Origin of the sequence: Pseudomonas sp. AL10 (assembly GCF_029960685.1) — a bacterium.
GTDB classification, from domain to species: domain Bacteria; phylum Pseudomonadota; class Gammaproteobacteria; order Pseudomonadales; family Pseudomonadaceae; genus Aquipseudomonas; species Aquipseudomonas lactis.
In genome coordinates, this window is sequence record NZ_JASBQZ010000004.1 from 167,513 (window position 1) to 257,333 (window position 89,821).

The 89,821-nt window shown below is 59.6% G+C and carries 89 protein-coding genes and 1 riboswitch; of the genes, 54 read left to right on the forward strand and 35 right to left on the reverse strand.

Translation table 11 applies throughout. The features are described from left to right. The 5 genes from QK296_RS07035 to QK296_RS07055 form a co-directional block, all read right to left on the reverse strand. A complete protein-coding gene (locus QK296_RS07035) occupies positions 1–1,629 on the reverse strand; it encodes an ABC transporter substrate-binding protein (protein WP_003188490.1) in 1,629 nt (542 codons plus the stop codon). 258 nt (positions 1,630–1,887) lie between these two features. Then, positions 1,888–3,489 (reverse strand): ABC transporter substrate-binding protein, encoded by a 1,602-nt coding sequence (locus QK296_RS07040; protein WP_034134858.1) that lies wholly within the window; start codon positions 3,487–3,489, stop codon positions 1,888–1,890. A 77-nt stretch (positions 3,490–3,566) separates the two neighbouring features. Then, positions 3,567–6,911: a DUF6543 domain-containing protein gene (locus QK296_RS07045; protein ID WP_282390731.1), complete on the reverse strand. Its 3,345-nt coding sequence runs from the start codon at positions 6,909–6,911 to the stop codon at positions 3,567–3,569. Between the two features lie 260 nt (positions 6,912–7,171). Further along, the gene (locus QK296_RS07050; RefSeq protein ID WP_282390733.1) at positions 7,172–9,622 is read right to left on the reverse strand and encodes a hypothetical protein; all 2,451 of its coding nucleotides are present in this window, start codon (positions 9,620–9,622) and stop codon (positions 7,172–7,174) included. A gap of 560 nt (positions 9,623–10,182) precedes the next feature. Beyond that, positions 10,183–10,896 (reverse strand): SIMPL domain-containing protein, encoded by a 714-nt coding sequence (locus tag QK296_RS07055; protein ID WP_003188494.1) that lies wholly within the window; start codon positions 10,894–10,896, stop codon positions 10,183–10,185. A 205-nt stretch (positions 10,897–11,101) separates the two neighbouring features. Here QK296_RS07055 and QK296_RS07060 point away from each other — a divergent pair, with 205 nt between their 5' ends. The 3 genes from QK296_RS07060 to QK296_RS07070 all read left to right on the forward strand — a co-directional run bounded on the left by QK296_RS07060 (position 11,102) and on the right by QK296_RS07070 (position 14,741). Continuing rightward, the gene (locus QK296_RS07060) at positions 11,102–12,364 is read left to right on the forward strand and encodes an ATP-binding protein (RefSeq protein WP_003188495.1); all 1,263 of its coding nucleotides are present in this window, start codon (positions 11,102–11,104) and stop codon (positions 12,362–12,364) included. Next, positions 12,357–12,917, forward strand: a complete 561-nt coding sequence (locus tag QK296_RS07065) for a response regulator transcription factor (protein WP_003171731.1) — start codon at positions 12,357–12,359, stop codon at positions 12,915–12,917. Before QK296_RS07060 ends, QK296_RS07065 begins: the two co-directional genes overlap by 8 nt. 99 nt (positions 12,918–13,016) lie before the next feature. Next, entirely contained in the window at positions 13,017–14,741 is a 1,725-nt protein-coding gene (locus QK296_RS07070; RefSeq protein WP_034134861.1) for an ABC transporter ATP-binding protein/permease, read from the forward strand. Between the two features lie 274 nt (positions 14,742–15,015). Here QK296_RS07070 and QK296_RS07075 read toward each other — a convergent pair whose 3' ends face one another. Beyond that, a complete protein-coding gene (locus QK296_RS07075) occupies positions 15,016–15,453 on the reverse strand; it encodes a DUF1043 family protein (RefSeq protein WP_003171734.1) in 438 nt (145 codons plus the stop codon). Positions 15,454–15,599: 146 nt separating this feature from the next. Here QK296_RS07075 and QK296_RS07080 point away from each other — a divergent pair, with 146 nt between their 5' ends. The 3 genes from QK296_RS07080 to zapE all read left to right on the forward strand — a co-directional run bounded on the left by QK296_RS07080 (position 15,600) and on the right by zapE (position 18,775). Further along, positions 15,600–16,229 (forward strand): alpha/beta fold hydrolase, encoded by a 630-nt coding sequence (locus QK296_RS07080; RefSeq protein ID WP_003188497.1) that lies wholly within the window; start codon positions 15,600–15,602, stop codon positions 16,227–16,229. A gap of 16 nt (positions 16,230–16,245) precedes the next feature. Then, on the forward strand, positions 16,246–17,601 hold the full coding sequence (locus QK296_RS07085) for a tryptophan--tRNA ligase (RefSeq protein ID WP_282390734.1): 1,356 nt from the start codon (positions 16,246–16,248) through the stop codon (positions 17,599–17,601). A 79-nt stretch (positions 17,602–17,680) separates the two neighbouring features. Then, positions 17,681–18,775 (forward strand): cell division protein ZapE, encoded by a 1,095-nt coding sequence (zapE, locus tag QK296_RS07090; RefSeq protein WP_014716907.1) that lies wholly within the window; start codon positions 17,681–17,683, stop codon positions 18,773–18,775. 138 nt (positions 18,776–18,913) lie between these two features. Here the strand turns inward: zapE and QK296_RS07095 are convergent, their stop codons facing one another. Then, positions 18,914–19,834 carry a GlxA family transcriptional regulator gene (locus QK296_RS07095; RefSeq protein WP_169855855.1) on the reverse strand — a complete coding sequence of 307 codons (921 nt, stop codon included), beginning with the start codon at positions 19,832–19,834 and terminating at the stop codon, positions 18,914–18,916. 220 nt (positions 19,835–20,054) lie between these two features. Between QK296_RS07095 and QK296_RS07100 the strand changes: the two genes are divergently transcribed. Next, positions 20,055–21,191, forward strand: coding sequence for an acyl-CoA dehydrogenase family protein (locus QK296_RS07100; RefSeq protein ID WP_034134864.1), 1,137 nt, complete (start codon positions 20,055–20,057; stop codon positions 21,189–21,191). Between the two features lie 127 nt (positions 21,192–21,318). Here QK296_RS07100 and QK296_RS07105 read toward each other — a convergent pair whose 3' ends face one another. Further along, positions 21,319–22,359, reverse strand: coding sequence for an NADP(H)-dependent aldo-keto reductase (locus QK296_RS07105; protein ID WP_003188506.1), 1,041 nt, complete (start codon positions 22,357–22,359; stop codon positions 21,319–21,321). A 250-nt stretch (positions 22,360–22,609) separates the two neighbouring features. Here QK296_RS07105 and rplM point away from each other — a divergent pair, with 250 nt between their 5' ends. The 8 genes from rplM (at position 22,610) to QK296_RS07145 (ending at position 28,406) form a co-directional block, all read left to right on the forward strand. Then, the gene (gene rplM / locus QK296_RS07110) at positions 22,610–23,038 is read left to right on the forward strand and encodes a 50S ribosomal protein L13 (protein WP_003188508.1); all 429 of its coding nucleotides are present in this window, start codon (positions 22,610–22,612) and stop codon (positions 23,036–23,038) included. A gap of 14 nt (positions 23,039–23,052) precedes the next feature. Next, positions 23,053–23,445, forward strand: coding sequence for a 30S ribosomal protein S9 (gene rpsI / locus QK296_RS07115; protein WP_002555064.1), 393 nt, complete (start codon positions 23,053–23,055; stop codon positions 23,443–23,445). Between the two features lie 266 nt (positions 23,446–23,711). Continuing rightward, on the forward strand, positions 23,712–24,305 hold the full coding sequence (gene petA, locus QK296_RS07120; RefSeq protein ID WP_003188524.1) for a ubiquinol-cytochrome c reductase iron-sulfur subunit: 594 nt from the start codon (positions 23,712–23,714) through the stop codon (positions 24,303–24,305). Continuing rightward, positions 24,305–25,516: a cytochrome bc complex cytochrome b subunit gene (locus QK296_RS07125; protein WP_003188526.1), complete on the forward strand. Its 1,212-nt coding sequence runs from the start codon at positions 24,305–24,307 to the stop codon at positions 25,514–25,516. The genes petA and QK296_RS07125 overlap by 1 nt, the downstream gene beginning before the upstream one ends. Continuing rightward, a complete protein-coding gene (locus tag QK296_RS07130) occupies positions 25,516–26,295 on the forward strand; it encodes a cytochrome c1 (RefSeq protein WP_003188528.1) in 780 nt (259 codons plus the stop codon). Before QK296_RS07125 ends, QK296_RS07130 begins: the two co-directional genes overlap by 1 nt. A gap of 147 nt (positions 26,296–26,442) precedes the next feature. Then, entirely contained in the window at positions 26,443–27,060 is a 618-nt protein-coding gene (locus QK296_RS07135; protein WP_003188529.1) for a glutathione S-transferase N-terminal domain-containing protein, read from the forward strand. A 17-nt stretch (positions 27,061–27,077) separates the two neighbouring features. Beyond that, entirely contained in the window at positions 27,078–27,497 is a 420-nt protein-coding gene (locus tag QK296_RS07140) for a ClpXP protease specificity-enhancing factor (RefSeq protein WP_003188531.1), read from the forward strand. A 159-nt stretch (positions 27,498–27,656) separates the two neighbouring features. Next, positions 27,657–28,406: a FadR/GntR family transcriptional regulator gene (locus tag QK296_RS07145; RefSeq protein ID WP_003188534.1), complete on the forward strand. Its 750-nt coding sequence runs from the start codon at positions 27,657–27,659 to the stop codon at positions 28,404–28,406. Between the two features lie 141 nt (positions 28,407–28,547). On the opposite strand, the gene QK296_RS07150 is transcribed toward QK296_RS07145, so the two are convergent. After that, positions 28,548–29,705: a hypothetical protein gene (locus QK296_RS07150; protein WP_057710924.1), complete on the reverse strand. Its 1,158-nt coding sequence runs from the start codon at positions 29,703–29,705 to the stop codon at positions 28,548–28,550. 233 nt (positions 29,706–29,938) lie between these two features. On the opposite strand from QK296_RS07150, the gene kdgD reads away from it, so the two are divergent. The 5 genes from kdgD (at position 29,939) to QK296_RS07175 (ending at position 36,591) form a co-directional block, all read left to right on the forward strand. Beyond that, positions 29,939–30,850 carry a 5-dehydro-4-deoxyglucarate dehydratase gene (gene kdgD / locus QK296_RS07155; protein ID WP_003188537.1) on the forward strand — a complete coding sequence of 304 codons (912 nt, stop codon included), beginning with the start codon at positions 29,939–29,941 and terminating at the stop codon, positions 30,848–30,850. A 54-nt stretch (positions 30,851–30,904) separates the two neighbouring features. Continuing rightward, a complete protein-coding gene (locus tag QK296_RS07160) occupies positions 30,905–32,350 on the forward strand; it encodes an aldehyde dehydrogenase family protein (RefSeq protein WP_057710925.1) in 1,446 nt (481 codons plus the stop codon). 171 nt (positions 32,351–32,521) lie between these two features. Continuing rightward, on the forward strand, positions 32,522–33,886 hold the full coding sequence (locus QK296_RS07165; protein ID WP_003188541.1) for an MFS transporter: 1,365 nt from the start codon (positions 32,522–32,524) through the stop codon (positions 33,884–33,886). A gap of 10 nt (positions 33,887–33,896) precedes the next feature. After that, the gene (gene garD, locus QK296_RS07170) at positions 33,897–35,450 is read left to right on the forward strand and encodes a galactarate dehydratase (protein ID WP_057710926.1); all 1,554 of its coding nucleotides are present in this window, start codon (positions 33,897–33,899) and stop codon (positions 35,448–35,450) included. 199 nt (positions 35,451–35,649) lie between these two features. Next, positions 35,650–36,591 carry an AEC family transporter gene (locus QK296_RS07175; RefSeq protein WP_003188544.1) on the forward strand — a complete coding sequence of 314 codons (942 nt, stop codon included), beginning with the start codon at positions 35,650–35,652 and terminating at the stop codon, positions 36,589–36,591. Positions 36,592–36,700: 109 nt separating this feature from the next. On the opposite strand, the gene QK296_RS07180 is transcribed toward QK296_RS07175, so the two are convergent. From QK296_RS07180 to gatC, 6 genes are all read right to left on the reverse strand, one after another. Then, positions 36,701–37,084, reverse strand: a complete 384-nt coding sequence (locus QK296_RS07180; protein ID WP_003188545.1) for a carboxymuconolactone decarboxylase family protein — start codon at positions 37,082–37,084, stop codon at positions 36,701–36,703. After that, entirely contained in the window at positions 37,081–38,160 is a 1,080-nt protein-coding gene (locus QK296_RS07185; protein ID WP_057710927.1) for a calcium/sodium antiporter, read from the reverse strand. Before QK296_RS07185 ends, QK296_RS07180 begins: the two co-directional genes overlap by 4 nt. Before the next feature lie 26 nt (positions 38,161–38,186). Continuing rightward, positions 38,187–38,558: a septal ring lytic transglycosylase RlpA family protein gene (locus QK296_RS07190; protein WP_057710928.1), complete on the reverse strand. Its 372-nt coding sequence runs from the start codon at positions 38,556–38,558 to the stop codon at positions 38,187–38,189. 130 nt (positions 38,559–38,688) lie between these two features. Continuing rightward, positions 38,689–40,134 (reverse strand): Asp-tRNA(Asn)/Glu-tRNA(Gln) amidotransferase subunit GatB, encoded by a 1,446-nt coding sequence (gene gatB, locus QK296_RS07195; protein ID WP_003188551.1) that lies wholly within the window; start codon positions 40,132–40,134, stop codon positions 38,689–38,691. A 10-nt stretch (positions 40,135–40,144) separates the two neighbouring features. After that, entirely contained in the window at positions 40,145–41,596 is a 1,452-nt protein-coding gene (gene gatA / locus QK296_RS07200) for an Asp-tRNA(Asn)/Glu-tRNA(Gln) amidotransferase subunit GatA (RefSeq protein ID WP_047712591.1), read from the reverse strand. Between the two features lie 16 nt (positions 41,597–41,612). After that, complete coding sequence (gatC, locus tag QK296_RS07205; protein ID WP_003188556.1) at positions 41,613–41,900, reverse strand: Asp-tRNA(Asn)/Glu-tRNA(Gln) amidotransferase subunit GatC; 288 nt, start codon at positions 41,898–41,900, stop codon at positions 41,613–41,615. 210 nt (positions 41,901–42,110) lie between these two features. Between gatC and mreB the strand changes: the two genes are divergently transcribed. From mreB to tldD, 8 genes are all read left to right on the forward strand, one after another. Continuing rightward, positions 42,111–43,148: a rod shape-determining protein MreB gene (gene mreB / locus QK296_RS07210; protein ID WP_002555108.1), complete on the forward strand. Its 1,038-nt coding sequence runs from the start codon at positions 42,111–42,113 to the stop codon at positions 43,146–43,148. A 139-nt stretch (positions 43,149–43,287) separates the two neighbouring features. Further along, entirely contained in the window at positions 43,288–44,376 is a 1,089-nt protein-coding gene (mreC, locus tag QK296_RS07215; protein ID WP_120248661.1) for a rod shape-determining protein MreC, read from the forward strand. Next, the gene (mreD, locus tag QK296_RS07220) at positions 44,376–44,864 is read left to right on the forward strand and encodes a rod shape-determining protein MreD (RefSeq protein ID WP_003188558.1); all 489 of its coding nucleotides are present in this window, start codon (positions 44,376–44,378) and stop codon (positions 44,862–44,864) included. Before mreC ends, mreD begins: the two co-directional genes overlap by 1 nt. 51 nt (positions 44,865–44,915) lie before the next feature. Next, complete coding sequence (locus tag QK296_RS07225; RefSeq protein WP_003188560.1) at positions 44,916–45,512, forward strand: Maf family protein; 597 nt, start codon at positions 44,916–44,918, stop codon at positions 45,510–45,512. A 70-nt stretch (positions 45,513–45,582) separates the two neighbouring features. Continuing rightward, positions 45,583–47,040 (forward strand): ribonuclease G, encoded by a 1,458-nt coding sequence (gene rng, locus QK296_RS07230; protein ID WP_003188562.1) that lies wholly within the window; start codon positions 45,583–45,585, stop codon positions 47,038–47,040. Between the two features lie 78 nt (positions 47,041–47,118). Further along, a complete protein-coding gene (locus QK296_RS07235) occupies positions 47,119–50,934 on the forward strand; it encodes a YhdP family protein (protein ID WP_169855807.1) in 3,816 nt (1,271 codons plus the stop codon). Positions 50,935–50,982: 48 nt separating this feature from the next. Continuing rightward, a complete protein-coding gene (locus QK296_RS07240) occupies positions 50,983–51,831 on the forward strand; it encodes a carbon-nitrogen hydrolase family protein (protein WP_003188564.1) in 849 nt (282 codons plus the stop codon). Between the two features lie 16 nt (positions 51,832–51,847). Continuing rightward, a complete protein-coding gene (gene tldD / locus QK296_RS07245) occupies positions 51,848–53,290 on the forward strand; it encodes a metalloprotease TldD (RefSeq protein WP_003188566.1) in 1,443 nt (480 codons plus the stop codon). Positions 53,291–53,335: 45 nt separating this feature from the next. Here the strand turns inward: tldD and yjgA are convergent, their stop codons facing one another. Next, positions 53,336–53,857 carry a ribosome biogenesis factor YjgA gene (yjgA, locus tag QK296_RS07250; RefSeq protein ID WP_003188568.1) on the reverse strand — a complete coding sequence of 174 codons (522 nt, stop codon included), beginning with the start codon at positions 53,855–53,857 and terminating at the stop codon, positions 53,336–53,338. A gap of 108 nt (positions 53,858–53,965) precedes the next feature. Here yjgA and pmbA point away from each other — a divergent pair, with 108 nt between their 5' ends. The 6 genes from pmbA (at position 53,966) to QK296_RS07280 (ending at position 59,218) form a co-directional block, all read left to right on the forward strand. Then, complete coding sequence (gene pmbA, locus QK296_RS07255; RefSeq protein WP_003188569.1) at positions 53,966–55,312, forward strand: metalloprotease PmbA; 1,347 nt, start codon at positions 53,966–53,968, stop codon at positions 55,310–55,312. Between the two features lie 146 nt (positions 55,313–55,458). After that, positions 55,459–55,854, forward strand: a complete 396-nt coding sequence (locus tag QK296_RS07260) for a hypothetical protein (RefSeq protein ID WP_003188570.1) — start codon at positions 55,459–55,461, stop codon at positions 55,852–55,854. After that, a complete protein-coding gene (locus tag QK296_RS07265; RefSeq protein WP_003188571.1) occupies positions 55,847–57,223 on the forward strand; it encodes a class II fumarate hydratase in 1,377 nt (458 codons plus the stop codon). The genes QK296_RS07260 and QK296_RS07265 overlap by 8 nt, the downstream gene beginning before the upstream one ends. A 27-nt stretch (positions 57,224–57,250) precedes the next feature. After that, positions 57,251–57,679 (forward strand): hypothetical protein, encoded by a 429-nt coding sequence (locus tag QK296_RS07270; RefSeq protein WP_003188573.1) that lies wholly within the window; start codon positions 57,251–57,253, stop codon positions 57,677–57,679. A gap of 1 nt (position 57,680) precedes the next feature. Beyond that, entirely contained in the window at positions 57,681–58,292 is a 612-nt protein-coding gene (locus QK296_RS07275; protein WP_034134872.1) for a superoxide dismutase, read from the forward strand. Between the two features lie 32 nt (positions 58,293–58,324). Continuing rightward, positions 58,325–59,218 (forward strand): ZIP family metal transporter, encoded by an 894-nt coding sequence (locus QK296_RS07280; protein ID WP_094774467.1) that lies wholly within the window; start codon positions 58,325–58,327, stop codon positions 59,216–59,218. A gap of 122 nt (positions 59,219–59,340) precedes the next feature. On the opposite strand, the gene QK296_RS07285 is transcribed toward QK296_RS07280, so the two are convergent. The 10 genes from QK296_RS07285 to QK296_RS07330 all read right to left on the reverse strand — a co-directional run bounded on the left by QK296_RS07285 (position 59,341) and on the right by QK296_RS07330 (position 66,349). Beyond that, the gene (locus tag QK296_RS07285; RefSeq protein ID WP_003188577.1) at positions 59,341–59,613 is read right to left on the reverse strand and encodes an HPr family phosphocarrier protein; all 273 of its coding nucleotides are present in this window, start codon (positions 59,611–59,613) and stop codon (positions 59,341–59,343) included. Positions 59,614–59,629: 16 nt separating this feature from the next. After that, complete coding sequence (gene rapZ, locus QK296_RS07290) at positions 59,630–60,487, reverse strand: RNase adapter RapZ (RefSeq protein ID WP_003188578.1); 858 nt, start codon at positions 60,485–60,487, stop codon at positions 59,630–59,632. A gap of 2 nt (positions 60,488–60,489) precedes the next feature. Then, entirely contained in the window at positions 60,490–60,954 is a 465-nt protein-coding gene (gene ptsN, locus QK296_RS07295; RefSeq protein WP_003188579.1) for a PTS IIA-like nitrogen regulatory protein PtsN, read from the reverse strand. A gap of 10 nt (positions 60,955–60,964) precedes the next feature. After that, positions 60,965–61,270, reverse strand: coding sequence for a ribosome-associated translation inhibitor RaiA (gene raiA, locus QK296_RS07300; RefSeq protein WP_003171804.1), 306 nt, complete (start codon positions 61,268–61,270; stop codon positions 60,965–60,967). 75 nt (positions 61,271–61,345) lie between these two features. Then, entirely contained in the window at positions 61,346–62,839 is a 1,494-nt protein-coding gene (locus QK296_RS07305) for an RNA polymerase factor sigma-54 (RefSeq protein ID WP_003188580.1), read from the reverse strand. 184 nt (positions 62,840–63,023) lie between these two features. Continuing rightward, positions 63,024–63,749, reverse strand: a complete 726-nt coding sequence (gene lptB, locus QK296_RS07310) for an LPS export ABC transporter ATP-binding protein (RefSeq protein ID WP_003188582.1) — start codon at positions 63,747–63,749, stop codon at positions 63,024–63,026. After that, entirely contained in the window at positions 63,749–64,282 is a 534-nt protein-coding gene (lptA, locus tag QK296_RS07315) for a lipopolysaccharide transport periplasmic protein LptA (protein WP_003188584.1), read from the reverse strand. Before lptA ends, lptB begins: the two co-directional genes overlap by 1 nt. Further along, entirely contained in the window at positions 64,269–64,841 is a 573-nt protein-coding gene (gene lptC, locus QK296_RS07320) for an LPS export ABC transporter periplasmic protein LptC (RefSeq protein ID WP_003188586.1), read from the reverse strand. Before lptC ends, lptA begins: the two co-directional genes overlap by 14 nt. Before the next feature lie 8 nt (positions 64,842–64,849). Then, entirely contained in the window at positions 64,850–65,374 is a 525-nt protein-coding gene (locus QK296_RS07325) for an HAD family hydrolase (RefSeq protein WP_003188588.1), read from the reverse strand. After that, positions 65,375–66,349 (reverse strand): KpsF/GutQ family sugar-phosphate isomerase, encoded by a 975-nt coding sequence (locus tag QK296_RS07330; RefSeq protein WP_003188589.1) that lies wholly within the window; start codon positions 66,347–66,349, stop codon positions 65,375–65,377. A gap of 310 nt (positions 66,350–66,659) precedes the next feature. On the opposite strand from QK296_RS07330, the gene QK296_RS07335 reads away from it, so the two are divergent. From QK296_RS07335 to hisC, 10 genes are all read left to right on the forward strand, one after another. Next, positions 66,660–67,469 carry an ATP-binding cassette domain-containing protein gene (locus tag QK296_RS07335; RefSeq protein WP_003188590.1) on the forward strand — a complete coding sequence of 270 codons (810 nt, stop codon included), beginning with the start codon at positions 66,660–66,662 and terminating at the stop codon, positions 67,467–67,469. Further along, on the forward strand, positions 67,469–68,266 hold the full coding sequence (mlaE, locus tag QK296_RS07340; RefSeq protein ID WP_003188592.1) for a lipid asymmetry maintenance ABC transporter permease subunit MlaE: 798 nt from the start codon (positions 67,469–67,471) through the stop codon (positions 68,264–68,266). The genes QK296_RS07335 and mlaE overlap by 1 nt, the downstream gene beginning before the upstream one ends. Continuing rightward, the gene (mlaD, locus tag QK296_RS07345; protein ID WP_003188593.1) at positions 68,266–68,733 is read left to right on the forward strand and encodes an outer membrane lipid asymmetry maintenance protein MlaD; all 468 of its coding nucleotides are present in this window, start codon (positions 68,266–68,268) and stop codon (positions 68,731–68,733) included. Before mlaE ends, mlaD begins: the two co-directional genes overlap by 1 nt. An 11-nt stretch (positions 68,734–68,744) precedes the next feature. Continuing rightward, the gene (locus tag QK296_RS07350; protein ID WP_094774465.1) at positions 68,745–69,392 is read left to right on the forward strand and encodes an ABC transporter substrate-binding protein; all 648 of its coding nucleotides are present in this window, start codon (positions 68,745–68,747) and stop codon (positions 69,390–69,392) included. Continuing rightward, positions 69,389–69,694: an STAS domain-containing protein gene (locus QK296_RS07355; RefSeq protein WP_003188596.1), complete on the forward strand. Its 306-nt coding sequence runs from the start codon at positions 69,389–69,391 to the stop codon at positions 69,692–69,694. The genes QK296_RS07350 and QK296_RS07355 overlap by 4 nt, the downstream gene beginning before the upstream one ends. Positions 69,695–69,808: 114 nt before the next feature. Continuing rightward, entirely contained in the window at positions 69,809–70,048 is a 240-nt protein-coding gene (locus tag QK296_RS07360) for a BolA family protein (protein WP_003188597.1), read from the forward strand. Positions 70,049–70,071: 23 nt separating this feature from the next. Further along, positions 70,072–71,337, forward strand: coding sequence for a UDP-N-acetylglucosamine 1-carboxyvinyltransferase (gene murA / locus QK296_RS07365; protein ID WP_003188598.1), 1,266 nt, complete (start codon positions 70,072–70,074; stop codon positions 71,335–71,337). 213 nt (positions 71,338–71,550) lie between these two features. Next, positions 71,551–72,186, forward strand: a complete 636-nt coding sequence (hisG, locus tag QK296_RS07370) for an ATP phosphoribosyltransferase (RefSeq protein ID WP_003188599.1) — start codon at positions 71,551–71,553, stop codon at positions 72,184–72,186. Between the two features lie 128 nt (positions 72,187–72,314). Continuing rightward, positions 72,315–73,631: a histidinol dehydrogenase gene (gene hisD / locus QK296_RS07375; protein ID WP_003188601.1), complete on the forward strand. Its 1,317-nt coding sequence runs from the start codon at positions 72,315–72,317 to the stop codon at positions 73,629–73,631. A 3-nt stretch (positions 73,632–73,634) separates the two neighbouring features. Beyond that, on the forward strand, positions 73,635–74,687 hold the full coding sequence (gene hisC, locus QK296_RS07380; RefSeq protein ID WP_120248666.1) for a histidinol-phosphate transaminase: 1,053 nt from the start codon (positions 73,635–73,637) through the stop codon (positions 74,685–74,687). 123 nt (positions 74,688–74,810) lie between these two features. Here hisC and QK296_RS07385 read toward each other — a convergent pair whose 3' ends face one another. Together QK296_RS07385 and upp are read right to left on the reverse strand one after the other, a co-directional pair. Continuing rightward, positions 74,811–76,085, reverse strand: a complete 1,275-nt coding sequence (locus QK296_RS07385) for a uracil-xanthine permease family protein (protein WP_282390735.1) — start codon at positions 76,083–76,085, stop codon at positions 74,811–74,813. 2 nt (positions 76,086–76,087) lie between these two features. Beyond that, positions 76,088–76,726 (reverse strand): uracil phosphoribosyltransferase, encoded by a 639-nt coding sequence (upp, locus tag QK296_RS07390; protein WP_003188608.1) that lies wholly within the window; start codon positions 76,724–76,726, stop codon positions 76,088–76,090. A 164-nt stretch (positions 76,727–76,890) separates the two neighbouring features. Here upp and QK296_RS07395 point away from each other — a divergent pair, with 164 nt between their 5' ends. The 3 genes from QK296_RS07395 (at position 76,891) to QK296_RS07405 (ending at position 78,403) form a co-directional block, all read left to right on the forward strand. Further along, on the forward strand, positions 76,891–77,448 hold the full coding sequence (locus QK296_RS07395) for a hypoxanthine-guanine phosphoribosyltransferase (protein ID WP_003188610.1): 558 nt from the start codon (positions 76,891–76,893) through the stop codon (positions 77,446–77,448). Positions 77,449–77,451: 3 nt separating this feature from the next. Beyond that, on the forward strand, positions 77,452–77,919 hold the full coding sequence (locus tag QK296_RS07400; protein ID WP_003188613.1) for a WbuC family cupin fold metalloprotein: 468 nt from the start codon (positions 77,452–77,454) through the stop codon (positions 77,917–77,919). 196 nt (positions 77,920–78,115) lie between these two features. After that, a complete protein-coding gene (locus QK296_RS07405) occupies positions 78,116–78,403 on the forward strand; it encodes a PA4642 family protein (RefSeq protein ID WP_003188614.1) in 288 nt (95 codons plus the stop codon). Between the two features lie 103 nt (positions 78,404–78,506). Here the strand turns inward: QK296_RS07405 and mqo are convergent, their stop codons facing one another. Together mqo and QK296_RS07415 are read right to left on the reverse strand one after the other, a co-directional pair. Then, the gene (gene mqo, locus QK296_RS07410; protein ID WP_034134879.1) at positions 78,507–80,045 is read right to left on the reverse strand and encodes a malate dehydrogenase (quinone); all 1,539 of its coding nucleotides are present in this window, start codon (positions 80,043–80,045) and stop codon (positions 78,507–78,509) included. Between the two features lie 727 nt (positions 80,046–80,772). Next, complete coding sequence (locus QK296_RS07415; protein ID WP_003188617.1) at positions 80,773–81,006, reverse strand: hypothetical protein; 234 nt, start codon at positions 81,004–81,006, stop codon at positions 80,773–80,775. A gap of 182 nt (positions 81,007–81,188) precedes the next feature. On the opposite strand from QK296_RS07415, the gene QK296_RS07420 reads away from it, so the two are divergent. Next, entirely contained in the window at positions 81,189–81,773 is a 585-nt protein-coding gene (locus tag QK296_RS07420; protein ID WP_003188618.1) for a YajG family lipoprotein, read from the forward strand. Positions 81,774–81,833: 60 nt separating this feature from the next. Here the strand turns inward: QK296_RS07420 and QK296_RS07425 are convergent, their stop codons facing one another. Beyond that, positions 81,834–82,043, reverse strand: coding sequence for a hypothetical protein (locus QK296_RS07425; protein ID WP_003188620.1), 210 nt, complete (start codon positions 82,041–82,043; stop codon positions 81,834–81,836). Positions 82,044–82,225: 182 nt separating this feature from the next. Here QK296_RS07425 and QK296_RS07430 point away from each other — a divergent pair, with 182 nt between their 5' ends. Next, complete coding sequence (locus QK296_RS07430; RefSeq protein ID WP_003188621.1) at positions 82,226–82,483, forward strand: hypothetical protein; 258 nt, start codon at positions 82,226–82,228, stop codon at positions 82,481–82,483. Positions 82,484–82,647: 164 nt separating this feature from the next. Here the strand turns inward: QK296_RS07430 and QK296_RS07435 are convergent, their stop codons facing one another. Further along, positions 82,648–83,811: a 1-acyl-sn-glycerol-3-phosphate acyltransferase gene (locus QK296_RS07435; RefSeq protein WP_169855802.1), complete on the reverse strand. Its 1,164-nt coding sequence runs from the start codon at positions 83,809–83,811 to the stop codon at positions 82,648–82,650. A 132-nt stretch (positions 83,812–83,943) separates the two neighbouring features. Here QK296_RS07435 and QK296_RS07440 point away from each other — a divergent pair, with 132 nt between their 5' ends. The 4 genes from QK296_RS07440 (at position 83,944) to QK296_RS07455 (ending at position 85,995) form a co-directional block, all read left to right on the forward strand. Continuing rightward, positions 83,944–84,126, forward strand: a complete 183-nt coding sequence (locus tag QK296_RS07440) for a CPXCG motif-containing cysteine-rich protein (protein WP_003188623.1) — start codon at positions 83,944–83,946, stop codon at positions 84,124–84,126. A gap of 11 nt (positions 84,127–84,137) precedes the next feature. Beyond that, the gene (locus tag QK296_RS07445) at positions 84,138–84,398 is read left to right on the forward strand and encodes a DUF2007 domain-containing protein (protein ID WP_003188624.1); all 261 of its coding nucleotides are present in this window, start codon (positions 84,138–84,140) and stop codon (positions 84,396–84,398) included. A gap of 37 nt (positions 84,399–84,435) precedes the next feature. Then, entirely contained in the window at positions 84,436–85,056 is a 621-nt protein-coding gene (locus QK296_RS07450; protein WP_003188626.1) for an SOS response-associated peptidase, read from the forward strand. Between the two features lie 120 nt (positions 85,057–85,176). Further along, positions 85,177–85,995 (forward strand): M48 family metallopeptidase, encoded by an 819-nt coding sequence (locus QK296_RS07455; protein ID WP_003188628.1) that lies wholly within the window; start codon positions 85,177–85,179, stop codon positions 85,993–85,995. 120 nt (positions 85,996–86,115) lie between these two features. Here QK296_RS07455 and QK296_RS07460 read toward each other — a convergent pair whose 3' ends face one another. From QK296_RS07460 to QK296_RS07470, 3 genes are all read right to left on the reverse strand, one after another. Then, positions 86,116–86,700, reverse strand: a complete 585-nt coding sequence (locus QK296_RS07460; RefSeq protein ID WP_003188631.1) for a TMEM165/GDT1 family protein — start codon at positions 86,698–86,700, stop codon at positions 86,116–86,118. An 88-nt stretch (positions 86,701–86,788) separates the two neighbouring features. Further along, positions 86,789–86,908: riboswitch (yybP-ykoY riboswitch) on the reverse strand. Positions 86,909–86,959: 51 nt separating this feature from the next. After that, the gene (locus QK296_RS07465) at positions 86,960–87,958 is read right to left on the reverse strand and encodes a class I SAM-dependent methyltransferase (protein ID WP_192002450.1); all 999 of its coding nucleotides are present in this window, start codon (positions 87,956–87,958) and stop codon (positions 86,960–86,962) included. A 30-nt stretch (positions 87,959–87,988) separates the two neighbouring features. Beyond that, positions 87,989–88,954 carry a 2-hydroxyacid dehydrogenase gene (locus tag QK296_RS07470; RefSeq protein WP_034134900.1) on the reverse strand — a complete coding sequence of 322 codons (966 nt, stop codon included), beginning with the start codon at positions 88,952–88,954 and terminating at the stop codon, positions 87,989–87,991. Between the two features lie 84 nt (positions 88,955–89,038). Here QK296_RS07470 and QK296_RS07475 point away from each other — a divergent pair, with 84 nt between their 5' ends. Beyond that, positions 89,039–89,671: a LysE family transporter gene (locus QK296_RS07475; protein ID WP_003188636.1), complete on the forward strand. Its 633-nt coding sequence runs from the start codon at positions 89,039–89,041 to the stop codon at positions 89,669–89,671. Positions 89,672–89,821: the final 150 nt, after the last annotated feature.

Consider the following 89,821-nt stretch of genomic DNA (forward strand, 5'->3'; position numbering starts at 1 on the left):
TTACTTGCCGCTGACGCTAACGCCGTAGAAGGAATTCAAGCCAAACGGGCTGATCTTGAAGTCTTGTACGGTATTACGCATGGGTTGATACACCGTCGAGTGCGCGATAGGTGTCATCGGGACTGCATCTTTGAGGATATGTTGCGCCTGCTTATACAGCTCGGTGCGTTTGGCGACATCCGATGTGGCCTTGGCTTCTTTCACGATGCCGTCGAATTTCTTGTCGCACCACTTGGAGAAGTTGTTGCCCGACAGCGAGTCGCAGCCGAACAGCACGTTCAGCCAGTTGTCCGGGTCACCATTGTCGCCGCTCCAGCCAATGATCATGGCCTGGTTCTCGCCGCCCTTGGAGCGCTTGATGTACTCGCCCCACTCGTAGCTGACGATGTTGACCTTCAGGCCGATCTGTTTCCAGTCGTTCTGCAGCATCTCGGCCATCAACTTGGCGTTGGGGTTGTAGGGGCGCTGAACCGGCATGGCCCACAGGGTGATCTCGGTACCTTCCTTGACGCCAGCGGCCTTGAGCAGCTCTTTGGCTTTGGCAGGATCGTACTTGGCATCCTTGATGGTGGTGTCATAGGACCACTGGGTCGGCGGCATGGCGTTGACTGCCAACTGGCCGGCACCTTGGTACACGGAGTCGATGATCTGCTGCTTGTTCACCGACATGTCCAGGGCTTCACGGACGCGCAGGTCGGCCAGCGGGTTCGCGGCGGTCTGGCCCTTGAGTACTGGCATGACGTTATAGGCGATGTAGCCCAGGTTGAAACCGGCCTGGTGCGGCAGTTTCAGGTCCTTGTCCTCACCCAGCGCCTTGAGGTCAGCCGGACGTGGGAACAGGGTGATCTGGCATTCGTTTTTCTTGAGCTTCTGGATACGCACCGACGGGTCAGTGGTGATAGCGAAGATCAGGTTGTCGATCTTCACGTCTTCAGGTTTCCAGTAGTCCTTGTTGCCGGTGTAGCGAATGTTCGAATCTTTCTGGTAGCTCTTGAACACGAACGGGCCAGTGCCGACCGGCTTCTGGTTGATGTCGGCAGGCTTGCCTTCCTTCAACAGCTGCGCAGCGTATTCGGCGGACTGGATCGAGGCGAAGCTCATGGCCAGGTTCTGGATGAACGCGGCGTCCACGGTGCCAAGGGTGAACTTGACGGTGTGGTCATCGACTTTTTCGATGTTCTTGATGTTGGTGTCCATCCCCATGTCCGTGAAGTACGGGAACTCGGTGGGGTAGGCCTTACGGAATGGATCGTCTTTATTGATCATCCGGTTGAAGGTGAACAGTACGTCGTCGGCCGAGAATTCACGAGTCGGCTTGAAGTACGGGGTGGTGTGGAACTTGACGCCTTCGCGAAGGTGGAAGGTATACGTCAGGCCATCCGGGGACACGTCCCAGCTGGTGGCCAGGCCAGGAACGACGGCGGTGCCGCCACGTTCGAACTGGCTCAGGCGGTTGAACATGGTTTCGGCCGAGGCATCGAAGTCTGTTCCGGTGGTGTACTGGCCTGGGTCGAAACCGGCCGGGCTCCCTTCGGAGCAGAACACCAGGTTAGTTGCCGCAAGGGCTACGGGGGCTGCGGCCATAAGGCCAGCGCTCACTAATAACGGAAGGACTGCGTGTTTAAGCATGTTGGCCTCATGATTTGTTGTCATTTTTGGTGGTGAGGGCGACCTCGTGAGTCGGCCTGCGGATACTTATGCAGGCGCCATACCCAATGCAAGATGCAGAGCGGTTGCAAAGGGAAAACTGTGGTACGAACGTACAGGAATGTCGCAATTATGAAAGTTCTGACACAAAAGTGCCTATTTGGAGGGTTTTTTCGGTGCAAATGGCGCACCAAAAAAGCCCAGCCGAGGCGTCTAGCGCACTCGGTTGGGGCGCTGTTGTTACTTATCTAGACCCACACCGTAGAACGGCGTGAGCCCGAACGGGCTGATCTTGAAGTCACGCACTTGCTTGCGCATTGGCTGGAAAACCGTCGAGTTCGCAATAGGCGTTATAGGTACTTGTTCCTTAAGGATTTTCTGTGCCTGTTGATACCACTTGATGCGCTGCTCGCGGTCGCTGCTGACCTTGGCTTGCTGTACCAGCTTGTCGTAGGCCGGGTTACACCATTTGGCGTAGTTGCTGCCCTTGACCGCAGCACAACTGTAGAGCACGCCCAGCCAGTTATCCGGGTCGCCGTTGTCGCCGGTCCAGCCGTAAATCATTGCGTCGTGTTCGCCATTTTTCGCGCGCTTGATGTATTCGCCCCACTCATAGCTGACGATGTTGGCCTTGATGCCGACCTTGGCCCAATCCTGTTGAATCATTTGTGCGGACATTCGCGCATTCGGGTTCGAGGCGCGTTGTACGGTCATGGCCCACAGATTGATGGTGGTACCTGGTGCAACCCCTGCTTCTTTTAGTAGCAACCGCGCCTTGGTCGGGTCGTAGGGTGCATCCTGGATTTTAGGGTCATAAGACCACTGGGCGGGAGGCAGTGCGTTCTGCGCCAATTGTCCGGCGCCCTGGTAAACAGCCTTGATGATGGCGGGCTTGTCGATGGCCATGTCCAGGGCTTGGCGCACCTTGAGCTGATCCAGCGGCGGATGAGTCACGTTGTAGGCAAGGAAGCCCAGGTTGAAGCCCGCTTGTTGCTGCACGCGCAGGTTGGGGTCTTGCTTCATTGCCTCGATGTCAGCGGGGCGCGGGTAACCGCTGACCTGGCATTCGCCGGCCTTGAGTTTCTGCAGGCGCGCTGCGGCGTCCGGGGTGATGGCGAACACCAGGTTGTCGAGCTTCACGTCCTCGGGTTTCCAATACTGCTTATTGGCCGCATAACGGATCTGCGCGTCTTTCTGGTAGCGCTTGAACACAAACGGCCCGGTGCCCACCGGTTGCTGGTTGATCTGCTCGGCCTTGCCTTCTTTCAACAGTTGGGCGGCGTATTGCGCCGATTGCACCGAGGCGAAACTCATGGCCAGGTTCTGTACGAACGAAGCATCGACGTTGTTCAAGTTGAAACGCACAGTGTGTTCGTCGAGTTTTTCAAGGCCTTTGATCGTAGTGTTCAAGCCCATGTCGGTGAAGTAGGGCGATTCGGAGGGGTAGGCCTTGCGAAACGGGCTCTCGGCGTCCAGCAGACGATTAAAAGTGAACAGCACGTCATCGGCGTTGAAGTCGCGGGTCGGGGTGAAGAAGTCGGTGGTGTGGAACTTGACGCCTTCACGCAGGTGAAAGGTATACGTCAGACCATCCTTCGACACGTCCCAACTGGTGGCCAGGCCTGGTTCGACCTCGGTGCCACCGCGCTTGAACTGGGTCAGGCGGTTGAACACGGTTTCGGCGGATGCGTCAAAATCGGTGCCACTGGTGTACTGGCTGGGGTCGAAGCCGGCGGGGCTGGCTTCGGAGCAGTAGACCAGGGTGGTAGCGGCGTGAGCCATCGGTATAAAAGCTAGAAGGCTTGCGGCGAGGAGCACTGGCTTAATGGCGATTCTTTCCATGGAGACCCCTGAAATGGCAGGCGTAAAAGCTGCCCAAACGAAAAGGCGGTAACCGAGGTTACCGCCGTTCAGCTGGCTTAGGTAGGGGATACTTCTATCCGGATGGGAGCCGATTTATCGATTATAACGGGCGGGCCGTCTATTTCATTACTTGCACGGAGGTTGAAAGTTCGAGTGGCTGTTATGTTCACGTCTTTGGCGAGGGTGGACTCACCTCTAACCTCAGATTTCAGGCGCCATTGGGTGGTTATTGTAACCTCGGTCTCATTTTTTAAAGGGTTATAGTCGATGACGTACTGCCTGTCGCCAACACTGCTGATATAACCGTCTTTCACTCGGGGAGGCTGCAATTCAAACCACGCAGGAGCGGAAGAGCCTTGATGAGCAACCTCTGAAATTGCCGCTCGCATGTCAGGATCGGGCACGGTGCGCTCAAATGCATTGATCCCATCCCCTATAAGACCATTACGGATCTGTTGTTCTAAGTCATCTGGGATAGTCATTCCCGCTATCTGCTGGGGTATGTCGATTTCAACGTTCTCCAGGTCAGCGCTTCTTATTGTGTAAGGGTCTCGGTTGATGTCTTTGATAAATTGTGGAGAATAATTGCTGGTACCATACTCGGATGGCGAAGCTGTTTCCGATTCGGATACCGTGAAGTCCCCGCTGTCCGTTGTCCAGGAAAAGACAGGGCGGTTTTCTAAAATACCGTTCTCTTCCTTGAAGCTGACGCCATATTTATAGTTCGCTTGCTCTTCAACATTGAAATACTTGTCGAGTATGTCAGCGCCTTTCATTTTGGTACCGTTTAACTCAATAAAATTATCCGATACCTGTGCAGGCGTTTTTAGATCGTTACTTGGTGTTGGGGACTCAGAGCGTTGCCATGGCCACTTCACCCCGCCATTGCCCGGCGCCCTGGCCCATTCTCCATCACGCCCAGGTGTGATGACCATCAGCCCTGCGCCGTTATCGGGATTAATGATTTTGGCGAACACGTCGCCGGTTCGATAGCGGCCTGATATTTCAAATACTTTGCTCGCCCCCGTCTCGTCGGTAAAGCGCACGAACTGGCGCAGTGCCCCCTGGCTGTCGGTTATTCGATAGACACCCAACGCATCGCGGGGCGCGCTCTTTATCAACTGCTCACCCTCAGACACGGCATAGGGAGCCATCGGCAAGAGTGTTTGGGATTTTGGCAGGGGAGCCCCAGCTTCGTTAACCGTGGGGGTGCCGCTGGATGGGCCTGGTGTTGGCTCTTCGAGTTCATTGATTTGCGGTTGGGCGAGCGGGTCCACAACCGGTAGCTCTTTCTCGGGCGGCAATGCAAAAGGATCTTCCGGAACTTCGCTTGCCCCCGCTGAGAACAACGTGTTCAGCAAACCATCGAGTGCCTTGGAAGCTCCGTTGTCGCGTTCCGCCTCGGTGTCCCCGGACGTTGTTTGTTCCAAGCCCAACCCCAACTCGGTCAGCCCGGCAAGTGCCGCTGCGCCGGCAACCGGTGCAGCGATAGGCGCAAGCTTGGCCAATAGCCCGGCGGCTACGGTAATGTCGTTCAACCATGTATCTCGGGTTACTTCGCTGTTGGATTTGACGACGACGTCGGTGTCACTCGTCATGCGCTGTTTGGCGGCGGTTGTCAGGGTGGAAAACACATCCCCCTCGATTTTCGAGTGACTACTGGTGTTCACCGGGTTTTTCAGCTCACCGGCGGCCATTTTCTTGAAGAGGGCGTCCAGGCCATCTTGCTTGTCGCCAATACCCGTAAAGCTCGCGCCCGGTACAAACCCGATTGCCAGTTGTATGAGAAGGTCAGGCTTACGGTTCTGACGATCAGCCAATGAAAAGTGCGCGAGCAGCGACTGGCTTTTTTTCGGGTCCTTCGTCTGGTCAATTACCCATTGATTGAGCTTGTCCAAGGAGTCGAAGCGCAGAAATGCCGGTTTGGCTCCAGGTATGTAAAGCACTTGCCGGCCAGTGTCGTCGCTACTGAATCGAAGAATGTCACTGGATGTGAAACCGTGGATATCAAGGGCATGCACTTGGGGAGCGCTGCTTACTGGCGCTTTGGCCTTGAGCTGTTCAAGGCTCAGGGGTGTGTTTTCGTCGAGTGGAATATTGTTCGCCGCCGCCATTACCAGGCTGTAGTCGCCACGAGTGAACTGGTGTTCTGAGGCTTGCAAGGCTCGTTCAGCAGGTGAACAGGCTTGGGCTTTCTTCAGTTGCTCCCGTGCCTGGGAAACGAACTCACCTTTGATTACCGTGTGGTAGTTATCGGTGTGCGCGTTCCAAAACCTGTCGAATTTCTGGGTCATCTGGGTTTGAAAGTCGGTTTTCCAGCTCTCGTGCATCACTTGTGACGGCTTGAGGTCGATTTGATTGTGCTTGCCGTAACCGCCTTTATCGCTTTGCCCTGCGGGCTGAGTATACAAACCTGCCTCGAGGTCGAGGTTGCCAGGCACCCAGTCGTGCTCGGAGAAGTTCTTCAGCAAGGCGTCGGGTAAGCGCAGTGAGGACCAGGGCTCCTGAAAAGTGTGTTCCCAGCCGGTAGCCGTGTCCGCGCTTTCACCGCCTTTGAAGCGGTTCAAATAGACAGTATCGGAGTCGATAGGTTTGCCCGTGAGTTTGAGCAGCAGGTCATCCGCCCATTTCTTGGCTTCTGCCCGCGTATTGGGCAGGTTGTTGGCGACGTCAACCGCCAGGCGCTTGTAAGCCAACGCCTGTGGTGCGGTGCTGTAGTACTTGGCGGCATTGTGTTGTTGCTCTTGCAGCGCCTGTGCCGAGCGGCTGCTGGCAGGGCGCAGGCGGTCATCGGCGGGGATAGGGTCGAAGGTGTCTTTATGTTCCAGATGCCTTATTTGTGCTCGAGCCTGGGACAGCGTTTGGGGAAGGGGCACGCCTTCAAAGTTGGCCACCACTTTTGCGCTGACCTGTATGGAGTCCTTACCCAACCTCACACGCAAATCACCGTTATTGCCAGGGGCGATAACTTTTGCGGCGTCCAGCAGGGGGCCTGAAATTTGTCCCCAGCCTGATGTATCCGACAGATGGAAGGTTTTCGTTTTGCCCTCGACCTCGGCGGACAAGGTACCTGTAGAGGGGTTGATTGAAAGCAAGGTGTCCGGGGCGAAGTGTTGTTCGCGCAGCCAGCCCTGTACGACGGCATTTTCCAAGTGCGTGCGATACAGCCCAAGCCATTGGCCCAGGGTGCTTTGGGGCGGTACGGTTATAAGCCCGGCATTGCCGTGCAACACCTTGCGTTGTGCGGCCTCGAGGTAGGCCTTGAGCAGGGCTGTTTCGTCAGGGTGGACGGTTTTTGCAGTGGGCGGTGGCGGTGTCACCTGCGCTTGAGTGTTCGATATCGGATGGGGGACGGCGGACGGCAGCGATGGCGAGGATGTCGGATTGAGTGAAAGGGACATAAGTTCGGCTCTCATTGTATGAATAGATGCCAGCACAGCCCTCCCTGGTAGCTATGGCAGTAATGAGTCGTGAAAGCCGGGCGCTTGATTCCTGTTAAATATGCTGCCGTATATGACGGCGCGCCAGCGCGCAAAAAAAGGCGCAGGCCCCGTGGGGCTGCGCCTGTGTCTTGTCTAAAAAAGTTACTATAAAACTTCGATCACGTCGTCGTTGCATGGAGAAATACAGTCGCCGGTCACCTCTACTCATAAATGAATTTTCAAGGTTTAGGGTGGAATGTCTCAGGCTTATAGGTGAAGGCCCACCACTTGAGTGGGTTCCAATAGGGGTTGGTCTTCGACGGTATGAAACGTGAATTTACCTTCATTTCATCGGCGATATACTGCTCAGCCTGGCCTCTCACGTAGGCCGTTACAGCGGGAGTAAGGGTGACGCCCTTCTTTTGCACGTGTTGGAGATAAGCTTTTTCTACTTTGTCAATGGCCGCCGTTATAACTTCCGGCGAAAGGCTCGCGGTGAGAGTGCCGGTATACCCTTTTACAGGGCGCCTTATCAGCCTTTGAAATTGAGCGGCAAAGGAAGCGTCTCCCCCAGTTGCAGAATTGCATGACAACAGGCGTATGTTGTCAAAAAGCTCCGGGCGTACACCTTTTGCGTGAAGAGTCTGAAGCAACTCTGCCGGGGTGTGGAGTTGTCCATCGAACACAACTCTTGCTACGCCAGTTTCAGGGTTGAAACTGCCATGGACGAGTACATTCAATCGTGTTTCCGTGCCTTTTTTATTTTTGTCGGTAAAGGTATACAGCTTTTCGTTGACCACATTCAGGTCATTGACCTCTCCACTCAGGATGACGGCTTTTTCACCCGTAGAAAAAAGTGCCTCACCCGTGGGTATGTTTTCTACGGAACTCAGTGGTGGAAGTTTCCCGTTTGTGCCTTCGACGGGCGGGCGGGCGCCTCCACTATTAGCCGGCACCGAACGATTTGATTCGTCTGTTTCGACGTTTGTGGGAATATGACTGTCGTTCGAAGCTTTTGGTGCGCGCACAAATTCAAAATCCTGTGTCTCGGAATTGTACCTCCAACTGTAGTTCTTGCCGCTAGACGGGGGGGAAGGCAACTCAAGTTCACCCAGGCCCGCTTCTACCCCATTGGGTGCAAGTTCGTGCACCAGTTGCAGGCTCGATATCACCGCTGCGGCAGTGCCGCCAACGCGATCGTCGGCGGTCATGCCGTGAATGGAGTCATGCACACCGAAGACAATATTGCCCGCGTTACCAAGGACGGGCACGTAACCGAAGGTGCGTCCCCATAATTCCTTCGCGTTCTTCCACGCTTGCTGCTCGGAACCAAACACCTGCGTTTGGTCGGCCCATACTGCGTTCTTGGCGTTCACAGCTTGGTACTCGTTAGCAATGCCGGACTCAAGGTTTCCCCATTTCAAGAAGTATTCGCTATTTCGTGATTGGGTATAATTGAAAGTCTCCCTCACAGGCACAGCCTTGTCTTTTATCCAGTTTTGATAACCGGGGTATGTAGCCCTGTTGGAGTCGATCAGGTTTTCGAGCACATTTGCGGCCGATGGCCAATGAGAGTCTTTGCCGCCCTGCCTGTCACTGGCATTAAAACTACTGTACAGCTCATTACGATTTTTCTCAGCCCAGTGGGCAAAATCGTCATCGCCGTATATTTCACTGACCGTGCCGTTTTTCAAGTCAATGAGCAAACCTTTATTAGGCCGGTGGTCGTAATCGCCGTGATAGTTGGTGAACGGGATAAATGCATGCCCTGCCAGTGGGTAGCCATATATGTTTGGGATGACCACGTTGCCGTTTCTGTAAAGTGTACGATGGATTGCGTCTTGCCCTTCGGGGGAGAGTTGTTCATAGCTGTTCTTGTCGTTACGCAGGCTTTCTAGAATTCCGCGCACAGCATAGGCATCCGCTTTTCCGGAGCGTTTCGCCAAGGCACCGTACATGTCGCGCATAGGCTCGGCTACATCCACCTTCCAGTGAGCCTGTAGACGCGCACCCAGCGCTTCCAGATCGTTGATCTTGTTCGCGTCTTGTGGCTTGACTTTCGTCTCTTGAAAATTGAGTAAACCGCCTTCCGGTGTTCTGTCGTGCTTAAGGGCACCGGCTGCAATTTCCCATGCATAGTAAGTGCGTTCTTCGGTGTTGGTCTGCACCTCTTTCTTCCATTTACCTACGTAGGAGTTGAACGTCACGGTGAATTTTTCATGTGGGTCGTACCCGGCAGCCAGTAACCCGCCACTGAAGTAACCCGCAGGCTCTAGAAAATGGCGAACGTTCTGGAATTTGACGTTGTTTTCGCCTTCCTTACCCTGTTCCAAGGTCTTGATGTGTGCCACTACACGTCCGGCATAGGCTTCTATGCGCTGCACCTGTTCCTTGGGCGGATAGCTCGTAGGCGCAGAAACGGTGTCTCCCCCATAAATGACGCCTTTGGAGAAATCAAGCTCATGGTCCTGCGGTGGCGCGGTCGTATTTTTTACTGGCGGCGAGGGAGCAACTGTCCGAGTTGGATTAAAGTCTGCAATGGGTGGTCCGCCGGGGCTCAGCGGGGGGTGCCATTGCGGTGTGGTGTTCGCTTTGTTTGCTGGGGGCGCTGTTTGAGTTGGGTTAAAGTCTGCAATCGGTGGTCCGCTGGGAATAAGCGGGGGATGCCCGAAAGAAGAAAGTGTCTTCATGAATGACTCACTTTATTAATGATTTAAAGTTATTTTCTTGAAGTGTTATGGCATTGGCGTGGAGTTAGTGGCCAGCTAACGTTACTGGCTCTTCTATTCCGTAAGGCTTCCCTCAGTTTGTAGGGCAGTGCCTGTATAGTTTTACAAGTATTAGGTGGCGGCAGGTGTGCGAAAAGTTCCAGATCGCACGCGCCCTGTATGTCAAATGTTTTCTAAGATGCAACCTGTAGCGATCAAAAAAACCAGAAGTATCGCTTCGGTTAAGACGGTACATGTAGCGTAGGTGTGACCTCTACACGGATAGGCGCGGAGAGTTATAGTTCTGGATGCTTTTATATTTATATCCGGGATCGCTTCGATCTCGGGAACATCGTTGATGTTGTCAGTGTTTTTGATCCGTTGGATGAGTTTGAGCCCGGTTTTTGATACGACGGTCGTGGCGGTGCTCGGGGGGGGGGGGGGGGGGCGCCTAGGTTGGTGGCATCGTCAAATCGGGTACCGACAGCCATCCAAAAAAAGGCGCAAGCCCGTAGGGCTGCGCCTTTGTCCTGTCTAAAAACTTACTGTAAAACTTCGATCACGCCGTCGGCACTCATAGTGACCTGGCTGGTGCCAGCTTCCACTTCAGGCGTCGGCGCTGAATCGGCCATGGCGGCTTTCATCATCATGCCGCCACTGCGGGCGTAAGGCATTGGGTAGCCATTGGTGTTGAAGTTCAGGTTGACGATCTTGTAGCCCTTGCCGCCGAGTGCATCGGTAGCCAGTTGCGCGCGCGCCTTGAACGCCGCCACCGCATCTTTGAGCAGTGCATCTTCGCTGGCCTTGCGCGTGGTGTCGGCGATGGCGAAGTCCATGCTGTCCATTTTCAAGGTGTTCAACAACTCGCCGGTGAGTTTGGACAGCGCCGGGAAATCCGCGCTTTCCAGGCGCAGCTCGGCGCGTTCACGCCAGCCGGTGATCTTCTGGTTCTTGCTGTCGTAGATCGGGTAGCTGTTGCGGCTGCCCTGGCGCAAGGTCACGCCTTTGACTTCGCGCGCCTGGCCCAGGGCCTGGTTCAGGGTGGTGGTGATTTCGGCAGCAAGCTTGGCCGGGTCGGCGTTTTGCGATTCGGTGTAAAGAGTGACGATCATCTTGTCGCGGGCCACTTCCTGGCTGGCTTCGGCGCGCAGGGAGATCTGGTTGTAATGCAATGCATCGGCGGCCATGGCCGGCAGGCTCGCCAGAGCGCTGGCGCTGAAGGTAATGATGGCTGCACTGCGAATGAAACGAGACATGGAAGCTCCTTGAGATAGTCGTGTTCGGTAAGACTGTAGACGCTGGCATCGGGTTCTTCGGGTTTACACATTACCCACAAGTTATGCGGGCGCCGACGAACGGTCATTTACCCGGCCTGCGTCAAAGAGCCACACACGCCGTGCCAGCAGGTCTGCTTCGTTTATACTCGTGCCGATCCGCCTGCAGCGCTCACCGGGAGAGCTCATGCTCGCCGCCGTAAAACTGACTTCCGCCACTCGCCAGAACCTCTGGCGCCTGACGTTCATTCGCACCCTGGTACTGGCCGCGCAGGCCGGTTCCGTCGGGCTTGCCTATTGGTTCGACCTGTTGCCGCTGCCCTGGCTGCAACTGGCCGTGACCCTGGGTTTTTCCACCGTATTGTGTGTGTTCACCGCCATTCGGTTGCGTACCACTTGGCCTGTGACCGAGCTGGAGTACGCCCTGCAACTGGCCTGTGACCTGTTTATCCACAGCGTGTTGCTGTACTTCTCCGGCGGTTCCACCAACCCCTTTGTCTCCTACTACCTGGTGCCTTTGACCATCGCCGCCGTGACCCTGCCGTGGCGCTATTCGGTGGTCCTGTCGGGCATCGCGCTGACGCTGTACACCTTGCTGTTGGCACAGTTTTACCCCTTGCAGACATTCCCCATCGCCCGGGAAAACCTGCAAATCTATGGGATGTGGTTGAGCTTCGCCCTGTCGGCGGCAGTCATTACCTTCTTCGCCGCGCGCATGGCCGAAGAACTGCGTCGTCAGGAAGAACTGCGTGCCATTCGCCGTGAAGAGGGCCTGCGTGACCAGCAGTTGCTGGCCGTGGCCACCCAGGCCGCTGGCGCCGCCCATGAGTTGGGCACGCCGCTGGCGACCATGAGCGTGCTGCTCAAGGAAATGACCCAGGACCATCACGACCCGGCCCTGCAGGATGATTTGAGCGTGCTGCAGGAACAGGTCAAGCAGTGCAAGCTGACGCTCCAGCAACTGGTGCGCGCCGCCGAGGCCAATCGCCGTCTGGCGGTCGAAATGCAAGACGTCACCCAATGGCTCGATGAGGCGCTGAACCGCTGGCACCTGATGCGTCCCGAAGCCAGTTACCGCTTCAACCTGCTGGGCCAAGGCAGCGTACCGCGCATGGCGCCACCGCCAGACCTGACCCAGGCGCTGCTCAACTTGCTGAACAATGCCGCCGATGCCTGCCCTGAAGGCCTCGGCGTGCAGTTGGACTGGGACGCGGAAAACGTCACCATCAGCATTCGTGACCACGGCGCCGGCGTGCCGTTGGCCATTGCCGAGCAGATCGGCAAACCCTTCTTTACCACCAAGGGCAAAGGCTTCGGCCTGGGCCTGTTTTTGAGCAAGGCCAGCGTGACCCGCGCGGGCGGCTCAGTGAAGCTCTATAGTCATGAGGAAGGTGGCACGCTCACCGAGCTGCGCCTGCCCCGTGTCGCACGAGGAGATATCGATGAGTGACGAGATCCAAGTCGAAGGCGAAGAACTGCCGCACCTGCTGCTGGTAGATGACGACGCGACCTTTACCCGCGTGATGGCGCGCGCCATGAGCCGGCGCGGTTTTCGCGTCAGCACCGCAGGTTCTGCTGAAGAGGGCCTGACCATCGCCCAGGCCGACCTGCCGGACTACGCTGCCCTGGACCTGAAAATGGACGGCGACTCGGGCCTGGTGCTGCTGCCCAAGCTGCTGGAACTCGACCCGGAAATGCGCGTGGTGATCCTCACCGGTTACTCCAGCATCGCCACCGCCGTCGAGGCGATCAAGCGCGGCGCCTGCAACTACCTGTGCAAACCAGCGGATGCCGACGACGTGCTGGCCGCCTTGCTGTCCGAGCATGCCGACCTCGACACCCTGGTGCCGGAAAATCCGATGTCGGTGGACCGCCTGCAGTGGGAACACATCCAGCGCGTGTTGACCGAACACGAAGGCAACATCTCCGCCACCGCCCGCGCCCTGGGCATGCACCGCCGCACGCTGCAACGCAAGTTGCAGAAGCGCCCGGTACGACGCTGAACGGCAACTGAACAACCCGCTTCAGGCTGCACGGACGCACGAACCGATCCCCTATGATCGGTTCAAACGCCTGTGACTTTTTCCTACCGAGCCTGAACGATGAATCAGAACGCTGAATACCGCGCGGTCAACGATGCGGTGCGTGGGCAATTCTTCCGCCGAACCTGGGCGATGATCACCCCCTATTGGCGCAGTGAAGAGAAGGGCAGGGCCTGGCTGCTGCTGGCCGCCGTGATTGGCCTGTCGCTGTTCAGCGTGGCGATCTCCGTGTGGATCAACCACTGGTACAAAGACTTCTACAACGCCTTGGAGAAGAAGGACACAGCGGCCTTCTGGCAACTGATCGGCTATTTCGGCGGGATCGCGGCGGTGGCGATACTCGGTGCGGTGTACCGCCTTTACCTGACCCAGATGCTGACGATCCGCTGGCGCGCCTGGCTCACCGAAAAACACTTCAGCCGCTGGCTGGCCCACAAGAATTACTACCAGCTGGAGCAGGGCGGCTACACCGATAACCCGGACCAGCGGATTTCCGAAGACCTTAACAACTTCACGTCCGGCACTTTAAGCCTGGGCCTCGGCTTGCTGCGTAACGTGGTCAGCCTGGTGTCATTCTCGATCATCCTGTGGGGCGTCTCGGGCAGCATCGAAGTGTTCGGCATCACCATCCCCGGCTACATGTTCTGGTGTGCGCTGCTGTACGCCGCCGTGGGCAGTTGGCTGACGCACCTGATCGGCCGGCGCTTGATTGGCCTGAGCAACCAACAACAACGCTTCGAAGCGGACCTGCGTTTTTCCATGGTGCGGGTGCGTGAGAATGCCGAAAGTATCGCCCTGTACAACGGCGAGCCGAATGAAAGGCAGCGCCTGAGCACGCGCTTCGGCAAGGTCTGGCAGAACTTCTGGGACATCATGAAAGTGTCCAAGCGCCTGACCTTTTTCACCGCCGGCTACAGCCAGATCGCGATCATCTTCCCGTTTATCGTCGCCGCGCCGCGCTACTTCACCGGCAAGATCGAGCTGGGCGAGCTGATGCAAATCAACTCGGCGTTCGGCAACGTACAAGAGAACTTCAGCTGGTTTATCAACGCCTATTCGGAGCTGGCGACATGGCGCGCCACCAGCGACCGTCTGCTGAGTTTCCAGCAAGCCATGAGCGACAACGAGCAACGCACGCCGGCGATCGACGTGCGCCCTGAAGGCGAGCGCCTGGTGATCAACGACCTGGGCATGGACCTGGCCGACGGCCGCCATTTGCTCACCGACGCCGACATGACCGTGGAGCCTGGCCAGCGCGTCATGCTCAGCGGGCGTTCCGGCAGCGGCAAGAGCACCTTGCTGCGGGCGATGGGGCACCTGTGGCCCGCCGGGCATGGCAGCATTCGCCTGCCGGCGACGCGCTACCTGTTCCTGCCGCAAAAGCCTTACCTGCCGATTGGTACGCTCAAGGCCGTGTTGAGTTACCCACAGGACGACAGCGTCTACGCGCCAGAACGTTATGCACAGGTGCTGGAAACCTGCCGCCTGTCCCATCTGGTCAGCCGCCTGGATGAAGCCAACCACTGGCAACGCATGCTCTCGCCCGGCGAACAACAGCGCCTGGCCTTTGCCCGTGCGTTGTTGTTTGCACCGCGATGGCTGTACATGGATGAGGCGACCTCGGCCATGGATGAAGAAGACGAGGCGACCTTGTACCAGGCGTTGATCGATGAACTGCCGGGGCTGAGCATCGTCAGCGTCGGCCACCGCAGCAGCCTCAAGCGTTTCCATGGGCGGCATGTGCGCATTGACGGTGGGCGGTTGCAGGAACAGCAACTCACTTAAGCTCTTGCGCGCTTAATGTAGGAGCGAGCTTGCTCGCGAAAAACGTCAACGATGACGCGTGCTCCCTGAATAAACGCGGCGCCTGTGAGTTTTTCGCGAGCAAGCTCGCTCCTACAATTAGCGGAGTGTCTGAGGCAGGTGTGTCAACGGGCACACCGCTATCGCAGGCAAGCCAGCTCCCACAGGGGGGCGGTGTTGTCTGATGGTTCAGGCACCTAATAAAAAGCCCGGCTGATCATCGATCAGCCGGGCTTTTTTATTGCTTGAAGATGACTTACTTCTTCAAGCCGTAATGCTCATCCAACATGCCTGGAGCGTTCGGCGTTTTTGGCGCGTAGTCCCGTGGTGGCTCCTGGTTTTCCCGTGGCGGGGTCAGGCGTTCCCGTGGGGTTTGCGGTGCATCGGAATGCAGCGCGGCCAGCAGGCGCTGGCGGGTAATGTCGTCGAGGGCCAGGCGGTTAGCGCCATCGGCGAGGTGATCCTGTACTTCCTGGTAGCTCTGGGTGAGCTTCTTGACCAGGGTCGCGGTGCTGTTGAAGTGGGTAACAACCTCGTTCTGATAACTGTCAAAACGTTCCTGAATGTCATCCAACTGACGCTGCGTGCGGTTAGGCGCGGCATTGGGCAGCAGGCGGGCAACCAGGAAACCAATGGCGACACCGGCAACCAGGGCAAGAGTCGGCAACAACCAAACTAAGAGCGAGTGTTCCACGAGTCCTTCCTCTATAAACGGCTTTGCTTTACGTTAACGGCTCAAACCTGCGCTGTATACCGCGATTAAGCTCGCAATGATGCCATGCACAGACTTTTAGCTAGACGAGTCGACCCCTTGAGAGGTCACGGAGTTCATCCTTGCTCATGCGTGAAACCCCCGTTTTGATCGATGGCCCGGTGGGCCAATTGGAAGCCCTGTACCTGGATCACCCCGAACCACGTGGCCTGGCGCTGGTTTGCCACCCTAACCCGGTACAGGGTGGGACCATGCTCAATAAAGTCGTATCGACCTTGCAACGCACCGCCCGCGACGCGGGTTTGATTACTTTGCGTTTCAATTACCGGGGCGTCGGTGCCAGTGCCGGTACTCACGATATGGCCAGCGGTGAAGTCGATGATGCAGAAGCGGCCGCCACCTGGTTGCGGGAAAAGCACCCGGACCTGCCGATCACCTTGCTGGGTTTTTCCTTCGGCGGTTACGTGGCTGCCAGTCTCGGCGGGCGTTTGGAAGCCAAGGGCGAAAAGCTCGCGCACCTGTTCATGGTGGCTGCGGCGGTGATGCGCCTGGGCGAGTCGGACGTGCTGCCCCAAGGCTGCCCGTTGACCCTGATCCAGCCGGAAACCGATGAAGTTGTGGACCCGCAACTCGTCTACGCCTGGTCCGCCGCCCTGAAACGCCCCCATGAGCTGCTGAAAGTGGCAGAATGCGGACACTTTTTTCATGGCAAGCTGACCGATCTCAAGGATCTGGTGCTGCCACGCCTTTCGAATTGATGACAAGCGATCACCCATGACGACCCGTACCCGTATCCTCACCGGCATCACCACCACCGGCACGCCGCACCTGGGCAACTACGCCGGTGCGATTCGCCCGGCGATCCTCGCCAGCGAAGACGCGAATGCCGACTCCTTCTACTTCCTGGCCGACTACCACGCCCTGATCAAATGCGATGACCCGCAGCGCATCCAGCGCTCGCGTATGGAAATCGCCGCGACCTGGCTGGCCGGTGGCCTGGATGTGAACCGGGTAACGTTCTACCGCCAGTCGGACATCCCGGAAATTCCCGAGCTGACCTGGCTGCTGACCTGCGTTGCCGCCAAGGGCCTGCTCAACCGCGCCCATGCCTACAAGGCCTCGGTGGACAAGAACGTGGAGAACGGCGAAGACCCGGATGCGGGCATCAGCATGGGCCTGTACAGCTACCCGGTGCTGATGGCCGCGGACATCCTGATGTTCAACGCGCACAAGGTGCCGGTGGGCCGCGATCAGATCCAGCACGTGGAAATGGCCCGCGACATCGGCCAGCGTTTCAACCACCTGTTCGGCAACGGTAAAGAATTCTTCACCATGCCCGAGGCGCTGATCGAAGAAAGCGTGGCCACCTTGCCGGGCCTGGATGGCCGCAAGATGTCCAAGAGCTACGACAACACCATCCCGTTGTTCACCAGCGCCAAGGACATGAAGGACGCGATCTCGCGGATCGTCACCGACTCCCGCGCGCCAGGCGAACCCAAGGATCCGGACAATTCGCACCTGTTCACCCTTTACCAGGCGTTCGCGACCAAGGCCCAGGAAGCCGAATTCCGTGGTCAGTTGCTAGAAGGCCTGGGCTGGGGCGAGGCAAAGAACCGTCTGTTCCAACTGCTCGACGGCCAACTCGGCGAAGCGCGCGAGCGTTACCACCAACTGATGTCGCGCCCATCGGACATGGAAGACCTGCTGCAGGTCGGCGCCAAGAAGGCCCGCGCTGTGGCGGCACCGTTCCTGGCCGAGCTGCGTGAAGCGGTGGGCCTGCGTTCGTTCGTCAACCAGGCGGCGGCGCCGGTCGCCACCAAGAAAAAAGCCGCGAAGGCTGCGCGGTTTGTGAGCTTCCGTGAAGCTGACGGCAGCTTCCGCTTCCGCCTGCTGGCCGCTGATGGCGAGCAACTGCTGCTGTCGCGTAACTTTGCCGATGGCAAAGCAGCCGGCGCGGTGACCAAGCAACTGCAACGTGGTGATGCGCTGGACGTGCGCGCCGAGGCCCTGGGCTTCAGCGTATGGCTGGACGGCGCCGCAGTCGCTGACAGCGCCGAGTACGCCGATCAAGCATCGCGTGACGCGGCCATCGAAGCCTTGCGCGTTGCGTTGACCCCAATCGAGGATTAACCCGACCAAGGGTTGATTGCCATTATCCAGGGCCGTCGTTACAGTGTCGGCCCGTTTTTGTTGCCTTGCTAACGAAATTATGACGCCCCTAGAACGATATCAAGCTGATCTGAAACGCCCCGAGTTCTTCCACGACGCGGCCCAGGAAAATGCCGTGCGTCATTTGCAGCGCCTGTACGAGGACCTCGTGGCCGCGTCGCAAAGCAAGCCAGGGATGTTCAGCAAGCTGTTTGGCAAGAAAGACCACACGCCGGTCAAGGGCCTGTATTTCTGGGGCGGCGTGGGTCGGGGCAAGACTTACCTGGTAGACACCTTCTTTGAAGCGCTGCCGTTCAAGGAAAAAGTGCGTACGCACTTCCACCGCTTCATGAAGCGCGTGCACGAAGAGATGAAGACCCTGCCGGGCGAGAAAAACCCGCTGACCATCATCGCCAAGCGTTTCGCCCAAGAGGCCCGGGTGATCTGCTTCGATGAATTCTTCGTCTCCGACATCACCGACGCCATGATCCTTGGCACCCTGATGGAAGAACTGTTCAAGAACGGTGTGACCCTAGTGGCCACATCGAACATCGTGCCCGATGGCCTGTACAAGGACGGCCTGCAGCGTGCGCGCTTCCTGCCGGCCATTGCGCTGATCAAGCAGAACACCGATATCGTCAATGTCGACAGCGGCGTCGACTACCGCTTGCGTCACCTGGAGCAAGCCGAGCTGTTCCACTTCCCGCTCAACGAAGCCGCACACGAAAGCTTGAAGAAAAGCTTCCGCGCCCTGACGCCGGAATGCACCCAGGCGGTGGAAAACGACAAGCTGATGATCGAGAACCGCGAAATCATCGCACTGCGCACCTGCGATGACGTAGCCTGGTTCGAGTTCCGCCAACTGTGCGATGGGCCACGCAGCCAGAACGATTACATCGAGCTGGGCAAGATCTTCCACGCCGTGATCTTGAGTGGTGTGGAACAGATGGGCGTGACCACCGACGATATCGCCCGACGGTTCATCAACATGGTCGATGAGTTCTATGACCGTAACGTCAAGCTGATCATCTCGGCGGAAGTCGAACTCAAGGACCTCTATACGGGTGGTCGCTTGAACTTCGAATTCCAGCGCACCTTGAGTCGCCTGCTGGAAATGCAGTCCCACGAGTTCCTGTCGCGCGGGCACAAGCCTTAATCAATCTCCGGCTCAATGGAGATCTAATGTGGGAGCCGGGCTTGCCCGCGATGGGGGTGTATCAGTCAACTATAGGCTGGCTGATACACCGTCATCGCAGGCAAGCCAGCTCCCACAATGGTTTGTGTTGGCCTGGAGTCAGGCGGCCTGCTGAAATTGCTGGCGATACTGGTTGGGCGACAACTCCGTGTGCTGCCTGAACAACCGCGCAAAGAAACTCGCATCGTCGTAACCCACCTCATAACTGATGGTCTTGATGCTCTTGCGGCTGCCCGAGAGCAGGCCCTTGGCCGTCTCGATGCGCAGGCGTTGCAGGTAATGCAGCGGCTTGTCACCGGTGGCGGTCTGGAAGCGGCGCATGAAGTTGCGGATGCTCATGCCGTGTTCCCGGGCGACGTCTTCAAAGCGGAATTTGTCGGCAAAGTGCTCTTCAAGCCAATGCTGGATCTGCAGGATGATCACATCCTGATGCAGCTTCTGCCCGCCAAACCCGATACGCCCCGGTGAATAGTTGCGCTGCACTTCATAGAGAATGTCGCGGGCCACGGCCTGGGCGATGTTGGCGCCACAGAAGCGTTCGATCAGGTAGATATAAAGGTCGCAGGCCGAGGTGGTGCCGCCGGCGCAATACAGGTTGTCGGCGTCTGTGAGGTGCTTGTCCTGATTGAGCTGCACCTTGGGGAAGCGCTCGCTGAAAGCGTTGAAAAAACGCCAGTAGGTGGTCGCCTCCTTGCCATCGAGCAGCCCGGCTTCGGCCAGCCAGAACACCCCGGTGGCCTCGCCGCACAGCACAGCCCCGCGAGCATGTTGTTCGCGCAGCCACGGCAGCACCTGGGGGTAGCGGGTGCACAACACATCGAAGTCGTCCCAGAAGGCCGGCAGCACGATGATGTCGGCGTCTTCGAGGCCGCCGTCCACCGGCATGATCACATCGCTGAAGCTGCGCACGGACTGGCCGTCGGGGCTGACCAGGCGCGTTTCGAACCCTGGGGTCAGGCCCAGGCCTTGCTGTTTGCCATGGCGCAGGCTGGCGAGATGGAAGAAATCCTTGGCTTGCATGAGGGTGGAAGCGAATACCCGATCAATGGCCAAAATGCTGACGCGCCGCAACGGCGTGGAGATTTGGTTAGACATAATTTCATTTATTCTTATAGGGGAAAGTGGTCACCAGACGGCTGGATCGTCTTATTTTTTGTCGCATGTGTCCAGTGTCCCGTGACGCCTTCGGGGCATAGGCTCTGTGGGCTCGTCCTTGTCCGACAATCCACACAGGTGACCCATGATCCCCAGAACCTTGTTCAGCTCGGAGCACGAACTCTTCCGTGAGAGCGTGCGCACCTTCCTCGAAAAACACGCCGTGCCCTTCCATGGGCAATGGGAAAAGCAGGGCTATATCGACCGTAACCTGTGGAACCAGGCGGGGGAGGCGGGCATGTTGTGTTCCCACCTGCCAGAGGAATACGGCGGCCTGGGCGCGGATTTTCTCTACAGCGCGGTGGTGATCGAAGAGGTCAGCCGCCTGGGTTTGACCGGCATCGGCTTTTCCCTGCATTCGGATATCGTCGCGCCGTACATCCTGCATTACGGCAGTGAAGCGCTGAAGCACAAGTACCTGCCCCAGTTGATCTCCGGGGAGATGGTCACTGCCATCGCCATGACCGAGCCGGGCGCCGGTTCCGACCTGCAAGGGGTCAAGACCAGCGCCGTGCTGGACGGCGATGAGTACGTGATCAACGGCTCCAAGACCTTTATCACCAACGGCTACCTGGCCGATCTGGTGATCGTCGTCGCCAAGACCGACCCCAAGGCCGGCGCCAAGGGCACCAGCCTGTTCCTGGTGGAAGCCGATACGCCGGGCTTCGACAAGGGCAAGCGCCTGGAGAAAGTCGGCATGAAGGCCCAGGACACCTCGGAGCTGTTCTTCCAGGACGTGCGCGTGCCCAAGGAAAACCTGCTGGGCCAGGCGGGCATGGGCTTTGCCTACCTGATGCAAGAGTTGCCGCAAGAACGCCTGACCGTGGCGATTGGCGCGCTGTCCTCAGCCGAAGCGGCGTTGCAGTGGACCCTTGAGTACACCCGTGAGCGCAAGGCGTTCGGCAAGGCGATTGCCGATTTCCAGAACACTCGGTTCAAGCTGGCGGAGATGGCCACCGAGATTCAGATTGGCCGTGTTTTTGTGGACAAGTGCATGGCTATGCACCTGGAAGGCAAGCTGGACGTGCCTACCGCAGCGATGGCCAAGTACTGGGCCACAGACCTGCAATGCAAGGTGCTCGATGAGTGCGTGCAGTTGCATGGCGGTTACGGGTTCATGTGGGAATACCCGATTGCCCGGGCCTGGGCGGATGCGCGGGTGCAGCGCATTTATGCGGGGACCAATGAGATCATGAAGGAGATCATTGCGCGGGCGCTTTGATGGATCGTTCCCACGCTCCGCGTGGGAACGCCTCATGTGACGCTCTGCGTCACGACTCTGAAAGCGGACGCAGAGCGTCCAAGGCGGCATTCCCACGCAGAGCGTGGGAATGATCAGTGCGGGTCAATCAGGGTGCCGGATTCGGATGATCCTTCTGAATCGCCTCAATCCCTTCCAACACCTCTTTCGATAATTTCAGATCGGCACTGGCGATGTTGCTGTCCAGTTGTTCCAGCGATGTGGCGCCAATAATATTGCTGGTCACAAACGGCTGTTGCGTCACAAACGCCAGCGCCATCTGCGCCGGGTCCAGGCCATGTTCCCGCGCAAGAGCCACATAGCGGCTGCACGCCGCTTCCGACTGCGGGTTGAAGTAACGGCTGAAGCGGCTGTATTCAGTCAGGCGCGCCTTGGCCGGGCGTGCGCCATTTTCGTACTTGCCACTGAGCATGCCGAACGCCAAAGGCGAATAGGCCAGCAAGCCGCACTGTTCACGAATGGCAACCTCCGCCAGGCCCACTTCAAAGCTGCGGTTGAGCAGGTTGTAGGGGTTCTGGATCGACACGGCGCGCGGCCAGCCGCGGGCTTCGGCCAGGGCCAGGAACTTCATGGCGCCCCACGGCGTTTCGTTGGACAGGCCAATGTGGCGGATCTTGCCGGCCTTCACCTGTTCGTCCAGGGCTTCGAGCGTTTCCTCCAGTGGGGTGAGGTCGTCTTCGTCCTTGTGCTTGTAGCTCAACTGGCCGAAGAAGTTGGTGCTGCGCTCCGGCCAGTGCAATTGGTAGAGGTCGATCCAGTCGGTCTGCAGGCGCTTGAGGCTGGCGTCGAGGGCTGCGCCGATGTGCTGGCGGTTGTGGCGCAGGTGGCCATCGCGGATATAGTCGATGGTGTTGCCGGGGCCGGCGATCTTGCTGGCAAGCACCCAGTCGGCGCGGTCGCCACGGCTTTTGAAGTAGTTGCCGATGTAGCGTTCGGTGGTGGCGTAGGTGTCGGCCTTGGGCGGCACCGGGTACATTTCCGCGGTGTCGAGGAAGTTGATGCCTGCGGCCTTGGCCCGTTCGATCTGCGCGAAGGCCTCTGCCTCGCTGTTCTGCTCGCCCCAGGTCATGGTGCCCAACGCGATCGCGCTGACATTCAGATCGGTGCGGCCCAGCTGTCGGTAATCCATCGGGTACTCCTTCAGGGGAAAACAATCATAAAAGCAGGTTGAATTTTTTTTCGCAATCTGCATAATTGCCCACCTCTTTCTGCAGTGGAAGTGATGCGCCGCCTGCCGAAGAATCTTGCCGTTGAACGGACGCGCCGACCCGAGCCCCCGATAGCGTCTGTATCCGGCTGCCTTTGACCTTGTCAAAGTACGCACTATTCAGTAAGATCCGCCGTCTAAATTTACAGGCGGCCCCTGAGGCTATTAAAGAATGACAACTTTTACTGCAAAACCGGAAACAGTTCAGCGCGACTGGTTTGTCGTCGACGCCGCTGGTCAGACCCTGGGTCGTCTGGCCACTGAAGTCGCCAGCCGTCTGCGTGGCAAGCACAAGCCTGAATACACCCCGCACGTTGATACCGGCGACTACATCGTCATCATCAACGCTGAGCAGGTTCGTGTAACCGGCAACAAAGCAAGCGACAAAATGTACTACCGTCACTCCGGTTTCCCAGGCGGTATCAAGTCTTCCAACTTCGAAGGCCTGATTGCCAAGAAGCCTGAAGCCCCGATCGAAATCGCGGTCAAAGGCATGCTGCCTAAGGGCCCACTGGGTCGCGATATGTTTCGCAAGCTGAAAGTCTATGCGGGCGCTGTACACCCTCATGCTGCTCAGCAGCCCCAAGAACTGAAGTTTTAACGGAATAGTTCATTATGTCGGCGACTCAAAATTACGGCACTGGCCGTCGCAAAACCGCAACCGCACGCGTTTTCCTGCGTCCGGGCACTGGTAACATCTCGATCAACAACCGCTCCCTGGACAACTTCTTCGGTCGCGAAACTGCCCGCATGGTAGTTCGTCAGCCGCTGGAATTGACCGAGACCGTTGAAAAGTTCGACATCTACGTCACCGTTATCGGTGGCGGTGTAAGTGGTCAAGCTGGCGCAATCCGCCACGGTATCACTCGCGCTCTGATGCAGTACGACGAAACCCTGCGTGGCGCTCTGCGCAAAGCTGGCTTCGTGACTCGCGATGCTCGTGAAGTTGAACGTAAGAAAGTCGGTCTGCGTAAAGCGCGTAAGCGTCCGCAGTACTCGAAGCGTTAATTCGCTTTACGTTCCACAAAAACGCCCAGCCTCCTCACGGAGCTGGGCGTTTTTTATTGCCTGCGATTTATGCACATTTTTCGCCGTGACAACTTGCCACATCCGTAGACCCCCTATACTACAAGGCCTGGAGGCGGAGCCCCGGGCAATTCCCTTGTCATACGTGGGGCTTTTCATTACCATCCGTCAAAATTTTTATAAGTAAAGATTCAACACTTAGTAGACGCCTGATTTAACAGGCCAAAAAGCTGATGGGAGAGGACTGAATGAGCAATGACGGCGTGAATGCAGGCCGGCGTCGCTTCTTGGTAGCAGCCACATCCGTGGTGGGTGCTGCAGGAGCGGTGGGGGCTGCGGTCCCGTTCGTGGGGTCATGGTTTCCCAGTGCCAAGGCGAAAGCCGCAGGTGCACCGGTGAAGGTGAATGTCAGCAAGATCGAGCCAGGCCAGCAGATGATTGCTGAATGGCGCGGCCAGCCGGTTTTCATTGTTCGTCGTACCGAGGAAATCCTGGGGAATCTGAAGAAGATCGAAGGCCAGTTATCTGACCCGACATCGGAAAAGTCCGACCAGCCCGCCTACGCCAAGAACGAAGCGCGTTCGATCAAGCCAGAGATTCTGCTGCTGGTTGGTCTGTGTACCCACCTGGGTTGCTCACCTACCTTCCGCCCGGAAGTGGCGCCTGTCGACTTGGGCAAAGACTGGGTCGGCGGTTATTTCTGCCCGTGCCACGGTTCCCACTATGACCTCGCTGGCCGCGTCTACAAATCCCAGCCCGCGCCCCTGAACCTGCCGGTTCCTCCTCACAATTACGAATCTGACGACATCATTGTCATTGGCCTCGACAAGGAGAACGCGTGATGAGCAAGTTCATGGATTGGGTGGATGCGCGCTTCCCCGCCACTAAAATGTGGGAAGACCATCTCAGCAAATATTACGCGCCGAAAAACTTCAACTTCTTCTACTTCTTCGGCTCCCTGGCCCTGTTGGTGCTGGTCAACCAGATCGTCACTGGCGTGTGGTTGACGATGAGCTACACGCCGTCGGCGGAAGAAGCGTTTGCTTCTGTCGAATACATCATGCGTGACGTCGAGTACGGCTCGATCCTGCGCCTGCTGCACTCCACCGGCGCGTCGGCGTTCTTTATCGTCGTCTACCTGCACATGTTCCGCGGCCTGCTCTACGGCTCGTACCAGAAGCCTCGTGAGCTGGTGTGGGTCTTCGGCATGTTGATCTACCTGGCGCTGATGGCCGAAGCCTTCATGGGCTACCTGCTGCCCTGGGGCCAGATGTCGTACTGGGGCGCCCAGGTGATCATCTCGCTGTTCGGCGCAATCCCGGTGATCGGCAACGACCTGACCCAGTGGATTCGTGGTGACTACCTGATCTCCGGCATCACCCTGAACCGCTTCTTCGCCTTGCATGTGGTGGCCTTGCCGATCGTGATCCTGGGCCTGGTGGTACTGCACATCCTGGCGCTGCACGAAGTGGGTTCCAACAACCCGGATGGCGTGGACATCAAGAAGCACAAGGACGAGAACGGCATCCCGCTGGATGGCATTCCGTTCCACCCGTACTACACCGTGAAAGACATTGTCGGCGTAGTCGTGTTCCTGTTTGTGTTCTGCTCGATCGTGTTCTTTTTCCCGGAGATGGGTGGTTATTTCCTGGAGAAGCCTAACTTCGAACAGGCCAATGCCTTCAAGACACCCGAGCACATTGCCCCGGTCTGGTACTTCACGCCGTTCTACGCGATCTTGCGCGCGATCCCCGACAAACTCATGGGCGTGATCGCCATGGGCGCGGCCATCGCGGTGCTGTTCGTGCTGCCGTGGCTCGACCGTAGCCCGGTCAAGTCGATGCGCTACAAAGGCTGGCTGAGCAAGATCTGGCTGTGGGTGTTCTGCATTTCGTTCGTGATCCTGGGCGTGCTGGGCGTATTGGCGCCTACCCCTGAGCGCACGTTGCTGTCGCAGGTCTGCACCTTCCTGTACTTCGCCTACTTTATTCTGATGCCGTTCTATACCCGGCTCGAGAAGACCAAACCGGTTCCGGAAAGGGTGACTGGCTGATGAAAAAATTACTCGTTGCATTCGTGCTTGCGGCACTGCCGCTACTGTCCTTCGCCGCCGAACATGGCGCAGAGCTGGAAAAAGTCGATATCGATGTGTCTGACAAAGCCGCCATGCAGGATGGGCTGCGTACATTCACCAACTACTGCATGGGGTGCCACAGCGCCAAGTTCCAACGGTATGAGCGCGTTGCCGATGACTTGGGCATTCCCCATGAAGTGATGCTCAGCCACGCGGTGTTCACGGGTGCCAAGATCGGCGACCACATGAACATCGGCATGCAGCCGGCCGACGCCAAGACCTGGTTCGGCGCCGCACCGCCCGACCTCACCCTGGTGGCCCGTGTACGCGGTACCGACTGGCTCTACGGTTATCTCAAATCCTTCTACGAAGACCCTGCGCGCCCCTATGGCGTGAACAACAAAGTCTTCCCGAACGTCGGCATGCCGAACGTTCTGGTCGGCCTGCAGGGGCGCCAGGTGGTAGGATGCAAGCAGGTTCAGGTCGTTGAAGACGGCAAGAAGCAATATGATCCGTTGACCGGCACGCCGCTGACCCATGAAGCGTGCGATCAACTGACCATCGTGCCCAAGACCGGTACGCTGAACGAAGAGCAGTTCGACGAGAAGGTCAAGAACCTGGTGACCTTCCTGGCCTACTCGGCCAACCCGGTTAAACTGCAGCATCAGCGTATCGGTACCTACGTCTTGCTGTACCTGGCTTTCTTCTTCGTATTCGCTTATTTGCTCAAGCGTGAATACTGGAAGGATGTGCATTGATCCAACCGTAAGCAATTGCTGTTAATCTTGCGCGCCCAGCGGCATCTCTGAACACGTAGCGCCGGTTTGAACCGGTCGTTACAGGGATGCTTCTGGGCGCGCTCGTTTTTGAGCTTTCGATAATTTCAACAAGCGAGGAGGACCGCCATGGGCGTGACCAATCGGTTGGCCTGTTACTCCGACCCCGCCGACCACTATTCCCACCGAGTACGCATCGTGCTCGCAGAGAAGGGTGTCAGCGCCGAGATCATCAGTGTGGAGGCGGGCCGTCAGCCGCCGAAGCTGATCGAAGTGAACCCTTACGGCAGCTTGCCCACCCTGGTCGATCGTGACCTGGCGTTGTGGGAGTCGACCGTGGTGATGGAATACCTGGATGAGCGTTACCCTCATCCGCCTTTGCTGCCGGTGTACCCGGTGGCGCGTGCCAACAGCCGCCTGCTGATCCATCGGATCCAGCGTGACTGGTGCGGGTTGGTGGATGTGATTCTGGATTCGCGTTCCAAAGAAGCCGCTCGTGTGCAGGCGCGCAAGGAATTGCGCGAGAGCCTGACCGGCGTTTCGCCGTTGTTCGCCGATAAACCTTTTTTCCTCAGTGAGGAACAAAGCTTGGTGGATTGCTGCCTATTACCCATACTCTGGCGCTTGCCGATTCTGGGCATTGAACTGCCACGGCCGGCCAAGCCGTTGCTTGATTACATGGAGCGCCAGTTTGCGCGTGAGGCTTTCCAGGCGAGTCTGTCTGGCGCCGAACGCGATATGCGCTAAGGCTTAAGGAGCCGTTGATGAACTCCAGTCGACCTTACCTGGTCCGCGCGCTCTATGAGTGGATTGTGGACAACGATTGCACCCCGCACATGCTGGTCAATTCCGAATTTCCTGCGGTTCAGGTACCCCAGGGTTTTGCCAGTGACGGGCAAATTGTGCTGAACGTATCGCCCAGTGCCGTGCGCCACCTGCACATGGACAACGAAGCGGTGAGCTTCGAAGGGCGTTTCGGCGGTGTGCCCCATACGCTGTTCGTGCCCATCGGTGCCATCCTCGGGATCTACGCCCGGGAAAATGGCCAGGGCATGGTGTTCGATCTGGAGTCGCCTTTAGAGGATGACGAAACGATTGAAGGCGAAGACGGTGATGATGTACCGCCACCGGATGCCGAGCCGCCGCGCCCTAGCGGTCGGCCAAGCTTGAAAGTGGTGAAGTAGGCGGATTTCGCTTACAGACCCATCTGAAAAATGCCTCGACAGCTGTCGGGGCATTTTTTTTGCGTGAAGGATATGGATGAAAGTCGCGCCAGAACGGTGATCGTACAACCACCATGGGCTATGATGCGGTCTTCAGTTCGTCGAGAAAGATGGTTCATCATGGAAAACGCCAGCGCCGCCCCACGTCTTCCCCGCAAGCGCCGCAGCCTTGCCCAGGAATTGGTCACGGTGTTGTCCGAGCAGATCCGCGATGGCCAGCTCAAACGCGGCGACAAGTTGCCCACCGAGTCGGCGATCATGGATGCCCACGGCGTCAGTCGGACGGTGGTGCGTGAAGCCATCTCGCGCCTGCAAGCGGCGGGGCAGGTCGAGACTCGCCACGGTATCGGCACCTTCGTGCTGGACACGCCAAGCCCCAGCGGTTTTCGCATAGACCCTGCCACCGTGGTGACCTTGCGTGATGTGCTGGCGATTCTGGAGTTGCGTATCAGCCTGGAAGTGGAGTCTGCGGGCCTTGCTGCCTTGCGCCGCAGCGATGAGCAACTGGCGGCCATGCGCGCGGCCCTCGATGCCTTGAATGAAAGTGCGGCCCACGCTGGCGATGCGGTGGCGTCGGATTTTGCCTTTCATCTGGAAATTGCACTGTCTACCGGTAACCGCTACTTCACCGACATCATGACCCACCTGGGCACCAGCATCATTCCGCGTACCCGCCTGAATTCGGCGCGCCTGGCCCATGATGATCAACAGCACTACATGAGCCGCTTGAGCCGCGAACACGAAGAAATCTATGAGGCGATTGCCCGCCAGGATTCGGATGCGGCACGTGCGGCCATGCGCCTGCATTTGACCAACAGCCGTGAGCGGCTGCGTCATGCCCATGAAGAGGCAGAGGCACAGCGGGGCTGATCGTTCCCACGCTCTGCGTGGTAACGCCTCTATGGACGCTCCGCGTCCCGATGCGCGTGAATTTCTCAAGCCCTCGCAGGGTGACGCGGAGCGTCATAGGCTGTATTCCCACGCAGAGCGTGGGAACGATCATGCCAGCCGTTAGTTGGCGGGTTGGTTTGGCTTGTAGTCCTTAAGCAGCAAGTACGTGCTCCACCCCCACCAATCATTAGTCCAGTGCTTGTCGTTCAAATCATTGACGTCCTTGCGCCGCAGCACCTTGTCCCCCTCCATCTTGAACAGCGGCGAGAAGTTATTCGCCGGGTTTTGCGCGGCGTTCAGGTCGGGCACATACAGCGGTGCCTTGAACTCAGCTGGGGAGGGCGCGATGCCGCTGATGAAGGTTTCGAAGATCTCATCGGCCGAGGCCTGTACGGCCCCTTTGACCTGCACGCGATTGTCGGCGTCGATGCTGTCGAAGTAGCGCTTGTCGCCGTAGGCATGCCACTGAGCGCCCATGGCATTGCGCACCTTGAGCCCGAATTTACTGTCTTCATCGTGCATGAAGCGGCTGATCAGCGAGCCGAGTTCTCCTGGCGTCACCACTGCCGCCAGTTGTTTGCGCGGTACCCGCAGGTGGCCGGCGGAAAACAGGTCGGTCAAAAAGTGATCGGCAAAGCTGTTCATGGCGTAAGCCAATTCCAGGGCCTGGTCGGTGCCGGTCTGATGAGCCACCACGGCCTGTTGCAGAGCCGCTGCGTGACCGGCCAAATAGGCGGACAGGGCCCATTCACCGAAGTGGTCGGCGTTGTCCGCTGCCAGCTTCAGGTAGCGGCCCAACGGTACGAGGGCCGAAACAGCACTGCCGCCGCCGGTTATGCGATTCCACTCCTCGGACAACGTATCTCCCAGGGCGTCATAGGCTTCATGAGGTTGTTTGCCGTCCTTGATCGCCTGGTTGACGGCGTTGATCTCCTTTTGCATCACCGCCAGGATCTTCTGCGCTTCTTCCCGTGAAGCAGGCAACACGGCGAGAGAATTGAACGCCGCGGTGAAGCGTTGCACGCGCTCGGTCGGAGAATTGCCATCGCTGATCGGTTGGCCGGGGATGCCATAGAAGTCGCCGCCCAGGGCGATCACTTGGCCATAGGTCAGCGCAAGCCCGTTGGGCAGGTGCAGTTCGACTTGGCGCGCAGGAATGGCCGAGGCGTCCTTGCTGAAGCGAAGCAGGGTGTCATCGCCGATGGCGGTGTGTTCACCGCCTTCGAAGCGCAGGGTAGGCGGAGTTTTTTCGGGTGCTGCGAGTTCAAGACCTGACATGTTAGCTCCTTGCTATGTCGTAGGAATCTTCCGTGATAACTGTATGCATATACAGTCACCTGAATCATAGGTGAGAAATTTCCTACGTCAAGAGCCGCGTCTCAAGCCCTCGTTGGATTACGCCGGATGAATTGCAGTTGACGAATTTATTTATAGTTGTACGATGACGTACGACATCATCAAAACCAACAACAACCTTTCGTAAGAAAGTCTTCGCCCAGGGTGTTCGAATAATGAATCCACAAGAACTGAAGTCCATCCTCTCCCACGGTCTGCTGTCTTTCCCAGTGACCGATTTCAACGCCCAGGGTGATTTCCACCAGGCGGGTTACATCAAGCGCCTGGAATGGCTGGCCCCTTATGGCGCCAGCGCCTTGTTCGCCGCGGGTGGCACAGGTGAGTTTTTCTCCCTGGCGGCCAGCGAATATTCCCAGGTGGTGAAAACCGCCGTGGATACCTGTGCGTCCAGCGTGCCGATCCTGGCCGGTGTAGGCGGTGCCACCCGCCAGGCCATCGAGTACGCCCAAGAGGCCGAACGCCTCGGCGCCAAAGGTTTGCTGCTGCTGCCGCACTACCTCACCGAAGCCAGCCAGGACGGGGTTGCCGCCCACGTTGAAGCCGTGTGCAAGTCGGTCAAGATCGGCGTGGTGGTGTACAACCGCAACGTCTGCCGCCTGACCGCACCGCTGTTGGAGCGTCTGGCCGAGCGCTGCCCGAACCTGATCGGCTACAAGGATGGCCTGGGTGATATCGAGTTGATGGTGTCGATCCGCCGTCGCCTGGGCGACCGTTTCAGTTACCTCGGTGGTTTGCCGACTGCAGAGGTTTACGCCGCAGCCTACAAGGCCCTGGGCGTGCCGGTGTACTCCTCGGCGGTGTTCAACTTCATCCCTAAGACCGCGATGGATTTCTACCACGCCATTGCCCGCGAAGATCACGCCACCGTTGGCAAGATCATCGACGACTTCTTCCTGCCGTACCTGGATATCCGTAACCGCAAAGCCGGTTACGCGGTGAGCATCGTCAAGGCCGGTGCGAAAATCGTCGGTTATGACGCCGGCCCCGTGCGCACGCCACTGACCGACCTGCTGCCGGAAGAATACGAAGCCCTTGCTGCGCTGATCGACAAGCAAGGCGCGCAATAAATTATCCACAAGGCCGCTGAGCAATCAGCGGCCTTTTGCGTCAGGAGAAGATTCGTGTCCCAAGCAAAGCGTTTTGAAAACTACATCAATGGCCAATGGGTAACCGGCGCCGACTACTGCACCAATATCAACCCGTCGGATGTGTCCGACGCCATTGGCGAATACGCCAAAGCCGACGTGGCCCAAGTCAACGCGGCCATCGACGCTGCCCGCGCCGCGTTCCCGGCGTGGTCCACCTCCGGTATCCAGGCGCGTCACGATGCGTTGGATAAAGTCGGCAGCGAAATCCTCGCCCGTCGTGAAGAGCTGGGTACTTTGCTGGCGCGGGAAGAGGGCAAGACCCTGCCTGAAGCCATTGGCGAAGTGACCCGTGCCGGCAATATCTTCAAATTCTTCGCCGGTGAATGCCTGCGCCTGTCGGGCGATTACGTGCCGTCGGTGCGTCCGGGCGTCAACGTTGAAGTGACCCGCGAAGCCCTCGGTGTGGTGGGCCTGATCACTCCGTGGAACTTCCCGATTGCCATCCCCGCGTGGAAAATCGCCCCGGCCCTGGCCTACGGCAACTGCGTGGTGATCAAGCCTGCCGAACTGGTGCCGGGCTGTGCCTGGGCCTTGGCGGAGATCATCTCCCGCGCCGGCTTCCCTGCCGGTGTGTTCAACCTGGTGATGGGCAGTGGCCGTGTGGTCGGCGACGTGCTGGTCAACAGCCCGAAAGTCGATGGCATCAGTTTCACCGGGTCTGTGGGCGTTGGGCGTCAGATCGCCGTCAGCTGTGTCTCGCGCCAGGCCAAGGTGCAGTTGGAAATGGGTGGCAAGAACCCGCAGATCATTCTCGACGATGCCGACCTCAAACAAGCTGTCGAGCTGTCGGTCCAGAGTGCGTTTTACTCCACCGGCCAGCGTTGCACCGCCTCGAGCCGTTTGATTGTTACTGCCGGGATTCACGACCAGTTCGTCGCCGCCATGGCCGAGCGCATGAAGTCGATCAAGGTCGGCCACGCGTTGAATAGCGGCACCGACATTGGCCCGGTGGTGTCCCAGGCCCAGTTGGATCAGGACATGAAATACATCGACATCGGCCAGAGCGAAGGCGCCCGGCTGGTGAGCGGTGGCGGCCTGGTCACCTGCGACACCGAAGGCTATTACCTGGCGCCCACACTGTTTGCTGACAGTGAAGCGGCGATGCGCATCAGCCGTGAAGAGATCTTCGGCCCGGTGGCCAACGTGGTGCGCGTGGCCGACTACGAGGCCGCGCTGGCCATGGCCAATGACACCGAGTTCGGCTTGTCGGCCGGCATCGCCACCACCTCGCTCAAATATGCCAACCACTTCAAGCGCCACTCCCAGGCCGGGATGGTGATGGTCAACCTGCCGACGGCGGGGGTGGATTACCACGTTCCATTTGGTGGCCGTAAGGGCTCATCCTACGGTTCGCGTGAGCAAGGTCGCTATGCGCAAGAGTTCTACACCGTGGTGAAAACCAGCTACATCGGTTCGTAACACGCAGCACCCTGTGGCACCGGCCTTATGTGGGAGCTGGCTTGCCTGCGATAGCATCACCTCGGTCTAGCTGACACACCGAGGTGCCTGCATCGCGGGCAAGCCCGGCTCCCACAGGAAAAACAAAAAATCATCACCCGCAAAAAAAATAATTAGTGGGAGTACTTCTACATGCAAGCGACCAAGCCGACCCACGTCCGCTATTTGATCCTGCTCATGCTGTTCCTGGTGACCACGATCAACTACGCCGACCGGGCCACCATCGCTATCGCCGGCTCCAGCCTGCAAAAAGACCTCGGTATCGACGCGGTCACCCTTGGTTATATCTTCTCTGCGTTCGGTTGGGCCTATGTGGCCGGGCAAATCCCCGGTGGCTGGCTGCTCGACCGTTTCGGCTCGAAAAAAGTCTATGCCCTGAGCATCTTCACCTGGTCGCTGTTCACCGTGCTGCAAGGCTACGTCGGTGAGTTTGGCGTCTCCACTGCGGTGGTCGCGCTGTTCATGCTGCGCTTCATGGTGGGCTTGGCCGAGGCGCCGTCGTTTCCGGGAAATGCCCGTATTGTTGCGGCGTGGTTTCCTACGGCTGAACGCGGCACTGCGTCGGCGATCTTCAACTCGGCCCAGTACTTCGCCACGGTGCTGTTCGCGCCCTTGATGGGCTGGATCGTCTATCGCTTCGGCTGGCAGCACGTGTTTATTGTGATGGGCGTGATCGGCATTGTGTTCTCGCTGATCTGGCTGAAAGTTATCCACAGCCCGCGCCAGCATCCGATGATCAACGAGGCCGAGTTCAATCACATCGCGGCCAATGGCGCGATGGTCGATATGGACCAGGACAAGGGCAAGGGTAAGAAAACCGACGGGCCGAAGTGGGATTACATCCGTCAGCTCCTGACCAACCGCATGATGCTCGGCGTCTACCTGGGCCAGTACTGCATCAACGGCATCACCTACTTTTTCCTGACCTGGTTTCCGGTGTACTTGGTGCAGGAGCGTGGCATGACCATCCTCAAGGCGGGTTTCATTGCTTCGTTACCGGCGATCTGCGGCTTTATCGGCGGGGTGCTCGGTGGGGTGATTTCCGACTACCTGCTGCGCAAAGGCCATTCGCTGACCTTCGCGCGCAAGGCGCCGATCATCGGTGGCCTGCTGATTTCCAGCAGCATCGTGGCCTGCAATTACGTAGACATCGAATGGATGGTGGTGGGCTTCATGGCCTTGGCCTTCTTCGGCAAAGGCGTTGGCGCACTGGGTTGGGCGGTGGTGTCCGACACCTCACCGAAACAAATCGCCGGGCTCAGTGGCGGCTTGTTCAACACCTTCGGTAACCTGGCGTCGATCACCACGCCGATTGTGATTGGCTACATCATCAGCACCACCGGCTCGTTCAAATGGGCCCTGGTGTTCGTTGGCGCCAACGCGCTGGTGGCGGTGTTCAGTTACCTGGTGATTGTCGGCCCGATCAAGCGTGTGGTGCTCAAGGAGCCGCCTACCCAGGGCCCTGAGTTGACCAACCTTTCTCAAGCGCATTCCTGAGGTTCGTGTGATGCAGTTGATTGAACATGCCGACTCGCCGCGCTCGATCCGTTTGCACGAGCGCGACAATGTGGTAATCGTGGTGAACGATCAAGGGGTGCCCGCCGGTACCGAGTTTCCCGACGGCCTGGTCACCGTGGATTTCATCCCGCAGAGCCACAAGGTGACCCTGGAAGACATCCCCGAGGGCGGCCAGATTATTCGCTACGGCCAGATCATCGGTTATGCCCTGGCGCCGATTCCCCGCGGCAGTTGGGTGCAGGAGGACCAGTTGCGCATGCCCACCGCACCGCCGCTGGACAGCTTGCCGCTGTCCACCGAGGTGCCTGAAACCCAGGCACCCCTGGAGGGGTTTACCTTCGAGGGCTATCGCAATGCGGACGGCACCGTGGGCACGCGCAATATCCTCGGCATTACCACTACCGTGCAATGCGTCACGGGCGTGCTGGACCATGCGGTCAAGCGCATCAAGGACGAGTTGCTGCCCAACTACCCGCATGTCGATGACGTGGTGGCGCTGACCCACAGCTATGGCTGCGGCGTGGCGATTACGGCGACGGATGCCTACATCCCCATCCGCACCGTGCGCAACCTGGCGCGCAACCCCAACCTGGGCGGCGAAGCCTTGGTGATCAGCCTGGGCTGCGAAAAGCTCCAGGCCGGCCAGGTGATGCACGACAACGACAGTTCTGTAGACCTGAGCGAGCCGTGGCTGTATCGCCTGCAGGATTCCAGCCACGGCTTTACCGAAATGATCGAGCAGATCATGGCCCTGGCCGACGTGCGCTTGAAAAAACTCGACCAGCGTCGCCGCGAAACCGTGCCGGCCTCCGAGTTGATCCTGGGCATGCAGTGCGGCGGCAGCGATGCGTTTTCCGGGATCACTGCCAACCCGGCGCTGGGCTATGCCTCGGACCTATTGCTGCGCGCCGGCGCGACGGTGATGTTTTCCGAAGTGACTGAAGTGCGCGATGCGATTTACCTGCTGACTTCACGCGCGCAAAACGAAGACGTCGCCCGCGAGCTGGTCAGGGAAATGGACTGGTACGACCGTTACCTGGCCAAGGGCGAGGCGGACCGTAGCGCCAATACTACGCCGGGTAACAAGAAGGGCGGGCTGTCGAATATTGTCGAGAAGTCGTTGGGCTCCATTGTCAAATCCGGCAGCAGTGCGATCAACGGTGTGCTTGGCCCTGGGGAACGCTTCAAGGAAAAGGGCCTGATCTTCTGCGCCACACCGGCCAGTGATTTTGTCTGCGGCACCTTGCAACTGGCGGCGGGGATGAACCTGCACGTGTTCACCACCGGGCGCGGCACGCCGTACGGGCTGGCGATGGCACCGGTGGTGAAGGTCTCCACCCGCACCGAGCTGGCCCAGCGTTGGCCGGACCTGATCGATATCGACGCCGGGCGCATTGCCACGGGGCGCGCGAGCATCGAGGAGCTGGGGTGGGAGCTGTTCCACTTCTATCTGGATGTGGCCAGCGGCAAGAAGCAGACCTGGGCAGAGCGGCACAAGCTGCATAACGACATCACGCTGTTCAACCCGGCGCCGATTACCTGAAACCAGGCGCTAACCCTGTAGGAGCGAGCTTGCTCGCGAAAAACGTCAACGATAACGCGTGTTAACTGAATGAACGCGGCGCCTGGGAGTTTTTCGCGAGCAAGCTCGCTCCTACATTTGAAGTGCGTTGCCCACACGAACCCGCTCGTACTGGCTTATCATTAGCCAACTAACGACGCCCACCAAGGTTCTCCCCGGCATGCTGGCAATCTTCCTCACCACCCTCACCATCACCGCGCCGGTGTTTGCCATGCTGTTCCTGGGCGTGTTTCTAAAGCGCATCAATTGGATCAACGACAACTTTATCCACACCGCATCGTCCCTGGTGTTCAACGTTGCCATGCCGGCGCTGCTGTTCCTGGGCATTCTGCATGCCGACCTGCACTCGGCGCTCAAACCGGGGCTGCTGATCTACTTTTGCGTCGCCACCTTGGTGAGCTTTGCCATGGCCTGGGGCTGGGCGATCTTTCGTTGCAAGCGCGAAGACCGAGGCATCTACGCCCAGGGTGCGTTTCGTGGCAATAACGGGGTCATCGGCCTGGCGCTGGCGGCCAGTATGTACGGCGACTACGGCATATCCCTGGGCGCGATCCTCGCCGCGCTGGTGATCCTCTTTTACAACACGCTGTCGACCATTGTGCTGGCGGTGTATAGCCCGGTGATCAAGTCCGACCCGTGGAGCATCTTCAAAAGTGTATTGGCCAACCCGCTGATTATCAGCGTGATCGTCGCCACGCCGTTCGCGTACTTCCAGATCGGCGTGCCCGGCTGGCTTGAGAAATCCTTGCAGTACCTGTCCGACACCACGCTGCCGTTGGCGTTGATTTGCATCGGCGGCACCTTGTCCATGGCCGCGTTGCGCAAGAGCGGCAACATGGCGTTGAGCGCAAGCCTGATGAAGATGATCTGGCTCCCGGTGATCGCGACTCTGGGCGCGTGGTTGCTGGGGTTCCGAGGGCCGGAGTTGGGGATTCTGTTCCTGTATTTCGGCGCGCCGACTGCGGCCGCGAGCTTTGTGATGGCTCGGGCGGCGGAAGGGAATCATGAACTGGCGGCGGCGATTATCGTGATCACCACGCTGATGGCGGCGGTGACCACGAATATCGGGATTTTTGTGTTGCAGGCGGGTGGTTGGATCTGAAATAGGCGGGCAGCTTAAGGCCCCATCGCAGGCAAGCCAGCTCCCACACTTGAAGGTATTCACACATCCACATGTGGGAGCTGGCTTGCCTGCGATAGCTATCTGGCAGTCACTGCTGATCGGCCTGATACGCCTCAATCACTTCCTGCGCCGCCCGAAATGCATCAATCGCCGCCGGCACCCCGGCATACACCGCGCAATGCAGCAGCGCTTCGCGAATCTCTTCAACCGTACAGCCATTATTCAGCGCACCGCGCACATGCCCCTTGAGTTCCTGCGAGCACTTGAGGGCGGTGAGGGCGGCGAGGGTGATCAGGCTGCGGGTCTTGAGTGGCAAGCCTTCGCGGTTCCAGACGCTGCCCCATGCGTGCTCATTGACGAAGTCCTGCAGCGGTTGGGTGAACGCCGTTGCATTGCCCAGGGCGCGGTCGACGAACGCATCGCCCATGACTTGGCGACGCACTTCAACCCCTGGCTTTTTCTGATCGGTCATTGCGATTCCCTCTTGTGTTGGCGGTGCCAGGCGCGCAGTGAGGTGAATAACAGCAGAGCGCCTAACGCCGGCAGGACGTAATACAGCATCAATTGTTCAAGCTTGTTGGCCAGCGGCATGCCGGTGGTGAACGCCATCACATGCAGGCCGTAGGCCAGGTACAGCCCCAGCAGCACCACCCCTTCGATGCGTGTTACCCGGTAGCCGGTATAGAACACCGGCAGGCACAGGATGATGGCGCCGAGCATCACCGGTAAATCGAAGTCCAGGGCGTTGGGCGATACCGACAGCGGTGTCGGCGCCACCAGGGCGGTAAAACCCAGCACGCCGAGCAGGTTGAACAGGTTGCTGCCGATCACGTTGCCCACGGCGATCTCCCGTTCGCCACGCAAGGCGGCGATCAGCGACGTGGCCAGGCACGGCAGCGAGGTGCCGACGCCGATCAACGTGAGGCCGATGACGCGCTCCGATAATCCGAGATCGCCCGCCACCTCAACCGCTGCGCCGAGCAACAAATGCCCGGCCAGCACCAGCACCAGCAAGCCGCCGAGCATCAGCAGCACACTGCTCAGCCATGGCGCTTTGGCCACGGTGTCGAGGGTGCGCGGGCGGCGGGAGTGGCGTGTCTGGTAATGCAATACGCCCAGGTAAGCCAGCAGCGCCACCAGCAGCACGGCGCCATCGAAGGGCGTCAGCATTTCATTGGCGGCCAGGATAAACACCAGCAGGCCGGCGACGATCATCACCGGGATATCCACGCGCACCAGCTGCCGCGAGACTCGCAGTGGAATGATCAGTGCGGACAAGCCCAGGGTCACGAGGATATTGAAGATGCTGCTGCCGATGACGCTGCCTACGGCAATGTCCGTGTTGCCAGCCAGCGTGGCCTGCAGGCTGACGGTCATCTGTGGCGCACTGCTGCCGAAGGCGACGATGCTCAAGCCGATGATCAGTGGCCGCACCTTGAGGCTGGCCGCCAGGCGCACCGCAGCGCGCACCAGGATTTCAGCGCCGACGATCAGCAAGATCAGGCCGCCCACCAGTTCGAGCAGGCTCCAGGGCGATAGGGCGTTCAATCCGAAAATGCTCAAGGCTGCCTCGATCAGTTGTTCAGGGCTTGCACGCGAACCCGCGCGGTACCGCTGCTCAGCATGCGCAGTTGCTCGGCAGCCTTGCGTGAAAGGTCGATCAGGCGGCCACGGGTATGCGGGCCGCGATCATTGATACGCACCACGACAGAACGGTTGTTGTCGAGGTTGGTCACCTTGACCTGGGTGCCGAAGGGCAGGCGCCGATGGGCGGCGGTCAAGGCGTTCTGGTTGAAAGGTTCACCGCTGGCAGTTCTCTTGCCATGGTGCTTGGCGCCGTAATAGGACGCGGTGCCGGTTTCGTCGTAGCCGTTGGGGTCGATGAGGCCGCTGGTGCAACCGGCCAGCAGGGAGGACAAGGCCAGGAGGCCGAGTAGACGCTTCATTTCAAGATGTCCCCGTTGGATCGTTCCCACGCTCTGCGTGGGAATGCAGCTGGTGACGCTACGCGTCACAAAAGCGGACGCGGAGCGTCCCGTGAGACGTTCCCACGCAGAGCGTGGGAACGATCATGGATCAGCCTTCGAGCTTGCTTTTGAGCAGTTCGTTCACCTGTTGCGGGTTGGCTTTGCCCTTGGAGGCTTTCATCGCCTGGCCGACAAAGAAGCCGAACATCTTGCCGCGCTTGGCTTCGTCTGCCGCGCGGTATTGCTCGACCTGCTCGGCATTGGCCGCGAGCATTTCATCGAGTACGGCCGAGATGGCGCCGCTGTCGGTGACTTGCTTGAGGCCACGCTTTTCGATGATCTCGTCGGCACTGCCTTCACCGGCGGCCATCGCTTCGAACACAGTCTTGGCAATTTTGCCGGAGATGGTGTTGTCCTTGATGCGCAGCAGCATGCCACCCAGTTGTTCGGCGGTGACCGGCGCTTCGTCGATTTCCAGGCCCTGTTTGTTCAACAGGCTGCCCAGTTCGACCATCACCCAGTTGGCCGCCAGCTTGGCGTCGCCGGCAATGCTCACGACTTTTTCGAAGTAGTTGGCTTGTTCGCGGCTGGAAGCCAATACGCTGGCATCGTAGACCGACAGGCCGAACTGTTCCTGGAAGCGTTCGCGTTTTTGCTGCGGCAGTTCCGGCAGGGTGGCGCGGATGTCATTGAGGAAGGAATCCTCCAGCACCACCGGCAACAGGTCCGGGTCGGGGAAGTAGCGGTAGTCGTTGGCTTCCTCCTTGCTGCGCATGGCGCGGGTTTCGTCTTTGTTCGGGTCGTACAGGCGCGTTTGCTGGATCACCTTGCCGCCGTCTTCGATCAGCTCGATCTGGCGACGCACTTCGCTGTTGATCGCCTTCTCGATGAAGCGGAACGAGTTGACGTTCTTGATCTCGCAGCGGGTGCCGAACTCAACCTGACCCTTGGGGCGGATTGACACGTTGCAGTCGCAACGCAGCGAGCCTTCGGCCATGTTGCCGTCGCAGATGCCCAGGTAGCGCACCAGCGCGTGGATGGTCTTGACGTAGGCCACGGCTTCCTTGGCGCTGCGCATGTCCGGCTCGGACACGATCTCCAGCAGCGGCGTGCCGGCACGGTTCAGGTCGATACCGGTCGCGCCCGGGAATTCTTCGTGCAGGCTTTTGCCGGCGTCTTCTTCCAGGTGCGCACGGGTGACGCCGACACGCTTGATGGTGCCGTCTTCCAGGGGAATGTCCAGGTGGCCCTTGCCGACAATCGGCAGTTCCATCTGGCTGATCTGGTAGCCCTTGGGCAGGTCCGGGTAGAAGTAGTTCTTGCGCGCAAACACGTTGTGCTGGCCGATCTCGGCGTCAATCGCCAGGCCGAACATCACCGCCATGCGCACCGCTTCCTGGTTCAGCACCGGCAGCACGCCGGGCATGCCCAGGTCTACCAGGCTGGCCTGGGTATTGGGCTCAGAGCCGAACGTGGTGGCGCTACCGGAGAAAATCTTCGATTGGGTGGCGAGCTGGGTATGAATCTCCAGCCCGATCACAACTTCCCATTGCATAGTGTTCTCCTCAGAAGCCGGTAGGGGTGCGGGTGTGCCAGTCGGTGTTCAACTGGTACTGGTGCGCCACATTGAGCAGGCGGCCTTCCTGGAAATACGGGGCGAGCAATTGTACGCCCACCGGCAGGCCATCGACGAAACCTGCGGGCATGGACAAGCCCGGCAAGCCCGCGAGGTTGGCGGTGATGGTGTAGAGGTCTTCCAGGTACTCGGCGATCGGGTCGCCGGTCTTGGCGCCGATCTTCCACGCCAGGTTCGGCGCGGTCGGGCCGAGGATCACATCGACTTCTTCAAAGGCGGCCATGAAGTCGTTCTTGATCAGGCGACGGATTTTTTGCGCCTTGAGGTAGTACGCGTCGTAGTAGCCGGCCGACAGGGCGTAGGCGCCGACCATGATCCGGCGCTGCACTTCACTGCCGAAGCCTTCGCCACGGGAGCGTTTGTACAGGTCGGTGAGGTCTTTCGGGTTTTCGCAGCGATAGCCGAAGCGCACGCCGTCGAAACGCGACAGGTTGGAAGACGCCTCTGCTGGCGCGATCACGTAGTAGGCGGGAATCGCATGCTGGTTGTTCGGCAGGCTGATTTCCTTGATCACGGCGCCAAGTTTTTCCAGCTCTTTGATGCTGTTTTGCACCAGATCGGCGATACGCGGGTCGAGGCCGGCGCTGAAGTATTCCTTCGGCACGCCGATGCGCAGGCCCTTGATCGAGGTGTTCAGGCTGGCGCTGTAGTCCGGCACGGGCTCGTCGATGCTGGTGGAGTCCTGTTTATCGAAGCCTGCCATGCCTTGTAACAATATTGCGCAGTCTTCAGCGGTGCGTGCCAACGGGCCGCCCTGATCGAGGCTGGACGCATAGGCAATCATGCCCCAGCGAGACACACGACCGTAGGTCGGCTTCAGGCCGGTGAGGTTGGTGAAGGCCGCTGGCTGGCGGATCGAACCGCCAGTGTCGGTGGCGGTAGCGGCGGGCAGGAAGCGCGCGGCCACGGCCGCCGCCGAACCACCGGACGAACCACCCGGCACGTGTTCCAGGTTCCACGGGTTTTTCACCGCGCCGTAGTAGCTCGACTCGTTGGCCGAGCCCATGGCGAATTCGTCCATGTTGGTCTTGCCCAGGGTCACGGCACCGGCAGCGGCCAGCTTGGCGACCACAGTGGCGTCGTAGGGCGCCTTGAAGTTGTCGAGCATCTTCGAGCCGCAGCTGGTGCGAATGCCCTGGGTGCAGAACAGGTCCTTGTGGGCGATCGGTGCGCCAAGCAGCGCGCCGTTCTCACCGTTGGCGCGACGGGCGTCGGCGGCCTTGGCCTGGCTCAGGGCCAGCTCCTCGGTGAGGCTGATGAAGCTGTTGACCTTCGGATCGAGCGCGGCGATACGCGCCAGCAAGGTCTGGGTCAGCTCTTCGCTGGAAAACGATTTGTCGGCGAGACCGCGGGCGATCTCGGCCAGAGTCATGTGATGCATGAAAGGCTCTTTCCCTTTAGTCGATGACTTTCGGAACCAGGTACAGGCCGTTTTCGACCGCTGGCGCGATGGACTGGTAGGCCTCGCGATTATTGCGTTCGGTCACGACGTCTGCGCGCAGGCGCTGGCTGGCTTCCAGTGGGTGAGCCAGGGGCTCGATGCCGTCGGTATTCACGGCTTGCATTTGGTCGACCAGCCCGAGAATGCTGTTCAGGGCTGCGGTGGTCTGTGGAAGATCGGCATCATTAAGGCCAAGCGAGGCCAAATGTGCGATTTTTTCCACGTCGGAGCGTTCAAGCGCCATGGGATTCTCCAGTGGAAAACAGAACGGAGGGCGTCCGTGTGTTAGATTGTCGGAACACTACCGCATTTCTACGGTCATAAGGCCGCGATTGTGGGGGTTGGTGCACAGAAAGTCGGCCAATTTAGCACATTGGCGCCTTGCCCAAAATCCCTGTCGTTGTTAGAGTTTGCCGCACTTTTTTACCCACGCGTTGCCTAGGGTCCTTTCCCCATGTTCAAGAAACTGCGTGGCATGTTTTCCAGCGATCTCTCCATTGACCTGGGCACTGCCAACACCCTTATTTACGTGCGCGAGCGCGGTATCGTTCTGAATGAGCCATCGGTTGTGGCCATTCGGACCCATGGTAATCAGAAAAGTGTCGTTGCCGTTGGCACCGAGGCCAAGCGCATGCTCGGCCGTACACCAGGCAATATTGCTGCCATTCGTCCGATGAAGGATGGCGTGATCGCCGATTTCAGCGTCTGCGAAAAGATGCTGCAGTACTTCATCAACAAGGTTCACGAAAACAGTTTTCTGCAGCCCAGCCCTCGCGTGCTGATCTGCGTTCCGTGCAAGTCCACCCAGGTTGAGCGTCGCGCCATCCGTGAATCGGCCCTTGGCGCCGGTGCCCGTGAAGTCTTCCTGATCGAAGAACCGATGGCCGCTGCGATCGGTGCCGGCCTGCCGGTTGAGGAAGCACGCGGTTCGATGGTGGTGGATATCGGTGGTGGTACCACCGAAATCGCCCTGATTTCCCTGAACGGTGTGGTGTATGCCGAATCCGTACGCGTGGGCGGTGACCGTTTCGACGAAGCGATCATCACGTATGTGCGTCGTAACTACGGCAGCCTGATCGGCGAATCCACCGCCGAGCGCATCAAGCAGGAAATCGGCACCGCTTACCCAGGCGGTGAAGTGCGCGAAGTCGATGTGCGCGGTCGCAACCTGGCCGAAGGCGTTCCACGTGCCTTCACCCTGAACTCCAATGAAGTGCTGGAGGCTCTGCAAGAGTCCCTGGCCACCATAGTTCAGGCGGTGAAAAGCGCCCTGGAGCAATCGCCGCCGGAGCTGGCTTCCGATATCGCCGAGCGTGGCCTGGTACTGACCGGTGGTGGCGCCTTGCTGCGCGACCTCGACAAGTTGCTGGCCCAGGAAACCGGCCTGCCGGTGATCGTCGCCGAAGACCCGCTGACCTGTGTTGCCCGTGGCGGTGGTCGTGCGCTGGAAATGATGGATAAACACACCATGGACCTGCTCTCCAGCGAATAAGATTGCCTGGATGGTTCATGCTTCGTCGGCAGGCAGCACTTTGCAGTGCTGCCTGTTGGCGTTTATCTTCTTCAATCTGCATCCAGGCCGGTTTGATGCCGTATGAATAAAGAGAACATTTGCCTGGGAGGAGCGGCTTATTAAACCGCTTTTCGCCAAAGGCCCCTCATTGGGTGTGCGCTTATTGGTGCTGACCGTGCTTTCGGTCGCGCTGATGGTGGTCGATGCCCGCTTTGCACTGCTCAAGCCGGTGCGTAGCCAGATGTCGCTGGTGTTGATGCAGACCTACTGGATCACCGACCTGCCGCAACGTCTATTCCAGGGTGTGTCCAGCCAATTTGGCAGCCGCACCGAACTGGTCGCCGAGAACGAAAAACTCAAGACTGAAAACCTGCTGTTGCAGGGGCGCATGCAAAAGCTGGCGGCCCTCACCGAGCAGAACGTTCGGCTGCGCGAGTTGCTCAATTCTTCCGCGCTGGTCAACGAAAAGGTCGAAGTGGCCGAACTGATCGGCATGGACCCCAACCCCTTTACCCACCGCATCATCATCAACAAGGGTGAGCGCGACGGTGTGGTGCTTGGCCAGCCGGTGCTCGACGCCCGTGGCCTGATGGGCCAGGTGGTGGAGTTGATGCCCTACACCTCGCGGGTGCTGTTGCTGACGGACACCACCCACAGCATCCCGGTACAGGTCAACCGTAACGGCCTGCGCGCGATTGCCAGCGGCACCGGCAACCCGGAACGCCTGGAGCTGCGCCATGTGGCCGACACTGCGGATATCAAGGAAGGCGACCTGCTGGTCAGTTCTGGCCTGGGCCAGCGCTTCCCGGCGGGTTACCCGGTGGCGACGGTCAAGGAAGTGATCCACGATTCCGGCCAGCCGTTCGCTATCGTTCGGGCGGTACCGACTGCCGCGCTGAACCGCAGCCGTTACCTGCTGTTGGTGTTCAGCGACAACCGCACCCCGGAAGAGCGCGCCAACGACGCCGCCCAGGCCCAGGAAGCGGAAGACCAGCAGAATGGTACCGCGCCTATCGTGCCGGCCACGGTGCCGAAACCGGCTTTCGTCGGTCCGCCTGCCCCTGCGGCAACAACTGCACCGGCACCGGCGGCAACGCCCGCTCAACCGGCAGCGCACAACGCGCGCCCGGCTAAGCCGCCTGTAGCCAAACCCCCGGCTACTGCGCCGAGCACCGCTCCGACCACCACACGGCAGAGGGAGCAATAATGGCCGGTACTCATTCACGCAATGGCTGGATCGTCTGGCTGACCTTCGCCATCGGCTTGCTGCTCAGCGTTTCGCCGCTGCCGCAGTTTATGGAAATCCTGCGCCCGCTCTGGCTGGCCTTGTTGCTGGCGTTCTGGTCATTGAACCTGCCGCACAAGGTGGGCATGGTCACGGCGATGTGCCTGGGGTTGGCCGAAGATGTGCTGTATGGCACCTTGCTGGGCCAGAACGCGTTGATCCTCACCCTGATTACCTTTCTGGTGCTGTCGTTGCAACAGCGCCTGCGCATGTTCCCGATGTGGCAGCAGTGTTTGGTGATCCTGGTGATCTTCGGCCTGGCGCAGTTGGTGCAACTGTGGCTCAGCGCGTTGACTGGCAACCGCCAGCCGACCCTGGCGCTGGTCTTGCCGGCGCTGGTCAGCGCCTTGTTGTGGCCCTGGATCAGTTTTGGCCTGCGTGGGCTGCGTCGTCGCTATAAAATCAATTGAATGGATTGCGAGGCTCTGCCTGGTTATCGAACCCCACAGGGAGAGGCTGCAATGAATTCGCTTTATCTGGCCTCGGGCTCCCCGCGGCGACGTGAACTGCTGGTCCAGATCGGTGTGCCCTTTACCCTGGTCAGCGCCGCTATTGATGAAACGCCCCTTAACAACGAACCTGCCGTTGCCTATGTCGAGCGCCTTGCGCGGGGCAAGGCGACGGCGGGTTTTGTTGCGCTTGGCCACACCTCAAACACCTGCGTGCTAGGGGCCGACACGGCGGTGATTGTCGACGGGCGGATCCTGGGCAAACCGGTGGACCAGGCTGATGCACTGGCCATGCTGATGGCCCTTTCCGGCCGCGAGCATGAAGTGCTTACCGCCATTGCCCTGACCGACGGCCAGCAATGTGAAACCCGATGTGTCAGCAGCCGTGTACGTTTCCGCGAGGTTTCTGTGCAGGAGGCTACCACCTACTGGCACAGTGGCGAACCGCAGGACAAGGCTGGCGGCTATGCTATCCAAGGGCTGGGTTCGGTGTTTGTGGCCGGGCTTAATGGCAGTTATTCCGCCGTGGTGGGCCTGCCAGTCTGCGAAACCGCGCAACTGCTCGCCCAATTCGGCATACCCTGTTGGCAAAACCTTACCGTGTGCTGAACGCCGTATTCCAGCGCCAAGCCTTAAGCGACCGGTCACTATTGTGAAAACGCCTGAACGAGACCCAGCCATGAGTGAAGAGATTCTGATCAATATCACGCCGATGGAATCGCGCGTGGCGGTGGTAGAGAACGGTGTTCTGCAAGAAGTGCATGTCGAGCGCACCCAGAAGCGCGGGATCGTCGGCAATATCTACAAAGGCAAGGTGGTGCGCGTATTGCCGGGCATGCAAGCGGCCTTCGTCGACATCGGCCTGGACCGTGCAGCGTTTATCCATGCCTCGGAAATTTCCCTGCGCGAAGGCCCTGCGGTGGAAAGCATCAGCGCCCTGGTGCACGAAGGCCAGAGCCTGGTGGTGCAAGTCACCAAGGACCCTATCGGTTCCAAGGGCGCCCGCTTGACCACCCAGCTGTCGATTCCCTCGCGCTACCTGGTGTACATGCCGCGCACCGCCCATGTGGGCATTTCCCTGAAGATCGAAGATGAAGCCGAGCGCGAGCGCCTGAAGAAGGTGGTCAGCGACTGCGTCGCCGCCGAGGGCATCAAGGAAGCGGGTGGGTTTATCCTGCGCACCGCCGCAGAAGGCGCTGGCGCGGATGAAATCCTCATGGATATTCGCTACCTGCGGCGCCTGTGGGACCAGATCGACGCACAGATCAAGACCATCGGCGCGCCCAGCGTCATCTATGAAGACCTCGGCCTGGCGCTGCGCACGCTGCGCGACCTGGTCAGCCCGAAGATCGAGAAAATTCGCATCGACTCGCGGGAAACCTTTCAGCGCACCACGCAATTTGTCGCCGAGTTGATGCCAGAAATCGCCGATCGCCTGGAACACTACCCCGGCGAGCGGCCGATATTCGACCTGTATGGCGTTGAAGATGAAATCCAGAAAGCCCTGGAACGCAAGGTGCCACTCAAGTCCGGCGGCTACCTGGTGGTAGACCCGGCAGAAGCCATGACCACCATCGACGTCAATACCGGTGCATTCGTGGGCCATCGCAACCTTGAAGAAACCATCTTCAAGACCAATCTCGAAGCGGCCACGGCTATTGCCCGCCAACTGCGCCTGCGCAACTTGGGCGGCATCATCATCATCGACTTCATCGATATGGAAGATGAAGAGCACCAGCGCCAGGTGCTGCGTACGCTTGAGAAGCAACTGGAACGCGATCACGCCAAGACCAACATCATCGGCATCACCGAGCTGGGCCTGGTGCAGATGACCCGCAAGCGCACGCGCGAAAGCCTTGAGCAGGTACTGTGCGAACCGTGCAGCAGCTGCCAGGGCCGCGGCAAATTGAAGACCCCGGAAACGGTTTGCTACGAGATTTTCCGCGAGATCCTGCGCGAGGCACGCGCCTACCAGGCCGAAGGTTATAGAGTACTTGCCAATCAGAAGGTGGTGGATCGCCTGCTGGACGAAGAGTCCGGTAACGTCGCCGAACTGGAAAGTTTTATCGGTCGCACCATTCGCTTCCAGGTCGAAACCATGTATTCACAGGAACAATACGACGTGGTGTTGCTCTGATCCCCAGCTGTGCACTTTCTTCGAGACCGGCAGACCTTGATCTGCCGTCCGCTAACTGTTTTTTGAGGGTCGCCTGACATGGAGCGTCTGATACGCTTTTTTGCCGCTTTGACCCGTTGGGGCCTGGGCCTGTGCGCCTTGTTGCTGGTATTGGCAGCGGTGTACGTGAGCCTGGGGCGCGAACTCACCCCGCTGGTGGCCGAATACCGCGCCGAAGTCGAAGCCAAGGCTCAGGCGGCGCTGGAGACGCCGCTGCATATCGGTAGCCTTGAAGGCCGCTGGAGCGGGTTTGCCCCGGTATTGCTGGCTCACGACGTCATGGTCGGCGAGGGTAGCAGTGCCTTGCGCCTGGATCAGGTGGAAGTGGTGCCGGATATATGGGCCAGCCTGTTGGCCCGCGAAGTGCGCATCGCTCATCTGCAAGTCAGTGGCCTGCAACTGAGTGTCAAGGAAGACCAGGACGGCCGCTGGACCCTGCAAGGCTTGCCGGTGCAGGACGACCAGCCGTTGGACCCGCAGCAACTGCTGACGCGCATGCAAATGGTCAAGCGCGTGTCGGTGCTGGACAGCCAGGTGACCCTGCAACCGTTCGACCAGGCGCCGGTGACCGTGACCTATGTGGGCCTGAGCCTGCATACCGGCATGAGCCAGCAGCGTCTGGACGCTCGCCTGACCTTGCCCGATGGCCAACCGTTGGCCGTCAGCCTGCGTAGCCGCATTCGCGCCAGCCAGTGGCAAGACGCTGAGGTCGATGCCTACCTGAGCCTGCCGCAAAGCGACTGGGCCAAGTGGATTCCCGCGAGGCTGACCCAGCAATGGAAGCTGACGCAATTGAAGGCCGGCGGCGAGTTGTGGCTCAGTTGGGCCAAGGGTACGGTGCAAAGCGCGGCGGTACGCCTCAATTCGCCCCAAGTGAAGGGCAGCTACGCCGACCGTAAGCCGGTACACCTTGAAAACCTGGCCCTGAGCGCCTACCTGCAGCGCAGTGACACTGGCCTCAAGGTGCTGTTCGATTCCCTGGCGATGAACATTGGCGAAACCCGTTGGGAGTCGCGTCTGCAATTGCAGCAAAGCCTGGCCACCGACAAGGAGCAGGAAGTGTGGAAGTTGCAGGCCGATCGTCTCGACCTCACTCCCATCACACCGCTGCTCAACGCCTTGGCACCGCTGCCGGACGGCTTTGCCAAGGCCGTCGAACACCTCAAAGCCACCGGCCTGTTACGCAATGTGCTGGTGGACTTCCGACCACAAGACACCACTGACCGCAAACTCAGTTTTGCCGCCAACCTGGAGCGTGTCGGCTTCGATGCCTACTTTGGCGCGCCGGCCGCACGCAATGTGTCCGGCAGCATCAGTGGCGACCTGGGCCAGGGCGAGTTGCGCATGGACAGCAAGGACTTTTCCTTGCATCTGTATCCGATCTTCGCCAAACCTTGGCAGTACATCCAGGCCAATGCGCGCCTGACCTGGAAGCTGGACAAGCAAGGCTTCACCCTGATTGCCCCGTATATCAAGGTACTGGGCGAGGAAGGCAAGGTGGCGGCGGACTTCCTGATTCGCCTGCATTTCGACCACAGCCAGGAAGACTACATGGACCTGCGGGTCGGCATGGTCGATGGCGATGGCCGTTTCACTCCCAAGTACCTACCGGCCGTGTTGAGCCCGGCGCTGGATGAATGGCTGCGCACGGCGATCCTCAAGGGCGCGGTGGACGAAGGCTTCTTCCAGTACCAGGGTTCGCTCAGCCACAATGCGCTGCCGGCGTCGCGCAATATCAGCCTGTTCTTCAAGGTGCATGATGCCGAACTGGCCTTCCAGCCCGGCTGGCCTCATGTGAACAAGGTCAATGGTGAAGTGTTCGTCGAGGAAAGCGGCGTACGCATCCTGGCGAGCAAGGGCCAGTTGCTCGACACCCAGGTCAAGGATGTCTACGTCAATATCCCCCACGCCCCAGCGGGCGGGGACAGTCATCTGCTGCTCACGGGCGGGTTCTCCGGCGGTTTGGGCGACGGCCTGAAGATCCTTCAAGAAGCCCCTATCGGCACGGCGCCTACGTTCGCCGGTTGGAAAGGCGAGGGCGACCTGCAAGGTAGCCTGGACTTGGACGTACCGCTGGCCAAAGGCACTGAGCCCAAGATCGTGGTGGACTTCAAGACCGACAAGGCGCGCCTGCAATTGGCGGAACCGCCCCTGGAACTGACCCAGCTCAAGGGTGATTTTCGCTTCGACAGCGCCAAGGGCCTGAGCGGGCAGAAGATTTCGGCCCAGGCGTTCGACCGCCCCATCACGGCGCAGATTTTTGCCGAAGGCAAGCCGGGCAATATCAGCACTCGCGTGACCGCCAATGGTCAGGTCACCGTCAAGCGCCTCACGGACTGGTTGAAAATCAGCCAGCCGTTGCCGTTCTCCGGCGATATTCCCTACCAGTTGCAAGTGATCCTCGACGGCGCAGACAGCCAGTTAATGGTCAATTCCAACCTCAAGGGTGTCGCGGTGGACCTGCCGGCACCGTTCGGCATGCCGGCCAGCCAGGGACGTGACAGCACCTTTCGCATGACTTTGCAGGGCGCTGAGCGCCGTTACTGGTTTGATTACGGCGAGCTGGCTAACTTCACCTTTGCTGCGCCGCCGGACAAGTTCAATGATGGCCGCGGCGAACTGTTCCTAGGCGATGGTGATGCCGTGCTGCCGGGGGCCAAGGGCCTGCGCATTCGTGGCGTGCTGTCGGAACTGGATATCGATCCCTGGAAGAAACTTGTGGATCGCTACGCGGGCAATGATCCAGGTGGCAATGCCAAGCAACTGCTCAGCGGTGCGGACTTCAAAGTGGGCAAGCTGACCGGGTTTGGTACCCAGTTTGACCAGGTCAGCTTGCAGCTCGATCGCAAACCAGCGGCCTGGGGCCTGCAACTCGATAGCCAGCAAGCCAAGGGCGCGGTGAACCTGCCGGACGCCAAAGGCGCGCCGATTGCGGTCAACCTCAAGTATGTGAAATTGCCTGCGCCAGACCCGACCGCGCAGGCGGACGAAAACGCGCCGGACCCGCTGGCCGATATCGACCCAAAAAGCATTCCGGCGCTGGATATTGCCGTCGACCAGTTGTTCCAGGGCTCGGACCTGATCGGCGCCTGGTCGCTGAGGATCCGCCCCACCGCCAAGGGCCTGGCCTTCAATAACCTCGACCTGGGCCTCAAGGGCATGCTGCTCAAGGGCGCCGGGGGTTGGGAAGGTGCGCCAGGCGCCAGCAGCAGTTGGTACAAGGGCCGCCTTGATGGCCGCAACATTGCCGACGTGCTCAAGGGCTGGGGCTTTGCGCCTACGGTGACCAGCGAAGACTTTCATCTGGACGTGGATGGCCGCTGGCCGGGTTCGCCGGCCTGGGTCGGGCCCAAGCGCTTTTCCGGCAGCCTGGATGCTGCGTTCCGTAAAGGTCAGTTCGTCGAAGTGGAGGGCGGGGCCCAGGCATTGCGAGTGTTTGGCCTGCTTAACTTCAACTCCATTGGCCGGCGTTTGCGTTTGGACTTTTCCGACTTGTTCGGCAAGGGTTTGAGTTATGACCGGGTCAAAGGCTTGTTGGCCGCCAGTAATGGTGTGTTCGTGACCCGCGAGCCCATCACCATGACCGGGCCTTCCACCAATCTTGAGCTTAACGGCACCCTGGATCTGGTTGCCGATCGCGTCGACGCCAAGTTGCTGGTCACCTTGCCTGTGACCAACAACCTGCCGATTGCAGCGCTGATTGTCGGCGCGCCGGCCATTGGCGGTGCGCTGTTTTTGATCGACAAGCTGATCGGTGACCGGGTTTCGCGCTTTGCCAGTGTGCAATACAAGGTGCAGGGCCCTTGGAAGGATCCGAAAATCACCTTCGACAAGCCATTTGAAAAGCCAAACTGAGAGCCTGTGGAGTAGCATGGCCCCATGCCCTGTATGGAGTGTCGGCCCATGTCCTTTGCGGTAATTCAAATGGTCAGCCAGAGTGACGTGCTGGCCAACCTCGCCCAGGCGCGTCGCCTGCTGGAACAGGCGGCGGCCGGCGGCGCGAAACTCGCGGTGCTGCCAGAGAATTTCGCCGCCATGGGGCGCCGCGATGTGGCCGACATTGGCCGCGCCGAGGCGTTGGGCCAAGGGCCTGTGCTGCCCTGGTTGAAACAGGCCGCCCGCGACCTCACCTTATGGATAGTGGCCGGCACATTGCCGTTGCCGCCCCAGGACCAGCCCCACGCCAAACCCAATGCTTGCTCGCTGCTGATCAACGATCAGGGTGAAATCGTCGCTCGCTACGACAAACTCCATCTGTTTGATGTGGACGTAGCGGATGCTCGCGGTCGTTATCGCGAATCTGACGACTATGCTTTCGGTAACCAGGTGGTGGTGGCGGATACGCCGGTGGGCCGTGTGGGGTTGACGGTGTGTTACGACCTGCGTTTCCCGGAGCTGTACAGCGAGTTGCGCGCGGCGGGGGCTGAACTGATTACCGCGCCTTCGGCTTTCACGGCGGTGACCGGGGCTGCGCACTGGGATGTGCTTATTCGTGCGCGGGCCATTGAAACCCAGTGCTACTTGCTGGCGGCCGCCCAGGGTGGTGTGCATCCAGGGCCACGGGAAACTTTTGGCCACGCAGCGATTGTCGACCCTTGGGGCCGAGTGCTGGCGCAACAGGATCAAGGCGAAGCGGTGTTACTGGCCGAACGCGATAGCAGTGAACAGGCGTCGATACGGGCGCGCATGCCGGTGGCCAATCACCGGCGCTTTTTCTCGCAGGGCGCGCAGCGGCCTGCTTCAGAACGATGAATTTAAGGCCAAACCTATGAGCGAGTTGTTGTCCTCAGTCAGTGATCACCTCCTGGCACCCGGTGGCGTGACCATCGAAAGCCTGCAAACCGTGCTCGGCGATCTGGCCGGGCCGGGTATCGATGCGGCTGACCTGTATTTCCAGGGGCAGATTTCCGAGTCATGGGCGCTGGAAGATGGGATCGTCAAGGAAGGCAGTTTCAACCTTGACCAGGGCGTAGGCGTTCGCGCGCAATCGGGTGAGAAGACCGGCTTTGCCTACAGCAATGCGATCACCCTGGAGGCCTTGGGCCTGGCGGCGCGTGCCGCCCGTTCGATTTCCCGTGCCGGCCAGAATGGCACGGTGCAGGCATTCAGTACCCAGGACGTGGCCCAGTTGTATGCGCCGGATAACCCCTTGGAAGTGATCAGCCGTGCGGAAAAAGTCGAGCTGCTCAAGCGTATCGACGCAGCTACCCGCGCTCTGGACCCGCGTATCCAGCAAGTGACCGTAAGCATGGCCGGCGTGTGGGAGCGCATCCTCGTGGCGTCCACCGACGGTGGGCTGGCGGCGGATGTGCGGCCGCTGGTGCGTTTCAATGTGAGCGTGATCGTCGAACAGAACGGGCGCCGCGAGCGCGGTGGCCATGGCGGCGGCGGGCGCACCGACTACCGTTATTTCCTCGCTGACGACCGTGCCATGGGCTATGCCCGTGAGGCGCTGCGCCAGGCATTGGTCAACCTGGAGGCGATACCGGCACCGGCCGGCACCTTGCCGGTGGTGCTGGGCTCGGGTTGGTCTGGCGTGTTGCTCCACGAAGCCGTGGGCCATGGCCTGGAAGGCGATTTCAACCGCAAGGGCAGTTCCGCCTATAGCGGGCGCATGGGCGAAATGGTTGCGTCCAAGCTGTGCACCATTGTCGATGACGGCACCCTGGCCGGCCGCCGTGGTTCGCTGAGTGTCGATGACGAAGGTACGCCGACCGAATGCACCACCCTGATCGAGAACGGCGTGCTCAAGGGCTACATGCAAGACAAGCTCAACGCCCGCCTGATGGGCGTGGCGCGCACCGGTAATGGTCGCCGTGAATCCTATGCGCACCTGCCAATGCCGCGTATGACCAACACCTACATGCTCGGTGGCCAAAGCGATCCGGCAGAAATCATTGCCTCGGTCAAACGCGGTATCTACTGCGCCAACCTCGGCGGCGGCCAGGTTGATATCACCAGCGGCAAGTTCGTGTTCTCCACCAGCGAGGCGTACCTGATCGAAGACGGCAAGATTACCGCGCCGGTCAAAGGGGCGACGTTGATTGGTAACGGGCCGGAAGCCATGAGCAAAGTGTCGATGGTCGGTAACGACCTGTCGCTGGACAGCGGCGTGGGCACGTGCGGCAAGGATGGGCAGTCGGTGCCGGTAGGTGTCGGCCAGCCAACCTTGAAAATTGATGCGATTACCGTGGGTGGCACGGGATCGTAGGAACCGGAGCTTCGGGTGGCGAAGACCGCCACCCGGGGAAGAGGATCAGCGCAGGCCGCGTTGAGTCTCGTCCAGCTCACGGATGTACTTGAAGATTTTACGGCTGGTGGCTGGCGCCTTGTTATGCGCCAGCTCGTGCTGAGCCTGACGGATCAGGGAGCGCAATTGCTGGCGGTCCGCGTCCGGGTAGTCCAGTACGAATTTCTCCAGCACCGCGTCATCGCCCGAGATCAGGCGGTCACGCCAACGTTCCAGGTTGTGGAAGCGTTCGTTGTACTGGCGAGTGGAGGCATCGGTTTGATCGAGCAAAGTCAGAATGGCGTCAATGTCTTGATCGCGCATCAGTTTGCCGATAAACGAGATGTGCCGTTTACGCGCGATATTCGCGGTGTGCTTGGGCGCATCGGCCAGGGCCCGACGCATTTCGTCGGTCAGTGGCAGTTTGGCAACCAAATCCTTTTTGAGCGTTGTAAGGCGCTCGCCAAGGTCAACCAGAGCATGCAGCTCGCGTTTGACCTGGGTTTTGCTTTTCTCCCCATCGAGGGAGTCGTCGTAAGAATCAACCATGGTGGCAGTCCGCAAAGAAACGCCGCCATGATAACCAGTCGGGGGCCGCTTGTCCGGCCCGGTCGCTCGATGGCCATTACCGAAAGCAGAATTTGAGTGGAGAAAACCATGAGTGCAGCCCAAAGCGTCGGTCCACAAGCGTTACCGGCACTGCAGGAACAAGTCGAGCAGATCCTTGCCGAGGCCAAGCGCCAGGGGGCCAGCGCCTGTGAAGTGGCGGTGTCGCTGGAGCAAGGGTTGTCGACTTCGGTGCGCCAGCGGGAAGTGGAAACGGTTGAATTCAATCGTGACCAAGGGTTTGGCATTACCTTGTATGCGGGCCAGCGCAAAGGCTCGGCCAGCACTTCCGCCAGTGGCCCTGAGGCAATTCGCGAGACCGTCGCCGCAGCACTGGCGATTGCCAAGCACACCTCCGAGGATGAAAGCTCGGGCCTGGCCGACAAGGCGCTGATGGCCAAGGAGGTGCAGGATTTTGACCTGTTCCATGCCTGGGATATCACCCCTGAGCAAGCCATCGAGCTGGCGCTGACCTGCGAAGCGGCAGCCTTCGATGCCGATGCCCGCATCAAGAATGCGGACGGCACCACCTTGAGCACCCATCAGGGTTGTCGCGTCTACGGCAACAGCCATGGCTTTATCGGTGGTTATGCCTCCACGCGTCACAGCCTCAGTTGCGTGATGATTGCCGAAGCCAACGGGCAGATGCAGCGTGATTACTGGTACGACGTAAACCGCCAAGGCGATTTACTGGCAGACCCTGCAAGCATTGGCCAGCGTGCGGCGCAACGGGCTGCGAGCCGCCTGGGCGCGCGCCCGGTGCCGACCTGCGAAGTGCCTGTGCTGTTTTCCGCAGAGTTGGCCGGTGGTTTATTCGGCAGCTTCCTGGGGGCGATTTCAGGAGGCAACCTGTATCGCAAGTCTTCGTTCCTGGAAGGCGCCATCGGCCAGAAGCTGTTTCCTGAGTGGCTGACCATCGACGAGCGCCCGCATTTGATGCGCGCCATGGGCAGTTCGTCGTTCGACGGCGATGGCTTGGCGACCTATGCCAAGCCGTTTGTCGAGAAAGGTGAGCTGGTGTCTTATGTGCTGGGCACTTATGCCGGTCGCAAGTTGGGCCTGCCCAGTACCGCCAACGCGGGGGGCGTTCATAACCTGTTCGTGACCCATGGCGATGAAGACCAGGCCGCGTTGTTGCGGCGTATGGGGCGTGGGTTGCTGGTGACTGAATTGATGGGCCATGGCCTGAACATGGTCACCGGTGACTACTCGCGCGGTGCGGCGGGCTTCTGGGTGGAGAACGGCGAAATTCAGTTCGCCGTCCAGGAAGTGACCATCGCCGGCAATATGCGCGATATGTTCAAGCAGATCGTTGCCGTGGGTAACGACCTGGAACTGCGCAGCAATATCCGTACGGGTTCGGTGCTGATCGAACGCATGACGGTCGCTGGCAGCTAATCCTCCAGCACGTCCTCAAAAGGCGCGCCATCGCAAGATGGCGCGCCTTTTTTATTGCAGCTCTTTTCGCAGGATCAATAGGCCACTCTTGTTTTGATTCTCAATATCATTTAATAATAAATATCATTACCGAGTGAGTGTGGCTCATGAGTTCTGTCCTGCATGAGGATCCCTATCTGGAAAGCTGGCGTTGGATGAGCCGCCAGATTCGCTGTGGCCTGGATCCCAATGAACCCCGCCTGATCGAGCATTACCTGAACGAAGGTCGGTACCTGGCGTGTTGCACCGCAACCCATCCGTGGACGATCGCCGAAACCTCATTCCGCTTGTTGATCGACACCGCCGCTGATGTCGCCTTGCCCTGGCATTGGCGCTCCCTGTGCCTGGACCAGGCCTGGCGACCACTGCGCGACCTGGAAAAACTCTCCCACTGTGCCTGCCGCCTCAAGCGCTGGCAGACCTTTGCCTGGCAATTGGCGAGCTGCGAATTACTGCCTTCGATTTCCGTTTCTGACTTGGTGCAAGGATCTAATGATGAGTAACACCCGTATCGAACGCGACAGCATGGGCGAACTGCATGTGCCGCAAGAAGCTTTGTATGGCGCACAAACACAGCGTGCGGTGAACAACTTTCCGATCAGTCATCAACCCATGCCGGCGCAATTCATCCGCGCCCTGATCCTGGCCAAGACCGCCGCCGCGAGGGTCAACGTCGACCTCAAGCAAATCAGCGAAGGGCAGGGCAAGGCCATTGTCGATGCCGCCCAAGGCCTGCTGGAAGGCGACTACATGCAACACTTCCCGGTGGATATCTTCCAGACCGGCTCCGGCACCAGCTCCAACATGAACGCCAACGAAGTGATCGCGACGCTTGCCAGCCGTTTGCTGGGCGAGGCGGTTAACCCCAACGATCATGTGAATTGCGGCCAGAGCAGCAACGACATCATCCCCACCACCATCCACGTCAGTGCCGCGTTGGTGCTGCATGAGCAAACGCTGCCGGCCCTGCTGCATCTGGTGCAGGTCATCGAGCAAAAAGCCGAGGCAGTTCACCCGTTCATCAAGACCGGCCGCACGCATTTGATGGACGCCATGCCGGTGCGCATGAGCCAGGTGCTCAACGGCTGGGCGCAGCAGCTCAAGGCCAATATCGGCCACTTGCAGGACCTGCTGCCGGCGCTGCAAGCACTGGCACAGGGCGGCACGGCGGTCGGTACCGGGATCAACGCGCACCCCGAGTTTGCCGGGCGCTTCAGCCAGCAACTGAGCCTTTTGACCGGGGTGAAGTTCACCCCTGGCAAGAACCTGTTCGCGCTGATTGGCTCCCAGGACACCGCCGTTGCAGTCTCTGGCCAGTTGAAAGCCACGGCGGTGTCACTGATGAAGATCGCCAATGACCTGCGCTGGATGAACTCCGGCCCATTGGCTGGCCTCGGTGAAATCGAACTGGAGGCGCTGCAGCCGGGCTCGTCGATCATGCCGGGCAAGGTCAACCCGGTCATCCCGGAAGCGACCGCCATGGTGGCTGCCCAGGTCATCGGCAATGACACAGTGATCACCGTGGCCGGCCAATCGGGCAACTTCGAGCTGAATGTGATGCTGCCGATCATTGCCCAGAACCTGCTCAGCAGCCTGGAGTTGCTGGCCAATGCCAGCCGGTTGCTGGCGGACAAGGCCATTGCCAGCTTCAAGGTCAACGAACCCAAGCTCAAGGAAGCGCTGTCACGCAATCCCATCCTGGTCACCGCACTTAACCCGATCATCGGCTACCAGAAAGCCGCTGAAATCGCCAAGAAGGCGTATCAGCAAGGCCGCCCGGTGATCGAGGTCGCCCTCGAACACACCGACCTGCCGCGCAGCCAACTGGAAGTCCTGCTGGACCCGGAAAAGCTCACGGCTGGCGGCGTGTAATCAACGACCCTGCTTTGGAGGCTCACCATGGAGCACTGGAAACGCACGATCGAACGGGCCAATCGCTGCTTTATGGCGGGTGAGCTGGTTGACGCTCGCGAGGCCTATCTGCAAGCCCTGGCCCTGGCCCAAGTGTTGTTCGAACGCTGGGCGGATGCTGACGAAGCGGTGGCCGCTTGCGTCATTTCCCATCACAACCTGGCAGACCTGCACTTGCGTCTGAACCAGCCTGAGGAAAGCGCGGAATACCTGTGCGCTATTCATCAGCGCCTTTTGCAGACCATGCAGGACCCGCGCCTCAGCCCGTCATTGCGCGAGGCCGCGCTGCGCCAGAGCAGCAAGACCTACGTCGAGCTGCTGAATTTCATCAGCGATCACGGCGAATACCCACGCACTCATCGGCTACTGGGCAGTGCTGCGACGCCAACGTCCACGTCCCACTATGGAGCACATTGATATGACCTATACCTTGCCGGCCTTGCCTTACGCCTACGACGCCCTCGAGCCGCATATCGACGCGCAAACCATGGAAATTCACTACACCAAGCACCACCAGACCTACATCAATAACCTCAATGCTGCGGTCGAGGGCACTGAGTTCGCCGGCTGGCCGGTGGAGAAGCTGGTGTCCAGCGTCCAAACATTGCCGGAGAAATTACGCGCTGCCGTGGTCAACCAAGGAGGCGGGCATGCGAACCACTCGTTGTTCTGGGCAGTCATGTCACCGACAGGGGGCGGCAAACCCGATGGCGCGCTGGGTAAGGCTATCGACGAGCAATTGGGTGGTTTCGACAGCTTCAAGGAGGCGTTTACCAAGGCGGCATTGACGCGTTTCGGCAGCGGCTGGGCCTGGTTGAGCGTTACCCCACAGAAAACGCTGGTGGTGGAAAGCAGCGGCAACCAGGACAGCCCGCTGATGAGCGGCAATACACCCATCCTCGGTCTGGACGTCTGGGAACACGCTTACTACCTGCAATATCAAAACCGACGACCCGAGTACATCAATGCCTTTTACAGCGTCATCAACTGGCCGGAAGTTGCCGCGCGCTATCAGGCGGCCTTGGCCTGACACTCACTCCATAACAAGATCTAAGGCCGACTATGGGCACTCAAACACTGGCGATCGGTAGCGTACGAATGTTTCGTTATGCGTTTGGCACGCTGCTGCTATTGGCAGGTACTGCGTTATTGGTGGCCCATGGGCTGGCCTGGTTGAACCTGGAACCGCGCATTCTGCGTGCTTTGCAGGGCGGGGCGATCTGCGCGCTCGGCACCGCGCTGGGGGCGGTGCCGGTGTTGGTGATTCGGCGCATGCCGATGGCGCTGAGCGATACCCTGCTGGGCTTTGGGGCTGGTGTGATGCTGGCGGCGACCGCGTTTTCCCTGGTCGTGCCGGGTATCGCGGCTGCTGAAAGCCTGGGGCTGTCACCCTGGGGCGCCGGTGGCCTGATCAGCTTCGGCATCATGCTCGGAGCGTTCGGCCTGTACCTGGTGGACCGCAAGGTCTCTGGCGCCAGCCCGGAAATGCTGGTGGGTACAGCGGATAAGCCGGTTATCCCGCCGCGTATTTGGTTATTCGTGTTTGCCATCATTGCGCACAACATTCCTGAAGGCATGGCTGTGGGTGTTTCTGCGGGCGGAGGCATGGCGGATGCCGATAGTCTCGCCATGGGCATTGCCCTGCAGGATGTACCTGAAGGGTTGGTGATTGCGTTGGTATTGGCTGGGGCGGGAATGTCGCGGGTCAAAGCCTTCCTGATTGGCGCTGCATCAGGCTTGGTTGAACCGGTATTTGCGGTGCTTTGCGCATGGCTGGTGAGCCTTGCAGAAGTGTTGTTGCCGTTGGGTCTGGCGCTGGCCGCTGGGGCGATGTTGCTGGTGGTGACTCATGAAGTCATCCCCGAATCGCGCCGCAATGGCCATGAAAAGCTCGCCAGCCTTGGGCTGTGCCTCGGGTTTTGCCTGATGATGGTGATGGATACGGCGTTGGGCTGAGGATGGCTTTATCTATGTAGGAGCGAGCTTGCTCGCGAAGAACGCAAGAGCACCGCGTTAAACAACGATGCCCGCGTTATCGTTGACGTTTTTCGCGAGCAAGCTCGCTCCTACAGTAGGGGTTACTCGCCTTCGTCGAAATAGTTGTTGATCAACTCGACCAGCGCGGCCATTGCTTCGTCTTCTTGCTCACCTTCGGTGCTCAGGTGGATCTTGGTGCCTTTCCCGGCCGCCAACATCATCATCGCCATGATGCTCTTGCCATCGACCATGGACTCTGGCGTACGCCCAGCACGGATCTGGCAGGGGAACTGCCCGGCCACGCCGACGAATTTAGCCGACGCCCGGGCGTGCAGGCCCAGCTTGTTGATGATTTCAATTTCCAGAGCAGGCATCGCGCAGGTGTTCCTTTCAACTCAGGTCGCGGTGGCGAACCTGGACGTTCTTGAGGGTTTGTTGCAGCACCTGGCCCAGCCGTTCAGTCAAATAGACCGAGCGGTGGTGGCCGCCGGTGCAGCCAATGGCAATGGTGACATAGGCCCGATTGCTGGCGGCAAAGCGCGGCAACCATTTGAGCAGGTAGCTGGAGATATCCTGGAACATCTCTTCTACGTCCGGTTGTGCGGCCAGGTAGTCGACCACAGGCTGGTCCAGCCCCGACTGATCACGTAATTCCGGCTTCCAGTAAGGATTGGGCAGGCAGCGAACATCGAACACTAGGTCGGCGTCTACCGGCATGCCGCGCTTGAAGCCAAACGACTCGACCAGAAACGCCGTCCCCGGCTCAGGCTGGTTCAGCAGGCGCAGCTTGATCGCATCGCGAAGCTGATACAGGTTCAGGTTGGTGGTGTTGATCTTCAGGTCGGCCAGGTCAATGATCGGCCCCAGCAGTTTGGTCTCGTCCTCGATGGCTTCGGCCAGAGAGCGGTTGGCACTGCTGAGGGGGTGGCGTCGACGGGTTTCGGAGAACCGCTTGAGCAGGGTTTCTTCGTCGGCATCCAGGTACAGCACATCGCAATGAATGTGCTTGGCACGCACTTCTTCCAGCAGTTCCGGGAACCGCGAGAGGTGGCTGGGCAGGTTGCGCGCATCAATCGAGACAGCCACAAGTGGCTGTGCCAATTCGGTATGGATCAATGCACGTTCCGCCAGCTCTGGCAGCAGGCCGGCTGGCAGGTTGTCGATGCAATAGAAGCCGTTGTCCTCAAGCACATTGAGGGCGGTGCTCTTACCCGAGCCGGAGCGACCGCTGACGATGATCAAACGCATGATTACTGCCCGTTTTGTTCATCCAGGACAACTTGGTACAACGCTTCATTGCTGGAGGCGCTGCGCAGTTTGTCGCGTACATCCTTGCGGTCCAGCATGCTGGCGATCTGCCGGAGCAGTTCCAGGTGCGCATCGGTGGCGGCTTGCGGGACCAGCAGAACGAACAGCAGGTCAACCGGGGCACCGTCGATGGCGTCGAAGTCGATGGGTTTTTCCAAGTGCAGCAGAGCGCTGACCGGGGTATCGCAGCCTTCGAGACGGCAGTGAGGAATGGCGATGCCGTTGCCAAAACCGGTCGAGCCGAGTTTTTCACGGGCGATCAGGGCTTCGAAAACATCTTGCATCTCCAGCTCAGGCACTTGGCTGCTGATCAGGTTGGCAATTTGTTCGAGGGCGCGCTTTTTACTGCCGCCCGGCACGTTCACGAGGGAGCGGCCGGGGGTCAGGATGGTTTCAAGTCGGATCATGGGGGGAGAGTTAACGACCTGTACCTTGCATCAGGTGCAGATTCTTTTCCTTATGCTTTATGAGTTGGCGGTCGAGCTTGTCGTAGAGCGAGTCGATTGCCGCGTACATATCTTCATGTTCCGCATTGGCGACGAGCTTGGCATTCGGTACGTGCAGGGTGGCCTCGATTTTCTGCTTGAGCTTATCGACCTCCATGATGACCTGCACGTTGGTGATCTTGTCAAAATGCCCCGCAAGCTTGTTCAGTTTGCTCTCGGTGTATTCACGCAGGGGCTTGGTGACTTCCAGCTGGTGTCCACTGATGTTGACTTGCATACAGCTTCTCCTTCGTTGCCAGTGCATAAAGCGGTGGGCAGGAATACCCACCACTGGAACGCTGTGGCCCGCCCGTCACATCAAACGCTTACGCTCGCTGGAAGGCGCGATCCCTAGGGACTCGCGGTACTTGGCGACGGTTCGACGGGCGACCTGAATGCCTTGTGCCTCCAGTAAACCAGCGATCTTGCTGTCACTCAACGGCTTTTTCTGATTTTCCGCGGCAACCAGTTTTTTGATGATCGCGCGGATCGCCGTGGACGAGCATTCGCCGCCTTCGGAGGTGCTGACGTGGCTGGAGAAAAAGTATTTCAGCTCATAAATACCCCGTGGGGTATGCATGAATTTCTGCGTGGTGACCCGGGAAATCGTCGATTCGTGCATACCGACGGCTTCGGCGATGTCGTGCAGCACCAGAGGCTTCATGGCCTCGTCGCCGTATTCCAGGAAACCGCGCTGGTGCTCGACGATCTGGGTCGCGACTTTCATCAGGGTTTCGTTGCGGCTTTGCAGGCTCTTGATGAACCACCGCGCTTCCTGCAACTGGTTGCGCATGAAGGTGTTATCGGCGCTGGTGTCAGCGCGGCGCACAAAACCGGCGTACTGCGGGTTGACCCGCAGACGCGGTACCGACTCCTGGTTCAGCTCCACCAGCCAGCGTTCGTTGTCCTTGCGCACGATGACGTCGGGGACCACGTATTCGGCTTCGCTGGATTCGATCTGCGAGCCCGGACGCGGGTTGAGGCTTTGCACCAGCTCGATGACCTGGCGCAAGTCATCTTCCTTGAGCTTCATGCGGCGCATCAGTTGGCTGTAGTCGCGACTGCCCAACAGGTCGATGTAGTCACTGACCAGCCGTTGCGCTTCGGTGAGCCATGGCGTCTTGGCCGGCAGTTGGCGCAGTTGCAGCAACAGGCACTCGCTGAGCGTGCGGGCACCAATGCCGGCGGGTTCGAATTGCTGGATGCGGTGCAGGACGGCTTCGATTTCGTCCAGTTCGATGTCCAGTTCCGGGTCGAAGGCCTCGAGGATCTCGTCGAGGGTTTCGTCCAGGTAGCCCTGGTTGTTGATGCAGTCGATCAGGGTGACCGCGATCAGGCGATCGGTATCGGACATCGGCGCCAGGTTCAGTTGCCACAACAAGTGGCTCTGCAGGCTCTCGCCCACCGACGTACGGGTGGTGAAGTCCCACTCGTCGTCATCGTTGCTCGGCAGGCTGCTGGCGCTGGTCTGGTAGACGTCTTCCCATGCGGTGTCCACGGGAAGCTCGTTGGGAATGCGTTCATTCCAGTCGCCTTCCTCCAGGTTGTCCACCGTCGGGGCGGTTTCCTGATAGGAGGGTTCCTGCACGTCGGGATTGGGTTTTTGCTCGATGTTGTCGGCCAGCGGATCTGCGTTGTCGAAGTCGTCGCCTTCTTCCTGGCGTTCGAGCATCGGATTGGACTCCAAGGCCTCCTGGATTTCCTGTTGCAGGTCCAGGGTCGACAATTGGAGCAGGCGGATGGCCTGTTGCAGCTGCGGTGTCATCGTCAGCTGCTGGCCCATTCTCAGGACTAGCGATGGTTTCATGGCAGGGGCTTAACACCTTATTCGCCGGCGCAATGCGCCATCCACGACAGGGCGCGTGAGCGCCAAACATAAGCAAATTATATGCCTGATCTCGGGGCCTTTGCCTAGAGCGCGGTAACAATAAAAAAACCGAGGTTTCTATTGACTCCCGCGCGCTCAAGGGAAAAGCGCGATACCCCTGTGTTTACAGGCGGAACTCGTGACCCAGGTACACTTCCTTCACCAGCTCGTTAGCCAGGATCGTCTCGGCATCGCCTTCGGCAATCAGCTGACCATCGTTGACGATATAAGCGGTTTCGCAGATATCCAGGGTCTCGCGTACGTTGTGGTCCGTGATCAGCACCCCAATGCCCTTGGCCTTGAGGTGATGGATGATCTGCTTGATGTCACCCACCGAAATCGGGTCGACACCGGCGAAGGGTTCATCCAGCAGGATGAATTTCGGCGCAGTCGCCAGGGCGCGAGCGATTTCCACGCGGCGACGCTCACCACCGGACAAGCTCATGCCGAGGTTGTCGCGAATGTGGTTGATGTGGAATTCCTGCAACAGGCTTTCCAGCTCCTGGCGGCGGCCATCGCGATCAAGTTCCTTGCGGGTCTCGAGGATCGCCATGATGTTGTCGGCTACCGACAGTTTGCGGAAGATCGACGCTTCCTGGGGAAGATAGCCGATACCTGCCCGTGCACGGCCGTGCATGGGTTGGTGGCTGACGTCCAGGTCGTCGATCAATACACGACCCTGGTCTGCCTGGACCAGCCCGACGATCATATAGAAGCAGGTGGTTTTGCCGGCACCGTTAGGGCCTAGCAGGCCGACGATCTGGCCGCTGTCGATCGACAGGCTGACGTCGCGTACCACCTGGCGGCTTTTATAGGCCTTGGCCAGATGCTGGGCTTTCAGGGTTGCCATTACTCGGCCTTCTTCTTCGGCTGGATAACCATGTCGATGCGTGGGCGGGGTGCGGTGACCTTGTTGCCGTTGGCGCGACCGGCGTTAGCGATCTGCTTCACGGTGTCATAGGTGATTTTTTCACCTTCCGTGGAGTTGCCGTCCGGGCTCAGCACCTTGGCCTGGTCAATCAGTACGATGCGATTCTGCTGGGCGTGATACTGGATAGTCTTGCCGTAGCCCTTCATCGGGCCGGTGTCGGTGGCGGACTGTTTCTGCTCGAAATAAGCCAGGTTGCCCACCGACGTCACCACGTCAATGTCGCCTGCCGGGGTGCGCGTCAGGGTCACCGTGTTGCCGGTTATCTTCATCGACCCTTGGGTGATGATTACGCCGCCGGTGTAGGTGGCGACACCTTTCTTGTCATCGAGCTGCGCATCGTCAGCCGAGATGTGGATCGGTTGCTGGCTATCGTTCGGCAGAGCCCAGGCGCTCACGCTTCCCAGTGCTGCGCCCAGACCGAGCAAAATAGGGAGGGTTTTAACGAGCCTCATACTGTCCTCTTACGTTCGATAGCAGGTGTATCCTGCTTTCTTTCAAATACGCTTTCATTCCCTTGCCAGTCGATACACCGCCAGCGCCGTCGATTCTAACGTCTTGCTCGGTCTGCGCATATTGCTTCTGTGGGAATACGGTCATGCGACTGCTGGTAATGATGGTGTCGCGGTTCTGCGCGTCTGTACGTGCGACGCGAACCGAGTCGATCAGTTCAACTTCGGTGCCGTCCGCGTTCACTTCGCCACGCTTGCTGGTGACGTGCCAGGGAAATTCGGTGCCGCGATACAGGTTCAGGTCCGGATTGGTCAGCAGGCTAACGTCGGCTACCTTCAAGTGTTCGACCTTGTCCGACGTCAATTCATACTGCACCTTGCCGTCGGGCAGGTACTGAATGCTGTAGGCATTGGTGGCGTAATAGTCGATAAGGCCTTCGTCAACCTGCGCAACAGGCTTGTCGAGAAAGCGCTCCGGGCTGATATTCCAGTAGCCCACCGCCAGGAGCAGCGCGGCGATGACCCCGAATAACAGGAAGTTGCGAATCTTTTTGCTCAGCATATAACGCTCTATAGGTAGGCGGCGTGGGCCGCTTCAAGACTGCCCTGGGCACGCAGGATCAACTCGCAGAACTCGCGGGCGGCACCTTCGCCGCCACGGGCGGTGGTGATGCCATGGGCGTGTTCGCGCACAAACGCTGCGGCATTCGCGACGGCCATGCCCAGGCCCACCCGGCGAATCACCGGCAGGTCTGGCAGGTCGTCGCCCAGATAGGCGACCTGTTCATAGCTTAGGTTGAGTTGGCCAAGAAGCTCGTCCAGCACCACCAGTTTATCCTCGCGGCCCTGATACAGGTGAGGAATACCGAGGTTTTGTGCGCGGCGTTCCACAACCGGTGTTTTTCGACCGCTGATAATTGCGGTTTGCACGCCCGCTGCCATCAGCATCTTGATGCCTTGGCCGTCGAGGGTGTTGAAGGTCTTGAATTCGCTGCCGTCTTCGAGGAAGTACAGGCGGCCATCCGTCAGCACGCCGTCAACGTCGAAAATCGCCAGTTTGATGTTTTTACCGCGTTGCATCAGGTCGCTGGTCATTTACATCACTCCTGCGCGCAGCAAGTCGCCAAGGTTAAGGGCCCCGATCGGCCGATCATCGTGGTCGACCACGATCAGTGCGCCTATCCGGTGGTCCTCCATGATCTTCAACGCTTCAGCCGCGAGCATTTCGGCGCGCGCGGTCTTGCCGTGAGGGGTCATCACGGCGTCGATGGTGGCGGTGTGGATATCAATGGTGCGGTCCAGGGTGCGACGCAGGTCGCCGTCGGTGAAGATCCCGGCCAGCCGACCATCGGTCTCGACGATGGCGGTCATGCCCAAGCCCTTGCGGGTCATTTCCATCAGCGCATCCCGCAGCAGGGTGCCGCGTGGAACGCTCGGCAATTCTGTGCCGCTGTGCATCACATTTTCCACTTTCAGCAACAGGCGACGGCCCAGTGCACCACCGGGATGGGAAAACGCGAAGTCTTCAGCGGTAAACCCGCGAGCCTCCAGCAGTGCCACCGCCAGGGCATCGCCCATCACCAGTGCGGCGGTGGTGGAGGAGGTGGGCGCCAGGTTCAGCGGGCAGGCCTCGTGGGCCACGTGCACGTTCAGGTTGACGTCGGCGGCCTTGGCCAGCGTTGACTCAGGGTTGCCTGTGAGGCTGATCATCTGGATGCCCAGGCGCTTGATCAGCGGCAACAGGGTCACGATTTCGTTGGTGGTGCCGGAGTTGGACAGCGCCAAAATCACGTCATCCTTGGTGATCATGCCCATGTCGCCGTGGCTGGCTTCGGCCGGGTGCACGAAAAACGCCGTGGTCCCGGTGCTCGCCAAGGTCGCGGCGATCTTGTTGCCAATGTGGCCGGACTTGCCCATGCCGACCACCACAACGCGGCCCTTGCTGGCCAGAATCATCTCGCAGGCGCGCACGAAATCCGCGTCGATATGCGCCAGCAAGCCTTCTACGGCTTCAAGCTCAAGGCGTATGGTGCGTTGTGCGGATTGAATAAGGTCGCTGGATTGGCTCATGTCTGAAATCGTATAGCCTGACGAAAAGTCGGCGATTATAGCGGTAATGATCGATTCCCTCACGCAAGTTCGTCAGGCTTTGTGCGCGGGATAACTGAAAAGCACCTTCGGTAACATAGCAAGCAACGTTTTTTCCCTGTCTCAAATCTGAACCAGCGCTGTTCCGGCCTTGGGCGCTCTGTACCAGCAGTGATATAGTTCGCCGCCAGTTCGGTCCGCCCAACCCATGTGCCTTACTATTGCGCATCAGTTGAAAACCAAAGTCGCACACATGGTGTCTGAGTGAAAGGCTGCATCCCAAGGAGATTAGATGAGTGCCGATAACGCCTACGCGGTCGAGCTGAAGGGTCTTACCTTCAAGCGCGGGACGCGCAGCATCTTCAATAACGTCGATATTCGCATTCCTCGCGGCAAGGTCACGGGCATCATGGGGCCTTCCGGTTGCGGCAAGACCACCCTGTTGCGCCTGATGGGCATGCAATTGCGCCCCAGTGCCGGGGAAGTGTGGGTCAACGGCCAGAACCTGCCGACGCTGTCGCGCAGCGATCTGTTCGATGCGCGCAAGCACATGGGCGTGCTGTTCCAGAGCGGCGCGCTGTTCACCGACCTCGATGTGTTCGAAAACGTGGCCTTCCCGCTGCGGGTGCACACCCAGCTGTCCGACGAGATGATTCGTGACATCGTGTTGCTGAAACTGCAGGCCGTGGGCCTTCGCGGTGCCATCGACCTGATGCCGGACGAGTTGTCCGGCGGCATGAAGCGCCGTGTCGCCCTGGCACGGGCCATCGCCCTCGACCCACAGATCCTCATGTACGACGAGCCATTCGTGGGCCAGGACCCGATCGCCATGGGCGTGTTGGTGCGCCTGATCCGCCTGCTCAACGATGCACTGGGGATCACCAGTATCGTGGTGTCCCACGACCTGGCCGAAACCGCGAGCATTGCCGACTACCTGTATGTAGTAGGTGATGGTCAGGTGCTGGGGCAGGGTACGCCTGAAGAGTTGATGAATGCCGATAACCCGCGTATTCGCCAATTCATGACCGGCAACCCCGATGGCCCGGTGCCTTTTCACTTTCCGGCAGCGGACTACCGCTCAGATCTTCTGGGGAAGCGCTGATGCGCAAGACATCTCTTATCGAGAAGGTTCGCCTTTTCGGTCGCTCGGGCATCGACATCGTCGAAGTGCTGGGGCGTTCGACCATTTTCCTGTTCCACGCCTTGCTGGGGCGCGGCGGCATCGGCGGCGGCTTTGGCCTGCTGGTCAAGCAGCTGCACTCGGTGGGGGTGATGTCCCTGGTGATCATCGTGGTCTCCGGCGTGTTCATCGGCATGGTGCTGGCGCTGCAGGGTTTCAATATCCTCTCCAGCTACGGCTCGGAGCAGGCGGTAGGGCAGATGGTGGCCCTGACCCTGTTGCGCGAGCTTGGCCCCGTGGTCACCGCCTTGTTGTTCGCGGGGCGTGCAGGTTCGGCGCTGACGGCTGAAATCGGCAATATGAAGTCCACCGAGCAGCTGTCCAGCCTGGAAATGATCGGCGTGGACCCGCTCAAGTACATTGTTGCCCCGCGCCTGTGGGCCGGCTTCATTTCCCTGCCATTGCTGGCGATGATCTTCAGCGTGGTGGGTATCTGGGGCGGTTCGTGGGTGGCGGTTGACTGGCTGGGGGTCTACGACGGCTCCTACTGGGCCAACATGCAAAACAGCGTGACCTTCACCGGTGACGTGCTCAACGGCATCATAAAGAGCATTGTCTTTGCCTTTGTGGTGACCTGGATTGCCGTATTCCAAGGCTATGACTGTGAGCCCACCTCAGAAGGGATCAGTCGTGCCACTACCAAGACCGTTGTGTACGCCTCGCTGGCGGTACTGGGCCTTGACTTCATTTTGACCGCCTTGATGTTTGGAGATTTCTGATGCAAAACCGCACTGTGGAAATCGGTGTCGGCCTTTTCTTGCTGGCTGGCATCCTGGCTTTACTGTTGTTGGCCCTGCGAGTCAGCGGCCTTTCGGCCAGCCCTACCGCCGATACCTATAAACTTTACGCGTACTTCGACAATATCGCCGGTTTGACGGTCAGATCCAAAGTGACCATGGCCGGTGTCACCATCGGCAAGGTCACGGCAATCGATCTGGATCGCGACAGCTTTACCGGTCGGGTGACGATGCAACTGGACAAGAAGGTAGATAATCTGCCGACTGACTCCACAGCATCTATCCTCACTGCGGGGTTGCTGGGCGAGAAGTACATCGGTGTCAGCGTGGGCGGGGAAACAGCCCTGCTCAAGGATGGTTCGACCATCCACGACACACAGTCGTCGCTGGTGCTTGAAGACCTGATCGGAAAATTTTTGCTCAATACGGTCAATAAAGACGCCAAATGAGGAATCTGTTCATGATCTCTACCTTGCGACGTGGCCTGCTGGTACTGCTTGCAGCATTGCCGATGATGGCCAACGCGGCAGGTTCTGCCCACGATTTGGTGCAGGACACCACCAGCAGAATGCTGGCTGACCTCAAGGCTAACAAAGAACAGTACAAGCAAGACCCTTCCAAGTTCTACAACGCGCTCAACACGATCGTTGGCCCTGTGGTCGATGCTGAAGGTATTTCCAAAAGCATCATGACGGTCAAGTATTCGCGCAAGGCTACGCCTGCGCAGATGCAGACGTTCCAGGAAAACTTCAAGAAGGGCCTGTTCCAGTTCTACGGTAACGCTCTGCTGGAATACAACAACCAGGGCATTGTCGTTGATGCGCCCAAGGACGAGTCGGGCGACCGTGCTGAAGTCGGGATGAAAGTCTCCGGCAGCAATGGCGCCGTGTACCCAGTGTCCTACACCCTGACGAAGATCAACGGCGAGTGGAAACTGCGCAACGTGATCATCAACGGTATCAACATCGGCAAGCTGTTCCGTGATCAGTTCGCCGACGCAATGCAGCGCAATGGCAACGACCTGGACAAGACCATCAATGGTTGGGCCGGTGAAGTGGCCAAGGCCAAGGAAGAAACCGACAAAGCTGCCGGGAAGCCTGCGCAATGACCGAGTCGGCTGTTCGTATCGGCGATGCCGGCGAGCTGTTCCTCAGCGGCGTGCTGGATTACCGCACCGGGCCTGACCTGCGCAAGCAGGGCCAGGCGCTGATCAAGGCCAGCAAGGCGCCAGAACTGGTGCTCGATTGCTCGGCGGTGACCAAGTCCAGCAGTGTTGGCCTGTCGTTGTTGCTGTGCTTCATGCGTGATGCCGAGGCGGCGAAAAAACCGGTCAGCATCCGTGCGTTGCCAGAAGACATGCGCGAAATTGCCGAAGTTTCCGGTTTGACCGAGCTGTTGGCGCATCCTTAATACACATTATTAAAGAAGCCCCCCGTCAGAGTCCTGCTATGCGGGGTTCGCAGGCGCGGGGCTTTTTTGTATGATGTGCGACCCGTGCGCACTGGGCGCCGATAGAGGTTGAGCATGCAGGCCCTAGAAGTTAAGAGCTTCCTTGAAGGAAAGCTGCCGGAAACGACTGTAGAAGTTGAAGGCGAAGGCTGCAATTTCCAGCTGAACGTGATTAGCGATGAACTGGCGGCATTGAGCCCGGTCAAGCGTCAGCAGCAGATCTATGCCCATTTGAACCCATGGATCACCGATGGCAGCATCCATGCGGTCACTATGAAATTTTTCAGCCGCGCGGCCTGGGCCGAGCGCACCTGAGCCCCCAAGGCGTCGAGATTCTTATGGATAAATTGATTATTACCGGCGGTGCCCGCCTTGATGGCGAGATCCGCATTTCCGGTGCGAAAAACTCTGCCTTGCCGATCCTGGCAGCGACCCTGCTGTGCGATGGCCCGGTGACTGTGGCCAACCTGCCGCACCTGCACGACATCACCACCATGATCGAACTGTTCGGTCGCATGGGCATTGAGCCGGTGATCGACGAGAAGCTGGCGGTCGAAATCGACCCGCGCACCATCAAGACCTTGATCGCCCCGTACGAACTGGTGAAAACCATGCGTGCGTCGATCCTGGTGCTGGGCCCGATGGTTGCCCGTTTCGGCGAAGCCGAAGTGGCCTTGCCTGGCGGTTGCGCCATTGGTTCGCGTCCGGTCGACCTGCACATCCGTGGCCTTGAGGCCATGGGCGCAGTCATCGACGTCGAAGGCGGCTACATCAAGGCCAAGGCGCCGGAAGGCGGCCTGCGTGGCGCGAACTTCTTCTTCGATACCGTCAGCGTCACCGGTACCGAGAACATCATGATGGCTGCTGCCCTGGCCAACGGTCGCAGCGTGCTGCAGAACGCCGCGCGCGAGCCGGAAGTGGTCGACCTGGCCAACTTCCTCAACGCCATGGGCGCCAAAGTTTCCGGCGCTGGCACCGACACCATCACTATTGATGGTGTAGAGCGTCTGCACACCGCCACTTACAAAGTCATGCCTGACCGCATCGAGACCGGCACCTACCTGGTTGCCGCTGCCGTGACCGGTGGCCGCGTGAAGGTCAAGGACACCGATCCGACCATCCTTGAAGCCGTACTGGAAAAACTCAAGGAAGCCGGCGCAGAGATCACCACTGGCGAAGACTGGATCGAGCTGAACATGCACGGCAAGCGGCCAAAAGCTGTCAACGTGCGTACCGCTCCGTACCCGGCGTTCCCGACCGACATGCAAGCGCAGTTCATCTCCCTGAACGCAATTGCCGAAGGCACCGGTGCCGTGATCGAGACCATCTTCGAAAACCGCTTCATGCACGTGTATGAACTGCACCGCATGGGCGCCAAGATCCAGGTCGAAGGCAACACCGCTATCGTTACCGGCATCGACAAGCTCAAGGGCGCGCCAGTCATGGCCACCGACCTGCGTGCTTCGGCCAGCCTGGTGATCTCGGCGCTGTGCGCCGAAGGCGACACCCTGATCGACCGCATCTACCACATAGACCGTGGTTATGAGTGCATCGAAGAGAAACTGCAGATGCTCGGCGCGAAGATTCGCCGCGTACCGGGCTAGTCCCCGCTGCCCTGTAGGAGCGAGCTTGCTCGCGAAGGCCTCATGTGCACCGCGTTGACTCTGAATAAACGCGTTATCGTTGACGTTCTTCGCGAGCAAGCTCGCTCCTACAAACACTGGTTTGTTTCAAATCGAGGCTGTCATGGCCTCGATCTGTGTCTGGCGCCGTTTGTGACCGGACAGCAATAGCCTGATGAAGGACTGACATTTCCCATGTTGACCATCGCACTGTCCAAGGGCCGCATCCTTGACGACACGTTGCCGCTTCTGGCTGAAGCGGGCATCGTGCCGACCGAGAATCCGGACAAGAGCCGCAAGCTAATCATCCCCACGACCCAGGACGACGTGCGCCTGCTGATCGTGCGGGCTACCGACGTGCCGACCTACGTTGAACATGGCGCCGCCGACCTGGGTGTTGCCGGCAAGGACGTGCTGATGGAATACGGCGGCCAGGGCCTGTACGAGCCCCTGGACCTGCGCATCGCCCTGTGCAAACTGATGACCGCCGGCCGCGTCGGTGACGTCGAGCCCAAGGGCCGCCTGCGGGTCGCCACCAAGTTCGTCAACGTTGCCAAGCGCTACTACGCCGAACAAGGCCGTCAGGTCGATATCATCAAGCTCTACGGCTCCATGGAGCTGGCGCCGCTGATTGGCCTGGCCGACAAGATCATCGACGTGGTCGACACCGGCAACACCCTGCGTGCCAACGGTCTGGAACCCCAGGATTTCATCGCTGACATCAGCTCCCGCCTGATCGTCAACAAAGCATCGATGAAGATGCAGCATGCCCGTATTCAGGCGTTGATCGACACCCTGCGCAAGGCAGTGGAGTCTCGACACCGCGGTTGACTCACCCGCGTAGCTGAAGAGCTACGCCCGTCTATCCGCCTCATAGCCAGAATTCTCAGGTGCCCAAGCGGAAACGACTGCTAGTTTAGGGCGCCTGAGTTTTTGCCAATTCTATTGAGGCCCTCGCTATGACCACGTCCACTGCAATTGCCCGACTCAACGCTGCCGACCCGGATTTCGCCCATCATCTGGATCATCTGCTGAGCTGGGAAAGCGTGTCTGACGACTCGGTCAACCAGCGGGTGCTCGACATCATCAAGGCCGTGCGTGAGCGCGGTGATGCGGCGCTGGTGGACTTCACCCGCCAGTTCGACGGCTTGGACGTAAAGTCCATGGCCGACCTGATCTTGCCGCGTGAACGCCTGGAGCTGGCGCTGACGCGCATCACCGCGCCACAGCGCGAAGCCCTGGAAGTGGCTGCGGCGCGGGTACGCAGCTATCACGAAAAACAGAAGCAGGACTCCTGGAGCTACACCGAGGCCGACGGCACGGTGCTGGGCCAGAAGGTCACGCCACTGGACCGCGCCGGCCTGTACGTGCCGGGCGGTAAGGCGTCGTATCCATCGTCGGTGTTGATGAATGCGATCCCGGCCAAAGTCGCCGGCGTGACCGAAGTGGTCATGGTGGTTCCGACCCCGCGTGGCGAAATCAATGAGCTGGTGCTGGCTGCCGCCTGCATCGCCGGCGTCGACCGCGTGTTCACCATCGGTGGCGCCCAGGCCGTCGCAGCACTGGCCTATGGCACCGAAAGCGTGCCGAAGGTCGACAAGGTGGTTGGCCCTGGCAATATCTACGTCGCCACCGCCAAGCGCCATGTGTTTGGCCAGGTCGGTATCGACATGATCGCCGGCCCCTCGGAAATCCTTGTGGTGTGTGACGGCCAGACCGACCCGGACTGGATCGCCATGGACCTGTTCTCCCAGGCGGAGCACGATGAAGACGCCCAGGCGATCCTGGTCAGCCCCGATGCCGAGTTCCTCGACAAGGTCGCCGCCAGCATCAATAAACTGCTGCCGACCATGGAGCGTGCCGAGATCATCGAGAAGTCGATCAACGGCCGTGGTGCGCTGATTCTGGTGCGTGACATGGAGCAGGCCATCGAAGTGGCCAACCGCATCGCACCGGAGCATCTTGAGCTGTCCGTAGCGGACCCACAGGCCTGGTTGCCGTCGATCCGTCACGCCGGGGCGATCTTCATGGGCCGCCACACCAGCGAAGCCCTGGGCGACTACTGCGCCGGCCCTAACCACGTGTTGCCGACCTCCGGCACTGCACGTTTCTCGTCGCCGCTGGGGGTGTACGACTTCCAGAAGCGCTCGTCGATTATCTTCTGCTCGCCACAAGGCGCTTCCGAGCTGGGCAAGACCGCCTCGGTGCTGGCCCGTGGTGAATCCCTCAGCGCGCACGCACGCAGCGCTGAATACCGCATCGTCAAGGGAGAGTAAGGCATGAGCAAATTCTGGAGCCCTTTCGTCAAGGACCTGGTGCCTTACGTGCCCGGTGAGCAACCGAAGCTGACCAAGCTGGTCAAGCTCAACACCAATGAAAACCCCTACGGCCCATCGCCCAAGGCGCTGGCGGCAATGCAGGCCGAGTTGAACGACAACTTGCGCCTGTACCCGGACCCCAACAGCGACCTGCTCAAGCAGGCCGTGGCCAGGTATTACGGGATCGACGCCGGCAAGGTGTTCCTCGGCAACGGTTCCGATGAAGTCCTGGCGCACATCTTCCACGGCCTGTTCCAGCACGATCTGCCGTTGCTGTTCCCGGATATCAGCTACAGCTTCTACCCGGTGTACTGCGGCCTGTACGGCATCACGTTCGACGCGGTGGCATTGGACGAGCAGTTCCAGATTCGCGTCGCTGACTACGCCAGGCCCAACGGCGGGATCATCTTCCCCAACCCGAACGCGCCCACCGGCTGCGTACTGGCGCTGGACGCGGTAGAGCAGATCCTCAAGGCCAGCCCGGATTCGGTGGTGGTGGTCGACGAGGCCTATATCGACTTCGGTGGCGAAACCGCCATCAGCCTGGTGGACCGTTACCCGAACCTGCTGGTGACCCAGACCCTGTCCAAATCGCGCTCACTGGCCGGTTTGCGTGTGGGCCTGGCCGTGGGCCACCCAGAGCTGATCGAGGCGCTGGAGCGGGTCAAGAACAGCTTCAACTCCTACCCATTGGATCGGTTGGCGATTGTTGGCGCGGCGGCCGCGTTTGACGACCGTGAATACTTCGAGAAGACCACTCAGTGGGTGATCGACAGCCGCAACCAGGTCGTCGCGCAATTAGAGAGCAAGGGGTTTGAGGTGTTGCCGTCGGCGGCGAACTTCATCTTCGCGCGTCACCCGCGGCATGACGCTGCAGGGCTGGCCGCCAAGTTGCGTGAGCAAGGGGTGATTGTGCGGCACTTCAAGCAGGAGCGGATTGCCCAGTTTCTGCGGATCAGCATCGGGACGCCGGAGCAGAACCAGGCGCTGATCGACGGGCTCGGCAAGCTCTAATTCTTTACAGGCTGTAAGGGCCTCATCGCGGGCAAGCCCGGCTCCCACAGGAAAACGCATTTCCCTGTGGGAGCCGGGCTTGCCCGCGATGAGGCCATCAGCTACACCAGAAAACTGGAAGGCTTAGATCAACGGCTCATCCGGCTTCTTGTTCTTCCAGCCATCATTGCCCGGCAGCAGCAAGTTCAAGCCAATCGCTACCACCGCACACAGGGCAATGCCCTTGAGGCCGAAATCATCCGGGCCGGTGCCGGTACCCACCAGCACACCGCCAATCCCGAACACCAGGGTGACCGACACAATCACCAGGTTGCGCGCCTCGCCCAGGTCGATCTTGTGGCGAATCAGCGTGTTCATCCCCACCGCAGCAATCGAGCCGAACAGCAGGCACAGAATCCCGCCCATCACCGGCACCGGGATGCTCTGCAGCAGCGCGCCGAACTTGCCGATGAACGCCAGGCTGATGGCAAACACTGCCGCCCAGGTCATGATTTTCGGGTTGTAGTTCTTGGTCAGCATCACGGCGCCGGTCACTTCGGCGTAGGTGGTGTTCGGCGGGCCGCCAAACATGCCGGCAGCCGTGGTGGCGATACCGTCACCCAGCAGCGTGCGATGCAGGCCAGGCTTTTTCAGGTAATCGCGGCCGGTCACGCTGCCTACCGCAATCACACCCCCGATATGCTCGATCGCCGGGGCCAGGGCCACCGGGACGATAAACAGGATCGCCTGCCAGTTGAACTCCGGCGCGGTGAAGTGGGGCAGGGCGAACCACGGTGCGGCGGCGATCTTAGCCGTGTCGACCACACCAAAGTAGAACGACATGGCAAAGCCCACCAGCACGCCGGAGATGATCGGCACCAGGCGGAAAATGCCCTTGCCGAACACGGCCACGATCAAAGTGGTGAGCAGTGCTGGCATCGAGATCAGCATCGCCGTTTGGTAATGGATCAACTCGACACCGTCGCCGGACTTGCCCATGGCCATGTTGGCGGCAATCGGCGCCATGGCCAGGCCGATCGAGATAATCACCGGACCGATGACAACGGGCGGCAGCAGCCGGTCGATAAAACCGGTGCCCTTGACCTTCACGGCCAGGCCCAGGAACGTATAGACGAAACCCGCCGCCATCACGCCGCCCATGGTCGCCGCCAGGCCGAACTGGCCCTTGGCGAGAATGATCGGAGTGATGAACGCGAAGCTCGATGCCAGAAATACCGGCACCTGCCGCCCTGTCACCACCTGGAACAGCAACGTGCCCAGGCCTGCGGTAAACAGCGCGACGTTTGGATCAAGACCTGTGATCAGCGGCATCAACACCAGCGCGCCAAATGCTACGAAGAGCATTTGTGCGCCAGACAGGATCTGGCGCCAAAGCGGGTCGTTGAATTCATCCTGCATGCTCACGCGTCCTTCTGCTTGGTGCCGAAGATCTTGTCACCGGCATCGCCCAGGCCCGGGATGATGTAGCCGTGTTCGTTCAGGCGCTCATCGATGGACGCGGTGTAGATCTGTACATCCGGGTGGGCCTTCTCGACGGCGGCGATGCCCTCGGGCGCGGCCACCAGCACCATGGCGCGGATGTCCCGGCAACCGGCTTTTTTCAGCAGGTCGATGGTGGCAACCATGGAACTGCCGGTGGCGAGCATCGGGTCGATGATCATGGCCAGGCGTTCGTTGATTTCCGGGACGAGTTTTTCCAGGTAGGTGTGGGCCTGCAGTGTTTCTTCATTGCGGGCCACGCCCACGGCGCTGACCTTGGCGCCCGGAATCAGGCTGAGTACACCTTCAAGCATGCCGATACCGGCGCGCAGGATAGGGACGACGGTAATTTTCTTACCGGCGATTTTCTCCACCTGTACGGGGCCGGCCCAACCGGGGATCTCGTAGGTTTCCAGGGGCAAATCCTTGGTGGCTTCGTAAGTGAGCAACGCTCCGACTTCCTGAGCAAGCTCACGGAAGTTCTTCGTGCTAATGTCGGCACGGCGCATAAGGCCGAGTTTGTGTCGGATCAGCGGGTGGCGGATCTCGCGAGTGGGCATAGGAAAGGCTCCGGCGGCGGGCAAAAAAACCGGCCTAGATTAATCTATCCGAGGGTGTTGTCCTATAGACATCAAGTACGTTAGTCCATAAAGGCTTGATTGGAGCGCACGAGAAGCGTACCTTCGCCCGCTTTTCTTGCCACAGCACCCCCTTGGAGAGCGCCATGTCTGCTGATCTCGAGCATATCCGTCAAATCATGCACGAGGCTGACTGCCTGTACACCGAAGCGCAAGTCGAAGCAGCGATCGCCAAGGTCGGCGCGCACATCACCCGCGAAATGGCCGACACCAACCCGGTGGTTTTCTGCGTGATGAACGGTGGCCTGATCTTCGCCGGTAAATTGCTCACTCACCTGCAGTTCCCGCTGGAAGCCTCTTACCTGCACGCCACCCGCTATCGCAATGAGACCAGCGGTGGCGACTTGTTCTGGAAGGCCAAGCCGGAAGTGTCGTTCATCGACCGCGATGTGCTGATCATCGATGACATCCTCGATGAAGGTCACACCCTGGGTGCGATCATCGACTTCTGCAAACATGCCGGCGCACGCAAAGTGCACACTGCTGTGTTGATCGACAAAGACCACGACCGCAAGGCCCGCCCAGAGCTGAAAGCCGACTTTGTCGGGCTGCCGTGCGTCGACCGTTATATCTTCGGGTATGGCATGGACTACAAGGGCTACTGGCGTAACGCCAATGGCATCTACGCCGTTAAAGGAATGTAATCGATGGCCCGCTTTCTTGATCAGACGCTGTTTGCCGAGTTGGCCGAGAAAGCGGCCGCCAATCCCCGTGGCCGTCAAAACGTCAACTTCCATGAGATGCAAGAGCCTTGTCATCGCATGGCAGTCGGCTTGCAGCCCAGCACCTATGTGCAGCCTCATCGTCACCTGAGCGCCGATAAGGCCGAGACCTTGCTGGTGCTCAAAGGGCGTCTGGGAATCCTGATTTTCAGCGAGACGGGCAAAGTGTTGAGCAAGCGTGTGTTGGAAGCGGGCGGGGAATGCCAGGGCGTCGACCTGTCGCCCGGCGTTTTTCATGGCCTGGTGGTGCTGGAGCCAGACAGCATCATGTTTGAATGCAAAGCAGGCCCTTATCGTCCTGTTGGCGATGGCGAACTGGCAAGCTGGGCGCCTCGTGAAGGCGAGGTGGGGATGGCGGAGTATCACCGCTGGATGCTTGCCCAGTTCGACTGAACACTGAAATCGTAGGAGCGAGCTTGCTCGCGAAAAACGTCAACGATAACGCGTGCTTCCTGAATAAACGCGGCGCCTTTGAGTTTTTCGCGAGCAAACTCGCTACTACAGGTATTAGGGTAAGCCCCCTCCCACATCCGGCGTCGCGCAGGTAGACTTCTAGCCCCGTGTAAATGTCTGCAGGCTGGAGTCGGTAATGCGTAAAGATAAGAAACAGGTGATTGGCGACGAAATCGGTGACGACCAGATCAAGTTGTTCCTGGACTTCGAGCCGGTTGATGCGACGTCGCCGTCCCTGCACAAACTGATCAAGGCCTATCGCGGCCTGCGTATCGACGACTTCGAGCGTTTCCTGGGCTTTTTCAAAGAAGCAGGCCTGGACCTGGATGGCAAGGATGAGCATGGCCAGACCTTCGTTGACCTGATCAAGGACCAGCGTAACGCCGCCGAATACATCGAGCTGATCGACAACGCCCGCGGCTGATTATCCGAGCCACAAAAAAACGCCCCGGCCTCATGAGAGACCGGGGCGTTTGGCTTTTAACGGTAGGAGCGAGCTTGCTCGCGAAGAGCCTGAGAGCGCTGCGTTAATCCACTTGCGCTGCGTTATCGTTGACGTTTTTCGCGAGCGAGCTCGCGCCTACAGGGTCCACCAGCTCAAGGCTGATGTTGTTCTGCGTGTTGATCTTGCGATACAGCTCGGCGTCCGTCTCCAGCACTTTCTCGCGCGCCGGGAAGATCTCATGCAGCTTGGTGGCCCATTCACCGGCAGCTTTCTGCGGGAAGCAACGCTCGATCAACTCCAGCATGATCGAGACGGTCACCGAGGCGCCTGGGGAGGCACCCAACAGCGCCGCAAGCGAACCGTCCTTGGCTGCGACCAACTCGGTGCCGAATTGCAGCACGCCGCCTTTCTTCGGGTCTTTCTTGATGATCTGCACGCGCTGGCCGGCCACTTCCAGGCGCCAGTCTTCGGCTTTCGCCTCGGGGTAGAAGCGACGCAGGGATTCCAGGCGCTGTTCCATGGACTGGCGCACTTCGCTGACCAGGTATTTGGTCAGGTCCATGTTGTCGCGGGCCACGGCCAGCATCGGGCCGATATTGCCGGCGCGAATCGACATCGGCAGGTCAAGGAACGAGCCGTGCTTGAGGAACTTGGTGGTGAAGCCGGCGTATGGCCCGAACAGCAGGGATTTCTTGCCATCCACCACGCGGGTGTCCAGGTGTGGCACGGACATCGGTGGCGAGCCCACGGCAGCCTGGCTGTAGACCTTGGCCTGGTGCTGCTTGACCACTTCCGGGTTGTCGCAACGCAACCACTGGCCGCTCACCGGGAAGCCGCCGAAGCCTTTGCTCTCTTCGATGCCCGAGGCCTGCAGCAACGGCAGCGCCGCACCGCCAGCGCCGAGGAACACAAACTTGGCATCGACGTCACGGCTGTTGCCGCTGTTGACGTCCTTGATGCTCACGGTCCAGCCCGCGCCGTTGCGCTTGAGGCCGGTCACGCGCTTGCAGTACTTGACCTGGGCGTCTGGCGAACTGGTCAGGTGGCCGAGCAGTTGGTTGGTCAGGGCGCCAAAGTTGACGTCGGTGCCGTTCATCACGCGGGTGGCGGCGATTTTTTCGTCGAGCGGGCGGCCCGGCATCATCAGCGGCATCCACTCGGCCATTTCGCTGCGGTCTTCGGTGTAGTGCATGTCCGAAAACGCGTGGTGCTGGCTGAGGGTCTCAAAGCGCTTCTTGAGGAAGGACACGCCTTTGTCGCCCTGCACGAAGCTCAGGTGCGGCACCGGGCTGATGAACGACTTGGACGAGCCAAAGGTGCCCTTCTTGGTCAGGTAAGCCCAGAACTGCTTCGACACCTCGAACTGGGTGTTGATGTGCACGGCTTTCTTGATGTCGATGGAGCCATCGGCGGCCTGCGGCGTGTAGTTCAGCTCACACAGCCCCGCGTGGCCGGTACCGGCGTTGTTCCACGGGTTGGAACTCTCCGCGGCACCCGAATCCATCAGCTCAACGACTTCCAGCGTGAGGCCGGGGTCGAGCTCTTTGAGCAGTACGGCCAGGGTGGCACTCATGATGCCGGCCCCTACCAGTACTACGTCGACTGCTTCGTTATGCGCCATTTAACGCGTCTCCAAAATCTGCAGCACCAAATTGTCGGCATGGCTGCCAGGAGTGACGGGGCGGTTCACGTGTTGCCCCAGGTTACCCATGGCCAGGATCGCCATGTCCGATTCGCAATTCTTTGCAACTTCAGCACACGCTTCCTGCCGGGCTAATCTGCCTATGAACGCATTCATGGGCGCCTGTGGCAATTCGACTTATGGTCAAAGCGTGCGATTCGTGCAACCAATCCGTAGCGGACAGGCTCAAGCTCCGGTTTTTGAGGCGTGCTCGGTCCTGTGTAATTGGGCTGTTCCAGACGCTGATGGTGCTTGTACAAACGCCAAACTATTCATTTGCTCGCCACACTCTTGTGAAGTTGTGAAAACCCGTTTTTTCACGCTCTTTTGAAGACGTGAACCTCAAAAAAGGGCTGCCCCAGCCTGGCACCTGGCCCGCAAACCTCTGCCGACACGCGGCAAAACGGGCAAACAACTCAAGTGGCCGAGCGCAATGGCAGCTCTGGCAGATTCGATAAAAGACGGGGTGGTTTGCAAAGGAAACAGCAAGCACGCCAGCTTCACTCGATCTGTGTGGGCGGCTCTCTGTGGGCGATTTGGGGGCTAATGCCTGGGCATTAACGATGCTGCGAGGCCCGATCAGGAGACGTCCTTATAATCGGGGGGAGATTGTAGCGAAGAACGCCAGGGAAATGGGCGTGTTTTATGACTTTTATTAGGGCGCCGGTCAGGAGGCCAACGCTTGCCGGTGCCGTGGGCGAAAAACCTGCGGGCTGACCCGGGCGCTGGCGGGCAGTGGGCGGTGCATCCAGCCCAGGTGAGTCTCGGTCACTTCCACCCAGCCTTCACCGACGGGCGGCAGGCTGCACTGCTTGAAGGCCAGGCAATGACCGTGGGCGTCGAGTAGGGCAAAGTGGCGATGACGGGCGTGCGACATGAACAGGGTCTTGAGAAGGCGCATGGCTGTGTACCTGGTGTGTTACATGCTTGAAGATTGCCAGTGTGGCATGACACTGGGGTGACGAATTTATGCGAATTTGTAATTTGCACAGCGGCTTCAGCCGCCGTTCAGGATCGCTGGTGAGTGGCGCGCGTGCACCGTTATACTGGCGACCTGTCTGCACCTAGTCCTGGAGAAATGCAATGTTGCAACGCCTGTTGTTCGGTTTGATCACTGTGACCAGTTTGACCCTTGTCGGCTGCGCCAACAGCCCGCAACAACTCAGCCCGCAACCTAAAGTCACTGCGCCGTTGGCTGCGGTAGGCCACGGCCAGCCGGTGTCGGTGCGCGTGGTCGACGGTCGCCCGTCGCCAACCCTGGGTTCACGTGGCGGCCTGTACCCTGAGACCGCGCTGATTTCGGTGAACGGCCAGGATGTGCTGCCCAAGTTGCAGGCCCAGGCTGAAGCTGCTGTGCGCTTGTTGGGCTTTACGCCGACCAACTCGCCAGGCGTGCCGCAACTGACCGTGACCCTGGCCGAGCTGAAATACCAGTCGCCCAAAGACGGCCTGTACGTGACCGAGGCTTCCATCGGCGCCACCTTCAAGTCTGACGTCAGCGCCGGTACTCGCCGCTACAGTGGCCGCTACGCTGCCTCGCTCAACCAGCGTTTCGGCATGTCTCCCAACCAGGAAACCAACACCAAGCTGGTCAGCGACGTGCTCAGCGATGCCTTGACCCGCCTGTTCAAGGACCCAAGCATCGGTCAACTGCTCAGCGCGCAATAAGCCGCTTATAAAAAAACCGGGCTCATCACTGAGCCCGGTTTTTTTGTGCCTGTAGTTTGGTCAGGCGGCCGTATCGACATAAAAGTCCAGCATGCTCACGCCGGTGAGCAAGTCCAGCTCCGGCAGGTCGGCATGCTGGTGTCCGCCGAGGGCGCAATACACCAGCCAATGGCGGTCCTGAACGTTGAACGCGAGGCTGCCGATCAGCGCCTCCTGTTCCTCGCTCTGGGCGATCAGGTACAGCCGATCCTGGTTTTGCGCATGCAACATGACAAGCTCCTCAAGCGTCGAAGGGCAACAGAGTGGCTTGTTAAGGTGACGTTCAGGTGACGGCGTAAATTACTGGATACATTAGCCGTCCATGGGGAAGGAGCATTAAAGGCGCAGGAGGCGACTGTCGTTCAGGTGTGTATCTGGACTGATACCCGAACACTGGTTCACCGAGGTTTGCGATGGCGCTGCCCGCACTGCTCATTAATATTGTTGCCCTGTTGGTTGCCTGCTCGGGCGCCTGGGTGCTGTTCATCACCCGCCTGCATGCACAGCGTGCGATGGCCGACCTGGCCCTGCGCAGCGAAGAGCGCGCTATCGACCAGCCGATGCTGTTTCTGGATACGCGCACCGAACGGGCGCATCGCCTGGCGTACCGCGTCGGGTTCGCCTGCCTTGGCCTGGCCCTGGCCATCTCCTGGCTCAGCACTCGCTTTTAAGGCTACTGCAAGTCAAATGTGGGAGCGGGCTTGCCCGCGAAGGCGGTGTATCAGCCACTGAATCTTTAACTGAACCACCGCTATCGCAGGCAAGCCAGCTCCCACACTGGCCATGTACTGCCGGCAGAATCAGCGCCTGCCACATATCCCCTGTGGGCTCACTGTTACAGGGGGATCCCAGCCTTGACTCGGTATTGGTTGCGTACCGGCGTCGCATACTGCACCACCAGGTAAGGCCGGTGCTCCGCCGGGCACTCGTTCAAGCGCCGCTCCCATTCCGCCTTGGCCTTGGCCAGCTCATCGGCCGGGAACACGTCCGCGGCCTTGGGCACCTGCAGTTGCGGGTCGGCATCACTCCACTGCGCGTACGCCAGGTAGTGCACCGGGAACAAGCGATAGCCGCCCAGGATCTGCCGGTCCATTTCTGCCGCCAGCAGCTTGGTGTCTTCAAAGCGCTCGGTGATCGGCGGCGCAAAGTTCACGTGCACCCGGCCTTTATAGCCGGTAATGCCCAGGGCAATGCTCACATCGTCCTCGCCCGGTGCCTTGCTGTAGGTACCGGTGGTGGCGCGGATATACAGCTCGCGGGCCTTGGCGGCATCGCAAGGGTCGTACTCGTAGCTGATGGACACCGGCGTCAGGTTCAACGACTGGATGACTTCGGCGAACGGCTCGTCCTTGCGGCTGACGTGGAACATCTTGAGGATCGCCGATTCGGTACGATCATCGCCATCCTTGGCCCGGCCTTCAGCCTGGGCGATCCAGATCGACTGGCAGTCGTTGCGGATCGAATGGTTGATGTAGGCCGACAGCAGGTTGTAAGCCGCCATCTTCTCCTTTCGCCCGGTGATCGAACGGTGCACGATGAAGCTCTTGTTCAGGCGCATCAGGTCGCTGACAAACGGCTTTTGCAGCAGGTTGTCACCGATGGCGATGCGTGGCGTCGGCAGGCCGGCGTGGTATACGGCATAGTTGACGAAGGCCGGGTCCATCACGATGTCGCGGTGGTTGGCCAGAAACAGGTAGGCGGTACCGGATTTGAGCTGCTCGACGCCGGTATAGGTCACGCCGTCGGTCGCCCGGTCGATGGTGTGGTCGACGTAGTACTCGACTTTGTCTTGCAGCGTGGCCACGGTGGTGACGCCCGCGAACTCGCGGCGCAGTTTGCGCGCGATCATCGGCTTGAGCAGCCAGCCCAGGGCGCCGGCAAAGCGCGGGAAGCGGAAGTGGGTCAGGATGTCCAGAAAGGCCTTGTCACTGAACAGACGCGCCAGCACTGCCGGGACTTCGCTGTCGTTGTAAGGTCGGATGGTATCGAATTCGCCCATCATGCTCTCTTGTTAGAAACGGCTAGGGTAAGTAAAGGAAATAGCAGGGGCGGCGTGAGTAAACTGGCTCTGCCGGAAATAGCCCTGTAAATAGACCGGCGATTATACGCACAAGTCACCTTGGAGACTGCGATGCTGGAAACTGCGATGTACGATTGTCCTTATTGTGGCGAAGCGGTCGAGACAACAGTGGATTTGTCTGGCGGGGACCAGACCTATATAGAAGACTGCCAAGTGTGTTGCCGGCCGATCACGTTCGACCTGCAAGTTCATGGTGAAGAGTGGATGCTTGAAACCCGCAGCGAAAATGAATAACAGGTACGCCCATGCAGCGAATCTACGAACCGGAAAACCTCATGGAGGGCGAGCTGCTGCAGCAGATGCTTGCCAGTGAAGGCATCGAGGCGCATTTGGTGGGGCGCCACCTGCTCGGCGGCACGGGCGAGTTGCCGATATTCGGCTTGCTGGGGCTGGAGGTCGACAATGACCAGGCCGCCAGCGCCCGCGAGCTGATCACTGCCTATATCGGCGCACAACCGTTGCCCGGCGACGAACCCGACAGCTTCCCCGACGTATTGGTCTGTTAGGCTGTCGGTCGGTTTACCCCAAGAGTCGTGTTGCCCCATGTGTGGACGTTATGCCCTGTTTCGCTGGAACCCTGCCTTTGCTGCCTTGCCCGGCTTCCCCGCCGATCAGCAGGCCCAGTGGAACATTTCCCCCAATGATTCGGTGCTGATCCAGCGCCTGAGCGAGGGCCAGCTCACCCTGGCGCGTGCCCGCTGGGGGCTGACGCCGCCCTGGCTCACCGACCTGTCGCGCACCCCGGCTCACGCCCGCGCCGAAACCCTGGCCGAACAGCCGATGTTCCGAGAAGCATTCCGCCAGCGCCGTTGCCTGCTGCCCGCCAATGGCTTTTATGAATGGCGCGGCACCCAGCGCAAGCGCCCGTACTGGCTCACACCGGGGGAGGGCTCAACGCTATTCTTTGCCGCGATCTGGGAAGCGTATCCGGTGCAGGAGCAGGTATGGCTGAGCACGGCCGTGGTCACCCAGGCGGCACAGAGTCAGCGGCGCCCATTGATCCTGGACGCGGCAGGGCAGGCCGCCTGGCTCGACCCCGCGACACCGCTTCATGTGCTGCAGGGCATGCTGGCGGCTGAGCCTGCTGCGTTGCGCGAGCGGGTACTGGCCAATATGGTCAACGATCCGAAGCTCAACGGGCCGGAATGCCTGACCCCGGCGTGAGCTTTGTCAGTCGTTCCACGTTCGGATGTATCTGAAATTCAGCGGTTAAACGTCTGGTGTATCTGGCGCAGATACAAATGACCGCCTACGATACGCGCCATGTTTTCAGGGAGCGTGTTCATGAAGAAGTCATTGGTGGTAAGCGGTTTGGTTGCAGCGATGCTGCTGGCGGGTTGTCAGTCGGTCAATACCACCAGCGGCGGCGCCGTTGGGGTAGAGCGCAAGCAGTACATGTTCAGCATGCTGTCGAGTCAGGAAGTCGACCAGATGTATGCCCAGTCTTATCAGCAGACCCTGGGTGAAGCCAGCAGCAAAGGGGTGCTGGACAAGAGCAGCGCCAACGCCAAGCGCGTGCAGGCCATTGCCAAGCGCCTGATCGCCCAGGCGCCGACTTTCCGCGCGGATGCCGCCCAGTGGAACTGGGACGTGAACCTGATCAAAAGCGATGAGATGAACGCCAACTGCGGGCCTGGCGGCAAGATCCTGGTGTACAGCGGCTTGATCGACAACCTCAAGCTCACCGATGACGAACTGGCTGCGGTAATGGGTCATGAAATCGCCCACGCCTTGCGTGAACACGGCCGCGAAGCCATGTCCAAGGCTTACGGTATCCAGATGGCCAAGCAGGGCGCCGGGGCAATATTCGGTCTCGGCCAGGACAGCCTGGCACTGGCCGATACCGTGGCCAACTACGGCATGACCTTGCCCAACAGCCGCAGCAATGAAAACGAAGCCGACCTGATCGGCCTGGAACTGGCCGCCCGCGCTGGCTACAACCCCAACGCGGCCATCACGTTGTGGAACAAGATGGCCAAGGCTTCGGAAGGCGCACCACCGGAATTCATGAGCACACACCCGGCTTCCGACAGCCGCATCGCGTCGTTGCAGGCGGCGATTCCGAAGGTGATGCCGCTCTACCAGCAGGCCAAGAAGTCCTGATCGACGCCGTGTAGGAGCGAGCTTGCTCGCGAGAAACGTCAACGATAACGCGTGTTGCCTGAATAAACGCGGCGCCGGTGAGTTTTTCGCGAGCAAGCTCGCTCCTACAGGCATCAGGGCTTAGATCCAGCCGCTGCTTTGCATGGCCTTGTACACCGCAATAACCGCCAGCACGAAGAACGCCGTAGCCGCCAAGCGACGAATCAAGGTCAGCGGCAGTTTCTCCGCGGCAAAATTCCCCGCCAGCACCACCGGTACGTTGGCAATCAGCATGCCCAGGGTGGTACCGATAATCACCAGCCACAATTCCGGGTATTGCGCCGCCAGCATCACCGTGGCGATCTGGGTCTTGTCGCCGATTTCGGCGAGGAAGAACGCAATCAAGGTGGTCAGGAAGGGCCCGAACTTACGGGTAGTACTGGCTTCGTCATCATCGAGTTTGTCCGGCACCAGGGTCCACAGCGCTGTGGCGCAGAAGCTTGCGGCGAGGATCCAGTGCAGCACCGCATCCGAGAAGAAACTCCCGAACCAGGCGCCCACGGCACCGGCCGCCGCATGGTTGGCCAGGGTCGCGGCGACAATGCCGGCGATGATCGGCCAGGGTTTGCGAAAGCGTGCGGCAAGGATGAGTGCGAGCAGTTGCGTCTTGTCGCCGATTTCGGCCAAGGCAACGATTGCGGTAGGAACGAGTAGTGAATCCAGCATCAGGTAGTTTCCAGGGGCGGGTCGACACGGCTATGACACGTACAGCCTTCCCGCCCCGGGTAAGGTGTGCGTGTCATAGGTCTTGTCAAACCCCGGTCCGTCTGTGCGGACTCCTGGGTCGCATACGCCATGGTCTGCTGACCAAGTATGTTGACGTATGCCGGACGAGCATGGCGCTCGTGGGAGACTACTCCCCTAGGACGCTGCGGATTCTGCCTAGGCAAAACCCATTCGGCAAGCGTTCTTTTTCAAACCTCCCTCAGGGGCGCTTGGCACGGTAAATGCGAAAACCATTGCCTTCGGCCTTGATTGCGCAGATGCCCAAATGCTCTTCGATCAGTGGTTGATACTTCAGGAAGCTATTGGCAACCAGGCGAAGTTCGCCACCTTTTGCCAGGTGTTTCGCCGCTTTTCGCAGCAGGTTCTCCGTGGCGAAATAATCGGTGTGCACGCCGACATGGAACGGCGGGTTGCTCAAAATCGCGTTCAAACCCATGGGCGCCGCGTCGATTCCGTCACCGGTCAATACCTCGGCTTCCAGGCCGTTCGCTGCCAAAGTCAGACGACTGCTGGCGGCGGCGAAGGCATCCACGTCCAGCATCGTCACGGTGTTATGCGGGTAGCGGCGTTTGACCGCAGCACCCAGCACCCCCGCGCCGCAACCAAAGTCGAGCAGGTTGCCGCTGGGCAGCTTGTCCAAGTGCTCCAGCAACAACTCGGTGCCTCGGTCCAGGCGCCCATGGCTGAACACACCTGGCAAGCTCACGACCTTCAGCGGGCCTTCGGCCAGCGGTACGTCGAAGACCTGCGCCAGGCTCTCAAGCGCCACGGCTTGCGGCGCGTTGGCGACGGTGACCTGCCACAACTGGCAATGCCGTGCGCTATCGAGCTTGCGCGGTTTGCCGAACGGAGCCATCTGTTTGGCGGCGCTTTCGATACCGCCCTTTTTCTCGCCCACCAGAAACAGCTCGGCGCCCGGCAGGCGCGCAGCCACGGCATTGAGCAGGTAGTCGGTGAGGTCTTTGGACTTGGGCAGGAAAATCACCGCCGCATCAAAGGCGCGCTCGGGCACTGTCACGCCAAACTGGCTGCGTTCGGCGAAGCGCGCATCGAGCGCCGCCTGGTCACCGGCATGCCAGCACCAGCCTTGGGCGTTGGGCAGGCGCCCAAGCAAATCGTCCGCAGGCAAACCCACGAGCAGCAGGTTGCCTTGAAAAAGTTCGGCCTGGCGAAGCAGTACTTCACTGCGCGGATCCATAGTCTGCTCCTTGAAAAGGGGCGCAGTTTATCAACTGACGACGCGCAGCGGGGCGCCGCTGAAAAAGCCCAGGGCGTTTTCCGTGAGTTGGCCGACGATGCGCTGCCGCGCTTCGCGGCTGCCCCAGGCGTTGTGGGGTGTGACGATCAACCGTGGAATGCCCCCAGCCAGCAGCGGATTGCCATTGACGGGTGGCTCGACGCTCAGCACATCAGTCGCCGCGCCGCCCAGATGACCACTGCGCAGTGCGTCGGCTAGGGCCTGTTCATTGATCAAGCCGCCGCGTGCGGTGTTGACGATAAACGCGCCGGGTTTGAGCAACGCCAGTTCACGAGCGCCGATAAAGTCGCGGGTGTGCTCGTTGAGTGGGCAATGCAGGGTCAGCGCATCGACCTGGGTCAGCAATTGATCCAGCGGCACACGGTCGGCGCGGGCAGGGCGCCCAGGTATCGCGCCGAGCACCACACGCATGCCAAACGCTTCAGCCAGGCGTGCCACGGCACTGCCCAGTTCACCGTGGCCGAGCAGGCCGAGGGTTTTGCCTTCCAGTTCGACGATCGGATGGTCCAGCAGGCAAAACTGTTTGGCTTGCTGCCATTTGCCCGCGGCTACATCCTGTTGGTAGTCCTTCAAGCGCGTGGCGAGGTTGAGCAACAGCATGATCGTGTGCTGGGCCACCGACGGCGTGCCATAGCCCTGGCAGTTGCTCACAGTGATGCCGTGGGCGCGGGCGGCTTCAAGGTCGATATTGTTGGTGCCAGTGGCCGACACCAGGATCAACTTGAGCTCGGGGCAGGCGGCCAGGGTGTGGGCCGTGAGCGGGATTTTATTGCTGATGGCGACTTGGGCGCCTTGCAAGCGCTCCAGCACATTTTCTGGCGTGGTCTGTTCAAACAACTGCAACTGGCTGAAGCAGTCATGCAAACCGCTGAGGTCGAGGTCGCCCAAGTCCAGGGAAGGGTGGTCGAGGAAGACGGCGCGGCGATTGTTCATGATCAACTGTACCTTTTGCGACGAGGTTCGAAGGCGTAATCTGCCGAGCCTATCAGATGAAATAATCAGTTACTTAATGGAGTGAGCATGTACGTCGCCGAGTTTTTGACCGTAGCCTTGATTCACTTGCTGGCGGTGGCCAGCCCCGGCCCGGATTTCGCCGTGGTGGTGCGTGAGAGTGTGACCCATGGCCGCCGCGCCGGCACATGGACGGCACTGGGCGTCGGTTCGGCGATTTTCCTGCATGTGGGTTACTCGTTGCTGGGTATCGGCTTGATCGTGTCCCAGTCCATTGTGCTGTTCAATGCGTTGAAGTGGGCGGCAGCGGCGTACCTGCTGTACATCGGCTTCAAGGCCCTGCGTGCCCAGCCGGCCAAGCCTGCGGCCGAGGGCGAGTTGCACCGTGAAGCGGGTGAGCGCACCCCGCGTGGCGCGTTTACTGCGGGCTTTGTGACCAATGGTTTGAACCCCAAGGCCACGTTGTTTTTCCTGTCGTTGTTTACCGTGGTGATCAACCCCCACACACCATTGGCGGTGCAGGCCGGTTATGGGGTGTACCTGGCGGTGGCGACGGCGTTGTGGTTTTGCCTGGTGGCCATGCTGTTCAGCCAGCAGCGTGTACGCGCGGGGTTTGCGCGGATGGGGCATTGGTTTGATCGGACCATGGGCGCGGTGTTGATTGCTATTGGGGTGAAGTTGGCCTTCACCAGCATGAAGTAAGCGCGTTCACTCAAGCGGGCAGGGACAAAATGTGGGAGCTGGCTTGCCTGCGATGTCGGCCTGACAGCCGACACCTACCTACCTGACGCCTCACGATCCAACTGTGGGAGCGGGCTTGCTCGCGAAGGCGGCCTGGCAGTCAACACAGTT

Bases quoted from the DNA above. Each gene is read 5' to 3' on its own strand.
- garD (WP_057710926.1), top strand. From the start codon at position 33,897: ATGCAGTTGATTGAACATGCCGACTCGCCGCGCTCGATCCGTTTGCAC.
- QK296_RS07265 (WP_003188571.1), top strand. From the start codon at position 55,847: ATGAGTAACACCCGTATCGAACGCGACAGCATGGGCGAACTGCATGTG.
- QK296_RS07330 (WP_003188589.1), bottom strand. From the start codon at position 66,349: ATGAGCCAATCCAGCGACCTTATTCAATCCGCACAACGCACCATACGC.
- hisC (WP_120248666.1), top strand. From the start codon at position 73,635: ATGAGCAAATTCTGGAGCCCTTTCGTCAAGGACCTGGTGCCTTACGTG.
- QK296_RS07100 (WP_034134864.1), top strand. From the start codon at position 20,055: ATGATCCCCAGAACCTTGTTCAGCTCGGAGCACGAACTCTTCCGTGAG.
- QK296_RS07125 (WP_003188526.1), top strand. From the start codon at position 24,305: ATGAGCAAGTTCATGGATTGGGTGGATGCGCGCTTCCCCGCCACTAAA.
- QK296_RS07335 (WP_003188590.1), top strand. From the start codon at position 66,660: ATGAGTGCCGATAACGCCTACGCGGTCGAGCTGAAGGGTCTTACCTTC.
- gatC (WP_003188556.1), bottom strand. From the start codon at position 41,900: ATGGCGCTTGAACGCTCCGACGTGGAAAAAATCGCACATTTGGCCTCG.
- QK296_RS07425 (WP_003188620.1), bottom strand. From the start codon at position 82,043: ATGTTGCATGCGCAAAACCAGGATCGGCTGTACCTGATCGCCCAGAGC.
- upp (WP_003188608.1), bottom strand. From the start codon at position 76,726: ATGCCCACTCGCGAGATCCGCCACCCGCTGATCCGACACAAACTCGGC.
- QK296_RS07440 (WP_003188623.1), top strand. From the start codon at position 83,944: ATGCTGGAAACTGCGATGTACGATTGTCCTTATTGTGGCGAAGCGGTC.
- QK296_RS07430 (WP_003188621.1), top strand. From the start codon at position 82,226: ATGGCGCTGCCCGCACTGCTCATTAATATTGTTGCCCTGTTGGTTGCC.
- QK296_RS07150 (WP_057710924.1), bottom strand. From the start codon at position 29,705: ATGTCAGGTCTTGAACTCGCAGCACCCGAAAAAACTCCGCCTACCCTG.
- QK296_RS07285 (WP_003188577.1), bottom strand. From the start codon at position 59,613: ATGCCTGCTCTGGAAATTGAAATCATCAACAAGCTGGGCCTGCACGCC.
- QK296_RS07105 (WP_003188506.1), bottom strand. From the start codon at position 22,359: ATGGATTACCGACAGCTGGGCCGCACCGATCTGAATGTCAGCGCGATC.
- QK296_RS07040 (WP_034134858.1), bottom strand. From the start codon at position 3,489: ATGGAAAGAATCGCCATTAAGCCAGTGCTCCTCGCCGCAAGCCTTCTA.
- QK296_RS07465 (WP_192002450.1), bottom strand. From the start codon at position 87,958: ATGGATCCGCGCAGTGAAGTACTGCTTCGCCAGGCCGAACTTTTTCAA.
- QK296_RS07385 (WP_282390735.1), bottom strand. From the start codon at position 76,085: ATGCAGGATGAATTCAACGACCCGCTTTGGCGCCAGATCCTGTCTGGC.
- QK296_RS07080 (WP_003188497.1), top strand. From the start codon at position 15,600: ATGCGTGAAACCCCCGTTTTGATCGATGGCCCGGTGGGCCAATTGGAA.
- QK296_RS07225 (WP_003188560.1), top strand. From the start codon at position 44,916: ATGAATTCGCTTTATCTGGCCTCGGGCTCCCCGCGGCGACGTGAACTG.
- tldD (WP_003188566.1), top strand. From the start codon at position 51,848: ATGAGCGAGTTGTTGTCCTCAGTCAGTGATCACCTCCTGGCACCCGGT.
- QK296_RS07240 (WP_003188564.1), top strand. From the start codon at position 50,983: ATGTCCTTTGCGGTAATTCAAATGGTCAGCCAGAGTGACGTGCTGGCC.
- petA (WP_003188524.1), top strand. From the start codon at position 23,712: ATGAGCAATGACGGCGTGAATGCAGGCCGGCGTCGCTTCTTGGTAGCA.
- QK296_RS07145 (WP_003188534.1), top strand. From the start codon at position 27,657: ATGGAAAACGCCAGCGCCGCCCCACGTCTTCCCCGCAAGCGCCGCAGC.
- ptsN (WP_003188579.1), bottom strand. From the start codon at position 60,954: ATGATCCGACTTGAAACCATCCTGACCCCCGGCCGCTCCCTCGTGAAC.
- hisG (WP_003188599.1), top strand. From the start codon at position 71,551: ATGTTGACCATCGCACTGTCCAAGGGCCGCATCCTTGACGACACGTTG.
- QK296_RS07435 (WP_169855802.1), bottom strand. From the start codon at position 83,811: ATGGGCGAATTCGATACCATCCGACCTTACAACGACAGCGAAGTCCCG.
- QK296_RS07065 (WP_003171731.1), top strand. From the start codon at position 12,357: ATGAGTGACGAGATCCAAGTCGAAGGCGAAGAACTGCCGCACCTGCTG.
- QK296_RS07455 (WP_003188628.1), top strand. From the start codon at position 85,177: ATGAAGAAGTCATTGGTGGTAAGCGGTTTGGTTGCAGCGATGCTGCTG.
- QK296_RS07475 (WP_003188636.1), top strand. From the start codon at position 89,039: ATGTACGTCGCCGAGTTTTTGACCGTAGCCTTGATTCACTTGCTGGCG.
- mqo (WP_034134879.1), bottom strand. From the start codon at position 80,045: ATGGCGCATAACGAAGCAGTCGACGTAGTACTGGTAGGGGCCGGCATC.
- QK296_RS07095 (WP_169855855.1), bottom strand. From the start codon at position 19,834: ATGCAAGCCAAGGATTTCTTCCATCTCGCCAGCCTGCGCCATGGCAAA.
- hisD (WP_003188601.1), top strand. From the start codon at position 72,315: ATGACCACGTCCACTGCAATTGCCCGACTCAACGCTGCCGACCCGGAT.
- QK296_RS07165 (WP_003188541.1), top strand. From the start codon at position 32,522: ATGCAAGCGACCAAGCCGACCCACGTCCGCTATTTGATCCTGCTCATG.
- rapZ (WP_003188578.1), bottom strand. From the start codon at position 60,487: ATGCGTTTGATCATCGTCAGCGGTCGCTCCGGCTCGGGTAAGAGCACC.
- rng (WP_003188562.1), top strand. From the start codon at position 45,583: ATGAGTGAAGAGATTCTGATCAATATCACGCCGATGGAATCGCGCGTG.
- QK296_RS07085 (WP_282390734.1), top strand. From the start codon at position 16,246: ATGACGACCCGTACCCGTATCCTCACCGGCATCACCACCACCGGCACG.
- QK296_RS07060 (WP_003188495.1), top strand. From the start codon at position 11,102: ATGCTCGCCGCCGTAAAACTGACTTCCGCCACTCGCCAGAACCTCTGG.
- QK296_RS07045 (WP_282390731.1), bottom strand. From the start codon at position 6,911: ATGTCCCTTTCACTCAATCCGACATCCTCGCCATCGCTGCCGTCCGCC.
- rplM (WP_003188508.1), top strand. From the start codon at position 22,610: ATGACAACTTTTACTGCAAAACCGGAAACAGTTCAGCGCGACTGGTTT.
- QK296_RS07055 (WP_003188494.1), bottom strand. From the start codon at position 10,896: ATGTCTCGTTTCATTCGCAGTGCAGCCATCATTACCTTCAGCGCCAGC.
- QK296_RS07405 (WP_003188614.1), top strand. From the start codon at position 78,116: ATGCGTAAAGATAAGAAACAGGTGATTGGCGACGAAATCGGTGACGAC.
- QK296_RS07190 (WP_057710928.1), bottom strand. From the start codon at position 38,558: ATGAAGCGTCTACTCGGCCTCCTGGCCTTGTCCTCCCTGCTGGCCGGT.
- QK296_RS07415 (WP_003188617.1), bottom strand. From the start codon at position 81,006: ATGCGCCTTCTCAAGACCCTGTTCATGTCGCACGCCCGTCATCGCCAC.
- QK296_RS07135 (WP_003188529.1), top strand. From the start codon at position 26,443: ATGGGCGTGACCAATCGGTTGGCCTGTTACTCCGACCCCGCCGACCAC.
- mreB (WP_002555108.1), top strand. From the start codon at position 42,111: ATGTTCAAGAAACTGCGTGGCATGTTTTCCAGCGATCTCTCCATTGAC.
- raiA (WP_003171804.1), bottom strand. From the start codon at position 61,270: ATGCAAGTCAACATCAGTGGACACCAGCTGGAAGTCACCAAGCCCCTG.
- QK296_RS07360 (WP_003188597.1), top strand. From the start codon at position 69,809: ATGCAGGCCCTAGAAGTTAAGAGCTTCCTTGAAGGAAAGCTGCCGGAA.
- QK296_RS07275 (WP_034134872.1), top strand. From the start codon at position 57,681: ATGACCTATACCTTGCCGGCCTTGCCTTACGCCTACGACGCCCTCGAG.
- QK296_RS07395 (WP_003188610.1), top strand. From the start codon at position 76,891: ATGTCTGCTGATCTCGAGCATATCCGTCAAATCATGCACGAGGCTGAC.
- QK296_RS07325 (WP_003188588.1), bottom strand. From the start codon at position 65,374: ATGACCAGCGACCTGATGCAACGCGGTAAAAACATCAAACTGGCGATT.
- QK296_RS07445 (WP_003188624.1), top strand. From the start codon at position 84,138: ATGCAGCGAATCTACGAACCGGAAAACCTCATGGAGGGCGAGCTGCTG.
- QK296_RS07260 (WP_003188570.1), top strand. From the start codon at position 55,459: ATGAGTTCTGTCCTGCATGAGGATCCCTATCTGGAAAGCTGGCGTTGG.
- QK296_RS07400 (WP_003188613.1), top strand. From the start codon at position 77,452: ATGGCCCGCTTTCTTGATCAGACGCTGTTTGCCGAGTTGGCCGAGAAA.
- QK296_RS07460 (WP_003188631.1), bottom strand. From the start codon at position 86,700: ATGCTGGATTCACTACTCGTTCCTACCGCAATCGTTGCCTTGGCCGAA.
- gatA (WP_047712591.1), bottom strand. From the start codon at position 41,596: ATGCATCACATGACTCTGGCCGAGATCGCCCGCGGTCTCGCCGACAAA.
- QK296_RS07450 (WP_003188626.1), top strand. From the start codon at position 84,436: ATGTGTGGACGTTATGCCCTGTTTCGCTGGAACCCTGCCTTTGCTGCC.
- QK296_RS07140 (WP_003188531.1), top strand. From the start codon at position 27,078: ATGAACTCCAGTCGACCTTACCTGGTCCGCGCGCTCTATGAGTGGATT.
- QK296_RS07130 (WP_003188528.1), top strand. From the start codon at position 25,516: ATGAAAAAATTACTCGTTGCATTCGTGCTTGCGGCACTGCCGCTACTG.
- mlaE (WP_003188592.1), top strand. From the start codon at position 67,469: ATGCGCAAGACATCTCTTATCGAGAAGGTTCGCCTTTTCGGTCGCTCG.
- mlaD (WP_003188593.1), top strand. From the start codon at position 68,266: ATGCAAAACCGCACTGTGGAAATCGGTGTCGGCCTTTTCTTGCTGGCT.
- QK296_RS07355 (WP_003188596.1), top strand. From the start codon at position 69,389: ATGACCGAGTCGGCTGTTCGTATCGGCGATGCCGGCGAGCTGTTCCTC.
- pmbA (WP_003188569.1), top strand. From the start codon at position 53,966: ATGAGTGCAGCCCAAAGCGTCGGTCCACAAGCGTTACCGGCACTGCAG.
- QK296_RS07270 (WP_003188573.1), top strand. From the start codon at position 57,251: ATGGAGCACTGGAAACGCACGATCGAACGGGCCAATCGCTGCTTTATG.
- zapE (WP_014716907.1), top strand. From the start codon at position 17,681: ATGACGCCCCTAGAACGATATCAAGCTGATCTGAAACGCCCCGAGTTC.
- lptB (WP_003188582.1), bottom strand. From the start codon at position 63,749: ATGGCAACCCTGAAAGCCCAGCATCTGGCCAAGGCCTATAAAAGCCGC.
- gatB (WP_003188551.1), bottom strand. From the start codon at position 40,134: ATGCAATGGGAAGTTGTGATCGGGCTGGAGATTCATACCCAGCTCGCC.
- lptA (WP_003188584.1), bottom strand. From the start codon at position 64,282: ATGAGGCTCGTTAAAACCCTCCCTATTTTGCTCGGTCTGGGCGCAGCA.
- kdgD (WP_003188537.1), top strand. From the start codon at position 29,939: ATGAATCCACAAGAACTGAAGTCCATCCTCTCCCACGGTCTGCTGTCT.
- QK296_RS07350 (WP_094774465.1), top strand. From the start codon at position 68,745: ATGATCTCTACCTTGCGACGTGGCCTGCTGGTACTGCTTGCAGCATTG.
- yjgA (WP_003188568.1), bottom strand. From the start codon at position 53,857: ATGGTTGATTCTTACGACGACTCCCTCGATGGGGAGAAAAGCAAAACC.
- QK296_RS07235 (WP_169855807.1), top strand. From the start codon at position 47,119: ATGGAGCGTCTGATACGCTTTTTTGCCGCTTTGACCCGTTGGGGCCTG.
- QK296_RS07180 (WP_003188545.1), bottom strand. From the start codon at position 37,084: ATGACCGATCAGAAAAAGCCAGGGGTTGAAGTGCGTCGCCAAGTCATG.
- QK296_RS07305 (WP_003188580.1), bottom strand. From the start codon at position 62,839: ATGAAACCATCGCTAGTCCTGAGAATGGGCCAGCAGCTGACGATGACA.
- rpsI (WP_002555064.1), top strand. From the start codon at position 23,053: ATGTCGGCGACTCAAAATTACGGCACTGGCCGTCGCAAAACCGCAACC.
- QK296_RS07420 (WP_003188618.1), top strand. From the start codon at position 81,189: ATGTTGCAACGCCTGTTGTTCGGTTTGATCACTGTGACCAGTTTGACC.
- QK296_RS07050 (WP_282390733.1), bottom strand. From the start codon at position 9,622: ATGAAGACACTTTCTTCTTTCGGGCATCCCCCGCTTATTCCCAGCGGA.
- QK296_RS07070 (WP_034134861.1), top strand. From the start codon at position 13,017: ATGAATCAGAACGCTGAATACCGCGCGGTCAACGATGCGGTGCGTGGG.
- QK296_RS07035 (WP_003188490.1), bottom strand. From the start codon at position 1,629: ATGCTTAAACACGCAGTCCTTCCGTTATTAGTGAGCGCTGGCCTTATG.
- murA (WP_003188598.1), top strand. From the start codon at position 70,072: ATGGATAAATTGATTATTACCGGCGGTGCCCGCCTTGATGGCGAGATC.
- QK296_RS07280 (WP_094774467.1), top strand. From the start codon at position 58,325: ATGGGCACTCAAACACTGGCGATCGGTAGCGTACGAATGTTTCGTTAT.
- QK296_RS07175 (WP_003188544.1), top strand. From the start codon at position 35,650: ATGCTGGCAATCTTCCTCACCACCCTCACCATCACCGCGCCGGTGTTT.
- mreD (WP_003188558.1), top strand. From the start codon at position 44,376: ATGGCCGGTACTCATTCACGCAATGGCTGGATCGTCTGGCTGACCTTC.
- lptC (WP_003188586.1), bottom strand. From the start codon at position 64,841: ATGCTGAGCAAAAAGATTCGCAACTTCCTGTTATTCGGGGTCATCGCC.